The 115,343-nt window shown below is 48.6% G+C and carries 108 protein-coding genes and 11 pseudogenes (2 of these 119 cut by a window edge); 20 read left to right on the forward strand and 99 right to left on the reverse strand.

Annotation, left to right across the window (positions count from 1 at the left end; genetic code table 11):
• From PVOR_RS18840 to PVOR_RS18870, 7 genes and pseudogenes are all read right to left on the reverse strand, one after another.
• Window positions 1-168, reverse strand: the 5' end (the start) of a protein-coding gene (locus PVOR_RS18840) for an ABC transporter ATP-binding protein (protein ID WP_006211033.1). Its footprint begins 822 nt before the window's first position; the window shows 168 of its 990 coding nt (coding positions 1-168); its start codon is at window positions 166-168; its stop codon lies beyond the left edge, outside the window.
• Window positions 165-1,169: an ABC transporter ATP-binding protein gene (locus PVOR_RS18845; protein WP_006211034.1), complete on the reverse strand. Its 1,005-nt coding sequence runs from the start codon at window positions 1,167-1,169 to the stop codon at window positions 165-167. The genes PVOR_RS18840 and PVOR_RS18845 overlap by 4 nt, the downstream gene beginning before the upstream one ends.
• Window positions 1,170-1,184: 15 nt before the next feature.
• A complete protein-coding gene (locus PVOR_RS18850; RefSeq protein ID WP_006211035.1) occupies window positions 1,185-2,090 on the reverse strand; it encodes an ABC transporter permease in 906 nt (301 codons plus the stop codon).
• A 12-nt stretch (window positions 2,091-2,102) separates the two neighbouring features.
• Window positions 2,103-3,029, reverse strand: a complete 927-nt coding sequence (locus tag PVOR_RS18855) for an ABC transporter permease subunit (RefSeq protein ID WP_006211036.1) — start codon at window positions 3,027-3,029, stop codon at window positions 2,103-2,105.
• A gap of 120 nt (window positions 3,030-3,149) precedes the next feature.
• Window positions 3,150-4,741 (reverse strand): annotated as a pseudogene (locus PVOR_RS33070) (glutathione ABC transporter substrate-binding protein).
• 93 nt (window positions 4,742-4,834) lie between these two features.
• Entirely contained in the window at window positions 4,835-5,839 is a 1,005-nt protein-coding gene (locus PVOR_RS18865) for an asparaginase (protein ID WP_006211039.1), read from the reverse strand.
• 28 nt (window positions 5,840-5,867) lie between these two features.
• A complete protein-coding gene (locus PVOR_RS18870) occupies window positions 5,868-7,028 on the reverse strand; it encodes an ROK family transcriptional regulator (protein ID WP_006211040.1) in 1,161 nt (386 codons plus the stop codon).
• Between the two features lie 956 nt (window positions 7,029-7,984).
• On the opposite strand from PVOR_RS18870, the gene PVOR_RS32635 reads away from it, so the two are divergent.
• Window positions 7,985-8,116: a hypothetical protein gene (locus PVOR_RS32635; RefSeq protein ID WP_268741804.1), complete on the forward strand. Its 132-nt coding sequence runs from the start codon at window positions 7,985-7,987 to the stop codon at window positions 8,114-8,116.
• A gap of 608 nt (window positions 8,117-8,724) precedes the next feature.
• On the opposite strand, the gene PVOR_RS18880 is transcribed toward PVOR_RS32635, so the two are convergent.
• Window positions 8,725-8,961, reverse strand: a complete 237-nt coding sequence (locus PVOR_RS18880; protein WP_006211042.1) for an indolepyruvate ferredoxin oxidoreductase subunit alpha — start codon at window positions 8,959-8,961, stop codon at window positions 8,725-8,727.
• Window positions 8,962-9,245: 284 nt separating this feature from the next.
• Between PVOR_RS18880 and PVOR_RS18885 the strand changes: the two genes are divergently transcribed.
• Window positions 9,246-9,893 (forward strand): helix-turn-helix transcriptional regulator, encoded by a 648-nt coding sequence (locus PVOR_RS18885; RefSeq protein WP_006211043.1) that lies wholly within the window; start codon window positions 9,246-9,248, stop codon window positions 9,891-9,893.
• Window positions 9,894-10,009: 116 nt separating this feature from the next.
• On the opposite strand, the gene PVOR_RS18890 is transcribed toward PVOR_RS18885, so the two are convergent.
• Window positions 10,010-11,113 carry a PQQ-dependent sugar dehydrogenase gene (locus PVOR_RS18890; RefSeq protein WP_006211044.1) on the reverse strand — a complete coding sequence of 368 codons (1,104 nt, stop codon included), beginning with the start codon at window positions 11,111-11,113 and terminating at the stop codon, window positions 10,010-10,012.
• Between the two features lie 27 nt (window positions 11,114-11,140).
• A complete protein-coding gene (locus tag PVOR_RS18895) occupies window positions 11,141-12,649 on the reverse strand; it encodes a UDP-N-acetylmuramoyl-L-alanyl-D-glutamate--2,6-diaminopimelate ligase (protein WP_006211045.1) in 1,509 nt (502 codons plus the stop codon).
• 282 nt (window positions 12,650-12,931) lie between these two features.
• Between PVOR_RS18895 and PVOR_RS18900 the strand changes: the two are divergent.
• Window positions 12,932-13,787 (forward strand): annotated as a pseudogene (locus PVOR_RS18900) (SDR family oxidoreductase).
• A 208-nt stretch (window positions 13,788-13,995) separates the two neighbouring features.
• Here the strand turns inward: PVOR_RS18900 and PVOR_RS18905 are convergent.
• From PVOR_RS18905 to PVOR_RS31070, 11 genes are all read right to left on the reverse strand, one after another.
• Entirely contained in the window at window positions 13,996-14,733 is a 738-nt protein-coding gene (locus tag PVOR_RS18905) for a LutC/YkgG family protein (protein WP_006211048.1), read from the reverse strand.
• The gene (locus PVOR_RS18910) at window positions 14,726-16,246 is read right to left on the reverse strand and encodes a LutB/LldF family L-lactate oxidation iron-sulfur protein (protein WP_006211049.1); all 1,521 of its coding nucleotides are present in this window, start codon (window positions 16,244-16,246) and stop codon (window positions 14,726-14,728) included. The genes PVOR_RS18905 and PVOR_RS18910 overlap by 8 nt, the downstream gene beginning before the upstream one ends.
• Window positions 16,233-16,970: a (Fe-S)-binding protein gene (locus PVOR_RS18915; protein ID WP_006211050.1), complete on the reverse strand. Its 738-nt coding sequence runs from the start codon at window positions 16,968-16,970 to the stop codon at window positions 16,233-16,235. The genes PVOR_RS18910 and PVOR_RS18915 overlap by 14 nt, the downstream gene beginning before the upstream one ends.
• A gap of 102 nt (window positions 16,971-17,072) precedes the next feature.
• A complete protein-coding gene (locus PVOR_RS18920) occupies window positions 17,073-17,849 on the reverse strand; it encodes a DeoR/GlpR family DNA-binding transcription regulator (RefSeq protein WP_006211051.1) in 777 nt (258 codons plus the stop codon).
• 31 nt (window positions 17,850-17,880) lie between these two features.
• Window positions 17,881-19,350: a rhamnulokinase gene (locus PVOR_RS18925; protein WP_006211052.1), complete on the reverse strand. Its 1,470-nt coding sequence runs from the start codon at window positions 19,348-19,350 to the stop codon at window positions 17,881-17,883.
• Window positions 19,351-19,428: 78 nt separating this feature from the next.
• Window positions 19,429-20,694, reverse strand: coding sequence for an L-rhamnose isomerase (rhaA, locus tag PVOR_RS18930; protein ID WP_006211053.1), 1,266 nt, complete (start codon window positions 20,692-20,694; stop codon window positions 19,429-19,431).
• A 122-nt stretch (window positions 20,695-20,816) separates the two neighbouring features.
• The gene (locus tag PVOR_RS18935) at window positions 20,817-22,886 is read right to left on the reverse strand and encodes a bifunctional rhamnulose-1-phosphate aldolase/short-chain dehydrogenase (RefSeq protein WP_006211054.1); all 2,070 of its coding nucleotides are present in this window, start codon (window positions 22,884-22,886) and stop codon (window positions 20,817-20,819) included.
• A 211-nt stretch (window positions 22,887-23,097) separates the two neighbouring features.
• Entirely contained in the window at window positions 23,098-23,403 is a 306-nt protein-coding gene (locus tag PVOR_RS18940; protein WP_006211055.1) for a DUF4176 domain-containing protein, read from the reverse strand.
• 5 nt (window positions 23,404-23,408) lie between these two features.
• Entirely contained in the window at window positions 23,409-23,609 is a 201-nt protein-coding gene (locus PVOR_RS18945; protein WP_006211056.1) for a hypothetical protein, read from the reverse strand.
• Between the two features lie 17 nt (window positions 23,610-23,626).
• The gene (locus PVOR_RS31065) at window positions 23,627-23,944 is read right to left on the reverse strand and encodes a hypothetical protein (RefSeq protein ID WP_006211057.1); all 318 of its coding nucleotides are present in this window, start codon (window positions 23,942-23,944) and stop codon (window positions 23,627-23,629) included.
• Between the two features lie 74 nt (window positions 23,945-24,018).
• Window positions 24,019-24,471, reverse strand: a complete 453-nt coding sequence (locus PVOR_RS31070; RefSeq protein WP_006211058.1) for a WXG100 family type VII secretion target — start codon at window positions 24,469-24,471, stop codon at window positions 24,019-24,021.
• Window positions 24,472-24,838: 367 nt separating this feature from the next.
• On the opposite strand from PVOR_RS31070, the gene PVOR_RS18960 reads away from it, so the two are divergent.
• Complete coding sequence (locus PVOR_RS18960; RefSeq protein WP_006211059.1) at window positions 24,839-25,729, forward strand: hypothetical protein; 891 nt, start codon at window positions 24,839-24,841, stop codon at window positions 25,727-25,729.
• 96 nt (window positions 25,730-25,825) lie between these two features.
• On the opposite strand, the gene PVOR_RS18965 is transcribed toward PVOR_RS18960, so the two are convergent.
• The 3 genes from PVOR_RS18965 to PVOR_RS18975 all read right to left on the reverse strand — a co-directional run bounded on the left by PVOR_RS18965 (window position 25,826) and on the right by PVOR_RS18975 (window position 27,993).
• The gene (locus PVOR_RS18965; protein ID WP_006211060.1) at window positions 25,826-26,182 is read right to left on the reverse strand and encodes a hypothetical protein; all 357 of its coding nucleotides are present in this window, start codon (window positions 26,180-26,182) and stop codon (window positions 25,826-25,828) included.
• A gap of 101 nt (window positions 26,183-26,283) precedes the next feature.
• Entirely contained in the window at window positions 26,284-27,366 is a 1,083-nt protein-coding gene (locus tag PVOR_RS18970) for a redoxin domain-containing protein (protein WP_006211061.1), read from the reverse strand.
• Window positions 27,367-27,474: 108 nt separating this feature from the next.
• Complete coding sequence (locus PVOR_RS18975) at window positions 27,475-27,993, reverse strand: GNAT family N-acetyltransferase (protein WP_006211062.1); 519 nt, start codon at window positions 27,991-27,993, stop codon at window positions 27,475-27,477.
• 171 nt (window positions 27,994-28,164) lie between these two features.
• Here PVOR_RS18975 and PVOR_RS18980 point away from each other — a divergent pair, with 171 nt between their 5' ends.
• Together PVOR_RS18980 and PVOR_RS18985 are read left to right on the forward strand one after the other, a co-directional pair.
• Entirely contained in the window at window positions 28,165-29,991 is a 1,827-nt protein-coding gene (locus PVOR_RS18980; protein WP_006211063.1) for a DUF2334 domain-containing protein, read from the forward strand.
• An 81-nt stretch (window positions 29,992-30,072) separates the two neighbouring features.
• Window positions 30,073-30,732 (forward strand): pentapeptide repeat-containing protein, encoded by a 660-nt coding sequence (locus PVOR_RS18985; protein ID WP_006211064.1) that lies wholly within the window; start codon window positions 30,073-30,075, stop codon window positions 30,730-30,732.
• Between the two features lie 299 nt (window positions 30,733-31,031).
• Here the strand turns inward: PVOR_RS18985 and PVOR_RS18990 are convergent.
• From PVOR_RS18990 to PVOR_RS19005, 4 genes and pseudogenes are all read right to left on the reverse strand, one after another.
• Window positions 31,032-32,136 (reverse strand): annotated as a pseudogene (locus PVOR_RS18990) (Gfo/Idh/MocA family protein).
• A 22-nt stretch (window positions 32,137-32,158) separates the two neighbouring features.
• Window positions 32,159-32,890: a ThuA domain-containing protein gene (locus PVOR_RS18995; RefSeq protein ID WP_006211067.1), complete on the reverse strand. Its 732-nt coding sequence runs from the start codon at window positions 32,888-32,890 to the stop codon at window positions 32,159-32,161.
• Window positions 32,891-32,939: 49 nt separating this feature from the next.
• Window positions 32,940-34,100, reverse strand: a complete 1,161-nt coding sequence (locus PVOR_RS19000; RefSeq protein WP_006211068.1) for a Gfo/Idh/MocA family protein — start codon at window positions 34,098-34,100, stop codon at window positions 32,940-32,942.
• 28 nt (window positions 34,101-34,128) lie between these two features.
• Window positions 34,129-35,181 (reverse strand): LacI family DNA-binding transcriptional regulator, encoded by a 1,053-nt coding sequence (locus PVOR_RS19005; RefSeq protein WP_006211069.1) that lies wholly within the window; start codon window positions 35,179-35,181, stop codon window positions 34,129-34,131.
• A gap of 210 nt (window positions 35,182-35,391) precedes the next feature.
• On the opposite strand from PVOR_RS19005, the gene PVOR_RS19010 reads away from it, so the two are divergent.
• The 4 genes from PVOR_RS19010 (at window position 35,392) to PVOR_RS19020 (ending at window position 38,303) form a co-directional block, all read left to right on the forward strand.
• Window positions 35,392-36,138, forward strand: coding sequence for a sulfite exporter TauE/SafE family protein (locus tag PVOR_RS19010; RefSeq protein ID WP_006211070.1), 747 nt, complete (start codon window positions 35,392-35,394; stop codon window positions 36,136-36,138).
• Between the two features lie 146 nt (window positions 36,139-36,284).
• The gene (locus tag PVOR_RS32060) at window positions 36,285-36,698 is read left to right on the forward strand and encodes a hypothetical protein (RefSeq protein ID WP_234973023.1); all 414 of its coding nucleotides are present in this window, start codon (window positions 36,285-36,287) and stop codon (window positions 36,696-36,698) included.
• Complete coding sequence (locus PVOR_RS32065) at window positions 36,679-37,020, forward strand: hypothetical protein (RefSeq protein ID WP_228030029.1); 342 nt, start codon at window positions 36,679-36,681, stop codon at window positions 37,018-37,020. Before PVOR_RS32060 ends, PVOR_RS32065 begins: the two co-directional genes overlap by 20 nt.
• A gap of 29 nt (window positions 37,021-37,049) precedes the next feature.
• Window positions 37,050-38,303, forward strand: coding sequence for an MFS transporter (locus tag PVOR_RS19020; RefSeq protein WP_006211071.1), 1,254 nt, complete (start codon window positions 37,050-37,052; stop codon window positions 38,301-38,303).
• 69 nt (window positions 38,304-38,372) lie between these two features.
• Here the strand turns inward: PVOR_RS19020 and PVOR_RS19025 are convergent, their stop codons facing one another.
• Entirely contained in the window at window positions 38,373-40,136 is a 1,764-nt protein-coding gene (locus PVOR_RS19025) for a glycoside hydrolase family 35 protein (RefSeq protein ID WP_006211072.1), read from the reverse strand.
• Window positions 40,137-40,337: 201 nt separating this feature from the next.
• Between PVOR_RS19025 and PVOR_RS19030 the strand changes: the two genes are divergently transcribed.
• The 3 genes from PVOR_RS19030 to PVOR_RS19040 all read left to right on the forward strand — a co-directional run bounded on the left by PVOR_RS19030 (window position 40,338) and on the right by PVOR_RS19040 (window position 43,111).
• Window positions 40,338-41,252: an AraC family transcriptional regulator gene (locus tag PVOR_RS19030; protein ID WP_006211073.1), complete on the forward strand. Its 915-nt coding sequence runs from the start codon at window positions 40,338-40,340 to the stop codon at window positions 41,250-41,252.
• 135 nt (window positions 41,253-41,387) lie between these two features.
• Window positions 41,388-41,780: a DoxX family protein gene (locus PVOR_RS19035; protein WP_006211074.1), complete on the forward strand. Its 393-nt coding sequence runs from the start codon at window positions 41,388-41,390 to the stop codon at window positions 41,778-41,780.
• 587 nt (window positions 41,781-42,367) lie between these two features.
• On the forward strand, window positions 42,368-43,111 hold the full coding sequence (locus tag PVOR_RS19040; RefSeq protein ID WP_138917802.1) for a hypothetical protein: 744 nt from the start codon (window positions 42,368-42,370) through the stop codon (window positions 43,109-43,111).
• Window positions 43,112-43,365: 254 nt separating this feature from the next.
• Here the strand turns inward: PVOR_RS19040 and PVOR_RS19045 are convergent, their stop codons facing one another.
• The 29 genes and pseudogenes from PVOR_RS19045 to PVOR_RS19170 form a co-directional block, all read right to left on the reverse strand.
• Window positions 43,366-44,376 (reverse strand): PHP domain-containing protein, encoded by a 1,011-nt coding sequence (locus PVOR_RS19045; protein WP_006211076.1) that lies wholly within the window; start codon window positions 44,374-44,376, stop codon window positions 43,366-43,368.
• Window positions 44,377-44,395: 19 nt separating this feature from the next.
• Window positions 44,396-45,217 carry an alkaline phosphatase family protein gene (locus PVOR_RS19050; protein ID WP_006211077.1) on the reverse strand — a complete coding sequence of 274 codons (822 nt, stop codon included), beginning with the start codon at window positions 45,215-45,217 and terminating at the stop codon, window positions 44,396-44,398.
• Between the two features lie 2 nt (window positions 45,218-45,219).
• Window positions 45,220-46,017, reverse strand: a complete 798-nt coding sequence (locus PVOR_RS19055) for a DeoR/GlpR family DNA-binding transcription regulator (protein WP_006211078.1) — start codon at window positions 46,015-46,017, stop codon at window positions 45,220-45,222.
• 5 nt (window positions 46,018-46,022) lie between these two features.
• Window positions 46,023-47,066, reverse strand: a complete 1,044-nt coding sequence (locus PVOR_RS19060; RefSeq protein WP_040680742.1) for an ABC transporter ATP-binding protein — start codon at window positions 47,064-47,066, stop codon at window positions 46,023-46,025.
• A complete protein-coding gene (locus tag PVOR_RS19065; protein ID WP_006211080.1) occupies window positions 47,051-47,872 on the reverse strand; it encodes an ABC transporter permease in 822 nt (273 codons plus the stop codon). Before PVOR_RS19065 ends, PVOR_RS19060 begins: the two co-directional genes overlap by 16 nt.
• Window positions 47,872-48,792, reverse strand: coding sequence for an ABC transporter permease (locus PVOR_RS19070; protein WP_006211081.1), 921 nt, complete (start codon window positions 48,790-48,792; stop codon window positions 47,872-47,874). The genes PVOR_RS19065 and PVOR_RS19070 overlap by 1 nt, the downstream gene beginning before the upstream one ends.
• Before the next feature lie 75 nt (window positions 48,793-48,867).
• Window positions 48,868-49,992, reverse strand: a complete 1,125-nt coding sequence (locus PVOR_RS19075) for an ABC transporter substrate-binding protein (protein WP_006211082.1) — start codon at window positions 49,990-49,992, stop codon at window positions 48,868-48,870.
• Between the two features lie 375 nt (window positions 49,993-50,367).
• Window positions 50,368-51,054, reverse strand: a complete 687-nt coding sequence (locus PVOR_RS19080) for a PhnE/PtxC family ABC transporter permease (RefSeq protein WP_327196566.1) — start codon at window positions 51,052-51,054, stop codon at window positions 50,368-50,370.
• Window positions 51,055-51,064: 10 nt separating this feature from the next.
• Window positions 51,065-51,190 carry a hypothetical protein gene (locus PVOR_RS32855; RefSeq protein WP_006211084.1) on the reverse strand — a complete coding sequence of 42 codons (126 nt, stop codon included), beginning with the start codon at window positions 51,188-51,190 and terminating at the stop codon, window positions 51,065-51,067.
• Window positions 51,190-51,976, reverse strand: a pseudogene (locus PVOR_RS19085) (PhnE/PtxC family ABC transporter permease). The gene PVOR_RS32855 and the pseudogene PVOR_RS19085 overlap by 1 nt, the downstream one beginning before the upstream one ends.
• Complete coding sequence (phnC, locus tag PVOR_RS19090; protein ID WP_006211085.1) at window positions 51,966-52,754, reverse strand: phosphonate ABC transporter ATP-binding protein; 789 nt, start codon at window positions 52,752-52,754, stop codon at window positions 51,966-51,968. The pseudogene PVOR_RS19085 and the gene phnC overlap by 11 nt, the downstream one beginning before the upstream one ends.
• 21 nt (window positions 52,755-52,775) lie before the next feature.
• Window positions 52,776-53,801 carry a phosphate/phosphite/phosphonate ABC transporter substrate-binding protein gene (locus tag PVOR_RS19095; protein WP_006211086.1) on the reverse strand — a complete coding sequence of 342 codons (1,026 nt, stop codon included), beginning with the start codon at window positions 53,799-53,801 and terminating at the stop codon, window positions 52,776-52,778.
• A 140-nt stretch (window positions 53,802-53,941) separates the two neighbouring features.
• A pseudogene (locus PVOR_RS19100) lies at window positions 53,942-54,654 on the reverse strand (phosphonate C-P lyase system protein PhnL).
• Between the two features lie 16 nt (window positions 54,655-54,670).
• Window positions 54,671-55,847, reverse strand: a pseudogene (phnM, locus tag PVOR_RS19105) (phosphonate metabolism protein PhnM).
• A gap of 32 nt (window positions 55,848-55,879) precedes the next feature.
• On the reverse strand, window positions 55,880-56,725 hold the full coding sequence (locus tag PVOR_RS19110; RefSeq protein ID WP_006211090.1) for an ATP-binding cassette domain-containing protein: 846 nt from the start codon (window positions 56,723-56,725) through the stop codon (window positions 55,880-55,882).
• Window positions 56,726-56,775: 50 nt separating this feature from the next.
• Window positions 56,776-57,626 (reverse strand): annotated as a pseudogene (locus PVOR_RS19115) (alpha-D-ribose 1-methylphosphonate 5-phosphate C-P-lyase PhnJ).
• Window positions 57,623-58,756: a carbon-phosphorus lyase complex subunit PhnI gene (locus tag PVOR_RS19120; RefSeq protein WP_006211091.1), complete on the reverse strand. Its 1,134-nt coding sequence runs from the start codon at window positions 58,754-58,756 to the stop codon at window positions 57,623-57,625. Before PVOR_RS19120 ends, PVOR_RS19115 begins: the two are co-directional and overlap by 4 nt.
• On the reverse strand, window positions 58,756-59,091 hold the full coding sequence (locus tag PVOR_RS32070; RefSeq protein ID WP_006211092.1) for a phosphonate C-P lyase system protein PhnH: 336 nt from the start codon (window positions 59,089-59,091) through the stop codon (window positions 58,756-58,758). Before PVOR_RS32070 ends, PVOR_RS19120 begins: the two co-directional genes overlap by 1 nt.
• Before the next feature lie 10 nt (window positions 59,092-59,101).
• Window positions 59,102-59,371 (reverse strand): phosphonate C-P lyase system protein PhnH, encoded by a 270-nt coding sequence (locus tag PVOR_RS32075; protein WP_006211093.1) that lies wholly within the window; start codon window positions 59,369-59,371, stop codon window positions 59,102-59,104.
• Window positions 59,372-59,384: 13 nt separating this feature from the next.
• A complete protein-coding gene (gene phnG / locus PVOR_RS19130; RefSeq protein WP_006211094.1) occupies window positions 59,385-59,813 on the reverse strand; it encodes a phosphonate C-P lyase system protein PhnG in 429 nt (142 codons plus the stop codon).
• A 3-nt stretch (window positions 59,814-59,816) separates the two neighbouring features.
• Window positions 59,817-60,536, reverse strand: coding sequence for a GntR family transcriptional regulator (locus PVOR_RS19135; protein ID WP_006211095.1), 720 nt, complete (start codon window positions 60,534-60,536; stop codon window positions 59,817-59,819).
• A gap of 39 nt (window positions 60,537-60,575) precedes the next feature.
• Window positions 60,576-61,211: a DapH/DapD/GlmU-related protein gene (locus PVOR_RS19140; protein ID WP_006211096.1), complete on the reverse strand. Its 636-nt coding sequence runs from the start codon at window positions 61,209-61,211 to the stop codon at window positions 60,576-60,578.
• Entirely contained in the window at window positions 61,211-62,065 is an 855-nt protein-coding gene (locus PVOR_RS19145; protein WP_006211097.1) for a PHP domain-containing protein, read from the reverse strand. The genes PVOR_RS19140 and PVOR_RS19145 overlap by 1 nt, the downstream gene beginning before the upstream one ends.
• 274 nt (window positions 62,066-62,339) lie before the next feature.
• A complete protein-coding gene (locus tag PVOR_RS19150) occupies window positions 62,340-63,581 on the reverse strand; it encodes an MFS transporter (protein ID WP_006211098.1) in 1,242 nt (413 codons plus the stop codon).
• Between the two features lie 154 nt (window positions 63,582-63,735).
• Window positions 63,736-64,014 carry a DUF6171 family protein gene (locus PVOR_RS29790; protein WP_083811711.1) on the reverse strand — a complete coding sequence of 93 codons (279 nt, stop codon included), beginning with the start codon at window positions 64,012-64,014 and terminating at the stop codon, window positions 63,736-63,738.
• An 8-nt stretch (window positions 64,015-64,022) separates the two neighbouring features.
• Window positions 64,023-65,516: an alpha-N-arabinofuranosidase gene (locus PVOR_RS19155; RefSeq protein WP_006211099.1), complete on the reverse strand. Its 1,494-nt coding sequence runs from the start codon at window positions 65,514-65,516 to the stop codon at window positions 64,023-64,025.
• A 198-nt stretch (window positions 65,517-65,714) separates the two neighbouring features.
• Window positions 65,715-66,461 carry an amino acid ABC transporter ATP-binding protein gene (locus PVOR_RS19160; RefSeq protein ID WP_006211100.1) on the reverse strand — a complete coding sequence of 249 codons (747 nt, stop codon included), beginning with the start codon at window positions 66,459-66,461 and terminating at the stop codon, window positions 65,715-65,717.
• A gap of 15 nt (window positions 66,462-66,476) precedes the next feature.
• Window positions 66,477-67,138 (reverse strand): annotated as a pseudogene (locus tag PVOR_RS19165) (amino acid ABC transporter permease).
• A 156-nt stretch (window positions 67,139-67,294) separates the two neighbouring features.
• A complete protein-coding gene (locus tag PVOR_RS19170) occupies window positions 67,295-68,062 on the reverse strand; it encodes an amino acid ABC transporter substrate-binding protein (protein ID WP_006211102.1) in 768 nt (255 codons plus the stop codon).
• A 281-nt stretch (window positions 68,063-68,343) separates the two neighbouring features.
• On the opposite strand from PVOR_RS19170, the gene PVOR_RS19175 reads away from it, so the two are divergent.
• Window positions 68,344-69,072: a hypothetical protein gene (locus PVOR_RS19175; RefSeq protein WP_006211103.1), complete on the forward strand. Its 729-nt coding sequence runs from the start codon at window positions 68,344-68,346 to the stop codon at window positions 69,070-69,072.
• A gap of 130 nt (window positions 69,073-69,202) precedes the next feature.
• Here the strand turns inward: PVOR_RS19175 and PVOR_RS19180 are convergent, their stop codons facing one another.
• From PVOR_RS19180 to PVOR_RS19220, 10 genes and pseudogenes are all read right to left on the reverse strand, one after another.
• Complete coding sequence (locus PVOR_RS19180; protein WP_006211104.1) at window positions 69,203-69,718, reverse strand: hypothetical protein; 516 nt, start codon at window positions 69,716-69,718, stop codon at window positions 69,203-69,205.
• A 352-nt stretch (window positions 69,719-70,070) separates the two neighbouring features.
• The gene (locus tag PVOR_RS19185) at window positions 70,071-71,000 is read right to left on the reverse strand and encodes a manganese-dependent inorganic pyrophosphatase (protein ID WP_006211105.1); all 930 of its coding nucleotides are present in this window, start codon (window positions 70,998-71,000) and stop codon (window positions 70,071-70,073) included.
• Window positions 71,001-71,127: 127 nt separating this feature from the next.
• A complete protein-coding gene (locus tag PVOR_RS19190; protein ID WP_006211106.1) occupies window positions 71,128-72,150 on the reverse strand; it encodes a UDP-N-acetylmuramate dehydrogenase in 1,023 nt (340 codons plus the stop codon).
• A 200-nt stretch (window positions 72,151-72,350) separates the two neighbouring features.
• Window positions 72,351-73,328, reverse strand: a pseudogene (gene rpoD, locus PVOR_RS19195) (RNA polymerase sigma factor RpoD); the annotation flags it as partial.
• Between the two features lie 227 nt (window positions 73,329-73,555).
• Window positions 73,556-74,884: a beta-N-acetylhexosaminidase gene (nagZ, locus tag PVOR_RS19200; RefSeq protein ID WP_006211108.1), complete on the reverse strand. Its 1,329-nt coding sequence runs from the start codon at window positions 74,882-74,884 to the stop codon at window positions 73,556-73,558.
• Window positions 74,885-75,036: 152 nt separating this feature from the next.
• Entirely contained in the window at window positions 75,037-75,186 is a 150-nt protein-coding gene (locus tag PVOR_RS31075) for a hypothetical protein (RefSeq protein WP_162158346.1), read from the reverse strand.
• A 125-nt stretch (window positions 75,187-75,311) separates the two neighbouring features.
• Entirely contained in the window at window positions 75,312-76,160 is an 849-nt protein-coding gene (locus tag PVOR_RS19205) for a DegV family protein (RefSeq protein WP_036642300.1), read from the reverse strand.
• Between the two features lie 149 nt (window positions 76,161-76,309).
• Window positions 76,310-76,663, reverse strand: coding sequence for a GIY-YIG nuclease family protein (locus PVOR_RS19210; protein WP_006211111.1), 354 nt, complete (start codon window positions 76,661-76,663; stop codon window positions 76,310-76,312).
• Between the two features lie 30 nt (window positions 76,664-76,693).
• Window positions 76,694-77,449, reverse strand: a complete 756-nt coding sequence (locus PVOR_RS19215) for a DUF2087 domain-containing protein (protein ID WP_006211112.1) — start codon at window positions 77,447-77,449, stop codon at window positions 76,694-76,696.
• A gap of 232 nt (window positions 77,450-77,681) precedes the next feature.
• Window positions 77,682-78,128 (reverse strand): hypothetical protein, encoded by a 447-nt coding sequence (locus PVOR_RS19220; RefSeq protein WP_006211113.1) that lies wholly within the window; start codon window positions 78,126-78,128, stop codon window positions 77,682-77,684.
• A 247-nt stretch (window positions 78,129-78,375) separates the two neighbouring features.
• On the opposite strand from PVOR_RS19220, the gene PVOR_RS19230 reads away from it, so the two are divergent.
• Window positions 78,376-79,671, forward strand: coding sequence for an MFS transporter (locus tag PVOR_RS19230; RefSeq protein WP_006211115.1), 1,296 nt, complete (start codon window positions 78,376-78,378; stop codon window positions 79,669-79,671).
• Here PVOR_RS19230 and PVOR_RS19235 read toward each other — a convergent pair.
• The 4 genes and pseudogenes from PVOR_RS19235 to PVOR_RS19250 form a co-directional block, all read right to left on the reverse strand.
• Window positions 79,661-80,339 (reverse strand): annotated as a pseudogene (locus PVOR_RS19235) (DUF4166 domain-containing protein). The gene PVOR_RS19230 and the pseudogene PVOR_RS19235 overlap by 11 nt on opposite strands.
• A complete protein-coding gene (locus tag PVOR_RS19240) occupies window positions 80,336-81,277 on the reverse strand; it encodes a DoxX-like family protein (RefSeq protein WP_006211118.1) in 942 nt (313 codons plus the stop codon). Before PVOR_RS19240 ends, PVOR_RS19235 begins: the two are co-directional and overlap by 4 nt.
• A gap of 217 nt (window positions 81,278-81,494) precedes the next feature.
• Window positions 81,495-82,136: a response regulator transcription factor gene (locus PVOR_RS19245; RefSeq protein WP_006211119.1), complete on the reverse strand. Its 642-nt coding sequence runs from the start codon at window positions 82,134-82,136 to the stop codon at window positions 81,495-81,497.
• On the reverse strand, window positions 82,133-83,479 hold the full coding sequence (locus PVOR_RS19250; protein ID WP_006211120.1) for a sensor histidine kinase: 1,347 nt from the start codon (window positions 83,477-83,479) through the stop codon (window positions 82,133-82,135). Before PVOR_RS19250 ends, PVOR_RS19245 begins: the two co-directional genes overlap by 4 nt.
• Window positions 83,480-83,718: 239 nt before the next feature.
• Between PVOR_RS19250 and PVOR_RS19255 the strand changes: the two genes are divergently transcribed.
• Genes PVOR_RS19255 through PVOR_RS19265 form a run of 3 tightly spaced genes read left to right on the forward strand, consistent with a single transcriptional unit; the run spans window position 83,719 to window position 87,124 of the window.
• Complete coding sequence (locus tag PVOR_RS19255) at window positions 83,719-84,432, forward strand: polyphosphate polymerase domain-containing protein (protein ID WP_006211121.1); 714 nt, start codon at window positions 83,719-83,721, stop codon at window positions 84,430-84,432.
• A 3-nt stretch (window positions 84,433-84,435) separates the two neighbouring features.
• Window positions 84,436-85,140 (forward strand): DUF4956 domain-containing protein, encoded by a 705-nt coding sequence (locus tag PVOR_RS19260; protein WP_006211122.1) that lies wholly within the window; start codon window positions 84,436-84,438, stop codon window positions 85,138-85,140.
• A gap of 55 nt (window positions 85,141-85,195) precedes the next feature.
• On the forward strand, window positions 85,196-87,124 hold the full coding sequence (locus PVOR_RS19265; protein WP_006211123.1) for a CotH kinase family protein: 1,929 nt from the start codon (window positions 85,196-85,198) through the stop codon (window positions 87,122-87,124).
• A 103-nt stretch (window positions 87,125-87,227) separates the two neighbouring features.
• Here the strand turns inward: PVOR_RS19265 and PVOR_RS19270 are convergent, their stop codons facing one another.
• From PVOR_RS19270 to PVOR_RS19305, 8 genes are all read right to left on the reverse strand, one after another.
• Window positions 87,228-87,545, reverse strand: a complete 318-nt coding sequence (locus PVOR_RS19270; RefSeq protein ID WP_006211124.1) for a hypothetical protein — start codon at window positions 87,543-87,545, stop codon at window positions 87,228-87,230.
• Between the two features lie 117 nt (window positions 87,546-87,662).
• Window positions 87,663-88,277, reverse strand: a complete 615-nt coding sequence (locus PVOR_RS19275; RefSeq protein WP_040680786.1) for a TVP38/TMEM64 family protein — start codon at window positions 88,275-88,277, stop codon at window positions 87,663-87,665.
• Between the two features lie 54 nt (window positions 88,278-88,331).
• Complete coding sequence (locus PVOR_RS19280; protein ID WP_006211126.1) at window positions 88,332-88,802, reverse strand: DinB family protein; 471 nt, start codon at window positions 88,800-88,802, stop codon at window positions 88,332-88,334.
• Window positions 88,795-89,394 (reverse strand): DUF4269 domain-containing protein, encoded by a 600-nt coding sequence (locus PVOR_RS19285; protein WP_006211127.1) that lies wholly within the window; start codon window positions 89,392-89,394, stop codon window positions 88,795-88,797. Before PVOR_RS19285 ends, PVOR_RS19280 begins: the two co-directional genes overlap by 8 nt.
• A gap of 31 nt (window positions 89,395-89,425) precedes the next feature.
• Window positions 89,426-90,238, reverse strand: coding sequence for a GNAT family N-acetyltransferase (locus PVOR_RS19290; protein ID WP_006211128.1), 813 nt, complete (start codon window positions 90,236-90,238; stop codon window positions 89,426-89,428).
• Between the two features lie 104 nt (window positions 90,239-90,342).
• Complete coding sequence (locus PVOR_RS19295; protein WP_006211129.1) at window positions 90,343-91,062, reverse strand: DsbA family oxidoreductase; 720 nt, start codon at window positions 91,060-91,062, stop codon at window positions 90,343-90,345.
• Window positions 91,063-91,184: 122 nt separating this feature from the next.
• Window positions 91,185-91,772 carry a uridine kinase family protein gene (locus PVOR_RS19300; protein ID WP_006211130.1) on the reverse strand — a complete coding sequence of 196 codons (588 nt, stop codon included), beginning with the start codon at window positions 91,770-91,772 and terminating at the stop codon, window positions 91,185-91,187.
• Between the two features lie 53 nt (window positions 91,773-91,825).
• A complete protein-coding gene (locus PVOR_RS19305; RefSeq protein WP_006211131.1) occupies window positions 91,826-92,086 on the reverse strand; it encodes a YqkE family protein in 261 nt (86 codons plus the stop codon).
• A 210-nt stretch (window positions 92,087-92,296) separates the two neighbouring features.
• Here PVOR_RS19305 and PVOR_RS19310 point away from each other — a divergent pair, with 210 nt between their 5' ends.
• A complete protein-coding gene (locus PVOR_RS19310) occupies window positions 92,297-93,154 on the forward strand; it encodes an alpha/beta hydrolase family protein (RefSeq protein WP_006211132.1) in 858 nt (285 codons plus the stop codon).
• A 46-nt stretch (window positions 93,155-93,200) separates the two neighbouring features.
• On the opposite strand, the gene PVOR_RS19315 is transcribed toward PVOR_RS19310, so the two are convergent.
• The 8 genes and pseudogenes from PVOR_RS19315 to PVOR_RS19350 form a co-directional block, all read right to left on the reverse strand.
• Window positions 93,201-93,722 carry a GNAT family N-acetyltransferase gene (locus PVOR_RS19315; RefSeq protein ID WP_006211133.1) on the reverse strand — a complete coding sequence of 174 codons (522 nt, stop codon included), beginning with the start codon at window positions 93,720-93,722 and terminating at the stop codon, window positions 93,201-93,203.
• Window positions 93,723-93,724: 2 nt separating this feature from the next.
• A pseudogene (locus PVOR_RS19320) lies at window positions 93,725-94,180 on the reverse strand (RidA family protein).
• Window positions 94,181-94,354: 174 nt separating this feature from the next.
• Window positions 94,355-95,959 (reverse strand): S-layer homology domain-containing protein, encoded by a 1,605-nt coding sequence (locus tag PVOR_RS19325; RefSeq protein WP_006211136.1) that lies wholly within the window; start codon window positions 95,957-95,959, stop codon window positions 94,355-94,357.
• A gap of 101 nt (window positions 95,960-96,060) precedes the next feature.
• Window positions 96,061-98,013, reverse strand: coding sequence for a type I pullulanase (pulA, locus tag PVOR_RS19330; protein ID WP_006211137.1), 1,953 nt, complete (start codon window positions 98,011-98,013; stop codon window positions 96,061-96,063).
• Window positions 98,014-98,025: 12 nt separating this feature from the next.
• Window positions 98,026-99,330, reverse strand: a complete 1,305-nt coding sequence (locus PVOR_RS19335) for a DUF4129 domain-containing protein (protein WP_006211138.1) — start codon at window positions 99,328-99,330, stop codon at window positions 98,026-98,028.
• On the reverse strand, window positions 99,327-100,430 hold the full coding sequence (locus PVOR_RS19340; RefSeq protein ID WP_006211139.1) for a DUF58 domain-containing protein: 1,104 nt from the start codon (window positions 100,428-100,430) through the stop codon (window positions 99,327-99,329). Before PVOR_RS19340 ends, PVOR_RS19335 begins: the two co-directional genes overlap by 4 nt.
• Window positions 100,431-100,442: 12 nt before the next feature.
• Complete coding sequence (locus PVOR_RS19345; RefSeq protein WP_006211140.1) at window positions 100,443-101,423, reverse strand: AAA family ATPase; 981 nt, start codon at window positions 101,421-101,423, stop codon at window positions 100,443-100,445.
• A 237-nt stretch (window positions 101,424-101,660) separates the two neighbouring features.
• Complete coding sequence (locus tag PVOR_RS19350; protein WP_006211141.1) at window positions 101,661-102,059, reverse strand: antibiotic biosynthesis monooxygenase family protein; 399 nt, start codon at window positions 102,057-102,059, stop codon at window positions 101,661-101,663.
• Window positions 102,060-102,201: 142 nt separating this feature from the next.
• On the opposite strand from PVOR_RS19350, the gene PVOR_RS19355 reads away from it, so the two are divergent.
• The gene (locus tag PVOR_RS19355) at window positions 102,202-102,504 is read left to right on the forward strand and encodes a hypothetical protein (protein ID WP_006211142.1); all 303 of its coding nucleotides are present in this window, start codon (window positions 102,202-102,204) and stop codon (window positions 102,502-102,504) included.
• A 93-nt stretch (window positions 102,505-102,597) separates the two neighbouring features.
• Here the strand turns inward: PVOR_RS19355 and PVOR_RS19360 are convergent, their stop codons facing one another.
• From PVOR_RS19360 to PVOR_RS19400, 11 genes are all read right to left on the reverse strand, one after another.
• Window positions 102,598-103,563 carry an NAD(P)/FAD-dependent oxidoreductase gene (locus tag PVOR_RS19360; RefSeq protein WP_006211143.1) on the reverse strand — a complete coding sequence of 322 codons (966 nt, stop codon included), beginning with the start codon at window positions 103,561-103,563 and terminating at the stop codon, window positions 102,598-102,600.
• Window positions 103,564-103,731: 168 nt separating this feature from the next.
• Entirely contained in the window at window positions 103,732-104,922 is a 1,191-nt protein-coding gene (gene chrA, locus PVOR_RS19365; protein WP_419144522.1) for a chromate efflux transporter, read from the reverse strand.
• Window positions 104,923-106,020: 1,098 nt separating this feature from the next.
• Window positions 106,021-106,542: a hypothetical protein gene (locus PVOR_RS19370; protein ID WP_006211145.1), complete on the reverse strand. Its 522-nt coding sequence runs from the start codon at window positions 106,540-106,542 to the stop codon at window positions 106,021-106,023.
• A gap of 112 nt (window positions 106,543-106,654) precedes the next feature.
• A complete protein-coding gene (locus PVOR_RS33075) occupies window positions 106,655-106,819 on the reverse strand; it encodes a transposase (protein ID WP_160164016.1) in 165 nt (54 codons plus the stop codon).
• Between the two features lie 42 nt (window positions 106,820-106,861).
• Window positions 106,862-107,095: a transposase gene (locus tag PVOR_RS33080; protein WP_138917806.1), complete on the reverse strand. Its 234-nt coding sequence runs from the start codon at window positions 107,093-107,095 to the stop codon at window positions 106,862-106,864.
• Between the two features lie 669 nt (window positions 107,096-107,764).
• A complete protein-coding gene (locus PVOR_RS29320; protein WP_006211146.1) occupies window positions 107,765-108,277 on the reverse strand; it encodes a copper amine oxidase N-terminal domain-containing protein in 513 nt (170 codons plus the stop codon).
• A gap of 484 nt (window positions 108,278-108,761) precedes the next feature.
• A complete protein-coding gene (locus PVOR_RS19380) occupies window positions 108,762-110,000 on the reverse strand; it encodes a CynX/NimT family MFS transporter (protein ID WP_006211147.1) in 1,239 nt (412 codons plus the stop codon).
• Between the two features lie 131 nt (window positions 110,001-110,131).
• On the reverse strand, window positions 110,132-111,517 hold the full coding sequence (locus PVOR_RS19385; protein ID WP_006211148.1) for a helix-turn-helix transcriptional regulator: 1,386 nt from the start codon (window positions 111,515-111,517) through the stop codon (window positions 110,132-110,134).
• Window positions 111,518-111,550: 33 nt separating this feature from the next.
• Window positions 111,551-112,936, reverse strand: coding sequence for a helix-turn-helix domain-containing protein (locus tag PVOR_RS19390; RefSeq protein ID WP_006211149.1), 1,386 nt, complete (start codon window positions 112,934-112,936; stop codon window positions 111,551-111,553).
• A gap of 334 nt (window positions 112,937-113,270) precedes the next feature.
• Entirely contained in the window at window positions 113,271-114,659 is a 1,389-nt protein-coding gene (locus PVOR_RS19395; protein WP_040680788.1) for a helix-turn-helix domain-containing protein, read from the reverse strand.
• A gap of 241 nt (window positions 114,660-114,900) precedes the next feature.
• Window positions 114,901-115,343, reverse strand: the final stretch of a protein-coding gene (locus PVOR_RS19400) for an ABC transporter permease (protein ID WP_006211151.1). Its footprint extends 2,152 nt past the window's final position; 443 of the gene's 2,595 nt are visible here — the last part of the coding sequence; its start codon lies beyond the right edge, outside the window — the gene reads right to left on this strand; it ends in the stop codon at window positions 114,901-114,903.

Here is a 115,343-nt window from a genome sequence, read left to right on the forward strand (position 1 = left end):
TGACTTGCCGCATCCGCTCTCCCCAACAAGACTGAAGGTTTCGCCCTTCTGAATAGCGAAGGATATTCCGTCCACGGCGCGCAGCTGCTTGGCGTTACCGAAGAATCCTTTTTTCACGGTGAATGATTTCTGCAGGTTCCTGACTTCTAACAAAGGTGTTTCTTTCATGCGGTTTCCCCTCCTTCCGGATGCCCTTCCTGCGTCAGCCAGCAGCGACTTTGACGATGCGGTTCATTGGCAACGGGCAGCAGCCCAGGCTCCTGTGACAAACAACGCTCCATCACGAATGGGCAGCGCGGTGCAAACTTGCAGCCTTGAGGCATATTCATCAAATCCGGTACGTTCCCGGGTATCGATTCCAAGCGGCGAACCTTCTGTCTCAGCTTCGGCACGGAATGAATGAGCCCTTTGGTATACGGATGTTGCGGATTCTCAAACAGCTCCTCCACCGTTGCTTCTTCCACCACCCGGCCGGCATACATGACAACCACACGATCGCACATTTCCGCGACGACGCCAAGGTCATGTGTAATGAGCAGCATTCCCATTTCCTGCTCCCTCTTCAGCCGGTTCATCAGATCCAGGATTTGAGCCTGAATCGTTACATCGAGCGCTGTCGTTGGTTCGTCAGCTATGAGCAGCTTCGGATTACAGGACATGGCCATTGCAATCATGACGCGCTGCCGCATGCCGCCGGACAATTGGTGCGGATAGTCATCCACGACTTCGTCGGCTCTCGGAATCCCAACCAGTTTAAGAGACTCAATCGCATGATTACGCGCCTTCTTGCGGCCGTAGCCCAGATGGAGCATAATCGACTCTTCCAGCTGCTTGCCAATGCGCAGCACGGGATTGAGTGAGGTCATCGGCTCCTGGAAGATCATTGCCAGCTCGTTACCGCGGTAACGACGCATTTCTTTTTCCGACAGCTGCACCAGATCCTTGCCTTCAAAGCTCACGGAGCCTCCGGAGATTCTGCCGGGTGTATCTTTAAGAAGTCTCATGATGGACAGGGAGGTCACGCTTTTACCGCAACCGGATTCACCTACGAGCCCGAGCACTTCGCCTTTATTAATATGAAAATCCACTCCCGCCACAGCGAGCACCGATGAGCCCTCGCGTTTGAACTCGGTTTTGAGACCTTTCACTTCAAGCAATGTTTGCGCCACGATTTATCCCCCCTTTTAATTTTTTGTCTTCGGATCCAGCGCGTCATTGAGGCCATCCCCAATCAGGTTAAAAGCAAGCACCGTCAAAAAGATGATGAAGCCTGGAAAATACACGATATGCGGAGCAATGCTGAGGTAATCACGCCCCATGCTTAGCATGGCACCCCAGTCCGGTTCAGTCGGCTTCGCTCCAAGTCCAAGGAAGCTCAAGGATGCCGCTGCCAGAATGGCGCCACCGATTTTCATCGAGACGTTAACAATGATGCTTGGTACGGTTTCAGGAAAAATGTGCTTCCAGATAATCCGATTATTCTTGGCGCCCATCGATTGAGCTGCTTCGACATACAGCGATTCTTTGGCAGACAAGGTTACGCTTCGGATGATCCTTGCGAACGACGGCGTCCCGAATACGGCTACTGCTATAACCACGTTGGATAAGCCCGGCCCCAAAATCGCCACGATACCGATGGCAAGCAGCAGATCGGGGAAGGAGAACATAACATCGCTGCCCCGCATGATCAGACGATCGATCCAGCCGCCGTAGTAACCGCTGATCAGTCCGAGAATGGTGCCCGCAATTGCGGAAATGAATACCGCGCTTAAGCTGACAGCCATCGTGAGCCTTGTTCCATCGATCAAGCGGCTGAGAATATCCCGGCCATACTCGTCGGTACCTGCCCAATGCGCTGCCGATGGTCCTTCCATCAGGGCGTCGTAATTCGGTTCATTTGGAGGATAAGGTACAATATGCGGACCGATTATTGCTACTATGAATAACAGCAGGATAAACGCACTGGATATAACGGCAAGCTTTTGCTTCATAAACTTAGACATAAACGCTTTGAATTTGCCTGTTGCCGGCCTGTTCACAAGCGTCTCCTCTGGTACAGAAATGACAGTCGCTGTCGAGTTGTCGCTCATTGGTTCCCCCTCCTATTTCGATGCATACCGGATTTTCGGATTCAGTACGCCATAAAGCAGATCAACGATCAGGTTGATTAAAATAAATTCAGCTGCAAACATTAACAGCAAGGCCTGGATCACGGTATAATCACGAAATGCGATGGAATCTACCAACAAACGACCCATGCCCGGTATGCTGAATACCGTCTCAACCATAACCGAGCCGCCAAGCAGGAACCCGAACTGCAGTCCGGCAACGGTCACTACTTGAATCAGGGAATTGCGCAGCGCATGTCTTCCGACAACGGTAAACTCGCGCAAGCCTTTGGCGCGTCCGGTTCGGACATAATCCTCACGCATCGTCTCCAGCATGGAGGAGCGGGAGTATCTCGCCAGCATGGACATAATGCCGGCTCCAAGCGTGAAGGAAGGCAGAATATAGGATTGCCATGTATCAATGCCCCCTGTCGGGAACCATCCCAACTGAACGGAGAAAACTTGTATAAGGACAAGCCCCAGCCAGAATCCAGGCAGCGAAATACCGGATATCGCGGCCAGCATACCGATATAATCCGGCCATTTGCCTCGATTAACAGCGGTTACAATCCCGATTAGCAGTCCAATAATAAGTGCCCAGCCAAGACTGGTAAAAGTCAGGATAATGGTTGGGAGAAAACGGCTTTCCAACATCTCCATAACCGGTATTCCGGAACGTACGGATTCACCCAAGTCACCCTTCAACAGATCACCCATGTAATTAACATATTGCTGCCATAACGGCAAATTCAATCCCAGCTGCTCACGAATACCGTTGATCTCCTCAAGGGTGGCATCCTTACCCGCAACAAGTCTCGCCGGATCTCCAGGAATAAGATGAATGAACATAAATACGAGTATCGATACAATGAACAGCAGCGGGATAACCCCCAGCAGCCTCTGAATTGCATATCTTCCCAAGGGATGAGCCTCCTTCCGCAACATTTGAGCTCTTTTTAAAATAAGATGGGCCGCATCCTTAATAATCTTAAGAAGCGGCCCACCACAAGGTATACGTTCAGTAAGCTCTTCGCTGTCTGATTACTTTATTTCGGCATTCAGCACATTGATGGAACCATCAGGGAATGCCTTCACGCCTTCAAGATAAGCTCTTTTACCCGTAATGACCTGATCTACACCGAGGAACGCCCATGGCGCATCTTCCCAGATTTGCTTCTGGATGTCGGCATAAATGCTTTTTGCAGCCTCTGGATCTACAGACTTATTGGCATCCATGATCCACTTATCTACGTTATCATTCTTGTAATATGCTGTATTAGAGCCAGCTGGCGGGAAGAATTCACTGCTGAACAGACCTTTAGTGGCTCCATCCGCATCGCCTGAAGATGGTGACCAGCTTACATACCACATTTGAATCTTCGCATCTTCCGGCGTTGCCGAATTGATTTGATCGGACAGCGTAGCACCCTCCATCGATTTCACTTCGACTTTGATTCCGACTAGAGCAAGCTGCTGTTGAATGAACTGCATACCCTTCATCGTTTCGGAGTCGTTCTCTCCCCAGATTTCTGCTTCGAATCCTTCCGGATAGCCAGCTTCCGCAAGGAGTGCTTTGGCTTTCTCCGGATCGTAGTCATAACCGGATTGCTCTGAATAATACTGTGTCATTCGAGGACATGGAGGAAGTCAGCTTGGAGCCAAGACCGGATTTGACAACCTTAATGTATGCTTCTTTATCGATTGCATAGTTGATCGCTTGACGGACTTTCAGATCGTACGTAAGGTTTCTTCATCGTGTTCAGTGTGATGTAACGCACGATGGTGGAATCGATCTTGTCAACAACGATGTTCTGATCGCCTTCGACCTCAGATACCTGCTCTGTCGGCATCGGGTAGATGAAGTCCGCTTCTCCGGTCTTCAGCATGGCAATACGGGAACCATTCTCAGGTACAGGCTTGAACGTGATACTGTCGACTTTGGGCAGACCCTCCTGCCAGTAGTCTTCGTTCTTCAGCACAACGAGACGATCACCTTGGACCCATTCTTTGAATTTGTATGCTCCGGTACCCACGGGGTTCTTCGTGATATCAATACCGTCTTCAAGCGCTTTCGGACTGATGATCAGCGCCATGGCCGTCTTGTTCAAGAACGCGTTGTAGGGCTCGCTGAGAGTAATAACAACGGTATGTTCGTCCGGTGTTTGAACATCTGCCACTTTCGAGAAGCTTTTACGCATACGAAGGTTGTTCTCTTCATTCATAATGCGCTCCAGATTGACTTTTACCGCTTCAGCATTGAAATCTGTTCCATCATGAAACTTCACGTTCTTACGCAGGTTGAACGTATACGTCAAACCATCTTCACTGACTGTGTGGTCTTCAGCCAGCATAGGCACGAGTTCCATTTTCTCATTGAAACCCATCAGGCCTTCATACATCGTGCGTGCACCGGAAATCGAGTGCGTGTCTCCAGCATTGTGCGGGTCAAGCGTGATGAAGTTGGCGTTGATGGCAATGACCACGTCTTTATTATCTTTTGTCACCGGCTTGGTTTCGCCGCCGCCTTCACTTGCACCTTCACCGCCTCCGCTATTTCCGCCGCAGCCTGCCGCAACAATCGTGAATGCGAGCAGCAGCATAAGCAGTGACCATGTTCTACCTTTGAATCTCATTGTTTACTCCCCCTTTGATGTAATAATATCTATAGATTCACTCGCCGCTTAAGAAAATAACATCTCTTCCTTAAGCCTTGAGTTCCTCACAGCTTAATCATTCCAGTCATACACGGCCCGCCGCTCGCCAACAAGCGTACCGCCATCGTTAAAGATCGCATTCGGCACAAGATCATACAATCGATCAATCGTAGCTTGATTGTCATAACCAAGACGCTCCAGGATGGAGGCAATGATACAAGGCCATACTTGTTCGGAGCCATCGGATACTTTAAGCGAGATGGCCAAGCGCTCCTCCCGAAGTCCGATGCCGTATACGCCTTTGGCGCCGCCCTTGGCAGCCAGATTGGGATCCCGGAGCAGAGCCGAGCACACAAATCTCGTATCTGCGATGACATCCGGATACTCGTTCATCAGCTGTGCCATTCTTGCAGCTGCATCCGCTGTCTCCGCATCGTGGATCAAATCCGGACAAGCCAGCTTAAGGAACGAGTACCCTATGCGATCCAGAGGAAGTGCGAAGATGGGAAGCCCACAGCCGTCGATGCCTTGCGGAATCGAGGAAACCGGAACTTCAGCAAAGTAAGCCAGGGTTTTAAGGATTTCCTGCTGAACCGGATGCTCCGGCTTGTAATACGTGCTCTCGTCCCAGCCCATATGCTTGCTCAGGGCAATCAAACCGCTGTGCTTGCCTGAGCAGTTATGGAATATCCGGCGCTTCTCCTCATGGTTGCGGTGCCTCTCTGCCTTTGCATCCTCATTCAATGGATAGGTTGCACAGCAGTGGAGGGCCTCCTCCTGAATCTCTGTTTTTTTCAGAATGGATTCCAGGGCATCGATATGAAAGCGTTCGCCCCGGTGGGAAGCGGCAAACAGTGCCGTCTCTTCCCCCGTAAGTCCGTAGACTTCGGCAATTCGGCGCTTCATAACCGGTATCGCCTGAAATGGTTTAGCCGCCGATCTCAGGAATGTCATGTGATGCGGATCACCTGCTGCATAAATGACCCCTCCGTTCTCGTCTACAACGCTGATCGCTCCGTAATGGACATTCTCCAGTACATTTCCGCGATATTCCTCTACCAATGGCACAAAACCCATAATCATGCCCCCCCGATCTTTAGATGAATTAATTCAATTGAAAATAACGATCCTGTGCCACAAGTCCCGAGCCAATGATGACGCCATGCTCATGCAGCTTGGAGCGGACGATGGTGAAGGAATCCTGAAGCGGTTCCCAGATATACTGCGTATAACAGAGATTGGTAATCTCCTCATACACTTCGGGAAACTTGTCCAGAATTTCACCGCTCAAGATGACGCTGTCAGGATTGTACATGCTAACCACGTTGTTGATTGTAATGGCCATATAAGCAAGGGCTCGATCGATTAAGTAACACGCCCATCTTGTTCCTGCACGTCTCTCCGCGAATAACTCTTCTATAGTACGAACCGGTTTTATTTTGCTGGCTTCTGATAGCAAGGACGGTATGTTGATATAGGTTTGAAGACAGCCGGCCTTGCCGCAGTCACACATCATGCCTTCAGGGTCCACCGTGGTATGTCCGATTTCCCCCGCACTGTTGGTCACCCCCCGGTAAATTTCCCCTTCCAGGATCAGTGCCGAGCCTACACCATTACCAAATCCCAGCAGAACCGTACGGTTGGAGCCATACGCTGAGCCTTTTAATTGTTCCGCCAATGCTTTCACTTTCAGCTCATTGTCTACGACAGCTTGAAGCCCCGTTAATTCCTTCAGTCTCTCGGCAAGCTGCACATTCTTCCAACCCAGCTGAACGGAAAAATTGACAATGCCTGCTTCAACATCGATGATGCCTGGCAGCCCAACGCCGATTCCCACAATCCGTCTGCGATCGATATCGCATTCAAGAATCAGCTCTTCAATAATGTCTGCGATCCGAGCCACCGTTGCTTCTGGCGTATCGCCCGAAGATCTGGGAAAATTGCCGCTGCACAGCACATTCCCCTGTACATCGATGAATCCGATGTTGGCCTGGTGACGATCCAGCTCGACGCCGATCGAGATCACGGCAGTATCCAGCAGCCTTATTAAGGAAGACTTTCTTCCTCGTCCGGCCGAAGCTTGTTCTTCCGTCTCATGAACGTATCCCTCTTCTGTCAGCTCTGACACTATGCGGCTGACGGTTGTCGGGCTCATTCCGGTTTGTTTGGCAATAGCTGCTCTTGAAATCGGCTGTTCATTCTTGATGATTTGGAATACCGTGAGTCTGTTCTGCCGCTTCATAAAGTCTTGATCATGCTTTTTCATGAAGACATCCCCTATTTAATTTCACCAGTAGATTAATTAGATCATTTTTCCATTTAAAACGACCTGTTATCATCAAAAAACAGTGATTTTTATCAATTTTATTATTTTTATTCTCCAGTGATATTAATAATAAAACGTCTTTTGTAAAAGTGTCAATATATATGACACATTTAAATTATTATTTTTTTATTTTGGAAATGTAAGCATTTCAATTTTTTGCGAAAGTGATACAATCCCTTGCATAGACACAGTTGCCCCTCTCACGCGCACAACATGACATTAATATGACACGAAATCTCCTGAAATGTAGATAACACCGCGGTTTGACTTCCATAATAAAGCCAACCGCGAAACGAATTATTGTATGTTTGCCAGCCTTGTTTGGTCGACATCCATCCAAGCATGCCCCGAACCTCGCATCAGGAAATTTTCCCATTCTAAGCGCCTCAATAGGTGGTTTTACAGGGGTTTAAAGTAATAACGATGTTGATTTGAGGCATGCCTCCGTCGAACACTTCATCCAAGCGAAATAAACCACCCGAGAAATAAATTAGAGAGGTTTCTCTAATTTTAAAATGCACCCTATAAGATGACCTTTTTTAAAGTGTCTGTCTTATGGGGTACATTTTATTTCCCGAATGGCTTTAAAATTGATGATCTGTGATTGTAGTATTATCACTGGTTGTCATTGATTCTTTGTTTTTTGTTCCCGCTCGCTAGAAATCAGCCCGGTCCCCATGGAGCGAGTTGACCATCGCCCCGCAGCGCGTGATCGGCGCGGGGGCGAATGGTTGCCCGGGTCGTTCGATGCTGTGCGTGCGGTTTGGTGGCTGGTCATGGGATTCGGTAGATGGCTATACGGCTCGGTGGCTGCCCGTGAGGTTTGGTGGCTGGCCATGGGGTTCGGTAGATGGCTGTACGACTCGGTGGCTGTGCGTGCGGTTTGGTGGCTGGCCATGGGGTTCGGTAGATGGCTGTACGACTCGGTGGCTGGCCGTGAGGGTTGGTGGCTGGCCATGGGGTTCGGTAGATGGCTGTACGACTCGGTGGCTGTGCGTGCGGTTTGGTGGCGCCGTGCGGTACGATGACTTCTGCGTGATTTGTTGGATGCTGTGTGGTTGGATAGATTTCCGTCGAGGGATGTACATGCAGTTTGGATGCTGCCCGAGGAGTTTGCTGGCTACCCCCTTACGTCGATGGCTGTCCGCGTGGGTGGATGGCTGCAGCGTGGTTGAATGGGTGGTTCCTGGGTGGTTGAGTAACTGAGGACGCTAACGGACTGGAACACTCCTATCTACCTAAAAAACCAGCTTTTGATTTTTTAACGGACTGGAGAGCTCTTATTTACTCGAAAACACCCCCAAAGGTGCTTTTCAGTGACGAATAAGAGCTACGGTGTCCGTTAATCCCTGCAATCGCTCGATTTCGCTAGAATAACGCCTGCTAGGTCCGTTAGGGTGATGCCTCGCACACATCATTGATTGGTCACGCTATTCTCGCATTCGATCTTTCAACCTCTCGATCCCTTAATCTTTTGATCTGTAGATCTTCCCCCACAGCGGAGGTTTGAGGATAGCCGATCCTTTGGGAGTCCGTTTCACCCCTGCCTATTCCAATCCAAGAAACGGACGGACAACAGAGCGGATAGCCTCAAACCGGAGCGCTTGCTAGCCTCAAACCGGAGCGCCCGAGCGCCCTACTTGTTTTTATAATATTCAACCGCTTTATCGAAGTAATGCTTCTCTTCTTCCGGCAGGTCCTCGAAATAGAAAATAGCGGCCACCGGGCATGCTGCCTCGCAAGCACCGCATGAAATACAGATATCCGTGTCTATGTAGAACTGGTCATCTCCTTCTTCTATACAATCCACAGGGCAAACGTCTACGCATTCTCCCGCTTTCTCTTCGATACAAGCCGAACCAATAACATACATTCGTGATTCCACCTTCCCATGTTATAATTTTTCATTGCCTATCATTTCCAAATAAAGTTCCGTGACCTTGAGACACTTTGTTTTTTTATACTTTTTATACTAAAATATATCATAATTATGTGGTCAAACATGTGGATTGTCAATAAACGGCGTCACATCAAGCTTATAAAACTGCTATTCCGGTTGACTTATAGAAGGTAAAGTCATAAGATGAGACATATTGCTTTTTAACGATTTTTAGTTGTAATAGAAGTAATTCATCGAGAAACAAGGCGGTGATTTTAGTGGATCAGGAAGTCGCATACAGCACTCGCGAGTATATCATGCAAATGTTAAAAATAAATGGTGAACTGAGCACAAAATCCATTACCGAGACATTAGGCATTACCGGCATGGCCGTCAGGCGTCATCTGGAAAGCTTGAAAAATGAGGGCTACATCACATACAGAACCGTGAAGCAACCGATGGGAAGACCCGTTTCCTTATACAGTCTTACCGATTCTGCGGAGGATTTTTTCCCTAAGAACTATCACGCTCTTGCTCTTGACCTGCTCAGCGAGCTGCAGGACGAAGCTGGTGATGAGATGATTTCGCTGCTGTTTGATAAACGAAAAGGTACACTGTTGAACAAGTATACGCCTGCTGTTAAAGCGGATGCCCTGGAAGAGCGTGTTATAGCGCTTGCCCAAATTCAGAATGACAACGGATATATGGTCGATTACAAAAAGGTAACGGAAGATGAATATATATTCGAAGAATTGAACTGCCCGATATCCCAGGTAGCCAACCGGTTCCAGCATGCCTGCCGCTGTGAGCTTGACCTGTTTCAATCGCTGCTGGAGGCCGATGTGGAACGTACCGAATGCCTCGCCAAGGGCGACAAGAAATGCGTCTACCGTATCCGAAAGCAGGTCGAAAGCGGACAAACATAATATCTGTTATTGCCACTTAAGGCCTCTTCCATACAGGAAGGGGCTTTTTTAGAACGGTACGGTACGCTTCTTCTATCCTATTCTCTCAAATGACAAGACATGTACAATTCTCTGAATTATTCCAGTACAAGCAGCCGGTCATCGTTATCGGAGGGCACACCCCGCCCATCGGTGTTGTTGGTAATAACATAAATTTTGCCGTTATATACTTTCACGTCTCTTAATCTGCCTTCATCCTCCAACACAACATCGAGTGAGGTACTCTCCGGCTGGAACCGGTACAGCTTCTGACCGCGCAGGGTAGCAACATACATCTGATCCTCTTCATCAAAAGCGATGCCCGAAGGAGCAATGGCCGTATCGCCGCTATGGTACACCGGGGTCTTCAGGCCCTCTTGCTGCTCATCCCCAAGAATCTCGGGCCAGCCATAATTGCTGCCTGCGGTGATCTCATTAATCTCATCGTGTCCACCAGGCGTACCGGATGGTCCGTGTTCTGAGCTGTAGAATTCTCCTTCGGAATTCCAAGCCAAGCCTTGCGAATTTCGGTGACCTAACGTAAACACATAGGAGCCTGCTGTGGGGTTATTCTCGGGAATTTTGCCATCCAGCGTCAGCCGCAATATTTTCCCCGCAAGATTCTCCTGGTTCTGCGCAAGCTCGCCCTCTCCTGAATCACCGGTAGTCACATAGAGATGATTGTCGGGTCCAATCGCTATTCTTCCGCCATTATGCACATTGGAGCCCGGGATTTTCTCAATGAACGATTCCGCTTCTGTCCATTCATTCCCCTTCTGCTCCAATAGAACCAGCCGGTTCATAATCGATCCGTCCTGATCATAGCTGTGATAGGCGAAGGCTCTTCTGGATTCCTTGAAATCAGGGGCTAATACAAAGCCCAAGAACCCGCCTTCTCCTATCTGGGCAACCGGCTTCTCTGTATGTACAGTCTGTCTGTTGAATTCGCCGTCCTGGATCTGTACGATATTCCCTTCCCGTTCGCTGATATAAATCGTTTCTCCCTCAAAATCAATCGCCCAGGGTGTCTTCAATTGTTCGGCAAGCACTTGGTATGGAGTATCGGAGGACATTTCCTCCCGGCTGACCTCCTGCTCCTGTTCCTGCCGCTCTCCCTCCGTTGACGGGGATGAAGGACTGGTACAAGCTGTCACAGTCAACAAAATCGCTGCTAACATGATGCCAATCGTTGTTCGTTTCAAGATTACACCTCCCAAGATCGCTTAAGCTTATTGTTCGGGTGACATCATCTGGATGCCGTGCTCCATGACCTGAAGGGAACTCAGCACAACTTCCTCGTCGCTGAACGAATCAACCTGGCTCCCCGCTACATAACGGGTCTCATGCCCCCGCCCGGTAATGATAATCCTGTCCTGGTCCCCGGCCATCTCGACCGCTCGTTGAATCGCATCTTTGCGGTTCGGCACTACCTCCCAGTTGACGGCATGATGAGAGCTCAAACCTCCGAGCATCTCAGCTATGATCTGCTCCGGGTCCTCGGAGAACGGATTGTCCGTTGTGAACAACACATAATCCGAATAGGATGCTGCAATATCCGCCATGATCGGCCGCTTGAGCCGATCCCGTTCGCCCCGACAGCCCATCACGCATATCATTTTGCCCGAGGTAATTTCTTTAGCGGACAGCAAGGTTGCCTTGAGCCCATCCGGATTATGGGCATAATCTACAACTACGCGAAAACTCCTGTCTGTCTTTATTTCTTGAAAACGTCCATGAACACCTGCAAAATCCTGAAGACTGTTCCTGATTTCTTGGATCGGAATCCCTTCGAGCAGACAGGTAGTAATGGCCGCCAGCGCATTGTACACGTTGTGTACGCCATAAACCTTCATAGTGAAGTCGCTACTCCCCCATGGCGTCTCTACAATAAATCGGCAGCCGTCGCCGGTATTTTGAATATGCAGAGCACGAACATCCGCCGGGTTATGAATGCCGTATGTCACAATCTGTGCGGATGTACGCTTCCCGTAATAGGATGAGGCCGCATCATCAGCATTCAGCACCACTTTTTTCTGCATGTCACGATCACTGTTGCCTAGTTGGGTGAATAGCAGTTCCTTCGTATTGCGATAACTCTCCATGTTCTGATGGAAATCGAGATGATCATGGGACAGGTTTGTAAAAACAACGGTCTGAAAATCACACCCCCGCACTCTTCCCATATCCAGTCCATGCGAGGACACTTCCAACACGCCATACGTGCCGCCATGCGCGACCATCGCATGAAAATATCGCTGCAGCTGGATCGTATCCGGCGTGGTATTCAACGTTTTCTCTACATGATCTCCGATTTTCATATAGAGAGTACCAATAATTCCTGTTTTGCGGTTGGAATCATTCAGCACCTTATCAACCATATGTGTTGTTGTTGTTTTGCCGTTCGTCCCCGTAATCCCGATCAATTTCAGCTGCTCGGTAGGATTACCGAAAAAGGAGTTGGCTAAAATGGGAAGCACCCTTCTTGTATCCGGCACAGTAATCCGCGTAATGTTCCCGGGAAGCTCCGGAAGCTCCTTCTCAGCCATAATGGCAACAGCACCGTTCTGTATCGCATGCTCGATATAATCATGGCCGTCTACATTAAATCCCGGAACGCAGACAAACAATCCGCCAGGTCTGATGGCTCTTGAATCCGTATCGAGATTCGTGATTTCCACAGCAGTGCTGCCTGTAATTGTCTTAAGAATCAGCCGCTCCGTCAGTGATTTCAGGTTCATGTAGGGTACCTCATCTCGTGATGTAATCCATTCAAGGTCCGTTGTGATATTAAGGCGTAGAATTCACGACGATGTATCGTTTTAAACCAGCGTTTCTTATTAACCTAACCAAGCCAGCCCGTTATGAAACAAGAATATGATGACTGGAAGAGATAACCATGTTACGCTGGAAGTAAGCGGTTGCAATTCCAATATCGAATATCGATACCAGCCGCTCATATGAACATCAGATTCACTTATTCGTTCTGTTATTTTCATCACTGCTTGAAAGGAGAATAATCGATGGGACCATTCACCGACGATTTACTTCAAAACAAAGTCGTATTGATCACAGGAGGCGCAACCGGACTGGGACGTGCCATGGGCGAGAAGTTCGCACAGCTTGGCGCCAAGCTGGCCATATGCGGACGCCGGGAGGAGGTTCTGCAGCAGACGGCTGATGAGCTAAGGCAATTGGGATGCGAGGTATGGCATCAGACCTGTGATGTACGGGATCCTGCGCAGATCACAGCACTAGTCGATGCAGCAGAATTGCATTATGGAGGCATTGATGTGCTTGTGAACAATGCGGCTGGCAATTTTATCAGCCCGACTGAACGTCTTTCGCCACGAGCGGTGGATGCTGTGTTAAATATCGTGCTTCATGGAACTTTCTACACGACCCTTGAGGTTGGCAAGCGCTGGATCGAGCAGGGGAAAAACGGAACGATGCTCAACATTGTCACTACCTACGCTTCAACAGGCTCAGGGTACGTGGTCCCTTCCGCAGCTGCGAAAGCGGGAGTGCTCGCTCTTACCCGATCCTTAGCTGTGGAATGGGCCTCATACGGTATTCGTCAAGTAGCCATTGCGCCCGGACCGTTCCCAACTGAAGGCGCATGGTCAAGATTATCGCCGACGCCGGAGCTTGAGCAGAAAATGATCGACCGCACTCCCCCTGCGACGCGTTGGCGACGCGGAGGAATTGGCCAACCTGGCCGCCTTTCTCATCTCGGATTATGCCGGCTATATTAATGGGGACGTCATCACCATTGATGGCGGCGAATGGCTGAGGGGTGCAGGCCAGTTCAATGACCTGTCAGAAGTAACCCATGAGCAGTGGGATCGACTGGCCGAGCTGACGCGAAAAGGAAAATAATCTCACAAAAAAAACAACGAGCGACCGAGTAAACTACCATCGACGTGCTTGCGGAAAAACAGAACCCGCTTGGGGGGATGTTCTTCTTGCAGCTACCGAAATTTTTACCTTCGCCTGAAAATGATAGAATTCCGACATGCTAAACAGCCCCTTGCCTGGAGTATAAACATTCCTATTCCAGGCAAGGGGCTTATTGTTTATCTAATGATTACTCATAAGAATCTACTAGTACGGCATAGACGATGCCGGGTCCGTGAACGCCGATCGTCAGATCATTCTCGATATCGGCAGAACGGCTGGGACCCGAGATGAAATGGATGCCGGCAGGAAGCTGCTCACGTCCGCCTTGATCAAACTGAACCAGAATCTCGCCTAAACGGGTATACATCCGATCGACAGGAATGACGGCAATCAGCACCGTGGGCAGCAGGCTGACCGACCTTCCTTTATGCGGGGCAGATTTCACCGTAATCGAACCCGTGTAGGCCGCTGCATAATCAGCCATCACCACGCCAAAATCGGCCTTCGCGGCGACAGCTCTCCAGTCCGTGTCGGCAGCTTTGTTCCAGGAGAGAATCATGGCCTCCGGCAAACTCTTTTCAAGTTCTAAAAGGTCCAGAGCCTCTTCCCGTTGACGAAGAATCGTGGCCGCACTCATCTCCAGTGCCTTATCTCGAATAAACCGTCTTACCTCTTCACGATTGCTTACCCTGACCGCATGGCCTCCGGCCGCTTCAAAGTTCGCGGTAAATTGCGTAATCTTCTCTTCCAGCGGCCACTGGAATTCATGCCAGAAATCAGGCGCACCGCGAAAAGGATGCTCCGGAGCTGACCGAACGCGGTCTCTTCCCAGCTTCGCGGCAATCCCATCCATGAACAACTCCTGTTTCTTGCGCGAGCGTTCTTCCAGTTGGCTTAACCACCCGCCGTCTGCATGGTTACCCATGGGAGTCCTCCCCCTTTCGCGACTTCTGCTGCTGAAGCCGTTCCTTCAATCGGTTTGCGATTTCAGGCTCCATCTGCCCGGAGGTTCGGCGGATATCCCGCTCCATCTCCGGCCACCGATCCCGGAAGGACTGCTTAGGAAGACTCGGGGTCACTCGGTACGAGTTCCATCCTTTCAACGGGCCGATCCGTGTCCGAATCTCCCCGTTTCGAACGACAAACTTCTGCCCCCATTTCCCCAGGGATACCACGCTGCGATAACGTTTGGCATTACCCATTATCGCGGAGAAGCCCTTCATCCCCATGGCTTCCAGCTTGTCACCCCGTCCGGCCTCAATCTTTCTTCGCCGTAAGGATACCAGCATATCGTGGAGCGGAATCTTCACAGGACATGCCTCATAACATGCTCCGCACAGACTCGATGCGTTGGCGATATCATCCCATTCCGCGACATTCTTGTTTAACGCCGGAGTCAATACGGCACCGATCGGACCGCTGTAGGTGCCTCCGTATGCGTGACCGCCAATATGGCGATATACGGGACAGGCGTTCAGGCATGCGCCGCAGCGAATGCAGTTGAGCAGCTCCTGGAATTCCGGATCGCCGAGCTGGAGAGAACGCCCATTATCGATGATGATAATATGCATTTCATCAGGTCCATCGGCGTCCAGCTCTCTCTTGGGACCACTGATTCCAGACATATAGACTGTCAGCTTCTGGCCGGTCGCTGACCGCGGGAGCAAGGTGGCCATCACTTCCAGGTCAGCCCATGACGGGATGATCCGCTCCATTCCCATAAGCGTTATTTGCGTCTTGGGCACGGTGGTCACCATCCGGGCATTGCCTTCGTTCTCGAACAATACCATCGATCCCGTCTCGGCAATTGCAAAATTACAGCCCGTCATGCCAATATCCGCTTCGAGAAACTTCTCGCGCAGCTTCATTCGTACAAAACCTGCCATGATCGCCGTGTCGGGCGGCAGCGTTTCGCCCGCCTCCTCAGACAGAAGCTCTGCGATCTGATAACGGTTCTTGTGGATCGCAGGGATGATGATATGGGATGGGGTTTCATCCGCAAGCTGAATAATGTACTCGCCGAGGTCCGTTTCCACGGCCTCCACGCCGATGGAATCCAGTGCTTTGTTCAAATGCAGCTCCTCGGACACCATCGATTTGGACTTTACGACGGACTTGGCGGACTTGTGCTCCGCGATCTGCAGGGATAGCGCGACCGCTTCCTCCGCCGTCTCCGCAAAGTGGACATGAGCCCCGTTCGCCCTGGCCTGTTCAGCAAACTCATTCAAATAGTAATCCAGGTGAGCGATGGTATGAAGCCGGATTTGACGTCCTCGCTCCCTCCACTCATCCCAGTTACCATGCTCCTCCGACGCCAGCTTTTTGCCAAGCCGCAGCCGCTCTGTTGTAAACTTCACCGCATTGCGCAGAAATTCGTTGTTCAGAGCGTAACCTGCACGTTCCTTAACCGAATGCGCTTTCGATTCAGCTGTGTTCATGCACGCTCACCCCCTCGTACAGAAGTTCGGCCAAGTGCTTGACCTGCACCTTCTCGCCCCGATGACGCAAATTGCCGGCAATATTCATCAGGCAGGCCATATCAAGACCGACCAGCACGGTCGCTTCCGTCTCCAGCACATGATCGCTTTTCTCGGTGACCATGGCTCCCGAAATATCCGCCATCTTCACGGCAAACGTGCCTCCGAACCCGCAGCAATCCTCTGCAAAAGGCAGCGGTACAAGCTCCAGCCCCTTCACCTGATTCAACAGCTTCATCGGTTCATCCTTAACGCCCAGCAGACGGCTGCCGTGACAGGAGGGATGGTAGGTTACCTTTTGCGGATAAACGGCTCCCACATCAGTCACACCGAGCACATCGACAAGGAACTGGGTAAACTCATAGGATTTGAATTGAAGCGCTTTCGCTTTTTTCAGGTAGAGGGGATCGTCCTTGAACAGATCCGGATAATGATGAATCATATAGGTGCAGGAACCGGAAGGGGAAACAACGAAGTCACTATCTTCGAAAGCGTCGAGAATCGTCCTCGCGCTTATTCGTGCATCCTCCCAGTAACCGCTGTTATAGGCCGGCTGACCGCAGCAGGTCTGAATTTCCGGGAATTCCAAATGAACACCGTACCTGGCCAGCAGCCTTGCCATGGATTCAGCCACCCGCGGGAACAAGGCATCACTGAGGCAAGTAACAAACAACGAAATCTTCATGATTTTCACCCCGCTATCATCAGGATATGGACCGATTGATCGGTCTCTGGCAAGAACCCCCCGACCTCGGGGGGATTCCAATGTTGATGTCCATTCGCTGCTCTACACAGATTGAATGGTGATGCCTAAAGCTCGATAAGGATCGGCTTCCTCTTCCGTTAATCTCCTATCCGTAATAATCAGATTCACTTGAGACAAGTCGGCCACCTGGGCAAAAGCCTGAGCACCGAATTTGCTGGCATCGGCAAGCACAATGGTCTCATCCGTCATTCCAATCATTTTATGCTTTATTCTGGCCTGAAGCTCGTTGGATTCGCTAAGTCCCCTGTCCAGGTGCACGCCCTTGCAGGACAGAAAGGCTTTATCCACGTAATAAGCATCAAGAGAGCGTTCCGCAAGCGGACCGACAAAGGACAACGAGCGGTGTGCCAGAATGCCGCCGGTAGATATAACCTGGACGCGCTCCTTGGTGCTTAGCTCGGCAGCCACCTTGATTGAATTCGTCAATACCGTAATCGGAATATCCGGTATGATTTTTGCCATATACCAGGCCGTTGAGCTGGCATCAAGCAAGATACGGTCATTCGGATGGATTCGCTTGACCGCTTCCTCCGCAATGCGCTGCTTCTCCAGCGCATTCATGATTTCCCGTTCAGCATACGGTATCTCCGGCTGCGAGCGCTGAATTTCCGGTTGATCCTTCACACTAACCGCCCCTCCATGGGAACGGCGCAGGCGTCCTGCTTGCTCCAGCCTGTCAAGGTCACGGCGAATCGTTTCCTCCGTTACGCCGCATAGCTGACTCAGCTCGGAGACGCGGATGCTCCCTCTTTCGTTGACCAACTGTACTATTTTCTCATATCGTTCTGCAACCAGCATATTACCGCCCATCCTTACTATTCGATATATTCTATCTCTTCCGGGTCAGCTGACCAAACACACCACAGGCATCCTCCCATAGTGGAGTATCCTCGGGCTCGTAAGTCTTGACCGGGAATGATTCCCTAATAACGGCACGAGCCTCCCATATATCGGACAACTCGCCCTGTGCAATCCACTGCACAGCCATATTGCCAATGGCGCTGCCCTCTACAGGTCCAGCCCATACAGGCTTGCCGATGGCATTCGCCGTCCACTGGCATAATGTTTCATTATGAATGCCACCGCCTACCATATGCAACCCTTGAAATTTCTGTCCGGACAATTCCTCGGTCAAATCCAGCACATAACGGTACTGCATGGCCAAACTCTCCATGATGCAGCGCACGATGGCACCTTCACCTTGCGGAATGCGCTGGTTGGTGCGAGCCGCATACTCCCTTACCCGCTTCGGCATGTCTCCAGCCGGGAGGAATAAGGGATCGTCCGGATCAATGAAACATGCAAAAGCAGGTGCTGCATCCGCCATCTTAACCAATTCGGGGTACGAGTAGGATAACCCTTCCCGCTCCCAGGTCCGCTGGCACTCCTGCAGAATCCACAGACCCATGATGTTCTTGAGCAGCCGGTAAGTACCGTATGCCCCTCCCTCATTCGTGAAGTTCAGCTCTCTGGCCCGTTCATGAATGGCAGGCTGCTCCACCTCTGTTCCCATCAACGACCAGGTACCGCAGCTTAAGTAAGCAAATGACCGATCCAGTGCCGGTACCGCCACCACGGCGGATGCCGTATCATGCTCGGCAACCGTATAAACCGGAACGGACGCGATCCCCAGCTCCTCTGTTACGGAAGATCTCAAAGATCCAACGGGGGTGCCGGGTTGAACGACTGGATGAAACATCCCATGAGGTATATGCAAAGAATTCATCAGATAATGATCCCAGCTGCCTGAAACCGGATTATACAGCTGCGTCGTGGTAGCATTCGTAAACTCATTAGCCATCTCACCGGTCAAGAAGTAGCGCAGCAGATCGGGAATCATCAAGAACCGCTCCGCTTCTTGAAGCAGATAAGGCTTCTGCTGCCGGATTGAGGCCAGCTGATAAATGGTGTTAAACGGGAGGAACTGAATCCCCGTCCGTTCAAAAATCTCGGAAGGCGGCACGCTTTTCATGACCTGTTCCATCACACCGTCCGTGTGCGTATCGCGATAATGATACGGATTCGTCATAAGCTCGCCATTCCGATCCACAAGACCGTAATCCACCGCCCAGGTATCGATGCCTATGCTTGTCGGCAGTCCGTGCTGCCCTTTCGCCCGCAGCAAGCCCTGCTTCATCTCATGATAAATCCGGAGAACGTCCCATTGTAAGCGGTTGCCAACTCGAACAGGGTCATTCGGAAATCGGTGGATTTCCTTCACTTCAATGGTTCGGCTGCTTAACTGCCCCAGCATAGCTCTTCCGCTGCTTGCTCCAATATCAAATGCAAGAACGCTCAACGTTCTCTAGCCTCCTTGTCAGATCAATTTCCACTGCCCGACACAACGATGATTGCATAAAAAATGATCCTGCTCTACTTATGACCCGAAGCGCTTCAGTAATACGTCCTGCTCATACCGCTTCACTTCGGATAACCATTCTTCCCTGACGGGTACCCCCATGCGTTCGCAGTAGTAATCCCACACCGCTCCAAAGGGATAGGATTTAAACTCTTCCATAAACGCAAGACGGGTTGTGTAATCACCCTCAAGCTCGGCTTGCTTCAGCGTCTCGGTCGGTTCGAGCTTGGCACGAAGCAGCGCCTTAATCGTATTGCGAGTACCGATAACCCAAGCGGCAATGCGGTTAATGCTTGCATCGAAAAAGTCCAGCCCGATATGGGTGACACCAAGCAAGTCATTACGCACAAGCTCGCGTCCAATTTCAATTAACTCATCATCCATAATGACAACATGGTCACTGTCCCACCGCATCGGCCGGCTTACATGAAGGAGGAGCCCTTCCGTAAAGAGCGCGAGTGAGGACAGCTTTCCGGCAATGCCTTCGGTTGGGTGGAAATGACCTGCGTCAAGGCAAATCAGCTTATTATTCTGAATGCCGTACCCCATATAAAATTCATGGGAGCCGACAACGTAAGCCTCGGAGCCCAACCCGAACAGCTTGCTCTCTACGGCATCGAGGTTCCAGTCTGGATTGATCTCCTCGGCAAAAATCTCATCCAGCGATGCCTTCAGCCGTTGTCTGGGCGCTAAACGATCAACCGGTATGTCTTTATAACCATCCGGGATCCAGATGTTGGTCACGCAGGTCTGACCCAGCTGTTCACCAAAATAAGCCCCGATTCTGCGTGAAGCCTTGCAATGGTCAATCCAGAATTGGCGAATAGCCGGATCGGCATGGCTTAGCGTAAAACCGTCCCTCGACTTGTCGTGGGAGAAGCAGGTTGGATTAAAATCAAGCCCGATTCCCTGTACTTTGGCCCAATCCACCCAGGACTGAAAATGCTTGGGCTCCAGCTGATCCAAATCCACCGATTCCTCGGTGTCCGCATATATGGCATGGAGGTTCACCTTATGCGATCCCGGAATAAGCGACATCGCTTTTTCCAGATCGGCCCGAAGCTGCTCCGGCGTTCCTGCTGCGCCGGGATACTCGCCGGTTACGGAAATCCCGCCAGACAGCTCCTGATCCCGGAACAGAAATCCGCGAACATCGTCTCCTTGCCAGCAATGGATGGAGATTTTGATACGTTCAAGCTCCGTCAAGATTTCATCTACCTGGATGCCATGCTGCTCATAGAGCTTTTTCGCTTCTTCATAATTCCTTGCAACATCCTGCCTCATCTCATAACCCCCCGCTTGAATGAGGATCGCCGGGTCATAAGAGACCCAGCGCCCGATTATATGAAATATGATATCATCATGATTCCTTGTGGATCGCGTATGTGCATGTGCTTCTATCCAAATTAACGAGTAAATGCAGCCGGCACTCCGCCGTCAATGGTCAGCATGCAGCCGGTTGTCTTCGAGGATCTCGAAGAAGCGAAGTAAGCAATGCCTTCGGCAATGTCTTGCGGATATATATTCACAAGAAGAGTCGTGCGTTTACGGTAATGCTCCTCCAGTTGATCCGGTTCAATTCCATAGGCTGCCGCCCGCTCATTTCTCCAGTTCGAGTTCCATATTGCAGACCCTTGCAGAATCGCGTCAGGCAGAATCGTGTTGACTCGGATTCCGTATTCCCCGCCTTCAGCAGCAATGCAGCGGGCCAGATGCGCCTCCAGTGCTTTCGCGGAGCTGTATGCGGTCACGTTTTTCCCGGCATAGACGGAGTTTTTCGAGCCAACAAACACCATGCTTCCGCCGACGCCCTGTACCTTCATTAATTTAAAGGCTTCTCGGGCTACAAGGAAATACCCCGTCCCCAGAACGTTCATGTTCAGGTTCCATTCCTTCAGGCTAGTCTCATCAAACGGACTGGATGTTGCAAGGCCCGCGTTATTGATAATGATATCAACGCCGCCATAGGTTATTGCCGTTTCACGATAGGCGCGTTGAACCGCCTCTTCATCGGTTACATCCATTTTAACAGCAAACGCCCGATGATCTCCGTATTTTGCATTAATCTCCTCGGCAACCTGCTGCGCTCCTTCTAAATTTAAATCGGCCAGCACAACATGCGCTCCCCCGGACACCAATCGACGGGCCGTTGCACTGCCGATCCCGCCTGCCCCGCCTGTGACGAAGGCAACCTGACGGGAGAACTCCGTCTCGGCAGGAGCGAGGGACAATTTGTACAGCTCAAGCGGCCAGTACTCTACATTGTAAGATTCATTCTCGCTCAGGGACACAAAATCACCCAGTGCCGTCGCCCCCCGCATAACCGCAATCGCCCGATGGTACAGGGCACCGCTGACTTGCGACATTGCCCAGCTCTTGCCGGTATTAATCATCCCGATTCCAGGAATAAGAATGACGCGCGGAGCTGCTTCGAACATAACATCACCTTCATGGCGGTTTCGTTCAAAGTACGCTTTATACTGCTCTTTGTAGTCTGCAATGCCTTCAATCAGCTTCGCCTTAAGGCCTTCCACATCGTCAGCATCCGGTGTCCAATCGATGAAGAGGGGAACAACCTTGGTATGGACCAGATGGTCTGGGCATGCCGCTCCGACCTGGGATAGCTTGGGGGCATCGCTGCCGCCGACAAAGTCCAGCACATCGTCCTGATCGTCAAAAGACAGGATCATCTTCTTGACGTCACTCACAGCACCACGAACGGCAGGCATCACCTCTGCCGCAATGCTGCGGCGTACCTCAGAGGCCAACGGGGCAAATTTGCGCCCGCCAAACAGCTTGTCGTTGTTAACTCGGGCTTCGATGAAAGCCTCTGCTTCGCTAATGATACGAATTGTTTGCGCATAACATGCCTCAGAGGTATCTCCCCAGGTTACGAGACCGTGCTTCTCCATGAGAACAAGCTCAGCTTGGGGATTCGCCAGCACCCCTTCCGCAATCATCTTCGACAGTGTGAACCCGGGTCGTACATACGGAACCCATACGAATCGGTCGCCAAAGATTTCTTGGGCCAGTTCCTTGCCGTTATGAGCGCAGCATAAGCTGATGATGGCATCGGGATGCGTATGATCCACATGCCGGAACGGCAAGAACGCATGCAGCAGCGTTTCAATGGAAGCGCGAGGATGCTTGGCATCCACCATGCAGTGGCCCAGATAAGCCACCATTTCCTCATCGGACATCGATTCCCTCTCGAACAATGGCCGAATATCCTCCAGTCGCAAGCCTGTGAAATTGCCCGATTTCATGGTTGCAAGGTCGGAGCCGCTGCCCTTCACATACATGACCTCTACATCTTTGCCTCGGAAATCCTGAATCGTGGTTTTGCTGGATGTGTTGCCGCCGCCCCAATTGCAGACGCGCCGATCCGCCCCAATCAAATTGGAACGGTATACAAGCTCATCCAATGTATTTTGTGTCTGCTGCGCTGTAGATTGTTCCCATAAGCTCTGAACCATGAAGTTTCCCCTCCGATTGACCATATGAATTTGCTTTCATTTGATTCCTATATTAACATTTCCGTTTATGTTTGAATAGTGTGTTTTTCAAAAATAAACAAAGATCATTTATCTGTTTTTTTTGTTTTGTTATTTAATACACGTTCCTCTGAAAACAAAAAAAAGCAGCTCCGCTGGAGATGCCTCCATACCGAGCTGCTGTGTAATAGAGCTATGATTTATCCGCGCCTGCGGATTGCGCCATTTGATCAGCTTTTTCAATCCCTTCAATCAGCGCATCGCGAAATGCGATTTCATCGTCGTTAATATATCCCCTAAATACAACCTCCGATATATCCTCATGGTTAAAAAAGATGTTGGAATCCTTCGTCAGATTGCCATGAGGGTAGAAGCAGGCGACATAATCCCAACGCTTCAACGTCTTGGAGTCATTCTGCATCCGCCCATATATCATCAGCGTCTGACCCCATTCCTTGAATTTGACCACCGAGCCTATCGGCAGCAGCTGCTGTTCCATGATTATCAACCCTTCATTATGTTTTTGCCTGCCCAATAAACCAACGAAACTACAAGCGGGACTCCCACCAGGTAGGATATACAGATCACTGCCTTTTCCGCGGCCGCATATTCCGCATTCAGTAAATTGGGAACAACCGTGCCGAGCACGCCTACTATGCCAATGACCGTCATTATGTATTTGAACTTCCTCTGTCTATCGTTCATCGGCACTCTGCCTCCTTTTACTTAACCGATACAGATCCGCCCAATCCGAACAGGCTGATGCCTGGACCTATTGGAATATGGAAACGCACGCCACTCTCACCGATTTCTGCGGATCCTCCGACAACGCCGAGTGATGCCGATCCTCCGATATTCAGCGATTTATCGCTCCAAGGCAGCGGAACCTTAAAGCCTCCTTCATATTTGGTGATGGTTCCTTCTGCACCGACACTAAGTGTTCCATCTTCCACGGAGGCTCCAAGCTCAGCACTCATCAAGCTGACCGATCCGTTGGCATAGGCGGTGTCAAAGCCCGCTTCAACGATCGATCCGCTCATTTGAGCTCCTTCGTGAAGGCTTGCGCTGGCACTGCCGTTTATGGCATTCGCATACCAGCCATTCTCTTTATTGCTTACCGCGCTGCCCTTCTGCGACTAAAGCCTTCGATAGCCTTATCCAGTACAGGATTGGAGTCTTTTACGGCGGCGTTCGAGGTCTTGGCTGCATAAGCTGCGCTGCCCACAGCACCGGCTGCCGCTGTCCCGGCCAGGATACCTGCAACCGCAGCTGTACCTCCCATGGCGGCACCATTCACCATTTCATCCGTAGTACGGAATTTGCCAGAGATTTGCTTCAGTTCAGTTGAAATCTTATGTAAGCTTTCGACAAACTGGATCATGATAGATCTGGCCTGCTGATAATCCCCGTAAAAACGTTCCCGGGTCATCCCCTGCCATTGGCCTTCCATTTCATGAATACTTTGCTGAAGCCGCTCCACCATGTCACTGCTTAGTTGACCAGACTGAGCAAATTGTGCCGAGACCTGCTCCAGTTGCTCGGGTGTAACCAAAATTCGATTGGACATAAAAAATGACGCCCCTTCTGTCATGCTGCCCGTTCTCGTTAGGCAGTCCAAATACAAATTTCAAATCCTTACACTATTAACCGATCCTTCAAGTGAATAACCACATTTTTCAATTTTAGTAGGTATTCAGGAAAGGAACAATCAAGCGAAGGGTTCATTTCTAGGCTGCTCATATTAGTTATTTAGCACTGGCTAAGCTTTAATTCCTGCACCACCATCCCCTCCGTTATCCCCTATCCCCTCCTTAAGCCCAGATAGGAACCATTCCCAGGTACGGTAATTGATTACATCCCCAGCCCGTTAATAAGGCAGCCTTTCTCCTGTAAATTATAAGCAATTCATCATTACGGAGAGGATGTTAATCATTATGAATCAACCTTCACACGGAACAACCAACCAATTTGTCAAATTGTATAAGCAGGAGACCTGGCTTATGCTTGCAGGGCTGATCGGCTTCTTATTAGCCGGATTTTGCGGGATATGGGTCCTGCTGAATGGAGGACCTGTCGCCCCCGATGGCGATGTCTCCAAAGCAATTTCCTTTACTGCGGCGCTGGGAATATTCACGATTTCAACCGCAGCGATCTTGCCGGTATCCGGTTTACGACCGAGAAGCAAGTCCATCTTCCGCTGCTGTTATATTTTTCTCGTTTTGTTTTCCTATTTTGCCGAGACGGTACAAAATTTCCGCGGTGTCAATCCGAGGTTCGTTCAGAACGGTTCCGCCTTTGATGTGGTCATAGCGATTTCTTTCTCCGCCGTGGCTTTACTGCTCTTGATACTCTATCTGATTTTTGGGCTTCAGTACTTCCGGAAACAGGCGATGAAAGCACACCCTGAGCTTGTGCTTGGCATTCGTTATGCCATGATCGCGGTGCTGATTTCGTTTGCAGCCGGCATATGGATATCCATCAATGCTGGACGCTTCACCGGAATCGGCGGTAACATCATCTGGCTCCATGGGTTAGGCTTTCATGCTCTTCAAGCAATCCCATTCGTAGCATGGCTGTCCTTGAGAAAATCCTTCAATCCTGCAGCCAAACCGATACTCATCCATATGAGTGGCATCGCTTATCTCCTTGGATTGGTTGCCATCGGCTGGCAAACGCTTCTCGGTTATTCCATTGCCGAATGGTCTTTACTTCCGATTCTGGCCGGAAGCTGTTTTCTCATCGCATTTACTCCTGTCATATGGCTCCTGAGACAAACCAATGCTTCGGCTTCAGCCCTACTCAGCTCCCATGCCCGAAATATATAATCCGGAATTAAAAAGGAGACAGCGCTGGGATATCCCATGCCCTGTCTCTTCTATATAAAACATCATCTGCCGGTGATCACGTGTTCTTTCTCTATTTTAGATAAACAAGAATGGAATGAGGAATAACAGAGCGATGGCTTCCCAAGCAAATACATTGCCTCCCCAGCCGTATCCTCTTCCGTATCCACCGCCATAGCCATAGCCACCGCCGTAGCCATATGGTGCAAATGCGGATGTTTGCGCACCATTTTTAGCTGACTTTGAAGACTTCTTGCCTTTTTTGCCTTTTGTGGACAATATATATGCGGATGGGTTCGCAAATTCGAGTTCGAGGCCTCGATCATGTACACCGCGAATAGTCCCCACGACTTCAGTTCCATCATGCATGACAGCGCAGATGGATTTGCCGACGTAATTTCTGCATCCGTCTGCCGATATTGGTATTGGTTGCACTTTTTTTCCCCCTCCCAAGCGTTTGTGTATTATATTCCTGCTGGAGGGAAGTCGGCAGAGATAAATGTCCACAAAGCCAAAATTCCGCCTTTTCACCCTGCTTATTCACGCGCTTTACGGTAGGCTTGTTCCATCAGATCTTCGTTTATCGCCCCTTGAAACCGCTCCGAAATGATACCGTTTGGCGATATCACATAGGTAGTCGGATAGGCTACGACCTCATAGCTTTTTGTGTTCTCCCCGTTCCGGTCATATAGAACAGGAAAGGTTAAACTGTTCTGCTCGACAAAAGCCTGCACCTCGCTCATGTTAGTTTCCAGATGCGTCATATTAACTGCCAGAATCACAACGTCTTCGTCTTGATGCTTATCGTAAAAATCCTGCATATATGGCATTTCTACCTTGCAAGGCGGGCACCAGGATGCCCAAAAGTTAAGAAGAACCGTTTGGCCGCGATAATCCGACAGCTTTACCTCCTGTCCTTCCAGGTTCAGGAGTGCGACGTCCGGTGCGCGAAGTCCTGGCTTCAAGCCCTCGATAATATGATCCGCTTGTTCTCCTTGACTCGGAGCGTCGGCTTCTCGCTCGCTGGCCGAATTGGAGGCAAAGTCATAGATTACCCATATGAACAGAGCTGACATGAGAAGCAGCACAGCCCTGTTCCTCCCTAAACCGAGCGTGAGGTAATGGGTTAGCGGCTTCTGGAATTGAAGCCAGCTCAGGATAAGCAGAACACCGAACAATACAATGTAGAACAACGAAATTGTTACACTCGCTCCATCCGCCCACAGCCACTGAAACATCGATCCTGCCAGTCCGCTCGCGAATGCCGACAACATAGCCGACTTGAGCAGCAGACCCGAATTTACCCTGCTCTTATTCCATCGAAGACCAACATAGAGAAGCGCAAGGATGCACCCCAGCCAGATGCCTCGGGTTCCACCCGTCATATAAATAAGGGACGTCGGATGCTGAAGGGTTCGGATTGGATCAAACAGCAGCATGCCGAATTTCCACGAGATAAAACCAATGATCAGCGTAGTCAAAAAAGTGTCAAGAACCCATTCCCGCTGCGGCTCCTGGTGCAAGCGGATTCGGAGTGCGGCAAGCCCGGCCGCAGCACAGATAAGGAAGAGAACGATATCTGCCCTGATCATCAAAGGACCTATGGGAATAATACTCAAATGCGAACCTCCTACGATATGACAAGGATTAATAATTACCCACAGGGGTATATATGTTAATCATAGTAGATTGCCGCACGGATGTAAACTTTAAGGGGATTGCCTGAATTATGTGATCTTGTCAATGGAATCCCACAGCAATGCAATCTCGGTATGGGTTTTCCCGCCGATGACAATCTCTTTTCGTTTCTGTTCCTGTCCGCCCTTATGTCTATAAAAGTGTTCTGCCGAATTGCCTTCAAGTACCCAGACCAATAAGGATGTGTATCCCTTCATATTCAAATACTCTTTCAGCCTGGCAAACAGTTGGTTTCCATAGCCTTGCCCTTGAATCTCTTCCAACAGATAGACGGCGTAAAGTTCTCCTTCATGAGGCATCTTCTGCTCGCGTTCTGTGCCGTAAGACATAAACCCGTACACCTTTCCGTCTTCATCGGCCACGACAAGCAGCTGCTCGTCCTCCGGCATGTTCGCCAGCTTCCAGCGCCAGCCCTCTACACGATCGGCGGCAGACAGCGCTTGTAAGAAGCGATCGTCCACAATTCCCTGATAGGTTGTTTTCCAGCTGTCCACATGCACCTTGGCAATACCTTCAGCGTCATGTTCATTAGCGTATCTGATCTGCATGTTCTTCCTCCTGCTCGTTTTTTCTTCTCTTTGTATTCGCTTGACAGTCATTTGATCCTCTTTTTCGTGCAACACCGTTCCTCAGAAATGGCACGGTGCACCGTCCCCGCATAAATATATGGATATACTCCGCATTACGATCCAGTGTATCCGGGAAAGGAGCACATCTGAATGAATAAAGCACTAATACGCCTTGAAGATATCGGGCCAGGAGGAAATTACGAGAGTGAGGAACAACAAGCCAAATTACTTGTCATCGCTCAGTTCCTACATAATGAAGGAATCCCCTTCCATCTTGCGGTCATCCCGCGTTATGTCGATCCAGCACAGGGTATTGACCGGTCTATAACCGATGCGGAAAATGATGTTTCTCTTCGTTTTGTCCTTATGCTCAGAACGCTGCTCACTCTTGGAGCCTCGCTCGGCATGCACGGATATACGCATCAATACGAGGACTCGGTCAGCGGAGACGGGTTCGAGTTTGCCTATCCCGATTGCAGCGCCAATTGTCCCCCCGATGATCGGTCCGATGCTATCACGTCTCTCCTGCAGCTTCAGCAATCCTATGCGTATCAGCGGGTTCAGCTGGCCGAGAATGCCTTCCGAGCTGCCGATCTGGCCGCCGGCTGGTTCGAAACTCCCCACTATACTGCTTCCCCCGTCCAACGGCATATCATCGAGATCTGTAACGGCATTCTATATGAATCCCCGCCTTCCGCACCGGATGCGAGGACGCCTGTACTCAAACTCGACCCTGACGATCCATTCTCGAACGGAACCCTCTATGTACCTACCCCGCTCTATTACGTTGCAGGTGACAACATCGAAGAAGATGTAGCTCGTATCGGGCAAACCATAAAGGACTATACGGGCGGGAAGGATCTCGCGTCATTTTTCTACCACCCGTATCTCGAATTCTCATATATTCACCTTCGTGCTAACGGTACTGTGCATTATGATCCGAACTCGCCCCTCAGAAGAATCATTCGGTCCTTCAAACAGGAGCATAAATCCTTTGTCCCCCTAACGTCGCTGACCCCGTTCATACCGGATTTCAGGGAGAGCGGTTTGCTGAATAAACTCACAATCAAGCACCCGACATTGCTGCTTGCCAAAAGAATTCGGCAGCCAGATCAGTTATTTATTCGAAGTGAAACCGACAACCTATGGTGCATAGCGACTATTCGATTCGATGCTCCCCTTCGGCTCCATAACGGCGTGTTGTCCATACGCCCGTTATTGACGGGTTGGCCGCTCCATCCGGGCGGCACGGCTATGACAGGGGATTATGATGGGGACGGAAGGATGGATACGGCCGTGTGGTATGGGGAGCTTGGATTGTGCGAGGTTGCCCTTGGCACAGGCACCACCTTATGCCCGGCGGGTGCATGGCTGTCAGAAGCTGAAGTCATGAACTGGGAGTGTTTGACCGGTGATTTTGACGGGGATGGCAGGCATGACTTATGTTTATGGAATCCTCACAGCGGAAAAGCCGCCATAGCCTACAGTTTCGGGAGCGGCTTTGCTACTCCTGTTATTCAGAACAAGGTTGCTGTACGTGAAGGAGAAATTCCCTGCATAGGGGATGTGAATGGGGACGGCCTGGATGACCTCGTCGTTTGGAATCCCGCCACTGGAACCTGTCGGGTCTGGCTAAGCAGTTGCAGAGACCTCCTGGATGCCGGTATATGGTATTCGGCTCATAACCTGAGCGACTCGCAGCTGTCGGTGAGGCTTGGTGATGTGGATGGCGACGGGTATGAGGATTTGGTGCTTGTTGATCATAAAACGGGCAGCTGGTCTGTTCACTACAGCTCGGGAGCCGCCTTCGGTCCACGCGAAGCTCTATTTGGCCCATGGATATCTGGAGAACAGATGATCCCATTCGTTGGCGATCTGACCGGTAAAGGCCGAGTCAGTCTGCTGGCATGGTCGCCCCAGCTTCTTGGCGGAACTTTGGATGCTGCGATCAACCTCAAGGACCGGACAATGGATTAAGGACATGATATACTTCTATACAATAAAGCCTGCGATTAGCCGGAAGTTCATCATCCTTATTCCCATTTTGGAGGAAAGATCATGCCATCCAACCATTCAGCACCCGTCAAAATCGTGAAGCCCAAACTCCCCAAGCAGCTTGAACCTTTGATCCTGTCCGATGCAGGTGTCGACGATGAAGCTTCGTTTGAGCAATCCACCTGTCAGGACGAAACCTTATCATATGTTGCAGCCAACAAGGTTCTGTTCGATCAAATGATATTCAATAACGTTACATTCCAGCACGTCTCCCTCCACCACGCCGAACTTACAGATATCGTGTTCAATCATTGCGACTTATCCAACGTGGATCTCAGCGAGGCTATCATGTACCGCGTGCAATTCAATCATTGCAAAATTCTAGGGCTAGACCTAACGGCAGCCACCATCCGTAATGTGCTGTTTAATCACTGCACAGGGGATTACGCCACGCTTCGCTTTGCTAACATGAAGCAGGTTTCCTTTCAATCCACCTCCCTTGTAAAATCGGACTTTTACCATTCTGAATTAAGCAAAGTGGAGTTTCTGGATTGTCAGATCGATCAATCGCAATTCTCCGGCACGAAGCTGGCAGGGATTGATTTAAGCCGTACGGACTTCCATAACATAGGCGTTACGCTGGAGGATCTGCAGGGATGCATCATTTCGCCGCATCAGGCCATTCCTTTAACCAAAATATTCGGTCTTGTCGTAAAGGAATAACAGCGCGTTATGCTCGCAGGCGGGATGTAGATTGTCAGCCCTGCTGCCCGCCCGCAGCGATCGGGATGACCAGAAGGAAAATGCTGCACCAAGGTGCCTAACTTGGAGGAACAGTTTGTTTTGATTCCGATGGGGACTGCCGGGGAAATCCGCGAGAGCTCTTTATACTTAACAACGGATCAAGCATGTCCCGGTCCACGCATCGTTTTAAATAGGCAGCCGTCCGGACGATAAAGCGGCTTGCCCCGGAGGTCTTATGACCTTTCGGAGCAAGCCGCTTTTTGAATGTCACTCTATTCTCAATCCAGTGTGTACTTCTGCAAATCCAGCGGCAGCGGTGCCGGGACGTCGCAGGAGCTGGCCATCTCATACCGTTCGCCTTCATCGGATGCATCATGGAATCCCCACATGGCTTCAAGCACATGATAGGCCAACTCTCCGCTGGCACGATGAGGTCTTCCGCTCCGAATAGCATAAGCCATATCGGCCGGACCGATGCCTCTCGTATTCTCGTGATATCCAGGAAGCAGAGGTTCTTCCGTCCAATCGCTTTCACCGGTCAATCGATATTTCACGGATCCGCCAAACCCGTTCGGATCCGGCACCAGGATCGTGCCCTCCGTACCGTAAATCTCAATATTCGGAAGCGTGCTGCCGCCAAATGCATCGAAACTCGTAATCAACGTGCCAATGGCGCCGTTATAGAACTCCATGAGTCCAGCCACGTGGGTAGGAACATCCACCCGAATCTTCTGTCCGTGCTTCTTCTCGCTCGTAATGGTCCGCTCTGTAAGCGCCGCTCCGGTCATGCCGCTAATGCTGCGGATAGGTCCCAGCAGTTGGACCAACGCTGTCAGGTAGTAGGGTCCCATATCAAACATCGGACCGCCACCGGCAGCGTAGTAAAATTCAGGATCGGGATGCCAGTGCTCATGCCCGCGGCTCATCATGAACGCGGTCGCTGCAATCGGGGTGCCAATCCGGCCGTCCTGAATCAGCTTCAAAGCCGTCTGGATACCGGATCCAAGAAATGTCTCGGGTGCGCATCCTACCCGGAGCCCCTTGGCCTCGGCAAGGTCCAGAACCGCCTTGCCCTCTTCACGGGTAACACCCAGCGGCTTCTCAACGTACACATGCTTGCCGGCTTGAAGCGCATCCAGCATAATCTTCGCATGGAGTGCAGGAATCGTCAGGTTTATGACCAGCTCAATCTCCGGATCGGCAAGCAATTCTTCGGTGGTGTACACATTCGGGATGTTGTACTTGGCTGCCTGCTCCTCGGCACGGGCACGATCGATATCCGCGCTAAGCTGTCAGCTCCAGAATGTCAAACTTATGGCAATTTTCCATATAAATGCCGCTGATTTTTCCGCAGCCAATAATGCCAACCTTTACTTTCTTCATGATCCAAGTCTCCTCCTGCCGCTTATTGGCTGTCTCCCATGCCTGTGTATCCTTGACCTTCCGTAAACAAACTCATATCCGAGCCAGAGTACAACGATTTGCCCTCTGCAGCCCACAGCAAACCTCTGCGCATCATTTCCTTCACCTGAGGCATGTCGACGATATCCGCATGATGACCGAGCGAATTATAATATACGCGTCCGTATCCCCAGCGTTTGGTCCACGCCACCGGCATGTCAACCGCTTTGTTCAGGAGATGCGGTCCTGCCGCAACCGGAAAACGGGTGGTTGCCAGTACCTCGACTGCCGGGTCCACATGCAGATAATACTGCTCGGACGCCACGGTGAAATCCTCCATCCCTTCCACCAGCGGACTGGAGCTGGATTTAATCTCTACCCGGTAGTTCACACCATCATTTCCCGGATGCGCAACCCAATTGCCCCCGGTCATGAATTGCCAATCCACGTTGCTGCGGAATGAATCGCACATCCCCCCATGACAGCCCGCCAAACCGGTTCCCTGCTGCACGGCAAGCGATACGTTCTCCACCTGCTCCTTCGATATTTCGCCCATCGTCCATACCGGCACGATCAGATCCAGTGCCTGCAGCTTCTTTGCATCATTCAATGCATCAAGCGTGTCCGATACCTCAACCTCATATTGTTCCTGACGCAGCAATTCAGCGAAAATACCGGCCACCTGCTCGGGTTCATGTCCGTCCCAGCCGCCCCATACGATTAAAGCCTTTTTCATACGTAGCACTCCCTTTTATGTGTCCGACCAGGTCGGTCGAATAAGTTAATTACATTTCTGACAGTTGAACCCAGCGACGCTCCTCAATGGATTTATCCACGGCTTCCAGCACGGCCTGACACTTCACCCCGTCGTAGAAACTCGGCACGGGCTGTCTGCCTTCCGATATGGCGCTGGACAGCTCCAGAATTTCATGCGTAAACGTGTGCTCGAAACCAATTGTATGTCCGGGCGGCCACCACGCTTCCATATAATCATGTACAGGATCGGTTGCCAGCACGCGGCGGAAGCCCTGCACATCCTCATCGTCAGAGGTGAAATAAACCTCCAGCTCATTCATCCGTTCAAAATCAAATTTGACGCTGCCAAGGCTGCCATTGATCTCAAAAGAATTGGTGCTTCGATGTCCTGCCGCAAAGCGCGTCGCCTCAAAGCTGCCCAGCGCCCCGTTCTCAAAGCGGGTCATGAACAGCGTCGCATCGTCCACCGTCACCTTTCCTTTGGGTCCTCCATCACTTCCTTTTGCACTTAGCCCTGTCATTTCACTGGCAATCGGACGCTCCTTGATAAAGGTCTCGCTCATCCCGATCACTTCCTGCATATCGCCAACCAGATAATGTGCAAGGTCAATCAGGTGGGCGCCGAGATCCCCGTGTGAACCCGATCCGGCGACTTCCTTCTGCAGCCGCCATACAAGCGGAAACTGCGGATCCATAATCCAATCCTGAAGAAACCAAGCGCGGAAATGATAGATCTGGCCCAATCTCCCGCTGTCCACCAGCTTCTTGGCCAGCCTTACCGCCGGCGAGAACCTGTAGTTAAACCCGACCATGTGGGTCACGCCTGCATCTTCCGCTGCCTGCAGCATCTCTCTGGCATCCGCCAGCGTCAACGCAAGCGGCTTTTCGCAGAATATATGCTTGCCTGCCTTGGCGGCAGCAATGGCAATCTCCTTATGAGCATCGCTTGGAGCATTGATATCGATCAGATCAATATCATCCCGGTTCACAAGCTCCTTCCAATCGGTAACGCTTTCACGCCAGCCCAGCTGATCCGCCGCTTCTTGCACTGCCGATACATTGCGCCCGCAGATCGCTACCATCTCTGGCTTCAACGCCTCCGGGAAGAACATCGGGAGGCTCCGGTATGCATTACTGTGGGCTTTGCCCATAAATTTATATCCGATCATGCCGACACGTAATTGTTTCATCTTTCATTCCTCCTTGAATAAGGGTTCATTAATTTCGATGAAGCGAAGATGCACGAATGACAAGACGGGTGGACAGCTGCCGATGAAGTACCGTGTTCATTTCGCTCTCATCCTCGGACTCGGAGGCGTCCAGCCTATGAAGAACATGTTCCGCTGCAAGACATCCCAGTTCGTAGAAGGGAACTCTGACGCTGGTAAGCGGCGGGGTACAGAGTTCCGCAGCTTCCGAGTCATCGTAACCGACAAAGGCAGGCATTCGTTCTTCAGAAATTCCGAGCGCGCGCAAGCCCTGCTGAAGACCAATCGCCATTCGATCATTGGCAGCAAAAACCGCCTCGATTCGGTCCAGCTGCCTTGCAATCAGCTCAGCTGCGGCATAACCGCTCTTGCGGCTGAAATTGCCTTCGAACAGCAGCGACTCATCCAGCGCGATCCCCGCTTCATTCAACGCTTGAGCATACCCCTTCAACCGGTCGCGACTGTTGGAATACTGGGACGGTCCGTTGAGAAACGCAATCTTCCGAAATCCCTGCTCGGTCAAGTGGCGAACGGCTTGATAGCTGCCATCCACATGATCGGCATCCATGACATGAAATGCCTCGCCTTCAAAGTATTGATTAATCAGGCAATACGGATGATTTCCCTCGCTCAGCTGTTGAATGGCTTGCCGCTCTCCCCCATCATCCCTGGCACCAAGAATGATGCAGGCATCCACCTTCTGGGTGCGGAACAGATTCATGTAATCCATCGAACCGCCCGGCTCACGGAACAGCATTAACAGATCATATTTGCTCTCCAGCGCCTTGCTGCCAATACCGCTTAATATTTCGGAGAAATAATAAGCGGAGAATATGCGGGCTTTCGGCAAATAGGGCATCACAACCCCAAGGTTGCCGCTCCGGCGGCGGGCAAAACTTCTGGCAAGCGCACTCGGGGTATAACCGAGCCGATCCGCAGCTTCCAGCACACGCAGCCGGGTCTCCTCCTTGATCGGTCCGACTCCGTTCAGAACCCGGGATACCGTGGCTTCCGACACGCCCGCAAGCTGTGCTACCTCTTTACGACTAGCAATAATAATCATGCCTCCCGCAATTTATGTACGCGCGTACATTTTCTCATGGAGCTGCACGGTTGTCAACTGCTTCACGACAATTCGTCCATGGTCTAGCGGTTTCCTTCAGGACAATCCCTCTGCCGCTCGGACCAACCTTATCAAGCACCTCTAATCATTCACAATTTGATGTATAATAGGAAAATTGATATTAAACTTACAGCGAAAGAAGAGACACATATGAGTATTTTCATCACGATGTTATTCCTGGGAGGTCTTCTCGGATTTGTAGGTGCTGGTGGATCCGGATTCATCATTGCACTTCTAGTCACTGTATTTCATATTCCTGTACATACGGCGCTGGGCACATCCATTGCCGCCATGGTATTTACCATGATATCGGGTTCTGTCAGCCACCTAAGAGAGAAAAATGCGATACTATCAACAGGACTTGCCGTCGGATTGTTCGGCGCCATGGGTGCTTATGCAGGCAGCTTTGCCGCTCGCCTGATTCCGGAGGACCGGCTTGTCTTATGTACAGCCATCATGCTGTTTCTATCCGGCCTGCTGATTATGCTGCGGACGCGCATGCAGTTTACGCCGAAGCCCATGCTGACCTCCATTCGCTCCTCGAGATTTTGGATGATGGCACTGATCTCCGGTTTGATAACTGGAGGCATGTCGGGTGTGTTCGGTATCGGTTCAACTCCGTTCATCCAGCTTGCGCTTATGGTTCTGTTCAATATGCCAATAACGCTGGCAGTAGGTACAACCATGATGGTTATTATGCCGATTGCGCTCTTCGGGGGCATCGGTTATTTTCAAGCAGGGTACATCGATTGGCAGCTGTTGCTGCAAGTGGTTGCAGGTACGATGATCGGATCGTACATCGGAGCAAAGTATACAAGCAAGGCACCCAGAACGCTGCTGCGATTCTCCATGATTCTCATGCCGATACTGGGAGGGATCATCATGCTGCTTCGCTAATCGTCCAGGCTCCCTGAATCGAGATTGTTCTTGCGCCCCTTTAACAGATATGCAATAATCTTCAGCAGAAATTTATTAAATCAGTTTAAAAAGTCAGGAGAGGCGTGATCATTACGCGAGAAAAAGCTTTGTCGACGCCGCAATCCATGAGACACACTGTTCGGCGCGCACTGCGCTCCTCGCTGCTGGAACTGGGCAGTGGAACCAAGGCAGAGCTTAGCGACAAACTCGGCATCAGTTTCCCGACGGTTGGCAAAGTGCTGGAACAGATGAAGCAAGAAGGGGAAGTCACCCTGCTTGGACTGGATGAATCGAGTGGCGGCAGGCGTGCGAATCGTTATGCTTTTAATCCGGATTACATGCTGGGTCTCGCTGTTTATTACAAGAAGGAGCAGAGCGTATATACCCTTTTCAACTGGAACGGCGACCTTATCGAGCGGACAGTGAAGACGCCATACTCCATCGCGGACCGGAGGCTCTTGCATCCAGCTGGGAAACTGGATCCGGAGCTACCCGAAAATCCGTTCGATTGCCGCTGGCTTGCCGGCCGCCGTTCGTGATGGCGTCATTTTTCATATCCCAACGTATGGAGCCTTTCAGGACTATGACCTCAAGTCGTATCTGGAGACCCTGTACTCCATTCCTGTCGTGGTAGGCCGCCTGAGCGCAACCTTTACCGCGATAATCAATCCCGATGCCATCATGTGGTGTGAGCATGATCTCCTCCCCTCCACCCTGATCTCGATTAAAGAACGGGCTTCCACTTACGTACCGGAACCGCATTTGCCTGAGATGCAACTTCGCGACTGGGAACAAGACTATATAGCCGGCTTACAGCGGCTTGCTCTGGATATGATGATATCCGATACTCGTGCAGTGTAAAATTCAACGATGATGATTGGGGAATAACCGTGAATACTGACCTTCAAACGAAAGCAAAACCGAAATTCAGCAAGGATTACACCCTCCATTTGGCAACCATATTTCTCGGCTTTATCATTTTCGGGATATCGGAAAATATTAAAGGACCCGCCATACCCAGAATTCAATTCGATTTTCGTCTGGACGAAATGCAGATCGGCACATTGCTGTCGCTGAATGCACTCGGATATTTGATCGCTTGCTCCTTCACTGCCCTGTTAACCCGCAAGATCGGGATCAAATGGGTCAGCATGGCTGCCTTTGGATCAATGGCGATTTCCGGCGTGTTTATTTTTCTGTCACACAGCTACCCGATGTTTACTGCATCCTACTTCTTAATGTACATAGGAAACGGCATGCTCGAGATTGGACTTGCGATCTTGGCAGCCCGGATTTTTGTGCGAAATACCGGTACGATGATGAACCTGTCCCATTTCTTCTACGGGATTAGTTCAACGGTGGCACCGATGATTGCATCCGGCTTAATGACCATAACCGTATGGAATCACACGCTGGACTGGCGGGGAATGTACCTGGCTATGCTTATGTTATCCGTACTGCCGATGATCCCGGCATTGATGAGCAAATTTCCCGGGGATGACCTGTCCGAGACGGAACGCGTTCCACTGAAACAATTGGTCAGAGATCCTGCCCTGTGGCTTGTTGTCATGATCCTTTCCTTCGGTGTTGTCTCGGAGATGGCCGTCGGCGGGTGGCTCGTCAACTTTCTTGAAAAATCGTACAATTGGGAGCCAACCGCAGCGGCTGGAATGTTATCCGCGTTCTTTCTCTGTTTCTCGGCTGCGCGTCTGCTGCTGGGCCCGATCACGGACCGGATCGGTTTCACTCTATCGATTATCATTCTGTCTGCTCTGACCGGAGTATGTACCTTTATCGCGATCTTTGGCGGGGAATCCTACGCCTTCCTGTTCGCGGCAGCCGGTATCGGAATCGCTCCGATTTATCCGACAGTTATGGCTTTGATTGCCAAAAGATATCCAAGAGAAAGCGATACCGCCATCACGTTTATCGTCACCATGATGGGGATTGGCAGCGTCATTGGCAATTACGCAATCGGTGCCATTACGAACGGCTTCAAACAGATGTATGGCAGCGAAACGGAGCTGGGTCTGCTGAGAGGACTCCAAGCCGGCTATGGCTTCATCGGATTATGCGCGGTGCTGTGCTCGCTGTTCGGCATCGTCTTGTATCGCTATTTAAGGGTTCGCAAGCAATTGATCTAATTACGCAGCTTTAGAAGAAAAAAGGGAGCCAGCCCGAAAATCGATTCGGGCGGCTCCCTTTTCCTTTTCTCAGCCCAGATCGGGCTTATCAACAAGATGGACGCACGCATCGCCGGAATGATGCAGTTCAAATACCGTGATTGCATTGCGACCCTGCTTCAGCAGCGGTCCAGGCACATAAAGTGTTGCCTGCGGCCCTTCCTTCCAATAGCGTCCCAGATTGAAGCCATTGATCCATACTACGCCTTTTCCCCATCCATCCAGACGAATGAATGTATCACCGATTTCATCAACCGTGAATTCGCCGGTATAGAAGGTAGGCCGATCCTGCTGATCCAATGCACCTTCCAGCGCTTGGAACGATGCCGTATTCGGATTCTCTAACGGCAGCGGATAGATGCTCCAGTCGAACAGGAACTGGTTGTTCATCCGAGCTCCCTCCGTGATGCCCTTATAGTCCTTCAGTTTCGGACCATAGTTAACCCGCCCCATATTCTCGACAACAATCTCCAGCTTCGCCCCGGCTGCCGGAATATCGAGCTGCAAGGCTTGAGGATTCCAGCGCTCAACGGTACCCTGATAAATACCATTCAAGAATACCTGCGCCCGGTCATGCACCTCTTGCAGATGCAAGAATTCACCCTGACGTGGACCCGAAACCACCGTTGAATACACAATGAACCCATAACTTTGACCCAACAACTCCATAGGAACAGGCGTTGTGCGTTTCACCTGCTCCGACAGTACCGGCAACTGCTCCAGTAAGTCGGCATAATGCGTCATGCGAACAGAGCCATAACTTTTCTTCACCGAAGGCTGAGGCAGATTGGGCAGATCCGCAATCTCAAGCCCCTGATGCTTAACAATCGCACTGCGAACGGCCTCATATTTAGCGGTTGCATCCCCGCATTCCGAGAGAGGAGCATCATAATCATAGCTGGTGACTGTCGGTTCATACTTTTCTTGATCATTCGCTCCGTTGTAGAATCCGAAATTCGTTCCGCCATGAAACATGTAAAAATTCACGGATGCATTCAGACGAAGCATCTCCTCGAATACCTGGGCAACCTCCTCGGAGCTCCGCGTATGATGCGGTTTCAACCAATGATCAAACCATCCGTTCCAGTATTCCATACACATAAGAGGATCTTCTGTCCGGTACTCTCGCAGTTTAGCGAAGGCTTCCCCGGGTCTGGATCCGAAATTGACGGTTGCAAGCACGTTCGGTACGGTTCCCCCCTGCAGCATGCCATCCGTAGGACCATCTGAAGTGAACAGCAATACATCCACGCCACGCGCGGACAAGCCGTCTTTTAAATATTCCAGATAGGCCGTATCATTTCCATAACTGCCGTACTCATTCTCAATCTGAATCGCAATTACCGGACCTCCCTTGGAGGTCAGCAGCGGAACTATTCGTGGAATCAGTTCATCGTAATAGTGGTCAACCTTCTCCAAATAGACGGGGTCCATACATCGCAGATGAATATCCGGATACTGCAGCAGCCAGGCAGGAAGCCCGCCGAATTCCCATTCTGCACATATATAAGGACTTGGCCGCAGGATCACGTGCAGCCCCAGATGACCGGCTTTTTGGACAAATCCTTCCAAGTCAGCTATGCCATCAAACGTAAATTGCCCTTCCTTGGGCTCATGCAAATTCCACGGAATATAGGTCTCCACGGTGTTGAACCCACACGCTTTAAGCTTCATCAACCGGTCTTCCCAATATTCCGGAACGATACGAAAATAGTGAACAGCACCTGACAGAATCTGAATCGGTTCATCCCCTAACACGAACTGTTGATTTATCGCTTTCAATTGAGGCTGCATCTTATATTCCCTCCATGATTCATATCATTTCAATTTCACCACACACTGATATCATCTATCAAAAGCGCTTTCTGCTCAATCTCCAAATGGATCATTCTCTATACCTTTTGTGTCAAATTCTCACGATGTCATGAACTTAATATGATAAAATAGAGGGCATACATATTAGAGTGAAAGATGCTAAAAAAGGAGCACGCTGCTATGGATATTACATTCCGCTTTCCCAATATCATTCACACGCTTCAGGTAACCGGATGCCATTTTGATATCCAGCCACCTGGCTGGAGTTATCCGAGGCATCATCATCACCTGTTCGAGCTGCTGTACTGTCTGGAAGGCGAGGTCTTGCAGGAAATTCACCGGGAATCCATTACGCTTCGGCAAGGGGAATGGCTTCTGATCAAATCCGGGGTACCCCATCAAACCTCTAATCTGTCCAATAAGCAGTATGGATACTTCAATGTTCATTTTGATCTCGATGATACGGAAATTCGGAGCTCATTATCCGCTGCCCCTTACCGCCATATTCGCCAGCATGAAAGCGAGCGCAGCAAACTGAACGCATACATCCATGAGCTGGAGGAGATCGTTCGGCGCAGCCAGCCGCCAGCTCATTCACTTCATCCGGAGAACCCGAGAGCCGAATACAATCTCACCTTTGAAGACAGGCTGCTGCTCCAATCCTATACCCTGCTTATCATTCATGATGTGCTCTCTCTCCTGAAGATGCAGGAAACACTCAAGCCACGACATTCCTTACCGGCGGCAGCGGGCACTCACAAACCGTCTTCCTTGCTTGCAGCCGATGCGGCTCATGCCATTGAAGAGAAACTATCCTCGGGGCTCACCGAGGAGATATCTGTCGCGGCGGTGTCCAAAGAGCTTAATTTAAGCCGCAGCCAATGCAGCAAATTGTTTCGCCAAGTCTATGGAATATCGCCAAGACAATATATCAGCCGTCAAAAGCTCAGCTTGGCCAAAGAGCTGCTTATCACGACCCATCTGCCGATGGCCGCGATCGCCGACAAACTCGGGTTTCGCTCCGCCAGCCACTTTTCAAGGCAATTCCGCCGCTGGACCGGACAGTCGCCGACTGAATACCGGCCCAGACACTAAATTGTAAAATCCGATTATTTTTAGTTAGTTACTTGACATTCAATAGCATTATTGAGTATGATACAACTTGAGTTTCTACTATATAAAAGTTAGTTGATAACATTTCAAAACAAAGATAAGGAGTTGTTACATTTCATGCGTAGTTATTCTTCTACGGGCACATTCATTATTCGGGTTATACTGGGGGTCATCTTTTTGGCTCACGGTTTGGATAAGTTCCAGAGCGGCATCGGAAATATCGAAGGATTCTTCGCAAGTTTGGGTATCCCTGCATTTATGGCTACCTTTGTCGCCATTATCGAAATTGTTGGTGGCATTGCGCTGATTATCGGTTTGGGAACGAGAATTGCTTCCCTAGTTCTGGGTGTCGTACTAATCGTCGCTATTTTTCAGGCCAAGCTGGGCATGGGCTTCCTAAATGGCTATGAACTGGATATAGCCCTGCTCGCAATGGCTGTCCATCTTGCCCTTAGCGGCAGCAGCCTGCTCTCAGTTGATTCATTGTTTAGCAAGAAGAACAAAGCCTAAAGTAAACGCAAAGATTTGCCGGTGATCCGAGGCGACGACCTCATGAAAGAAAAACGTCTATCGACGTACTCTCAAAGAAGACAGACCGCATTTAGCGGTAGTTTTTCTTGTGATCAGGCAGCAGATCCTCCGAAGTTTATACTTTCTGATATCTAAGAAAGAGCCGTACCTGACGATCAGTCTCCCATGACCTTGATCCAGATCCGCTTGCTGAAAATCTACTGTAGCCTTCCAATTTTTCACCTTGTCGGCCCCCGTGCATTCTCATGAGTCTCTATCGCTTCACTTGCGTTAGCTTGCCCCTCCTTCACTGACAATGCGACAAGCGATAGTCCAGTGAACAGGTAGCACCCCTCTGGTATATAATTTTATTTAGGTTAATTTAAAAGGATGCTTTGTTATGTCTAGTCCAAAATTGACCGGTTCACATTCTACATTAATTTTCTATAAAGGGGTGACATTTAAAAATGATTGTAAATGTTAATGTTTTAACTTTAATGATATTATAGCGGCATTACTGAGCGCGCAAGACGGAGATATATTCAATTTTTTTTATATAAAACGACATCAATTTCAGCAGCGGTGTTATGATACAACAAAATATCACAATTAACCTGATAAATAGCAGCGGCAATAATAGTGTTACACTTGCGATTACAAATGGAGGAAGTTTTCGTCACTTTTCAACGTTAACAAACGGCAGTTTAACCGGAGTGTCGATGACCATAGGTGTTGGTATCATCCTTGATGGCGGAGGAACAGGCGGCGGCATTTTTATTTTCGGCTCCGGTTGTTCCCTAACGCTTGACGGCTGCATAATTACCAATTGCAGGAACAGTGGCAACGGTGGCGGCCTCCTGGTTCAGGGCAATATCAGTAGAAGCAGTCTGATCATGAACGCCGCGCTCATAGAAAACTGCCAAGCCGGTAGTGGTGGTGGCGTGTTTGCCGCGGGCTGTGACATCGAGATGAACGGTGGGGAAATAACAGGCAACCGTGCGAACAACAGCGGTGGCGGTATTACCACAATAGCGGGAGGGACCAGGCTCGGTTGCACCCTTACCATTAACGGAGGGAAAATCATCGCTAATTCTACCGTGGTGGCTTTCGGTGACGCAGGAGGTACAAACGCGTTTGACACCATCGTTACAATTCAAAACAGTGAAATAAGCAACAATACGGCGGACAACAATGGCGGCGGCATAATTGCTAATAACATCGCATTCATGGACGGCGGCGCTATCATCGCCAATGGCTCGCTCGTTTCGATTGCCGGCGCTGAAATCATAAATAATACCGCGGCTGGGGACGGCGGAAGTTATATTTATTAATATGCTCGCCAATTTAACGGTATTTGCCTCCGTTATATTCAGTGGAAACACCGCGCAGAGATTATTGTCTTTTCTAAATGTTTTTAACAATTACGACATTGGTGTCGGGATGAAGTAAAACAGCGGCGGTACCTCCGAAAGCAGCGTCATTAACGCGTATTCGAATGGTACCGCGACTGGAACCCCTCTCTATCTCCTACTAGTTATTTATGCAGTTTGCTTGACGGGGTGCAGTTCAACTTACAGCCCCCCTGCTAGTATATGACTCCATTTATCGGCACCAACATCCGCTTCCCATTTCTGAATGCCACAAGCTCCTTATAACCCATACGTTCAACATCCGCTTTGGCCTGATCCAACAGCATCCCGATATCATCCGGAAAATGCGCGTCCGAGGACAAAGTAAGCGGAACCTTATATTCAGCGAGCACGGAGAGAAATAACGGACTCGGGCAGCTCTCCCCGATCGGGTAACGGTAAGCAAGTCCCGTATTGATCTCGGTAATGACCCCGCTCTGTACCATTTCCTTCGCCAGCATTCGGTAATAAGGAAGCAACTCCTTCTCGTCAACTGGCCGGAATCCGAATACCTTGAGGTTGTCCGGATGGGCGATAATATGAAACAGCCCCGACACGCAGGCCTGCCTTAACAGCTCGTAATAGTGCTTATAGGTCTGAACCGGATCTCTCCCCTCAAATTTGCTCTTCGTCTCAGGATTGTCAAATCCCCACCCGTCCAAAAAATGAACGGACCCAATGACGTAATCCCACTCGGACCCTGCGAGAATTTCCCTCAGCTCCTGTTCTCCACCTGGAAAAAAATCGGCTTCGATTCCCAGGGCAAGATCCGGTCTGGAGGCCTTTGCCTCTGTTACGAAGCGGACAAAATCGGAAAGCGAAGCCACGCATACCTGATCCAGCCACGCTTGCTGCATTCTCCCGACAGGGGTATCGTCCAGCAGCATATGCCTCTCATAATACGGCCGACATTCCCGAAAACGGTATAAATGATCTACCACGCCAAACTGTCCTATCCCTCTTTTGCGCCCTGTATTCAAATAGCGGTCCAGCCATTCCTCACTATAGCAGCCCTGCTGTATTCTGCGTGACAGGAGCTTTGCCATTTCCTCCCCATACTGCAGTGTATGATGGCCTAATGATGCCTCCCGTTCAGGCTCTGTAGAGGCAAGCGCCTGCAAAGTGCGGGATAACCAGCGCAGCGAATAAGGGCCTTCCTCCAGATGAAAATGCATATCTACCTTCATAAGTCGTATCCCCCTTGATCTAATCCCATGCCAGCATCGCTTCCGAAGGTTTGATTCCTAAATAATGGCACATCAACGGTGCCAAATGCAGCTGCGATATTGCCCCTGTCTGATCCGGCATCAAGGAAGGTGAAGGCAACTCGCCAAACACATAGAGCGGAACATTCCGTTCTTCAGGCTCGGTTCCTCCATGATGACCCATCGCATTCATCCCGTGATCGGACGTGACCACCACATGATATCCCTGTAATCTCCACGCAGGAACCAAGGTCGCCAATATGCCGTCTACAACACGTACAGAACCGGCATATTCCTTGCTTTCACCCCCATGCTTATGGCCCATGTCGTCGATATTCATAGAATGAATATATAAAAAATGCGGATCGTACGTCGATCTCAAATGCTCGGCATCTATAAACAGATGGCTGTCAGGATAGTAATCCTCGAAATAGAACAGCCCATACTGGATCAGCCTGCTGACATCATGCTGATGGCGGTCTGCGACAGGGTTAAATGGAGCGCTGTTATAAAGCTCGCTTACCCAATGATACGCGGCCGCAGCAGTCCTTAGTCCGGCCTCGCGTGCGAGATGGAACACACTCTGTTCATGACTCAACCTCGCAATATGGTTCGCCGTGATCCCGTTTCTCGCCACGTGCGTGCCGGTCAGCAGCACTTCGTACAGCGGACGCGAGAGACTCGGCAGCTGGGATTGTACCCGGTAGCAGTTCGCCTCGCCCTGCTCAACAAGATGCTCCATATATCCCAAATACTTGCGGGCGGCATCGTATCTTAATCCATCCAGTACAACTACGATAAGCTTGGCTTCTCCTTGCAACATCCTTAATCCCCTCTTTTCGTGGCTTCAATCCAATGGATACGGTGGCTTCTAAGCCCTTGCAACCATTCCTTAGGCGGAGCAGTATCGCTAACAATGGTATGAACCCTGTGCATCGGCACAATTTCGATGAATCCTTCTTTATCCAGCTTGGAGCCGTCGGCCAATACGATGGTCTGGGAAGCTGCATCTATCATCCTGCGCGACATCCCGGTCTCGTTCGGATCATAGTCGCTGATGCCCCGTTCCAAGGACATGCCTCCAACAGAGATAAACGCCTTATCTACACGGAATTGGGAGAGGACGTGCTCTCCAAGCGTACCGGACATGGATTGCTGCTCCGGATTCAATTCACCTCCGACTACAAAAATCTTCCCTGAGAATCTCCCGCTGTTCAAAGATTCCATTAAATGATAAGCGACGGCAAGCGAATTGGTCAGAATCGTCAGACGCTCTCGTCCATGTATCGCCTTAGCCAGCTCAAGCGTCGTCGTCCCTACGTCGACCGCAATGGTATCACCGGATTCAATTAATTCCGCAGCCATGCGACCAATCCGCTCCTTCTCTTCCGCATTCACCATTTGGCGTTGTAAATAGGGAGGCTCGAAGCTGGTCATTTTCGTCAAAACCGCTCCCCCGTATACCCGCTTGGCTAAGCCTTCCTTTTCCAGCAGCACAAGGTCACGCCGAACCGTCTCCTCTGAAACCGTAAAATAGGCCGACAAATCAGGAACCTTTACCTGACCCTGCTGCTTCAATTGCTCGATAATCACTCTCTTACGTTGTTCAGATGAAATGGACAATTATTTTATACTCCTTCCTTCTCTAGCTGCAACAGTTGAGAACGATCCAAGGCAAGATTCACAAGGCTCTGCTCTCGAATTCTCAAGGATCGGCCATCATTAAGCGCATCTACGATTAACCTTACGCCGGCGGCATCAATGGTATAACGAATAATATTGCCCAGAGTGGATATCGAATGGACAGTACCCTCAACGATTTGCTTATCTTCACGCGATGCTTCACTCAATGTGTCCGCACCCACCAATAGTAACGCCTCAGGCCGAATGGCGAAGCTATCCCCATCACCATTCGCCTTACCGAATAATTGCAGTACCTCGGGACGAGTCAACACGTTATAGCTTCCCATGAACTGCGCGACAAACTCTGTGCGTGGAGTTGTATACAGTTCTTCCGGAGTACCCTGTTGAACGATGCTTCCCTTATTCATCAGGCATACCCGATCGGATAAAGTTAACGCCTCCTCCTGATCATGAGTCACGAAGATCGTTGTTATATTGAATTTCTTCTGAATCTCACGAATTTCCGACCGCAGGTTTTTTCGGATTTTCGCATCCAGAGCACTAAGGGGCTCATCCAACAGGAGAACCTTAGGCTTAACTGCAAGTGAACGGGCAAGCGCGACGCGCTGCTGTTGACCTCCCGACAGCTGCTGGGGATAAGCATCCCGTTTTTCTCCAAGATCAATAAGCTCCAACAATTCAGCAGATCTTTTTCGTCTGGCTTCCTTGGAAGCTCCTCTCATTTTCATCCCGTACTCTATATTTTCGCTGACCGACAAATTCGGAAACAGAGCATAGGATTGGAATACCATGCCGATCTCACGGCTCCGGGGCGGCAGGTTCACGATGTCCTTACTATCAAGGAAAATATGTCCGCCATCGAGGTCCGTCAGGCCGGCAATGCAGCGCAGCAGCGTACTTTTTCCACAGCCGGATGGACCGAGCAGCGTAACGAGTTCTCCCTCACGAATATCCAAATTCACATTATTAAGCACCGGAGTATCCCCGAATTGTTTGCGGATGCTTTCAAGCCTCAAATATGGTTCCATCCTGATATCCCCTTGTTCACTTTTTTGCCCAGCTTCATTAGGATCATAGACAGCACCAGAATAAACAAAAAGTAGGAAATCGCAATGGCACTGGCCAAATGCCCGTTTTCGTTGACCCTTTGATACAGATAAACCTGGATGGTCTGAATATGCCCGCCAACCAACATGTTCGTTAGAACGAATTCACCAAATAATACGGAGAACGATAACAATGTAGAAGTAACGATCCCTGGCCAAATATTGGGCATAATTACGGTTATGAAAGCTTTCAATCGACTGGCGCCTAGCATCTCAGCCGAGTTAACCAGTTCAACCGCAGACACAGTTAATAGACTGTTACGAATCCCTTGATACATGTAAGGCAAAATAATAATGAAATACGCACCGATCAAAATATACGCTGTGCCTGCAATAGGGATCGGCCCCGAGGAATAGGCCCGAATCAACCCTACCGCTGCAACGACGCCGGGCACGGCATAAGGTAGGACAACAACTCCCTTCATGAACGACTCCAGCTTGGGCAGATAAACGGTAATAATAAACACGGCTGGCAGCATAACGGCGAGGCTCAGCGCCACACTAATGATGCAGAGATATAGCGAGGTCCATAGGGCTTCCATAAACCTAACATCCTGAAGCATCTCCTTGAACCAGGACAGCGTCCAGCTCTCCGGCAGGATCGTTGCCTGCCATTCCTTCGCGAACGCATAAATCAACGTAGCAAGCAAGGGAAGCAGCAAATAAACCATCAAGAGGAGCATTAGTGATCGATGGCCCCAGCTTGCCTTCTTTCTATGGGTTTCCATTACAGTTCCTCCTTCACTGCCGAGGACTTAAGCTTGGGAAATATCCGCAGGCTCCTGGTGTTCTTTGTTGTAAATCCGGATTGAAGCATCTTTGAACGCTGTGTCATTTTATGATTAAGATACACTGCCAGCAGCGTCGATAAAGCCAGTATAACCGCGAGTGCATTGCCGAGCTGCGGCTCATTGACCACATCCCCCGCGACCAATGATCCTATCCGAACTGCAAGTAAATTGTAATTGCCTCCAACCAAGGCATAGGCTGTTGCGTATGCCCCCATCCCGTTAGCGAACAAAATTCCCAACGTACCGAAAACAGCAGGCGTCAAAATAGGCAGCCCGATCGTTCTCCAAAACTGCCATTTGCTTGCGCCTAACAGGGAAGCCGCTTCCTTCCACTGCTCCCGAATCCCGTAAAAGGAAGGGTACAGCAGCAATAAAGCAAGAGGTATCTGAAAGTACACATAAACCAGAACAAGTCCTGTCCAGCTATATAAATTGAAATCGGCGAACACGCTCCAGCCCCACTGCTTAAAGAGCAACGTAAACACCCCATTGCTGCCAAGCAGAATAATATAAGCGAACGCAAGCGGAACACCAGCAAAATTCGATGTCATATTAGACAGCATCAACAACCGATCCCGCATCTTTGGCGAGAATCGCGTAATCGAATAAGCGCAAATCAGTCCGGCTGCAATGCCAATCACGCTAGAAAAAATGGAAATCAGCAAACTGTTCTTAATCGCTTTCAAATAAAATTCGCTATGGATAATCCTCGAATAATAATCAAGCGTAAAGCCCGAACCGTTCCCTTGACTAATGCTTCCCGTCACCATCGACAGGATTGGAGCTAACTGAAACAGGACGATCATCACTACAAAAGGGACTAGCCCCAGTAAAAACCATCGATTCCTACGCTTCATGCCCTCACTCTCCTTCTTGTAAAAAGGGGCGTCGTTCGTCTGAAGACGAAGACGCTCCACCTTTAGGCCTGCTCATTAGTTCATATGAACAAGCACGCGTTCCTGCCAAAGCTGCGGAAGAGTCTTCGCGGTTTCTTCCCATACCTTGTAATCGTTAACCGGCTTCACGTTGGTATAAGCTTCCGCAGGCAAAAGCTTGGCGGCTACCTCTTCAGGAAGCTGTACGCTGTCACGGATCGGTCTCGCATAACCTTTAGCCAGGTTAATCTGGCCTTCGTCGCTCAAAATATATTCACGGGCAAGCTTGGCGGCATTCGGGTGGGGAGCATATTTGTTGATAATCGTTGCATAACCGCTGACAACACTGCCCTCTTTAGGAATAGCTACGCTGAATTTATCCGCACCCAATTGATCCTTATAGTTGAGAGCGTTAAAGTCCCATAACAGCGTGACTTGAACCTCGCCCTTCTCAATGTTGGCCAGTGAAGCTTCTGCATTGGACAGACGACCCTTCTTCGCAAGCTCTTCGAAGTAAGCTATTCCCGGCTCGATGTTCGATTCATCGCCGCCATAAGCCATTGCTGCCGCCAATACGGCCATTTGCGCTTGTGCTGCCTTCGTTACATCGCCAACAATAATTTTATAGTCGCCGTTCTTGAGATCCTCCCAGCTTTGCGGTGCCGATTGAACAAGCTGTGTGTTCGTAAAGATCGAGATAGAGCCCTGGTAGCCAACGATCCAGTGGCCTTCATTATCCTTAGCCCAGTCCGGAATTTCATCCCAATAGGAGGTTTTATAGGCCTGCGTAACCCCCTTATCAACCGCAACCGGTCCGAAGGCAATACCTACGTCACCGATGTCGGCAGTAGGCTTGTCCTTCTCCGCCTCAAATTTCGCGATTTCCTCTGCACTCGACATGTCCGTATCTGTGTGTGTAAGAGAATATTTGCTCTTCAGATCCTCCCATGTATCCTTCCAGTTCGCCCAAGAATCCGGCATGCCGACGCTTACAACAGAGCCTTCTTCCTTCGCCTTGGCTTCCAGATCGGCTACTGAAATTTCTTCCGCAGCAGGATTAGCGCTCGTATCTCCGCTTGTAGTTGCTTCTTTGCTGTCTGAACCTCCACAAGCAGCCAGCATCAAAACAAATAAGCTTAGAACAAGACCCAATCCTAACTCTTTCTTCAACCAATATTTCATGTTTTTTCGCACTCCCTGTGAAATAATGTGGGTTTATCATATATTTACGTTGTTTTTAACCCTCTTAAAGTATAGAAATTGACTGTTTCCGCGGGATTAACTAAAGTGATTACATTTATTAATTGCCGGTAAAAGAAGCAGGTTTTGTATTAGAAGCATAAAAGGAGTGTTAAAAGAGAAGGCGCCAGGAGTTGAAACCGCAACATTAAACTTAGTCACTTAAGTCAAAATGGCATAAAACAACAATGTTGTGATGACCTCGGTAATAAGAAGTTTTTTTCACTCATTACAAAAAAAAGAAACCCTGACGGGCATGAAGCCAGTCAGGGTCTTACGGTATTAGGGCTTGTCTCTCTGGATTCCTTTTGATCAATTTTACGCATTAAGCCGAAGCTTGCGCTTCAAACGGGTTGCGAATACTTCCAATAATATTGCAAATAACAGCATAAAATAAGTAATAATACCGACTTCTCTCAGATCGTAATAGAATACGCTCGCCATAAACATATCATATCCGATTCCGCCTGCACCCGCTGCAGCACCCATCGCAACCGCTACGGTAAAATTAATTTCAAATCTTAAAAACGTCCAAGAAAGCAGGTAAGTCATCGATGAAGGGAGCACTGCCTGAAATACGATCTGCCACCAAGTGGCTCCGCTCGCCTTCAATGCTTCGATCACTCCGTCATCCATCTCCTCGAACGATTCGGAGTAAGCTTTGACCAAATATCCGATAGAATGGAAGCTCATACCGATAACTGCTGCTACGCTCCCGAGTCCGGCGGCTACGGCAAAAATCAATACCCATAGCACCGTCGGAACCGCTCGGATGACGGCAATAATACCTCTAATGATATTAGAAGTTGTTTTTGACGCCAAATTCCGGGCGGCAACCAGGGCCAGAAAAAGTGAAATCGCGGCTCCTAACATTGTTGTCAGGATGGCCAGCCCAATCGTTATGAATAGCTTGGAAATTAATTCAACAAAAGTAAAGTGACTAAAATGCGGCTCCAAAAACATCGTTAGAAACGTCTGCCCTGTCAAGACAATGCCATCAAACACATGTATTCCTTTATAATACAAAAGTAAAAAAGCCCAGTAGGGTCACCAACACCAATACAAGCAGCGTCATTCGGATAACCAGCGTTGCCTTGTTGAATGATTTCACCTTGATTTTCGTTTCGGATCGGGTAATCATTACAGGATCACCCTCCTGACGTAATTTGATAACCATTCTATCAAAAGTATCGCGATGACAATGACAACTACGACGAGACTGGCCGCATGGTAATTCAAACTTTTGTAGTACAAATCAAATGCGAAGCCTATGCCCGTTCCGGTGAGGATGCCTACAAGCGTAGCCTGACGTATGTTGGTTTCAATCGCAAACAACACCCAACTAATCATCTGAGGCATGGTAGATGGAACGACCGATTTAAATACGATTGAGAAATATCCTGCACCAGTAGCTTTAAGGGCCTCCACTGGACCGCCGCTTACTTCATCAATGGTTTCCATAAAGGCCCGGGTCAAAAAGCCAAATGATCCGAAAAACAACGCGAAATATCCAGTCATCACATTCTGTCCGAAAGACGAAAAGCAGAATCATTGCCCACGCTGAAAAATCAATGTTACGGAAAACAATTGCAATCCCTCTGCTAATCGCTCCGAGAAACACATTGAATCGGGTCGTGTGAGCGCCGAAGATAGCGAACAGGAAAGCAAAAGCTCCTCCTGTCACAGTTGCGGCGACGGATACGAGCAGCGTCTCCCTTATTTTCTGCAAAATGTCAGGGAGCTTCTCGAATGATTCTACATTCGGGTAGAAATTCGTAAAGCCCCAGACAATCGCCTTCGGAATAGAGGTGAAACCCTTAACCGGATCATATTCTGTAATGACGCCGGCCACGAAAGCAATAATAATCAAGAGTCCGAAGTATGCAAGAAAATTCATCCTTTTTCTTAGAAAAAAGTTACCCAGCATTTTCACCTCCGAGGTCAAACAGAAGATCTCCCGTTTCGGAGCCGTAGATATTGTGGATCATATCTGAAGTCATTTCTCTCGGCACTCCGTCATAGATGATTCTTCCCTTGTTTACCCCGATGATTCGATCGGAATATTTTAATGCAACATCCACCTGGTGAAGATTCACGAGTACGGTAATCCCCAGTGTAGTCGATATTGTTTTAAGATAATCCATAATGGTTTTGGACGCGTTCGGGTCCAAAGAAGCAATTGGTTCATCGCAAAGCAAGAGCTTAGGCTCTTGCACCAGTGCCCGGGCAATACCTACGCGCTGCTTCTGACCGCCGCTTAGCTGATCGGCTCTCTTGTAGATTTGGTCCTGCAATCCGAGCATGGCCAATATTTCTACAGCTTTCTTCTTTTCCTCTTCGTTGTACAAACCCAGCATACCGGCCAGTGTCGACTTATAGCCAAGCCTGCCGTGCAGCACATTCTCGATAACGCTGAGTCTGTTTACCAAATTATAATGCTGAAAGATCATGCCGATCGTTCTTCTGACTTGCTTCAACTGCTTTTTACCCAACTTTGTAACGTTCACATTCTGGAACACAACTTCTCCGCTGCTTACCTCTATCATCCGATTGATGCATCGAAGGAGAGTGGATTTCCCCGCTCCCGATGGTCCGATGATGGAAACAAATTCGCCTTCTTGAATGCTGAAGCTGACGTCGGACAAAGCTGTGCTCCCATTGCCATATTTCTTCGATACCCGTCGCACTTCCAATAATGCTTTCATTTGTTTTCCCCTTTGATGCGATTAGTTGGACAATTCTCTGATCGGGTTAAACCATGCGTCATCAACCGGAAGCAGTTTCTCGTCTCCGGATTTCGCGAAAATGCCTGAAAACCCGGAATCCTTCGGAACGAATACTTTCGGATTATTTGTAACTTCGTCAGAAGTCAAAGCCGCGAGCAGTTTGTCCACCGTAGCTTGATCCACGTTGTCTGTATTCACTACGAATGGAGAGTTCAACACCGGAGTAACCGAAATCAGTTCAAACTCTTCTCCCTTGAACGCATTGAACGGTTCTTCAGCATCGTCCTTCACTTTGTAAACGGCTCCCGCTCTGTTCTCCTCGCCGTCTACCCGTTCAACATAGTTATTTACGCATGAATCGCAAAACGCCGCTACATCTGCTTTGCCGTTCAGCAAGTTAACTGCGGAACCTTGATGGGAGTTGCCGTAAAGCACTTCACTGAAAAATTTTCCATTGCCGCCTTCCAGCAGGTCATCGGCTTTCAGTTCTTTATACGGATCCATTTTGCTGAAGTACCCTACGATACCGGATGATGGTACTTTAAAGCCGGAAGTGGAGCTTGTGGACACGAAGGACATTTTCTTGCCGGCAATCGGATCGATTTTAAATCCGTCACCATCCTTGTATTCGTCTTCGTTGCCTTTCTTAACAGCCAGCCAGCTGTAGTAAACTGCATCGTCCAATGTTCCTGATGATCCGCTCGGTACGACAAGCGGCAAAACTTTTTCATTTTTATCGTGAGCTTCGATATAACCTTGAGGACCAAAGAACGCGAGATCGGCGTTGCCGTTTGCAATCGCTTCAATCGTAATAATATAATCGGTTGTCGTCTGATGCTTTACTTGCTTGCCGGTCGCTTCTTCGATCACCTTACCGATTTCATCGCGAGCTTCTCCAAGATCGGCGCCGGATTCATTCGGTAGCCATGCAATGGTAAGCGTGTCGCTGCCAGCCGAATTGGACGAACAACCAGCAAAAATCGTTACTATAACTAAAGCCAGTATAATAGACAACAATTTTTTCACAATAGTCACCTCTTCTAATTTAAACTGATTAAGTTAGCCTAATTAGCAATGCCTCGCAATTAATACAATATAGATTACATGTTATATAGGAATTAACTTATATGTTTACTTTTATTAAGAGGAGTAATAATTCCCATTTATTAAATAGCGCTAAAAATTCCGTTCTGCATGTTGTATTCGCGATGACACAAATTTTTCATGAACTCAAGATCATGGAAAATCCCCAGCATCGTTGTCCCTTCGCGCATCAGCTGTTCCAGCAATTCTCTGACCTTGATCTTGGAAGCATTATCGAGGCTTGCCGTCGGCTCATCCAGCAGCAGCAGCCTCGGATGCTTCACCATCGCTCTGGCTATGTTAAGCCTCTAGACTTCTCTACCCCCGGAGAAGTCGGTTGACAGGGTAGCTGTCCCACAAATATTCATCCAGTTCGAAGTGGGCCAGCATATCGTTCTTGTCCTCCTGCTTCGCAAAGTCTTCCCCGTTTCCCATCTCGACAATGGCCTGCTCTACCAGCTCTCTTGCGGTTGTGCGGGGCATTGCATTTAAAAATTGAGACACATATCCAATTTCATGTTTCCGCAAATAGACCATTTCCCGTTCCGATGCCTCTGCTAAATTCATCCGGCCGAATCTCTTCGAGGTGTACCAGATGCTGCCTTCGTTGATTGACATATGTGCGATAAATACTTTTCAAAATTGTCGATTTCCCGCTTCCGCTCTTCCCGGTTATTCCGACAAATTCGCCTTCCTGCAGCTCGAAATCAACACGATCAATGGCTTTAATATGTTTATCCAGATTATGAAGCATAAAGGATTTAGACAAATTATGAATGCTCAGTATAGGTTCCACTAAATTCCCCCCCGGTTTAACGGTAATTGGTTTTTTGAATAAGTCTTCCATCGACGAACACCGCTGTAATTACCGGAAAGTTCGGTTCAATTTTTTCGATAATTAACAAGTCTGCTGTCTTGCCTTCCCGAATCGAACCAAGCTCATGATCCAGCTTGATCGCTTTGGCAGGATTCAGCGTAACCAGCTTAAACATCTCGACCAGATCCATGCCGTGCTTGCGGTTCATTTCAAATACGGCGTGCAGCAATGCGGCCGGGTAATAATCACTGCACAGAATATCGATGCTACCCGCCCGGATCGCCTCCGGCGCAGATAGATTTCCGCTATGCGAGCCGCCCAGCAGCACGTTCGGCGCGCCGGCAATGGTAAACATTCCGTTCTCCTTCGCCTTCAATGCAATCTCAAGCGTGATCGGGAACTCACTGATCACTGCGCCAAAGCTTTGGACAAGCTCGAGCTTCTCAAGCGAATCGTCATCATGCGAGGCAATCGTAATCTGATGCTCCCGGGCAAATTGCGCAAGTTCCCGGATGCCGTCGATTGTAAGCTTCTCTTTCTGCTGATGCCTTTCCAGAATCTGTGCGATCTCTTCATCGCTCTTATTGCTGTAGCCCTTGACCGTAGCACGGTATATTTCCAAGTTTCTGTATTGTCCCTGACCCGGTGTATGATCCATAAAGGATAATAGATGCACTTTCTTCTCTGCGATAAAAGTTTTCAAATTCGCGATCTCTTCAACGTTGTCGATTTCAAGCCGTGCGTGGAAGCGGTGGCGAACCAGATGCTTGCTGTGATGGGTTTTATCGATAATATCAATTAACTGCTTTACGTTTTCCGTTTCACGGATCGGCTTATAAGCATACTCCGTGTCTTTAAAGAGGGAAAGCGAATGATACATGGTCGTGATGCCATGCGTAATCAATTCCTTCTCCGTCTCCCTAACGCTTAAATGAAAGTCCATTAAGGATGTCGGTCTGGGAGCTGCCATATGCTCAATGTAGTCGGAATGCAAGTCAACTGAAGCCCGGCGAGATATATCCGCCTTCGGCGTCAATCACCTGAATGGTTTCATCCGGATTGAATTCTCCTTGTTTAACCACTTTTTCAATGCGGTTGCCGGCGATCAACAGATCGAACCCTTCCAGTATGGCTTCCTCCGTTATGATTTTTCCACCCGTGATGAGATACATATTTCCCCCTACTTTCATCTGTTGTCTGCCGATTATAACAGCGAGTGAACCAATTGCTGCGTATACCGATGCTGCGGGTCCTCCAAAATCTGATCCGTCAGACCATACTCTATGACCTTGCCATCCAGCATGACCATCGTCCGGTCGGCCAGCATCCGGATGACGCCAAGATCATGCGAAACGATAATCATGCTGATGTTCAGCTCTCTTTGCAGCTTTTTAATCAAGTCAAGCACGTTTGCCTGCACCGAAAGGTCAAGTCCGGTTGTGACCTCATCCAATAGCAGAATCGGCGGGTTGTTCGATAGCGCCTTTGCGATTTGCACGCGCTGCTGCATGCCTCCCGAGAAATTTTTAGGCGGTTCCTTCATCCGGCGGATTGGAATATTCACATGCTCCAGCAGCTCGCGGCCTCTCGCTTCCATCGCTCCGACATTTCTGCCACCGGCTGCGATCAGCTTCTCCGCAATATTGCCGATTGACGAGAAGCCCATCCGCAGGCCAAGCATCGGATTTTGATACACCTTCCCCATCTGATGATTGCGAATATAACGCTTTTGTTGTGAGGACTCCTCAAATATGTTGGCCTCGCCGTTCTTGTAGCTGGTAATAAGGGCCTCACCTTCGGTAACCTCCTGATCGAAATACAAGCATTGCATCAGAGTAGATTTCCCGCTCCCGCTTTCCCCGACGATACCGAATACTTCCCCGGGATACAGATCGAACGAAATGTCATGGCATGCGTATACGGTGCCGCATGTCGGACAGTAGTTTTTAATTAATGAATCCGATTGTCCCGAGCTACAATGAATACAGCCGGGTCCGAATTGCTTGCTTAAGTGGTTAACAGATAATATCGGCCGGTCAAAATCATCCATGTTGTATTACCTCCTATACATTTTGCTGCGTTTTTAGGTTTGCCGGAAAATTAATGATTCGCCGATCGAGCGTTTAATCGGGAGATACAATAGCTGGTATCATTGCATTGATGATACGTCTCCCCTGTTCCCTCATCGATCAGTTCATCCAGAAACACTCCTGTAGCTCCGCACTGCCAGCAGCTGGCTCCCTCAAAGCTTTCGGCCTCGAACGGATAATCGTCAAATGCCAAAGATACGACCTTGGTGAATGGAGGAACGGCGTAAATCTTCTTCTCCCGGCCTGCGCCAAGCAAAATCAAAGCTTTCGAATAATTCATTTTCGGATTATCAAAGCGCGGAATCGGGCTAGGGGCCATCACGTAGCGGTCCTGCACCATGACGGGATGGTCCGCGCCTGTAGGACATATGGCCGTACTTCATAATTTGCTCGAACAGCATCAGCCATGCGCCGCTGTATTCCTGCTCCGCATGCAGCCGCTGTGTTACGAACTCGCTTGGCTCATAATAACGAAGCGGCTCAGGCAGCGGAACCTGCAGGATCAAAATCTGATGCTCCTTCAGGGGAACTTCCGGAATACGGTGCCGGGATTGAATGACAGTTGCGTCCTCCGTGTCATCTACGGTTCGCACCCCTGTTGTCTTGGTAACCAGTTTCTTGATATTGACTGCGTTCACCGATTCGTCCGCCCCTTGGTCAATGACCTTCAGCATATCCTTCTTACCGATCAGGGACAGGGTGAGCTGCAAGCCGCCGGTGCCCCAGCCCCGGCCAATCGGCATTTCCCGTGAGGCAAACGGCACCTGATATCCCGGAATCGCGATTGCCTTTAGTGTCGACCGTCTAATTTCCCTTTTGGAGCCCTCGTCAAAAAAAGACAAAATTGTAAGCGATATTCATTCGCTCTTCTCCTCCTCAGCACCAGATTTGTCTGCCTTTTTCGTCTTCCGCGCACTGTCCAGCTTCGATTGAAAGGTGACGTAATGCGGCATTTTGAGGTGGGACACAAATCCTGTTGCCTCAACGGAATCAATATGATAGAGCACAAACTCTTGATTTTCGGTAGGAAATTCGGGATTCTTGCTGCCAAGGGTGTTATCCAATATCCCCATGGCTATCGCTTTGGTCTCGTTCTGTCCATAGCAAATGCCGTAGCCGATCTCCAGTTCAATCTCCTTCTTGCCATGCTCTTTCTTGACCGTAACCGGAATGAGCATTTCCACCTCAGTGACTTTGACATTGCCGATAAAATAAGCGTCGTCCGGGTCAAGGCTGCCTACCGGATTATCTACATAGACGGGCAAATCTCCGACACGGAGCTCTCCGACCGTCGGGTGCAATTGACCGTAGCCCCGCAGAGAGGCGTAAGCGAAAGAAGTAACGGTTCCTGTCTGCCCCCTCGTCAGTACCTGTAACCTTTCGCTGCGGCTGGCCGGAAACTTCAGGCTCTTGCGCGTCACGTCACCCGGTTCCCGATCATCATTCTCGCAATCCGCAATCAAGCCCTCTTTCCGCAAATAATCCAGCACCTTCGGCAAACGTTGCAAATCCGTTTTGTCCATATCCTCTGCAGACGTATCCTGATTTTCGAAATCCGCCAGCCAGCCCATAACTTCTTCTTCGGTTTCATTCATAAGATCGAAATCGATTAATCTATGGATAAAATCCGTCGTAGCACCTAAAATTTGACCTCCGGGAATATCTTTAAAGCTTGCCGAAATCCTGCGTTCCACCTGCATGTCATCGGAATGAACCGTTCTGGAATAATGTTTGCGGGGCAATGTGGAGCGATAAGCCCTCATCAGAAATACAGCTTCCTCCGGATTGCCTTCCGCCTGCTTAATAGAGATCGCCGCCAGTATTTCGCTGTAGAGGCTGCTCTCCGACATAACCTGATCAATCAGCCCCCTCATGCCAGACTCAATAGAATCGACCTCCAGCACCATGCCCTTTTTTACCCGCTCGTATTTCAAGCGCCGGATCGATTCCTCGATCGCCATCGTTCCGCCTTTGACTGCTACATAACCCATTAATTGTTCACCTTCTTACTGATTTGAGTGGTCCGCGGCAAACATAACGTCCGGGAGTCACGGTCGACAAAGATCATATCAATGCCCAATGGATACTCGATGTTTCTCAAAGCACGCTCATCCAGCCAGCTTCCCCGGCTTTCGCTTCCACAGGTGGAAACCTGCACGTGATGTGTGTCTTCAATACCCGGTCCGGACAGAACCAGTCCATTGTCATTCGTAATCTGCTCCGCCTCTACGATAAATGTCGCCGATGCATGAGGATGGATCAAATCGCCCGCTTTGGCTTTACGTATCGCCTCTTCTAACTGGAATGAATTCGCATCGTTAAGCACAAAAATGAAATCAGCTCGCGTGCCGTTTCTGTCTGTCCTTCGCATACGTCAACTGGTTGAACAGCCTGACAATCTCTTCTTCCTTTTCCGAAATAATCTTGAAGGTCACTTCCGTATCGAGCAGCACTGCCGCCAGCAGCACTGTCGCATCAAAACAGTTCAATTTCAGTCCAACTTTCCCTGCAAGCTCACCAAGCTCGCTGATCAGTCCGGGTCTGGACATCGAATCCATCAGTTTTCTGTACGCAAGCTGCGTATCATGCACGAGATCTAGTTTCATCTGCCGCTCTCCCCTAGTTTCCGTCGTCCATCGTTTCAAAGTTTACTTTCGTTTGCAGAACTTTGTGCTGGAATGCCTTTTTCTTATGGTTGATGACTTCTTCTTCGGCCAGCAATACTTCCGTCCAATGCTTTGTTTCTTCAATTCCGGCCTGATACGCCGCGTCAATGACGGCAAGCTGGTAAGCAAGCTCAGACTCATGCCCCTTAACGAGTCCCAGTCCCATCGCTTGGCCAATTTGCACCTTGCTTTCTGTTACGAACACTTCGCCCAGATAGAACAAGCTTTTTTGCGATGTTTCTCTTACCTTCATCATAACCAACCCGTTATTGGGCTGTTCAAGCGTATTTACTTCATAACGGTCTATAATTTGCTGCGCCAATCGGGCTGGAATCTCTCTTGAGCCATTGATCAAAATTTCGGTCCGTTGTCTCCGCTGCATTCATCATTCCTCCTCATGGGACGGTTTTATGATATAAGTAAAATAGTCGCTTCTATACAAAACTCGCGTATGCTCCAGCACTTTGCCAGTTCGCTCATCCACGCAGCCTGATTCCAGCACCAACAGAGGAATCAGGCTGGAGCATTCCAGCAACTCGCGCTCGCTTTTCGAAGGAAAGGCGATGCTTATTTCAGTAGTTGTCGATGTGTAATCGGTATAGCCCTTGCTGTTGTAATAATCGAACATCGACGTAATCTGTCTGCCTTCGGCCGCGATATCATCGAACACGCTTTCCGCTACATATGAAATATGAAATGCAATAGGCCGCCCATCAATCAGCCGAAGTCTTCCGATACGGAATACCCGAATTTCCTCGCCGACCTGAAGGAACTGATAAATTTTCTTGTTGTGCGAAATCTGTTCGCAAAAAATATTGCTTGATTGGTAGCTGAAGCCAAGCTCTATCATTTTCTTGCTGAAACTGACATTCGAGAGAACAAGCGGAATTTGCTGCTGTCTGTTTCGGACATAACTTCCTTTGCCTTGCTTCGAATAGATGTAGCCAAGCTCATGCAAGGTCGTATACGCTTTGCGGACAGTCATCCGCGGGATTTTAAACAAATCCGCCACCTCATTCTCGGATGGAAGCTTGTCATCAGGCTCATAAATACCGGTACGAATATCGAATATGAATTTATCGACGATTTCCTGATCTTCCGACATCGATGAACCCTCCCTGATTACTAATATTCTGAATTTGTGTTACACTCCATACTTGACGATAAACGATTGAATATCGTTGAATTCTGCGAACCGTTCCTCCAGAACATTGCGCGGCCAATCCCACCATGCAATCTGTAATAATTGATCCACAATCTCAGGCTCAAATCTCATTCGGATCATACGGGCCGGAATGCCAACCACGATGGCAAACGGAGGTACATCCTTCGTAACTACGGAGCCGGAGCCGACAACCGCCCCCGTTCCGATGTGAACCCCCTTCATAATGATTGCACCGTGCCCGATCCATACGTCATGTCCAATCGTGACCTGGTTCGTACGCCGCCAATCGAAGAAATCCTCATCATCGGTATCCGAGAAATCATACATTTTCCGACGATAGGTCATATGATGCTGTGTGACCCGATCCATCGGGTGCTGGACCGGATTGATGCAGGCATGGGACGCGATATTGCCGAACTTGCCAATCTCGGCGTAATTCACCGTAACATCATCCATCGTGTATGTGTAATCCCCGAAACTGGATTCGAAAATCTTATTGGAAGGCCCGACAGACGTCCATTCTCCAAAATGACTGTTAACGACATCGCTTGTCTCATGAATATGAAGCCCAGTCGATAGCTTCGTTCCGGCATGGGGACAATGGATATGATGCATCACAGGCCAACTCCTTTTTTAGCTTTTAAGGCATTGAGGCTGTTGATAACCGGATTCATGCTGCCGAGCGCAATTTCCTTCTCGCCATAGTAGCCGTGAAAATCCGTTCCGCCAGTCATAATCAGCCCGTATTCAGCTGCATAGTCTTTCGCTCTCGCCACATCTTTAGGCCCGTGCAGTGGATGCCACACCTCGATGCCTGCAAGTCCGCTCTCTACCAGTTCGGGCACAAATTCAAAATTGCGGTACTGTCCGGGATGAGCAAGAACCGGAATTCCGCCCGCCTCCAATACCGCCCGGATCGCCGTCCGTGCATCAACATATTTCATCGGGACAAAGGCAATCCCTGGAGCCTTTCCGTTCTCGCCGCGGGCGAACAGCTCCTTGTACAAATCCCCATAGATGCTGTCGGTGTAACCATTGTCGATCAGAGCATGCATAATATGCTGTTTGTAAACACCCGTTCCGTCTTTCGCATAAGTCTCGATTTGCTCCCATGTAATCTTGTAGCCTGCTTCGATCAGCCGATTGGTCATCACAAGAGAGGCTTGATGGCGCATTTCCCGCAATGGCTCGCAGATCTCCTCCAGCGCAGGATGCCCCTCTTCGATATAGTATCCCAGAATATGGACTCTACGATTTCTCTCAAAGTCGTAAGCCGAAATTTCCATTCCGGGAATGATCTCCACTCCGCTTTTAACGCCGGCTTCTACCATTTCCCCCAAACCCTTGGTCGTATCATGATTCGTAATTGCCAAATAGCCGACACCTTCCTGCTTGGCTAAAGCGACGATCTCGCCGAAAGATAAGGAGCCATCCGATATATTCGTATGGCAATGCAAATCTACTTTCATCCTGTGTTCCCTCCCCTGAGTTAACTGGTTCGTTGTCATCCTAACTTGATGCCAAGTTGCAAGGGTTATGCCCATGTAAAATTGCTTATGATTTATGTAAAAAGTATAGAAACCAAGCTTGCATCAACCGAAATATACCAGGGAAGCAAAAAGGCGACCTTCATTCCCTACTACTGGGAAATGAAGGTCGCCTTTTGTTTCATGAATTTAACTGCCCCGTCAAACTACGACTTTTTCAGTGGCCTTATCCAGATACGGCTCTTTTTATAACATTTTATGAAAAGTTGCTTCCGCTCGATTCTGTCGCTAAAGCCGAATTCCTCTGCAACCTCAGAAGCGTGAACGACAACCCTGCGGATATCGCAATACAGATCGAACCCACAATATACACCATACGAATGCCGAGTGTATCGGCTATTAGACCAATAACAGCAATTGATAAACTCGTGATCGTAGAGAGCAGGATATCACGTGAAGCGTATACTTTCGGCAGCATCTCATGATCTACACTGGATTGGAAAGCCGTTTGCTGCGCCACATCCCTCAGCTGATAGGCTGGTCCCATCGCAATGCACAGGATCAAAGCCACAATCGGGATACTGTTCAGACCATACCACAGGGTAAGCAAACTGAACACCGCTGAACCTACAGCCATGCATGGAATCAGATTTTTCTGGATAAAGGAAGACAGCAGCAGCATCAGTAACCCACCCACAATGGCGCCCACATAATAACTGGCGTTAATAAATCCCCACCAAGCTTCGCCTTGATGCAGCACTTCCTTGACATATACCAGCGTGATCGCTCCCACCCATATGGTTCCGGCAATCCCTTCAATCATATCCATGATCGTGACGATTCTTAATGTAGGATTTCTCCACAGGTAGAACCAGCCTTCACGAATCACTTCCCAGCTTGGTTTTGCTCGTCCAGCCGCAGCCGTTTCCTTCGCCTTCATGGAGCGCGCTGCGATCCAAAGGGACAAGACGGATACCCAGATGAGTACGCAGCTCATGATTAAAGTCGGCATATGTCCAAACCGTACAACTAGAAAGCCCGTAAAGGTATAACCTGCAATCTGCAAGGATTGGCTGGTCACGGATAGTGAGCTGTTGGCCTTAACCAATCGGTCAGGTGCAACTAATCTCGGAACCATGGACTGGATGAGCGGGTTTCCCCATCCTTCGGTAAAAGCAATGAACAAGATAAACATACACAATATGGAAACCTGAGATGATATGTATGGGAATGCAATGACCAATCCAGTTAACAACAGAGCTTTCATGACTTGAAGCCTTACCAGAAGCTTGGAGAAGCCGAATTTCTCCATGACAAGCGGAGCCGTAAAGCTGGCGACAAACCGTGCCACTGCGTTAAACAGCGGGAACAACGCGGCAATAAAGGCCGAGCCGGATTCCTGATACATAAAGGTGGTCAGTACCATGATATAGACAACGCCTGCCAGCGAAATGCTCGAATGCGCGGTCCAGTAGTATAGAAAGCCCCCTCTTTTCATGTTCACACCCTATCCCTATGGTTCTGATCTTTTCTCTATTAGTCATAACATAGGTTGTAAGTTTATGTAAAGATGATTGAAGTTCTCCCATACTAAAAAAGCCTGCTCCCATGACCCATACATGAGAGGCAGGCTTGACTATAATGACGCGACGCTACGAAGCACTATTGGACAGCGTCCAGCGATCTTGCCCTGGATACGGGCAGCGCTTGTCTTTCAGCTTGGCGGTGATTTGCACAATGCAGCCGCACAGCGTGCACGTCGTGTCCCCTTGCAGCTTTGGACAAGAGAAGCACGCACGAAGACGGGTTTCATACTCCTCATCCGGCACGCACCGGTCCGATGCAAACATCGGGGAGGATAGAACGCGTGCGATTTGTTTATCGCTGATCCGGTAATCGTCATGACAACCTTTACACCGATGCTCTGTCATAACTTCGCTTATTCCGCCGTAATCTCAAGAACGGTGACGGACATCGGCGGGAGCTTCGCATATAACACGTCCCCTTGCAGTTCAAATGTTTCGAATGGTGTCGGCTTGAGTACATCCGGTGATTCAAAGGTGTTATGAGCGTCCAGCGAGCCGGAAGCAAGCTGCTGTCCTGTGATTCCGGACACCGCTCCGCTTAAACCCCGAAGTTGAATGCTCACATCACTCTGCTCCACATGGCTCACATTGCACAAGCTTACATGAATTTTACCAGCTTGATCTCTAGAGGCTGTCACCGATACTTGCGGAATCTTCTCGCCGTCCATCTCATAATCGGCTCCGCTGTAGTGGGTGGCAAGGCGTTCGGCATCCTGATGCACTTTATACATATCAAACACATGATAGGTCGGAGTAAGGAGCATCTTCTCACCTTCCGTCAGGATGACGGACTGAAGCACATTAACGATCTGCGCAATGTTCGCCATCACGACCCGGTCATTATGCTCATGGAAGATATTCAGCGTTAGACCGGCCACCAAAGCATCGCGAATGGTATTCTGTTGATACAGAAACCCCGGATTGGTGCCCGGTTCAACATCAAACCAGGTCCCCCACTCATCCACGATCAGGCCAATGCGCTTGTTCGGATCATACTGGTCCATAATGGCGGAGTGTCTTGTGATCAGCTCATCCATGTGAAGTGCCTTCTTCATGGTAGTGAACCATTCCTGTTCGCTGAAGCCGGTAGCAGCGCCTTTACTTGTCCAGAATTCGCCAGGTACGGTGTAATAATGAAGGCTGATGGCATCCATGAAGGGATGTGCTTCCCTCATCACGGTTTCCATCCAGCGATAATCGTCTACATTCGGACCACAAGCAATCTTATAGATTTTGTTATCGCCATAGTTCCGTACATAGGTCTGATAGCGTCTATACAGATCCGCATAATATTCCGGCCGCATATTGCCGCCACAGCCCCAATTCTCGTTCCCCACGCCAAAATACTTCACGTTCCAAGGCTTCTCACGGCCATTCTCCTGACGCCATGCCGCCATGGGCGACACGCCGTCGAAAGTCATATATTCCACCCATTCCGACATCTCCTGTACCGTACCGCTTCCGACATTGCCCGATATGTATGGCTCGCAATCCAAAAGCTCGCAGAGACGCAGGAATTCGTGCGTGCCGAAGTGATTGTTCTCCACAACGCCGCCCCAGTGCGTGTTAACCATTTGCTTGCGGTTCTCGCTCGGACCAACGCCATCCTTCCAGTGATATTCGTCCGCAAAACAACCGCCCGGCCAGCGCAGCACCGGAATATTCAACTGTTTCAGCGCCTCCAGGACATCATTGCGGATCCCTTCCGTATTTGGAATCGGTGAATCTTCCCCAACCCATATCCCTTCATAGATGCAGCGACCCAAATGCTCGGAAAAATGACCATAAATATTGCGATTGATCTTACCTTTTGACAAATCTGAATGAATGGTAATGACATGACTCATGGATTAACCCGCTCCTCGCTGTTGTTTTATAGATATTTATATGAAACAATTTAACAATCTCTAAAACAATGATATCGATCAAATCCGATTCCGTCAACCAATAAATTAAACGCTTTCACTAAAAAATTTAACTTTTTCGCAGAAAAAAAAGACCGGCAGTAAGCCGATCTTCCGATTCAGCTTCAAGCCAGTCTATCATTAGCGCATCGCCCGGTTTAAGAATTCCCGGGTACGGTCCATCTTCGGTTGATGAAATAGTTGATCCGGGCTTCCGGACTCCATGACCTGTCCGTTGTCCATAAAGATGATCCGGTCGGCTACTTCCTTGGCGAAACTCATCTCATGGGTCACAATCACCATCGTCATATGTTCCTCGGCCAATTGCTTAATGACCGCAAGGACCTCACCCGTCAATTCCGGGTCCAGTGCTGACGTCGGTTCATCAAACAGCATAATGTCCGGATTCATCATCAGGGCTCTCGCAATCGCAACACGCTGCTTCTGTCCCCCCGACAGATTCCCGGGATATACCTCTGCTTTTTCGGATAAACCGACCTTTTGCAGAAGCACAGCGCTATTGGACCTGACTTCTTCCTTGGTTAACTTCTTGACATGTTTAGGTGCAAGTCCCAGGTTCTCCTGTACGGTAAGATGAGGAAACAGGTTGAAATGCTGGAATACCATCCCCATGCGGGAAGTGATGGCTTTGATCTGCGAGTGATTGGAATACACGCCATCCTTCACAAGGTATTGATCCTGTACCTTGATGGATCCCCCGTTGATCTCCTCCAGATGCACCAGGCTGCGGAGCATGGTGCTCTTTCCTGAACCGGACGGACCGATGACGGCAATCACTTCATTCTTTTGAATTTCAAAGCTGACGTCCTTCAGCACATCCAGATGGCCGAAGGATTTTTTCATATGGGATACTTCAATAATGGCCATAACACGACAGTCCTTCTATTCGTATTTAAATCGTCGTTCCAGTAAATTTAAAGAACAACGTCAGCACCAGCGTCATCAGCAGATAAATGACACCCGCAAATAAAAAACGGCATAATCGTAAAATCACGATTGACAGCAGTATAGGCAAAATGTAAAAGTTCCGGGACAGCGACTGCATACAGCAGCGCCGTATCCTTCACCAGCGTAATCGATTCGTTGGAGACTGCCGGAAGTGCCACGCGAAACATCTGGGGCAGAATGACCTTCGTGGTTGTCTGCCATTTGTTCAATCCCAGCACCTTGGACGCTTCATACTGTCCTTTGTCGATCGCCAGAAGGCCCCCTCTGAAGATTTCCGCAAAATACGCAGCATAGTTTAATACAAATGCCAGACATGCCGCTACAAATCGGTCCAGCACGAGATATTCTCCAATGACCGGCAGCACCGGCAGACCAAAACAGAAAAACAGCATTTGGAGCAGCAGCGGCGTTCCCCGAAACACATAGATGTACGTATTGGCAAGCCAAGCCAGCGGCTTGATGGCACTTCTGACCATTAACGTGAATACAAACCCGAGCGGGATGGATGCAATGATTGCAATAAAGAACAATAATATCGTAGTCTGAGCACCCTCCAGCATCGGTTTGCTGATTTGAACGATGTAATCCATACTCATATATCCCTAACTCCTATTGGAAAAACTTCCTTCACCCTTGAAGTTCTTCAAAGATATCGTTAACTGATTGATTGGAACACAAAACCGGAGCCTTTGATCAAAGTCCGGTTTCATGGGATTCCTATGGAAGGATGGGTCGCATCCTCATGGGTTGACTTACTTCAGCACCTTGTCTTCGCCAAACCATTTCTCGGAAATCTTAGCTGCCGTGCCATCGGCGTTCATCTCATCCAATGCTTTCTGCAGGCTTTCCAGCAGCTCTTCGTTGCCTTTCTTAACCCCGATCCCATATTGTTCCGGGGCAAGGGACTCCTCCAGGATCTTGTATGTTCCCTCTTCCTTGGACATGTAGTATTTCATGACCACTTCGTCAATGACTACGGCATCTACGCGCCCATTCTTCAAGTCGCTCAGAGCCAGCACATTGTCCGGGAATTCAGAGATTTTCTCCACCTGAGCATGAATTTCATTGGCACTTAATGCATCCGCTGCCGAAGACAACGACTGCAAGCCAATCTGCTTGCCAGCCAAGTCTTGGATTGAGCTAATAGCGGAATCGGACAATACTGCTACAACCTGACTGTTCTCCAGATACGGCTTCGTAAACAGCACTTTCTCCTTACGCTCATCGGTGATGGTGTAGCCATTCCATATCAAATCAATGCGGCCGCTGCTCAACTCGGATTCCTTGGCTTTCCAGTCAATGGGCTGGAATTTCACTTCCTTGCCCATTTTCTCGGCGGCAGCACGGGCATAATCAATATCAAAGCCGACAATTTCATTGCTCTCATCGCGGAATCCCATCGGCGCGAACTTGTCGTCAATCCCGACAACCAGCTCATTACCCCCGCCTGACGAGCTTGAGCAGCCAACCACGGTTAATAGAAGCATAAATCCTGCTAATACGGATGCTATCTTTTTCATCAAAAAAATCCTCCTCGTTGGCATGAAACGCAGTCATATTCAGGATGTATATAAATCCACATCATATGTAAACTGCTTTTTCACTTTAACACGTTATCAAGACTCCATGATAGCATATTAGCAGAGAAGAGTCGATAGTTTCATAGAATGGTCAATTTGATGCGTGAAAATTCAATTTATGTATTTTCATCCCATTTTAAGGTTATTTTAAGGATGATTTCAGTTTAGCGGGAAAGAATGATGGCTGTAAGACCCCACACCAAGAAAGGCGGTAAACAACAATGGCAACCCATTTGAAGTTTGTGAAGCGAATGGTGTTTCTCACCATCGCTGTAGTCATGGGCCTCGCTTATCTTCCTGTCTCCGTTTCTGCGGATGAACCGGCCGGACAGCAGACCGAATCACCAGCTGTTCCCTCTTCCAGGGACGAGAACGGGCAACATAAACCCGGTCATATGTTTAAGGCAATCTCGGAGTTTCTGAAGCTGGAGCCTCAGGTTCTCCGCGATAAACTCAAGACCTCCTCGCTCGCGGAAATAGCCAAGGATCAAGGTATTTCCCGGGAGGCGATCAAAGCCAAGGTAATCGAGCTGCTAAAAGAAAAAATCGCCTCCCATCCGAAACAGCTTGGCAAATCCGTCGATTACGCTGCGGCTGCAGATAAGCTGCTGGATGCCAAGGGCGGATGGCAGAAGCAGCGGATGCATCAACGTCATGGCAGACTGATCTCGGATAGCGAGGAGCTTGCCAAGCTTCTGAAGACAACACCGGAGGAACTCAAGCAGTCGCTCCAATCCGGAAAATCGCTGGCTCAGATTGCGAAGGAAAGGGACGTGCCTGTCCAGTCCGTCATTGATCAACAAGTCCAAGCCATCACAAAGCGCCTGGATCAGAAGCTGTCGGAAGGCAAAATGACAAAGGAAGAATATGAGGAGCGCAAATCCAAAATCGCTCCGTTTGTCAGTGATGTGGTGAACGGGAAACTCCAACCGATGAAACATACCCGCTAAGATTCACAAGCTCACGCCTGGCACCTATAAAATGGGCAACGCAAAAGCCGCTCCATCGGTTATCCCTAACCAGTGGAGCGGCTTTTATTCGTTAGCTTCTATCATTGTTTCTTAATATGTTCCATATGTTTTAAGGCACGTATTGTTGTATGATCTTCACAACGACACCATCTTCAACGGTAATATGAAACGGGAACCATTTCATGTCAACGATGTCGTCCTTGTGGTAGATGTCCGTGAACTTGTTCAAACTCACCATCTGATTCCAGGAAATCTGCGCATCCTCATATCGCCCGGTATGATCGTACAGCTGAAGCAGCACTTCTGCATCATCGGCTACCGCAAGCTCAATCTGCTCTTCCGTATCGTTTACGATATAGTATCCATCCGGAGCTTCTGTCATCTCGGGATCCTGCTCACGCTCGCGGAATATCTGATTCGCTTCCTCGCCCTCGTACCATTTGATCGGATCGACCGTCAGGTAAACCTTGCCGTCTCTAAGCTCAAGCCCGTTTATATAGGCAGTTTCCTGATTCGAAGCTTTCGGAACCGGCTCATAATTGTTGCTCGAGGCTACGCCAACGGTTGTCATCATGATGAGTACAAGCAGCATCATCGCTCCCAAACTCCAAGCCGACTTCTTCATCTTCTCATCGCTCCCTCTCGTGCTTCTGTCGAATAGGACTGAATCCATCGGGTCTATCCCGGCATATTCACAACGTTCACAGCATTCTAATTTATTTTTAAACCAAATACTGGGACTTGAAACTCTTTACTATGTACTTCTCGGTTGTATCTTCATTATACGAATCCGACCTCTAAAAAGGATGTCAATTCGATGTAATTTCATTACAATATTTCAATCTTCGTAAGCGCTTATCACAACAACAGCGATTAAATCTACAATGCCCTGAACGGTAAACACTAAAAAATGACAAAACAAGCCTGACCCGCTGAATGAATCAGCGATGGTCAGGCTTGTGCTTACATCATCTGAATTATTGATTAAACGCCTCAGTCAGAACAGGAACGATCTGCGATTTGCGTGACACCACGCCTTTAAGAAGCGCCTTGTTCTCCGACAGAGACACATTGTACGCTTTCTCAACAGCTTTGGACTCTTTGCCAAGGGCAAGAGCGATCGAATCGTTGTTCAAAATATCCGTCACTACGAACACAAACAGATCCAGATTTTTATCTGCGATAATGCCCTGAATGGCATCTTCGAGCTCGGCTTGACGGGACAATACATCATTGGTGTCAACCGCATTAACCTGTGCAATTTCAACTTTAGCTCCGCCCATTTGGAATTCCTTGGCGTCGAGTGAAATCAATTGAGCGATCGTTTTGTCGCTCAGATCTGCGCCTGCCTTCAGCATGTCCAGACCGTAGCTGTCTGCATCCACGCCAGCGATCTCAGCAAGCTCGCGGGCAGCAGCGATATCTTCATCCGTGCAAGTAGGGGATTTGAACAATAAGGAGTCCGAGATGATGGCAGAGAGCATCAGGCCAGCAATCTCCTTACGAACCGTTACACCCTTTTCCTTGTAAATCTTGTTCAGGATGGTAGCTGTGCAGCCTACAGGCTCGGCACGATAGTACAGCGGATGGCTTGTCTCAAAATTCGCGATACGGTGGTGGTCAATGACCTCAACCACGCGAACCTGATCTATATCGTTGGCGCTTTGCTGACGCTCATTATGGTCAACAAGAATAACCTCGTCTGCTTCATTCGCGACAGCCTCAACGAAACGAGGTGCTTCAACCTTGAAGTAATCGAGCGCGTATTGCGTTTCCCCATTTACGTCTCCAAGCCGTACAGGCTCAGCGGAAAGACCCAGCTGGTTTTTCAAATCAGCATAAGCAATAGCAGAGCAGATGGTGTCCGTATCCGGATTTTTGTGTCCAAAAATTAATGTTTTAGCCATATAGAATGCCCCTCTCGCAACATGAAATTTCATCGTTTATACCAATAAACAGATGATCACCTATCTGATTATAGCGTTAAATTCTACTTATTCCAATTCCTTTACAGAGATTATTTTTGCGCCGGGTTTATACCAGCACAATCTCCGGTTCCGGAACGAATCCAAATTGATTGTTGATAGACTCTGATATCAGATTCATCAAATACAGAATGTCCGTAGCTTTGGCATGCTTCTGGTTCAGAATCATGTTTCCGTGGTGCGGAGAGATGATGGCACCGCCATACTCCGTCCCCTTCAAGTTCAGCTGGTCTACGAGCGAGCCTACCGCAACCCCGTAATCATAATTATTCTTAAACACAGAACCGCAGGATGGGTAGTCGAAATGGCGTTTACTCGTCCGGTACTTGATGATGTCGAGCATCGACTGCGGCGTCTGAATCCCCTTGCCTGCCAGCGCATGAACCTCGCCCAGGAAGAACGAGAAGAAAGATGGCAATGAGGATGGGTGACTCCCGCGAGTCTTCCAATCCGTGAGCAGCACGGAAGTCGTGTTGATCTGCTCTTCCGAGCTGACCGGAATGTTAAGATCGGCCCCTACAACAATCCAGGGACGCTGCTGGAATATGGATTGTTTGTAGGCAAACAAACATTCCGATACGGGAATGGACTGTACGCTCAAGCTTGGATCCGTTGTATCGATATAATAAACGGTATCCAGAATATCACAGATTTGGCGTGCGTTATATTTGGCATTCATATAGATGCCGGCCCCGACGCAGCCTGGCAGCAAAAAGGTAAAGTCGAGAAGGTCCGTCCCGCCCAACAATCCCATCAGAGAGAGCAAAGACATCGGCGTTCCGGATGAAACGTGCCATTTTCCTTCGGATACCCTCAGATCCACCAGGTTTTTAAGCGATATAAACACCAGGTCGTGCTTCGGTTCATCTGGAAACAGAATATTCGAGCCCATCCCGAAAATGTACCATGGCATCCCGCGTTTGTTGCATTCCTGCAGCAGTTCCGCCAGGTCATTGGCGGTTTCAGGCATAGCTAAATAATGGGCTGAGCCGCCGATCCCGTACGTTGAAAAAGCAGACAGCTCCACATTGCGTTTGCACAATCGGTCAATTGCAGATGTATGTAAAGTCATCGTAGACATGTCACTCCCTATTCGTTCACATTCAACACCATAATCCTTACTAAATGTGGGGATGTTACATCATTATGATGCAACTGCTCGGGTGGTGTCAATCTGAAGGGACACATGGAATAAATAGCAAAAAATCCCTTGATTACAGCCTATAGACCATAACCAAGGGATTCATTATAAGCTTTTACAATTCCTAGGATTTATTCAAGGAAATCCTTAAGCCGTTTGCTGCGGCTTGGATGACGAAGCTTGCGCAGCGCCTTCGCTTCGATCTGCCGAATGCGTTCACGCGTAACACCGAAGACCTGACCGACTTCCTCCAGCGTGCGAGTCCGTCCATCCTCAAGTCCAAAGCGCAGCCGAAGCACATTCTCTTCACGTTCTGTGAGGGTATCCAGCACTTCCTCCAGCTGCTCCTTCAGCAGTTCAAACGCTGCGGCATCTGCCGGTGCCAAGGCATCCTGATCTTCAATGAAATCACCCAGGTTGGAGTCGCTTTCCTCGCCGACCGGCGTTTCCAGCGATACAGGTTCTTGTGATACCTTCTGGATCTCGCGTACCTTTTCCGGTGTGATATCCATCTCTTTCCCGATTTCTTCCGGTGTTGGCTCACGGCCAAGCTCCTGAAGGAGCTGCCTGGACACACGAACAAGCTTATTGATGGTCTCAACCATGTGAACAGGGATCCGGATGGTTCTCGCTTGGTCAGCGATGGAGCGGGTAATCGCCTGACGTATCCACCAAGTGGCATACGTGCTGAACTTAAAGCCCTTCGAATAGTCAAACTTCTCCACGGCTTTGATCAGGCCCATATTACCTTCTTGAATCAGATCAAGGAACTGCATTCCCCGACCAGCATAGCGTCTTGCTATACTTACAACGAGACGAAGATTCGCTTCGGCCAGACGGCGCTTTGCTTCTTCATCTCCCTCCTCTATTCGTTTGGACAGCTCCACTTCTTCATCGGCTGAGAGGAGGGGAACACGACCGATTTCTTTCAGGTACATGCGAACCGGATCACTAATCTTGATGCCTGGCGGAAGTGAGAGATCGTCGTGAACCGAAAAATCCTCTGCCGGAGAATTTGCCGTTTTCTCTGTATCCGTAACCTCACGTTCCAATGCAAAATCCGCATTCTGACGGTTCTCCATTTTATGCCCCCCTGTTGACAATCCCATATTTTCATGCTAATCTAGCATTAGATCATTATGACATTAAGCCAATAGTTATTTATCCTTCATTCTAGCATATTTCTTACACTATATCAACTTCTAATATATTCTAGTCCAGATCACCCGATCTCATTACGAGATCGGGTTTGTTTATTTCCTGCAGCAGATGATGGCTGCCAAGGGTGTTCCGTCCCTTAAGAAGGGTAACTCCTTATTCTTTACATATGCTACGTTTACTTCATCTGATCTATTACTGCTTTCGTATCTGCATTCAGCTGTTTTACATCCGGAACCTTGACCGGCTCGTCACTTAACCGATACTTATCCTTCAATTCGAGCGTTGTCCTTACCCGGTCGTTCAGCAGTTCCTCAGATATCACACCGCTGTCAACCGCTTCGGTCAGTGCTTGGATGACGGCTTCCTCCTGCGCATACTCATGACCGATCAGAACGATGTTGCTTCCCGCAAGAATGGACTGTACGGAAGCCTCTCCTACGTCCGTATTACCGGAAACGGCCCCCATCGTCATATCGTCCGTTATGACCACGCCATCAAACCCCATCTCTTCTCTCAGCAAATCGGTTATGACCGGCTTGGAGTAAGAGGACGGCGTATCAGGATCAATGCTCTTCATCAGCAGATGGGCAACCATCACAACATCAGCTCCATCATCAATCGCTTGTTGAAACGGAACCAGCTCCAGCTCATGCAGACGTTTCAGATTATGCTCAACGACAGGCAAACCGAGATGAGAATCAACCGATGTATCACCGTGTCCAGGGAAATGCTTCACAACGGGCACAACTTCCTTCTCCTGAATACCCTTCATGGAAGCTATCCCTTGCGAGCTAACTTCCTCAGCTGTTGTTCCAAAAGAGCGATCGCCGATCACCGGATTGTTCGGATTGCTGTCAATATCCAGTACCGGAGCAAATACCATATTAAGTCCAAGTCCCGATACCTTCCGCGCGATAAGACCGCCCACATTCTTGGTTAATTCCAGATCTTGACGGCTTCCCACTTCGCCGCTCGACGGCAGCTTCACGTATTCATCCGGGAAACGGGTAACCCGTCCGCCCTCTTCATCTATGCTGAGCCATAATGGCACTGGATTGGCTGCATTCGCTTTTTTCAAATCATTCAACAGCTGTACCGACTGCTCGGTGCTCTCGATATTATCCTTGAAAAAAATAAACCCGCCCACATGATATTCCTTCAGCAATTTACGTGAAGTATCGTCCGGGGTGGTCCCCTCGATCCCGACAAGAACCAGCTGGCCTATCTTCTCCTTCACTGTCATCGTAGACATCAGCTTGTCTACCGCATTCTGAGGAGCGTTCGCGGGGGGCTTCCCTCCCTCGTCTTCTTCTGGAGAAGATGACGGATCCCCTTCATCCGGTGGCAGGTTCTGAGATTCCTGTCCCTGCTCCGATGGTGAAGCTCCTTGCCCGTTGTTCGCAGGGCCTCCCGTCTCTGATCCGCCTTGACAACCTGCCAGAGCTACCATCAAGATGACCATCAGCATCCCGAAATACATCCATTTTGTGATACGCTTCAACATCTTCACCTTCCTTATGCTCACTAACCTATATTCGTGCTCCGATAAGCAGAGTCCTTCCATCTTAACATGATTTCCTCTTAGCCTGAATCACAGACAGGCGTTTAGCCTCATGAAGAAGAAAAGAGCCGCATCGGCTGCGGCCCGTCGACTGCCTATCGGAGCAGTCCCAGCTTGCGGGCTTGCTCTTCCGTTAATATAAATTGCTCCGACTCCCACACTTCATCCTCATCCGTTCGCCCGAACATCAGCATAATTTCATCCCATATATTCTTTTGCATGGCCTCAGCTTGCGTGATGATCACCTTCATTGCTCCTCATTCCTTTCCGGTGTTATGATTCCCTAATACATATACAACCATCAACCATCGATTCGAATCGGATACAAAAGCCTGCAGACCGAAATCTGCAGGCAGGATCTTTAGCGTAACTATGAATAGGCGGGGTGATGCTTAATCCACGCCATCGCAATCGTGCCTTCACCTGCGTGGATACCCGCAACAGGAATAAAGGTCATGATTTCGGTCTTCAGGGCAGGATGCGCCCCGCTGATTTCATTTTGGATCTCTTCAGCCTCCGTAACGTTGTTTGCGTGCATAATACACACCTTCTTAATTTTCTCGATATCCAATTTCATGAGGTCCAGCATTCTCTGCTTGGCTTTCTTGAAGGTCCGAATCTTCTCTTCCACAATGACTTTGCCCTCATCAAAACGCAGCAGCAGATGAATGCGGAGCAGATTGCTCAGAAGCAGCTGTGTCCCGGACACCCGACCACTGCTATGAAGCCGATGCAGGCTTGCGGGAATGAGGTAGAAGGACATGTTCTGCACCATGGACTGGATTTTCTCTTTTATGACTTGCACGGTATCACCCTGACGATGCCAGTGAATCCCGGATATAATCATTTCACGTACCGGATACGCTCCCGCTTGAGAATCAATGCCAATCACGGGGACCTCAGCAATCTCTGCCGCCTGCATCGATGAATTCAACGTTCCGCTGAGCTCGGATGAACAGTGAATTGCAATAATATCATCGTACTTTACTTTCAGAGCTTCATATAATTCTATGAATTCTCCGATAGGAGGTTGCGAGCTGCTGACTTTCGGTTCATCCTTCATCTTCTCATAAAAGGCTTCAGCCGAAATGTCTATACCTTCACGGTATGCATCCTGTCCAAGAATCAACCTCAAAGGCACAATATAAATATGATTGTCTTTGGCGAATGCAGGATCGATTGTGCTCGTGCTGTCGGTCACCCATGCTATGGATCTCATTATAGTGTTCACGTCTCGCTTTCATGTAGTAAAAAGTAGGAAAGGAAGCGATTTAAGCCGCTGAATTAATCATATCCCACCCTTACTACGATATGCAAATGGAAGGCATATGATATCTTTCCCACTCAGAAAACTGCCACAGAAAAGCCTTATTTTTTTACCACGTTATATCCCTTTTCGCCAAAAGGTTCCAGTCTTTCGATCCAATAGGCCTCCCGTTTGCTGACCGCATCCTTCAGATCATAGAACGGGTCGTGCTTCGGTTCAATCGTCTCCAGAATCTCAAAGACAAAAGCGTCATCCCCATACTCTTTCCATTCCTGCTGAAGCTGCTTGTTGTAACTCGTCCCCATCTGCAGCTCAAAACGCTTGCCGTTGATGGTCTTCAGATTATTCGTTCCGGCAACCCATATTTTGCCGTTCTTTGTATTTCGAATCTGATACACACCTGCTTCAATCTTGATTTCCTTGTAGATTTGATTTAATTCCTGTCTGCGGCTCATTGTCGTTACATCCTCCTTCTTTACTGCCGTCTAGGTCGTTAACCAATACTGGCTTCCATCATCCCTGCGATCCAAAAAACCGTATTCAATCAGATATCGGCGGATCGTCACGTAATCCGGATTGTCCCGTCCGATCATATCGTTGATTTCATTTTCGGAGTACATGACCCCGGGTTTGAAACGGGCAGCTATTTCCCGCAATACAACGTACTTCTGCTTCTCTTTGAGCTTAAACGTCTTCAGCGGAGCCTCGGTCCCTTCGGGAAACACCTTGGCCAGAATGGATTGACGCTCCTCTTCCGTCACGTTGTAACGCTCATCCACCATCTTGGCTTGCTTGGGTATTTCCACCATGGAAGGCGCATGACGATCCTTCTCCTTCAGCAGTTCCATTAATGTCAGCAGAACCTTGGACTGCCGTTCCTTCTCCTTCAAGGCAAACCGATGATTTCGTATGGTCGATGCACTGCCTATGCCCAGCGCCTGCTGAACTTCTTTATCATTCATTCCTTCATAGAACAGCTGCAGCAGTCGGTTCTGATGCTCCGTCAGTCCTGTCAGTTTCTTATCGAGGCCCGACAGATATTGAAACACCGACCCATGCTCGCGCTGAATATGAACAGTCATGTAACGCCTGGCTTCGTACAACACGTCATGATCCGGGTAGATGATCCCTTTTTCCAACGTCTTGCCGCACAAGAGACATACCCATACCGGTCCTTCCTCCACATAGCCTTCCTTGAGTTCATCTATGGAAGCATTCCAGAAACGTTCACTGAGATCCAATAAGGACACCACTTTCCTAAAATTATTTATATAGACATATTATTGTTTTGTCTATTATTTGTCAATGCCAACCTAATTAACCATTCATCCAATCAGCATAAACAAACAGGTCACATCCTGGTATAGGAATACCAGAATGTGACCTGTCTTTTATAATAGGATAAACTGCACAAAATACGATAGATGATAGCTGGATCATACTAAAACCAGGCTGACCATGCTTTTATCAAAATCAATCCCAGAAATCAATCCTTGCCGATCCACCGGCACCTATCTTCTTCACGTAAAATTCTGCTCTTTTGTTATCCCCGTCTACAAAGCTGCCGATTCCTCGAACAATTCCGCATTGATTTTTAGATAATTCAGCTTTTCCTACATAATCATTATTATTGTTCCCCGGATCATCCTCCCATAATTCGTACACTGCTGTTGGACCGGAGTATAGGCAAAACGCAAAATCTCCACCCGTGGAGTAAGCAATGGCGCTCGAGGAAGTGAACGTAGAGGAACCAATATAATCCCATTGCCCAGGTACTGACGCCAATTCGGAAACCGAAACCAAAGAAATCGAAGCCGGAGATGACGTCGGGGAATCTGTTTCTTCACTCGCAAAAACGGTGGAAAAAGAGCTGACCAGAAACACGAGCAGGATACTGCATGCGATTTTTTTAAATTTCATCTGTAACACAACACCTCTTCCCTTTTTTTATAACAAGAATATATATAATAGCTTAGTTGTAATTTTATGTAAATAGATAAACGATAAATAATTCATCCATTTCCTAAATCCGATCCCAAACGGGGGGATGAACAGCAGGGATCCTCCCTTCATAAGAAAGGGAATCCCTCTATAATAAATCTTCCTCCCATGATTCGAACCTGCTAGAATAGAGAGGTTGCTGCTGTAAAATTTAGGGGGTATCATCATGGGGTTAATACACCAGTCGGCAAAAGAAATGCGATCTTGGCCGCGCAATATTAAGCTGTTTTTTCTAGCTAACGTGCTGTATCAGATCGGTACCGGCATGTTCAGTGTGCTCTACAATTTATACATACAAAGCCTTGGGTATAATGATTCCATGAATGGAACAGTGGTCAGTATTCAGTCCCTTGCCACAGCATTAATGTTCATCCCGATCGGTCTGATCGGAGACCGCGGCAGCCGGAAACGCATTCTTGTCCTTGGTGCACTGTTAAGCGGGGCAGGGCTTATCGCCCGCTCGTTTCTGGAGAGCGAGTTCAGCTTGCTTGGGCTCGCGATATATACAGGCCTGTTTGCATCCTTCTTTCAGGTGCTGGCCATCCCCTTTTTGGCGGAAAATACAGCGAAATCCGCTCGCATGCGCATCTTCAGCATCCACGCCTCGCTGGTTCTGGCTTCTCAAGTGCTCGGGAGTATGGGCGGCGGATTCCTGGCGGATGCCTTGCAGGCATTTGGGATAAACAAGGTCGGCAGTTTGAAAACAGCGCTGTTCATAGGCGGTCTGGCAACCTTTGCCGCGTTTATCCCGCTCTTGTTTACAACAGATAAGAATGCCGAGGATGCACAATCAACGGATACACCCCTCCCTAATCATCAACCCGCTCAGTCCGGAGTTGCCGTTAACACCTCCGGTTTGGGGGATTTCAAGATCATCGGACAGTTCGCGCTTGCCCAGCTGTTAATTGGACTGGGCTCCGGACTCGTTGTGCCTTACTTGAATCTGTATTTTACCAATCGCTTCTCGGTGTCGTTATCAGCTGTCGGGATCCTTATTTCGCTTGGGCAAGTCATGACTATCGTTTCCATGCTGATCGGTCCGACACTCGTGAATCGCGTGGGTGCGGTGAGAGCCGTGGTGCTGTTTCAGGTTCTGTCCTTGCCGTTCCTGTTGTTAACCGGCTTTACCAACGTATTGATCATTGCATCCGTTGGATTCCTGTTCCGGCAAGCGCTCATGAATGCGGCTAATCCGATCCAGTCCTCTATTCTGATTGACCGTGTGCCGGATCATCGAAGAGGAATCGCCAATTCCGTCACGCAAACCGCCTTTATGCTCGGGTGGGCAACCATGGGACCGGTACAGTCCACACTAGTCACCACATACGGTAACTACTGGGGATATGCAATCACATTCTGCATCACCGGAACCTTATATGTTGTATCTTCCTTTTTGTACTACCGCATGTTCCGCGAACAAAAAGATAACAATCTACCTTCCGGCACGCCCACTACTCTCTAACCTCCGTGCGGAGGGGTTTAACATGAGACGGAACAGGCTGCCCGTTCAGCGAAATCGTCCGGGCCTGAAAACTTCCCTTATACCGGTAAGACAGGCCCCAATATCGGATTGTTTACCTGAACGGATATCCGGTAACACTCGTCCCGTTCTTCATACCATTCGCATACGTCGGCCGTTCCGGTCAAGCACCGGGGGAATCGAAACCGCAGGATCCCTTCATAAAACCTCTGCTCACTCGATTGAATGCGGATTCCGCCGTTAGCGCTTGCGCTAATCGCCAGATCCACTGCCAGATGCTGCTGATTGCCCAGATAATCCACCACGCGGCTGCGCTGTGAACTGTAAATCATCGTAGCATCAAACCGTCTGCGGATGCCTGGAAAATCGAAGCTTCGGCACCACGTCACCGTTTCTCTCCCCCATTCATCCTGATAAGCATAGTTCTCAATTCGAAACGGAATCCCCATCCCCCGATTCGGGAACATGATATGCCGCATCGTTCCGATATATAGTGGCAGCACTGCCCAAGGAGCATGCCAGATCTCTTCCATGATGCCTTCTCCAATCGAAGCGATGTTATCCTTGCTGTTAAACCCGAAACGTTCCCGGATTTTGGGATGAAGCTTCTGAAATTGTGCTCCGAGGGCTTGCTCATAGATCGAGGTCATATGCGTTCACTCCTTAGGCCGGGTCCATCTGTGGAGGCCGGTATTCTCACACAGCGATATGCGCTTGGCAAATCGACAGCCGACAGGGAAGCCGTGAAGCATAAAGCTATCATTGAACCGCTAAGAGTCAACGGATTAAAGGGAGCTTTCATCAACTGTGGCTCCGTGATTAATGCTCCCAGCATTAAAATAACGAGCAATAACATGACCAGCTTGTACCACCACCGACTCTTGTGAAAGAGCAAGGTTAATAATCCAACGCCGATCTCCGCGATGCCAAGCAAGACCAGAACCATGCCCTCCACCCCCTCGGCCCAGCCGGACTGTCTCAACAAATCAAGCTCTCCGGCTTCCGGAAACAGCAGCTTCGGCACCACCCCCTCGTAGCACCATAGAATGACCAGCATGAACACGCTTAAGGCGTGGGTCAAGGCATTCCGGATCGAAACCGACGGCGGAATGTCCTTCTCTGCCCATAACCGCAGAACATCAAAGCTCCAAGCCGTTGCAACGCCGAACAATGGCCGAAACAACAAGCGATCAAACCAGGCTCCCAGCATGCCGAACCGTGTCTTGTAATCATACCGGGTCGAGAACTTCAAGATGCCCTGTCCACCGTCCGCATACTTCCAATAGCCGCTCCCCTCCCGTATCAGGGAATTACGCTGATCGGAACCGAATCGCAGCACCGAGATTCGATGCCCCGACTTCGGATGCACCACCGTTTTCGTGGCACCTGCCCCCGTGACCTCCAGACCAAATCCAATTCGGGTCTTATATAGAAAACGCTGAGTCTCTGCATCAACTTTAGGCAAATAATGAATCTCCGAAAATCGCAAGTCCCACTGCTGGTGAAGCTCTGGTGTCTGTGTGAACGACCACAGTTTATCCATATCCGTCTTCATATCGATTTCCACATAAATCGGTTTTCTCATCATGCACTTTCATCTCCTGGTTCGTGGATTCAACCGCCTTTATCGAATCCATGCTGTTGCTGGACCGGGCAGCCTTTGGTGTATACAGTCATTCTACTGTCGTCTCCCGCTGACCGTCAGACCTCACTTTCGTAGAACATGCAAAAGAGAGGTACTACATTTCGTAGTACCCCTCCCTCTTACTTCTCTGTATACAAGCGCTCTAACCAAACCAGCTTCGCTATGATTTGTCCTTTTGCCTCACGATTCCTTTGCGGCGAACCTTCTCCACGGCTTCCCTGCTGCTCTTCACGCCAAGTTTCTTCAGAATTTTATTAATCTGATTCTTAAGTGTGCTCTCGGTTTTGAACAGCTTCTTCTCCATCTGGGAATGGCTGTATCCTTCGTCCAGTAGCTCAAACACTTCCCGCTCCGCAGGGGTTAAGCCCCGCAGCTGTTCTTCGCGCTTCAGACGGGCAAATTCCTTCAGCAGCACTTCCATCGTTCCCGGGTGGAGCACTGCGCTGCGGATGGCAGCCGGAAGCTCCTTGAACCTGGTCTTCTCTAAGTAATTAACGGCCCCGGCCGTATACGATTGTGTAATAACAAACTCGTCAGCAAGCGAGGTCAGCATGATGACCTTGGCTTGCGGCTTGAGCTCATGAATTTCTGCGGCGGTATAGATGCCGTCAAGACGACCCGCGGTCAGTTGAATATCCATCAGAACGATATCAAAGGACAGGATGGCTGCCATTGCAATGGCTTGCTCGGGCGAATCGGCTGCACCGACTACCATCATATCCTCCTGCGCATTCAGAAAGACCGTCATTGCCTTAATCCAATCCGGGTCGTCCTCAACCAGAAAGATCTGTATTCGATTCAAGCCTCATCCCTCCCGGTTAGACGAATGATTTTGCTGCGGGGGTAGTACAGCGTTATCTCTGTTCCCTCCGACTCACGGCTCTCCAGTCCTACGGAGCCCCCGCTTTTCTTCATCACATTATAGACATAGGACAAGCCAAGCCCGAAGTTAAGCTTCTCATGACCCTTCGTGCTATAAAAAGGTTCAAATATGCGTCCTTGCAGCTCCCGCGGAATGCCGCTGCCGTTATCCTTGACGGAGATAGCCGCTCCCTTGCGGTCTGCTGTTACCGTTATCGTAATCCGTCCGCCTTCCGGCATCGCCTCAACGCTATTTCGAATCAGGTTGCTGATCGCTTCCTTCAAATGAACAGCATCTGCCAGCAGCCAAGGCCGCTGCAGGTTCTGGACATCCAGCTCGATACCATATCTACTTAACAACTCATATTCACGAAGCTGAACCTCTGCAATGAGCTGATCCGTACGGGCAGGCTGTTCAACCAGTCTGAAATCCTTCATTTGCTGCTGGATTCGACCCACCATGGCAACCAGATGTTCTGAAGAATGTGTGATGACTTCCAGCTGCTCCATGACGGCACCGCTGTCCTGCGTCAGCATTAGCTTCACATTTTCCGTGCTGATCGCAATCTTGCCAATCTCATTCTTGATGGTATGGTTCAGCATCGATGTTCCCGTGCTCACGGCCTGCATCGTGCGATCCAGCGGATCGCGCTCAAACTTCAGACGAACGCCCAGAACGCCATATACAAAAGTACAGATAACAGCCACGGCTAACGAATACAGAATAAACAGCGATACATATTGAAACGAATCATAGCCGGGCGAGATTAAATTGCCGACATTGATCAGCAGCATTACACCGAGCAGCGTAGGCACCATAATCATGGTGGTGATCCACATGCTCTTTCGTTTCTGCGGATTCATCTCATATGACAGCGCGCGAACGAGCAAGACGCATCCCGTCACATAGTAGGGTCCTGTCCACACGAATAACAATCCATAATGAATATGATGTTCGGGATGAAGCAGAACCTGAACCAGCATGATGAACACAGGCAGAAGCAAGCCTGTTTTGAGATAGCGCATCCTCTTGGGCTGCTGCGGTCTCCGAGTATATACCATGCAAAATATCAGCACTCCATACGGAGTTAAAGTATGATTCAACAATTGAATCACCGGTTCATACCGGATCGGTATAAAACCGGAAGGCGCAAGCAGATCCGTCAATCCTCCGCTCCCTGCACTCAACAGGAAAAAAGCCGCCCAGCGGTTCACCTCGCTCCGAGGCTGATTGAGCAGAAGCACGGCTGCCGCGCTCCATAGCGCTGCCACATAATAGAGCATACTACATCGTCCTATTCTCTTCCCAAATGTAGTTTCATCCTACCACAGTTACAGGCAGGTGTGGTACAAAAGATCGCCCCTTATCCGCCTTCTTGGCCAGGATTCCAGCGGTCTTTTTTTTACATTGCGAAAACATTCAGTTTACATTCAGCCGCGTTTAAGAAAGAAATCAGGAACGGTTGCTAGGATAGATTTCGTAAGCAAGCTACACCATGACAGAGAGAAACGAGGTGGAACCCATGACAACCCCATTGAAATACCGAAATGAGCTGAAGTTTTTTGTGAATATCCATCAATATCATATCATCCGGGAGCGATTAAGAAATCTGGTGGCCTACGATGAGCATGCCGGTCCGAGCGGGGAATATCACATCCGAAGCTTGTACTTTGATGATATCAACAACAAAGCTTTGTACGAGAAGCTGGCAGGTGTCCGCGATCGCGTGAAATACCGCATTCGTATTTATAACGTTGCCGACGATACCATCCATTTTGAGAAGAAAATCAAATTCCGGGATTACATCGCCAAGCTGAAGGAGCCGCTCACAAGAGAGATGGTCAATCAGATTATGGCAGGTCAGTATGAATGCCTCTATCAGCCGGACAAACCCCTGATGATGGAGCTGTACCATGAAATGAAACACAAATTGCTGCGTCCCAAGGTCATTGTCGATTACGTCCGCGAACCGTACGTATGCCATAACGGGAATGTTCGCATTACGTTTGACAAGGAGCTCCGAACCGGCCTGCACTCCACAGATCTGTTCAACCAGCATCTGCTGCCCATTCGGGCGATCGATGAGAATCTGATCATCCTTGAAGTCAAATATGACGAGTACATGCCGGATTACATCAAAATCGCGCTGCAGCTAGATGGCCTCAACCGACAGTCGGCATCCAAATATGTCATGTGCCGCAAATTTCTCAAATATAACACTTGGGAGGATCAATAATTCATGAACGCTACACCGACTAATACGGAAACCACCAATTTCTCGGATATTATCAAAAATTCCGTCATGGAAAACTTCGTATCCGATATCAGCATCTCCAAAATTTTGATTACGCTTGCCGTCGCTTTTGTTATCGGGCTATTCATTTATTTACTCTATAAACGGGTGTTCAGCGGCGTGCTGTACTCCAAAAGTTTCAACGTTTCACTGATCGGGATGACCATGATCACCGCTGTTGTCATTATTGCCATCAACTCGAATCTCGTGCTCTCGCTCGGTATGGTCGGCGCACTCTCTATCGTCCGCTTCCGTACGCCCATCAAGGACCCTACCGATCTGATATTTCTGTTCTGGGCTGCTGTAGCCGGGATCGTAACCGGAGCCGGATTCTATACACTGGCAGCGATCGGGTCCGTTGTTGTTGGCCTCATCCTGTTCTTCTTCATTAAAAAAGCAACGGTGGATACGCCTTATCTGCTGGTTGTTCATTGCGATAACGAGCAGAGCGAGCAAGCCGTTAAAGGTCAAATTGATCAAGCCGTGAAGCGTTATAATCTGAAGCAAAAAACAGTGACGCCAGGAAGCATTGAACTGACGCTTGAAGTAAGACTCCGTGATGCGGAAGGCCAATTCGTTAACAAGCTGTCTCAGCTTCCCGGCGTTCACAATGCAGTCCTGATCAGTTACAGTGGCGACTATGTATCCTAAGTCAGGCGGTGGTCAGAGATGATAGAACAAAAAAACGGCAGTATGGCTGTCCCTTGTGCTGGCCATAGTCCTCCTGCTCTCAGGGTGCCAATGGACAACCTCCCCGGTCGCCAGCTCGGAGGTTGACAGCAGCACAGACAACGAAGTCTTGCAGGATCAGATCGATTTCACGGTATTTCCGAAGGATAAAGTTGTTGATGTGAAAATCACCATCGACGAAGCCGATTTTCAGGATATGCTGGACAATGCCAGTGCAGAGGAATATAAAGAAGCCTCCGTGAATTACAACGGCATGCAGTATGATCATGTGGGTCTTCGTACGAAAGGCAATTTAAGCCTGCGAAGTGTAGTCAATTCCGACTCCGACCGCTACAGCTTCAAGATCTCTTTTGATGAATATATCAATCAGACCTTGAATGGAATCAGCAAAATCAATCTGAATAACAACTACAGCGACGCCTCGTATATGCGCGAATTCCTTACTTACGAGCTGGCGGCATCCGTCGGATTGCCGACACCCGGATTCTCATACGTAAACGTATACGTTAACGATGAATTATGGGGCTTCTACCTTGCTATCGAACAGATTGGCGATTCTTATCTGAAGCGTCAGTTCGACAATTCATACGGAGCATTGTATAAGGCTGAGATGACAGGTGTAGGAAGTGATCTCACATGGCTTGGCAAGGATCCGGATTCCTATACGGGACTTGTCATGAAATCCAAATCATCCAATGACGATATATTGATCGATATGCTGGATGAACTCAATAACGGCACCGATTATGAGAAGGTGCTTGATGTGGATAATGTGCTCAAGTACGTTGCCTTGAACGTGGTCGCCTCCAATATGGACAGTTATCTCGGTTCCAACAAACAGAACTATTACTTATATGAGAACAATGGCATATTCTCCGTCCTTCCCTGGGATTACAACATGACCTTTGGCGGACTTGGCAGCTCCAACCTTCTCATTGACGAGCCAACCCAGGGTGCCTTAGCAGAACGGCCACTGATTGCCAAGCTGCTTGAGGTTGATGAATATAAGGAACGCTATCATGCCATTCTCACGGAAATGCTGGAGGGTTACATGCAGCAGGACACATTCAATGACAGGGTAGCGCAATTACAAGCACTAATATCCGAGCATGTAAAACAGGATCCAAGACCGTTCTACTCTTACGAGGAATATGAGCAATCTCTCCCAACGCTGATGTCCTACGTCCAGACGTCGTCTGATAACATCCAGCAGCAATTGGATGGAACCATCCCCTCCGCTGGTGATGGAAGCGGCAGCGGAGGTGGTATGGGTGGCGGCGGCCGCGGCGGTATGGCACCGGGCGGGGCTGGTGGTATGATGCCAGGCGGTGCTGGCAAAGTGGCGCCTGACGTCGCTGGCGGCATGGCGCCCGGCGGGGGTAACGTGGCACCCGATGGTGCCGGTGAGATGGCGCCTGGAGCTGCCGATGGCAGCACTCCTGACACTGCACCGAATGGCGCTTCAAGCGAAGGTACTGACAGAAACGGTGACACTGATCCCAGCAATGCGGAAGATAACAGCTCTAGTGAACAGCCACAGGTTTCACTATCTTCTGCTGCGGCAAATACGGAACCAGTGCAAAATCCAGAGGACGCTGCGTCCCAGACGCCAACGCAGAATCAAGTCCCAGCTAACGGAGATCTGCCAGTACAGAATCAAGCCCCTGCTGACGACCAGCAAACCCAGCCTCAAACGCCAGGGCAGAATGGTCAAGGGGAACTGCCGGACCTTCCTCAAGGTCAGATGGGGAACGGAGGATTTGGCGGTGGCGAGTTCGGCGGCCAAATGCAGGGTGGTCGAGGAATGGGACGGCCGGGCGAATGGAGTAACGGAGCCTCCCAAGAGCAAGGCAGCACCAGGGAAGCCCTATACGCTGGAGTGGCCATCTTGCTGCTGCTTCTCTCTTGCCTCTTTGTGAGTTTATACAAGCGAAAACGACTCTAACTCTACCCAATAAGGGACGGCTGCAAAGAATGATGCCTTTGCAGCCGTCCCTTTGTATGTTCAGAACTTTCTAATCAAACCAATACCCGGAGTTACCGCTTCATTATGCGCTTAACCACGTAATCAACACCGGTGTTAATATCAGTAACGAGCCCAGCGTCATTACGATCCTTGTTGTATTTCTTGACAGCTTACGCTGCGTCTCGGATGAGCGATACCAGCCGCTGAATTGCAGTCGGTTGCGGTAGAGAACAAGAAACCATAAAATATTTCCGCTGAACAAGAACAGGAAGTAGGACTCCTTCCATGGAATCCATGACGTCAGTATGCTCTGTTCAATGCTGCCCAGAATTGGTGCTGCAATCATCATCATGATCATCATACGAATCATTTCCAGTATGGATGAGGCCAATTTGGTCATAACGTTACTCCTTCTTCGTCATGCTGGTTCTAATACAGTCTGTGTTTTCCATTATAAAACAAAACAAGAAATTATGACATGCCAACAGGCGACATGGCATCCGTGCAGCCGCGCTATTCAGTTTGATTCTAACTCTTCTTGAATATCACGTGACGCTTGTTTTCGAATAAAATACGAATCCAGCTTCCGGCTGACCCCTAGCGAAAGAACGATAAACGCAAGGACGCCAATCAGCTTGAAGGGCTCGGCTATAAAGTCGGACAAGTTAGCGCCAATGTACGAGACACAGAATATCATGATGCCCTTGCCCAAGGCTACGGCCATAAGATAGGACATAAGGTTCATTCTTGCCAGCCCGGCAGCTACATTCACAGCTACGAACGGCCCGACCGGAAGTATGCCCAGCAGGAACACGTAACTGAATCCATTATGCTGAATCCAGCGCATTCCACGCTGAACCTTAGGTTTGTTCGCCCAGCGTTCGATCAGTGGCGTACCGGATATTTTGCGCACAATGAGGAAGGTCGTCAAGCACCCCGCAACCATCCCGATCCAAGAGTAAAATACCCCCGCCCACAGTCCATATACCGCCCCATTAACACCTACGATTACAATCGTGGGCAGCGGAGGAATGAAAGATTTCAAGAAGGTCAGCAATATTCCTGGCAGCGGACCTAAAGCTCTAAACTGTTCTAATAACCATTCCAGATTGCTCTCCGTAAAATAAGACATGATGTCCAAGTAGCCATTCAATAACTTCACCCATTTCTGCTATTGTATTGCCGACTAGCCCTCCTGAAGCACCTTGTTCAACTGAGCCAGATGGTGCTTGTCATGCCAGATGAAATCCCGCATGAATTGCTCCACTTCAAAAGGATGGCCGTCCCCGTCCGTATACCGCTTCGCGTACAGCGCTTCCGGCAACGCTTCGATGGTCTGAATCAGCTTCTCCCTTGCAGCTAGCGTCTGATTCACCAGAGCTTCTGTCGATAACGTCTTGGCATATAACCGCGAATCCTCATTAAAACCATCATAATCCAGATGCTTGACAGTAAGCGTCTCCCCAGCGGAAACCTTGGCGATAGCCTCATTATAAAAATATTCATCCCAGCACATGATATGGCACACCACATCACGCACAGTCCATTTTCCCTCAGCGATCGGGCGATTCCAGTAACTCTCTCCTTGTTCTGCGAATTCACCAACCTTATCGATCCATTCGGAATACTCATTCAACAGCAGCTGTTTATCACTCATACCCATTCTCCTTATCCGTGAATTGTTTGATCATGGCATCCAGTTGATCCTCCGACCAGTCGTACATCTTCAACAGCTCCACATAAGGATCACCCGGTATATTCAACAGCTTCGCAAAGGCAGGCTCTGTCTTGTAACCTGACTTCTTCAGCTCGATAATGCTCTGTCTTCCGACCTCGCCCAGCCGCTTCAGAAGCCTGTATTCCACCACCATGTGCCGGTAACCGTTCTGATGGGTGGAAGGCAGCGGCTGCGCAAACACCTCAAATTCCCAGCCCCCATACCGAAACCGTATCACCATTCGCTCCAGATTGTCTACCGTGCGCAATGAGGAGGTTAAGCCCGGCAGGATTTCTCCATAACGCTCCTTCATCCCTCGCTCAAACGAAACAAAATCCCTCACCTGACAAATGATATCCAGATCGCTTGAAGCTATATCAATACCGATAGGGATCGTCCCGACCCATATCGGATGGTAACATTTCAAATGATCCAACAGCTCAAGTCGATCTATTACCTCGGCTGCCTGCTGTTGTTTCGCAGAGCCTTGGCGCAAGTAATCGATGTTCAGAAAATCCATATCCTCAACCATGGCTGCTCACACCTGCCCGTGCTTAATGTCTTTACGCTTCGCGTTCTGTCCACGTTGTCCGGACATAACCAAGCTTCATGCCGACCGTCTCCATATTGCGATGACTCTGTGACAGGAAGGCACACTGGCCCACAACCAAACTGCATCCCACTTGTTTCGCATCCCATATTCTCCTGCGAAGAAGCTCTTGCTGCAAGCCCTGTCTGCGGAACTCGGGCAGTGTTGCTGCAAAAGTAAGCGACGCATTGGAATGGTTCATATACATGACACCCGCAGCAGCAGGCTGTTCTCCCGCATACGCCATGTAGAAGCTCCAGCCCGGCCGTGAATGCAATACACGATTGTTCAGGGCTACGGACGGGATTCCCTGATCAGGCAGTCCCGTTCCAAGGCAATGAATTCTAGCATAATCTTCAAATTCATCTTTGTCTATCGTTTTGATCACAATTCCGGCATCCGGCATATCCTTCAATTCTTGCGGGTTCATATACATTGAATTATGAAACGCCGATTGGTAAAACCCCCGAGCGGCAAGCGAGCTTAACAAATCCTGATTAACCATGGCAGGCACGATCTCGAATTGGAATTTGCGGTCTCTTGATTTGTAGAAATCGATAATAGCATCGAGATGAATGGAGTCCTCAGACTTTATTCCTTTTACCGTGTTAAACGAAAGCCAAGGCATCGTCCTGCTGTACAAGCACAGCGCCTGACCGAATTGTTCTATCTCCACGCCCTCGGGATTGCCGGGCCGGCCTTCAATAGCCTTCATTCGATCCTGCATATAATCCGTTTCTGAATGCTGAATCCGATGGATAAGTTCCTCAGAGGGAAGATGCCGCATATTGCCTCCTATGTATTCGTAATAAAATAATGATAACGTTCGGATAATTAGAGCCCGAAGATCACTTGCTGATGCTTCGGGCTCCATGCTTGCTGTGTATGATATTATTTCGAGCTGTCCGGCAGATCGCAAGATCCGTCGGCACACATGCCGTCACTGCTGTCCGCCTCATTCACCATGACCAGCGGATTGGCTTCACGATAGGCCTTATCCAATGCGTCTGTGAATACTTCCAGAGGCTGGGCGCCGGATACAGCATATTTGCCTCCGAGCACGAAGAATGGAACGCCGCGAATGCCCAGGTTGGCAGCCGCTGCTTCGTCTGTCCGCACCTCAGATTGGAAGTCGTCGCTCTCAAGCGCTGCAGCAGCCAGTTCCCGCGAGAGGCCAACTTCCGCCGCCAGGTCCGCCAACAAATTCCGATCTTCAAGATTCTCGGCATCTGTAAAATACGCACGGAACAACCGCTCGGTCATCTCTTTCATTTTACCATGCTGGTCTGCAAAATAAACAAGGCGGTGTGCATCAAATGAATTGGCCGGAATAACCCGATCCATATGATACGTAAGCCCAACACCCGCCGCTTGCTGAGTAACGTTTGCGTTGGCCGCTTTAGCCTGCTCGATACTCATGCCATATTTGGCTGCCAACAACTCGTCCATGGAAACATCAGGTTTATAGGACGCATTCGGATCAAGCTCAAAGCTGCGGTATACCACCTCTACCTGATCCTTATGCGGAAATTGCTCCAATGCTGATTCGAAACGGCGCTTACCAATATAACAGAACGGACACATAAAATCCGACCAAATTTCAACTTTCATTTTTTCGCCTCCTAGCGAGTGTAATCCTAACTTACTTATTGTAACCCGCTTTCAGCATTGCATCAACACCTCACGCAGAAATCATACACTCGGGCTGCAAGCCGAAGAAGCCAGATGACCGGTTAATCAAGTTTGTTTCCGTTGTCCTGCAATCGGGCATGAATCCAATCGGCCACGACCGTGCAGCCCCGAACGTTCCCCATCAGGGAATTGTTCACCACCAGATCTGCGTACCAGCGGGTAGGCTCGACATATTCATCATGCCTGTATCTGACAAGCTGCAAATACTCCTGAAGCACGCTCTCCTCGCTGTGTCCCTTGTCAATGAACCACTGGCTCCTGCGCAGCATCCTTTCATCGGCGGGACAATCTATGAAGAGCTTCAGATCAAGGGAATCCCGAAGATCCTCGAATTGATACAGAAGAAATCCTTCAATAAGGATGACATCGTATTCGCCACTGCGGACGGCCTGCTCATAATCCTCGGTCAAGCGCTGAATATGGACGGCATCCGGGTGGTTAAAATCCTCAAAGACTCTGTTCGTGAAGGGCGCTTTGGCCATGGGTCTAACGGCTTTGTAGTATTTGTCCATGTGGAACAAGGCCACACGATACTCGCTTAACTTCTCCTTGAGCTTCAGACTCAGCGTCGTTTTTCCGCTGCCCGAGCCTCCGCCAATCCCAATTGTCAAGCACCGACTCTGCTCCATTTATGCCTCCATATATAAAAAGGATAAAAAAACAGACAGCCTGCAGCCGCCTGTCATTTGTATTTTTTCCAATCCATCTCACTATGCTCGAGTAAATATTCAAAATCATTATCGCGCAACTTCTGTTCCGCCTTGCGTGCTGCTTCACGCTCCTGCCTTTCCTTCTCCAGCCGATCCGCTTCATTCGCTTTTAAGGATTCGGTGGTTGCCTTCAGCTTCGCCAGAACTTGAGGGTCCAGCATATCCTTTAACGTCGCAGGTTTATCCGTTGATTCTGTTCGTGGCAATGGGGAAGTCCGTTTCTTTTTTGCCATGTTCGCTCACCTCGATTTCCACATCATTATATCATTTTGCTGGCTGCCTGACATCCGGCTGGACCATATTTCTCATCCTCCATGATTGATTTCACGGACATGTAAATACTATACTTACTTGGACCTGGACTCCATCATCGGACCAAATCAAGAGTCATCGATGGTGAGGGTACACATTGTGACGATGCAAGCACTGGAGGTACAGCAACCATGATCTATCATATTGATTATGTTTCAGAAGGACTTCATGTAAAGGGGTATCTGGGGCTCCCCCCTCAATTGCCCCGTACACTCAGCCATAAGATGGCAGAAGCGGTTGACACCATGCATGGCGTAACCGTAACTGGCACACTGGCTTGCTCCATTCTGAACAGAGAGCCAGCATCTTTCGAAGAGTCTTCCAACGAATCCCCTAAGCTGCCACTGGTCATCTACTGCCGGGGCGGCATTGGACGGATTGGTGCCGTACGGCTGAAGTGGGTGGAGGAATTCTCCGCCCAAGGCTATGCCGTATTTGCACCCGCTTATCGCGGCAATGAAGGCAGCGAGGGACGGGATGAATTCGGCGGTGCCGATACGATGGATGTGATCTCAGCCATTGACTGGCTGTCCCGTATTTCATGGATAGACAGTAGCCGCATCCACGTGCTGGGCTTCTCCCGCGGCGCGATTAATGCCGCTGTAGCGGCCGCTGCATCCCCCCATATATCCAGAATGATTCTATGGAGCGGCGTGTCGGATTTGACTCAAACCTATGAAGAAAGGATTGATCTGCGCAGAATGATGAAGCGCGTTATCGGGGGCTCGCCTGCCAAGGTTCCTGAACAATATCTGCTCCGCTCCCCGCTGCACTATGCGGACCGGATCCCATGTCCCGTCCTGCTCGTCCATGGAACACAAGACGAGCAGGTCCTGGTTCAACATAGTTACCGTATGCTGGATAAACTCCGGGAATGCGGGCATGAGCCGCAGACGCATCTGTACGAAGGGCTCGGGCATCGCTTTCCCCCGCCCCAGCATGCAGCGGCAATCCATCGGATGTTCGATTGGCTAAAGAAGGGAGATTGAACATTTGCCCTGCTCAATCTCCCTTGCAACCGGCCCCGTGTCTTCCTCACTCCTTATTGCTGTGAATAGAGGTATCGATCCAGTATTTGCACTTCCCGTCTGCAATGGAGCTGAGCTCCCCCTGATTCCATTCAATGATGCGACGGGAAGGCAGGTTGGATTCATCACAGGTCAGCAGGACCTTGTTGATATGGTGCTCATAGGCTTTCTTAACTAACCCTTCCAGCATCCGCTTGCCATATCCCTTCCCCCGCTCCGAGGGCCGAATGACATACCCAATATGTCCACCCAGTTCAAGCAGACTCTGATTCAGCCGATGTCTCAGCTTGCCATATCCAACAGGCATGCCTTTCTCATACAACCAGTAAATGGTCTGAGGAACATACTCCTCCGGCAGATCGATACCTCTTGATATCTCGTAATTGCGATGGACCTTGGATACGAACTCTTCCATACTCCCGCTGTTTAAGCTGTTGACGAAGCCGTTCCCGCCCGCTCCAATTTCCTGCACCATGAATAAGAGGGCTTCATCCGCTTTCTTCTGCAGTTCAACTAACTCTAGTGCCATGTCTACTCCTCCACTTGAAAGATAGAATCGACAATGATAGGCAGCTGATCTCGTAGGGATACCGCGCCAAATACGGATCTGGCATGGCTCCCCTTATCCCCGAATACATCAAGCATCAAATCCGAAAATCCATTAAGCACCTTATGGTGTTCTTCATAATCGGGTGTTGCGTTTACGAAACCCTGAACCTTGACCACTCACTTCACTTTATCAAGAGATCCGAGAGCATCCCTTAATACGGCCAGAACTTCCACTCCGGTCAGACGGGCATAGGCATAACCCTGCTCGGTTGTATAACGCTCGCCAAGTTTACCCTTCGGCTCCCCAGGCGGCCCTTTCCCTGAGACATACATCAAACCGTTCACGATGACATAGTTGGCATACCTCGCAGCCGGCGAGCTGGCAGCAGGTAAACGGATGCCTAATGGCTCCAAGCGTCCCTCCGCATAACCGGACATAAGAACATCTCCTCCATGAAGAAAATTCCAGATAAATTTCAATCATTGTACCACGGAATGAGATCAGTACAAGTGTAAGAATAAAAGTTTCTCGATGTACCCTGCATTCCATGAGGACAAAAAGACCAACCCCGTACCATCAGGGTTGGTCTTCTCATCCATGCAAGCGAAGGCTTAAATCCGGAACGAATAGGATGCATACCGCTCCGCGTTGTTAATCGCCTGCCATACATCCGTTGTCTCAGCGCCAGGGTACCAATAGGCATAACCCGCAATCTGATATTTGGCAGCCATAAGATGTTTCATGGATAAGGAACGGGCTTCTTCCGTCCATATGCGATGCCTAACTCCACCGATCGTATATGCAGCTTCATACTGGGCGACATCATCGTTCCACGACAAGGAAGCCTTGTGCAGACGGATTCGATGTCCCTGTTCAATCAAACTGATATCCTGCGAAGATACCGATGAGGCCAGCTGCCAATCTCTTGTATACAATGGATACGCAACGATACTCTTCTTCGCCGTGACTTGATTTACCAGCTTGTTCAGAGCCGATTCGGACCAAGGCAGCGAGGATACGGAACCGGCTTTTGGCGAGCCGCCCCAGTGCTGGTCGTAACTCATAAGAACTACATAGTCCACTTGTCTGCCAAGCGCTGCGTAATCAAATGCTGCCGTCCAATCCGTATTCAGATCAGGCGATACATCGATAGATAACTTCGCTCCGAGCCGCTTCATTTCCGCGGATAATTGCGTGATGAAGGCGGTCAGGTTCTGACGATCCTGAGGCATCACATTCTCAAAATCAATATTGATCCCGTCCAATTGATATTTGGATACATTCGCAGCGATGCTCTCTACAACCGACTTTCGGTTCTGGGCGCTGCTTAGAACGGAATGCGTTCCTTCCGCGTTCCCCCGGTTTCCCACCATAGCCCATACCTGCCGTCCATTGCTGCGAGCCCATGTAAGCAGCGCTTGATCGGTATGGTCCGATACCTTGCCGTTTGACTCCATATAATACCAACGCGGTACAAGCACATTCAAGCCGGCTCGCTTGGCATAAGAAATGTACTCCTTGGTTGTCCCGTTGTACAACCACCCCATGTGGATATTCGCAGGAACCTGACGATCAACCGAAGTTTTCACATTGCCCGACTGGAGCACCCGATCCAGCAGTTTCGCCGTTTCCTCCCGGGTGATGGCGTCCTGAGGTCTGAACTGACCCTTGCTTCCCTGCAGCCAGCCGGTATCGGTTGCTGTTCCTACAGCATCCCAAGCCCACTTCGCAATCGAGACTGCATCGAGATATCTGCCCGCCGTGTTCCCGTGATAAGCATCGTTCTGCTTCATGGCCCGGGTGACAATCACAGCGGCTTCTTGGCGGGTAATGGGCGCATTCGGGTAAAACATGAAGCCATTCCCTTGCACGATTGATAGATTCAGGCCGGTATGAATCCAGCCATAATACCAAGCAGATTTGGAAACATCCCGGAATGCTGACACATCATTCTGAACAGGCTTCAATTTAAGCATTCTGGCGATCATCGCGGTAAATTCCGCCCGGGTCACCGGTTTGCGCGGCAAAAAAGCCCCTGTGCCATCCCCGCTTACGATACCTCTCTTAGCCAGACGATCAATCGCGTCTTTAGCAAAGCTTGCAGAAATATCATGGAAAGCAGTTTGACTCGGAGCTTGAAGCGCTGATGCCTGAACAGGGCTTAAGAGCGATGTTAATGACAGCAGCAAACAAAGGGACAGGATATATTTTTTCAAAGGTACGCCTCGATTCTATCATCTGATATCCACAGCATATCAGATGATGATAGAATCAGGCATTATTCATTTCTTGGTAAAAATCGCATCTGGGCGAGCGCCTAGCAAGCTAAGACTACAGCGCCGATCCCTTCTACAACAAGAGAATCCGAGTTTAAACGTTTAATCAGCTCTTCACCAAGCAGAATCTTCCACTCCCCAAGCTCAGGCAGCTTTAAGGAAGACTCCTTGCGTGCGGCATAATAGAGTACATAGATATGTTTCTCGGCGCCGCCGCCCGCATGATCACGAAGCGTGAAGGCTACGGTGTTCTCTGGACTATCCTCGAATCGCAGATGCCGCCGGATCGAAGCCGAATCCCGCAATCGAAATGCCGGATGATTCTTGCGAAGCTTAACGAGCCGCTGAATGTAGCTCACGCCATCCTGATGCTCTGAGGCCATGCCCCAGTCAAGCCGATTCACCTCATCGCTGGAGTTGTAGCTGTTCTCCACACCGTTCTTGGAACGGTAATACTCCTGGCCTGCATGCAGGAACGGGATTCCCTGACTCGTAAGGATCATGGCCGATGACAGCCGGTGCATATCCCGCCGAACCGCATCATTCTCCCCGTCCGTGGACAGCATGATTTTATCCCAGAGCGTATGATTATCATGACACTCCACATAGTTCACGCATTGAACCGGTTCGGAAGCAAAGGCCCTGATCTCTTCGGCATACGGAATGCCGCCCACGATGCCCTGCTTGACCTTGCCCTGGTATCCAATACCGCCGCTTACAAAGCCTTTGTAATCGAAATGAAAGATATCCCCTTTGACGGCGTCACGGAATCCATCGTTAAAATGTGCGATGCGCGGCATCAACGCAGCCTGGCGCTGATTCGCTCTTCTCTCTTCAGCCAGCTCGGTATCCATCACCCAGCCTTCACCAATCGTGAGGATGGACGGATCAATTTCATCCAGACGCGTTCGGATTTCATTCATCGTCTCTACATCCATCAAGCCCATGAGATCAAAGCGGAATCCGTCTATCCGATATTCCTTCACCCAATGCAATACCGATTCTACGATGAATTTCCGCATCATCGGCCGCTCGGTTGCCGTATCATTGCCGCAGCCGGAGCCGTTCGAGAAGGTACCGTCCTTCTTATAACGCAGATAATATCCGGGAACCAGCTTGGTAAAGTTGATCAGGTAACCATCATAAACATGGTTGTACACCAAGTCCATGATGACTCGAAGCCCTTGATCGTGAAGCGTCTGTACCAACTGCTTCAGTTCCCGAATCCGTACCTCCGGTACATACGGATCCGTAGCATACGAGCCCTCGGGCGCATTGTAGTTCTTCGGATCATATCCCCAATTGTACTGCGGCTCGTGAAGTCTGGTTTCATCCACACTTTCGGTTGCATAGTCGTATATCGGGAGCAGCTCCACATGCGTGACGCCGAGCTCAACAATATGGTCAAGACCTGTACGAATCCCCCCGGGGCCTCTTGTTCCTGACTCTGCAAGACCTGTGAACTTGCCCTTATGCGAAACTCCGCTATCCGGATGAATGGTGTAATCCCGGACATGCAGCTCGTAGATTACAGCATCCACGGGACTGTCGAGCGGCGGCTTATCCGCTGTCCAGCGTTCCGGATCGGTTGTTGTCATATCCAGAATACAGGCGCGATCCCCATTAACGCCCACCGCTGTGGCATAGGGATCGACGGCTTCGTTCCATTGATCCCCGATCAGAACCTGGTAGGTATAGAACTTGCCTTGAAGATCCTCACGAACCTTCAGCAGCCAAGTCCCTTTCACATCCCGGGTCATGGCTATTCGGCGGGCATCCGGTGCTTTCCAATCCTCGTATAACAGGACATAGGCCTCACTAGCCGTTGGAGCCCAGAGACGGAAGGCCGACTCTTGAGTTTGGTAGGTCAGCCCCAGATCGCTACCTTCATAATAAAATTGCTGGTCAAATTCCTTGTCAAAGACGGAAACTCCTCCGGTTACGGCCGGATCACCATAATGAATAATGGCATTGCTCTCTTTTTGTACAGACAAGATGTTCACTCCTCATTTAAACTTCCTATCTTGTTGCAGCCGTTCAAATTCTTCCTTGGTAATGTCACGGTTGCCATAGCGCGCTTCCTCGTACAGCTCTATCAAGGATTGCGGAATGCGATCGCTCTGCCCATCCCAATCCTTAAGATCGTGTTCGGTTTCCCGAGGGGTCAGAGCCGCTTTCCAATTATAGCCTTCACGGATGCTTCGGGAAAGTATCCTGCGATACATTTGACGGATTTTCTGATTCAGGTGTTCCGATTCTTCGCCCTCACGATGCCTTCCACCGAAACGCACACCGGACAACAATCGTCTAAGACGTTTCGATGCAGGATCGTGTTCGATATTCTCCACTTCATCCTCATAACCCAGCGAGGGCTGAACGTTCTGTCTGTTCATCATTCTGTTCATCCACGCCGAGAATTTTCTGTAGAGCGTGGGCAGCACTTTGCCGAATCTGAACAAGACGTATACAACTCCAACCCCGATAGCAAGGAATACACCATAGATCAACATTTGTTCAATCACTTTCATCCACTTGCTTGGCGACTTCGGTTCTTCCTCCATCATAGGCATTTCGGGCGGCGGCTCTGCCATCGAAGGCGGCTCCGGAGCCTGCTCTGCTCCAGAGCCGAACAGCCCGGAGATCCAGGCTGCTATTCCCCTCGCGAGATCGGAGAACCACTGCTGAAGCTGTGGCAGAAAAGCCACGATTCCGATTAGAATCAGTAGTACGATAATAAACCATCGATTGTAGCGCAGAACGCGCCGTTCCAATACCGGCTGATCTTTGCCCGGGAGCGTCTCATCGAGCACGAACTGCCGATTGACGATCAGCAGCGTCAGCACCAAGGCAGCCGCTCCCATCCACGTCAGAGCTGGTATTCCATCCTGAAATGAATCCATGAAGCTTAATATGAAACTGCTGACCCCGTACAGGATCAAACCGATCAGGAAATAGGTGCCTGGGAACATCAGATTCCAGCTTATCTGCTCCATTCGGCTCCCCCGATAACTTGCAACAAATAATACGGGAATGGAATAGGCGAGAGCGAGATCAACACCCAGCATGGCAATGGATAACAAAACGGAAACCAGGCAGCCCCATAGGAATGCCTTGAATTGACGATTGAATTTAAATAACTGCCCTCCAGTATAACCCAGTATGTACCCGGCTAATACCAGCGCAGGCCATACCCATCGGAAGGATTCAGGCATTAGGTAGAATGCGGGAATAAACAGAACGGGGAAAAACAACACACACTCTACGAAGCCCTGCAGCAAAGCCTTCATATATCCCGATACGTGAACATTCATGCTGACACCTCCTTCGCAGGAGAAGGAACATCTCCGAGAGGGAGGACGTCGACACGATGTCCGTTCTCACGAAACCGCTGAAACATCTCTTCCAGCCTTGGGCTCACATAAGTGGTCAGAATAAGGATATCCCTTGCCTCCTCATGCCGCGACAGCTCATAAGCCAGGTAATCATGAAAAGAAAGTCTGCGGGTGAGCTCCAGTCTTGCCAGCATTTCGAATATCAGATGCTGCTGCTCCATGCCGCCAGCAACGGGGACAAAGGCGTCATCCTCGGTCTCACCCAGCGTCCCGTTCGTCCCCATTCCGATCTCCATCCCTTGCGACAATAAATGTGCCGTTATTCCAGCTGCCAGCCGGATTCCATGCTCGATGGGCTCAGGCCTTGTAGCTTTGCTCCACATCTGCTCATGATCCTCAATATTCAGGTAGATCATCAGACGGCTGTCTGCGGTCGTATCCCGTCTGTGAACCTGCAGGGTGCCCGTCCGCGCAGTGGCCTTCCACTGAATATCCTTCAGCGGATCTCCATCCCGATATTCACGAACACCCGATATGAGAAACGGGTCCTCCATGATCCATCTGCGGACCAGCATTTCGCCCATCCAGGTCTGCACGGGCAAATCCATATCCGACACATCAAGCGGCATTGGATACACCAAAATTCCGCCGGTTAATGTCTTACTCTGCACAATCGATTCCAGTCCGATCAGATCGCCTGTTGTCATCGATACGGTTCCCAGCTTGTACAGACCTCTTTGCTTCGCGGTAATCCGATGTCTGCGCAGGATTTTGGTCCATGGCAGAAGACTGAAGAAACTCTTGTGGTTCTGATTGAATTGCCCCTCACTGATATCCAGGTTTAATTGATTATCGAAGGCCAGACCCGAGCGGAATTGGGACTCTACCCTCAACCAGGGGACAGGCAATGCTTTGCGGTTCTCTATGATTTCGATCAATTCGACGGAATCTCCCTCATAACAAGTCGACACCTTGAAGGAACGGCTGTAATTCAGCTTTTTCAATGCCATCCGTTTAAAAATCTTGCCCTGCACAACGACAACCACAGCGGCGATGAACAATATCCAGTAGGCTCCCATGGCAACCGCCCCCTACGACGAAATGCCTTCTTCTGTCGGTACGGAAACCTGCTGCAGCAACCGCTCGATCACTTCTTCAGAAGCGGCGGCCCCGCCCCGGCTTTGAAGTGTGCCCCGAAGCTTCAACCGGTGTGCCCAGGCTGGCACAGCCAGCTCCTTCACATCGTCAGGCGTCACAAACTCCCGGCCCTGCAGGACAGCTTGTACCTGTACGGCCTTCAGCAGGGCCTGACATCCCCTCGGACTTACTCCGGAGGCAACCGCTTCATCCCTTCTGGAATGCTCCGCCAACGAAACGATGTAAGCTAACATCTCGTCACTGACATGCACCTTGTTGACGATTTGCCTGGCTTGCACGATGCTCTCAGAGGCTGCAATCGCCGCAAGCGACTCCAAGGGTTGATTATCCTTGAATCGCTTCAGGATATCGACGCTTTCCTGTGAGGTGGGATAGCCCATATTCAGTTTAAACAGGAATCGGTCCAGCTGCGCCTCCGGCAGTGGAAATGTGCCCTGCTGCTCCAGCGGGTTCTGCGTGGCGATGACCAGGAAGGGTTCCTCCAGCTGATGGGTTACCCCGTCAATGCTGATCTGCCGCTCCTCCATGCACTCCAGCAAGCTGGACTGCGTGCGGGGCGTTGCTCTGTTAATCTCATCGGCAAGAAGGATATTCGTGAACAAAGGGCCCGGCCGAAATTGAAACGCCGAGGATTGTTGATTATAGAAATATATACCGCTCAGATCAGACGGCAGCAGATCCGGGGTAAACTGAACTCTTTTAAACGTGCAGTCAATGGACTTCGAGATGGATTTGGCCAGCAAGGTTTTCCCCGTGCCCGGTACGTCTTCAAGCAGAACATGGCCAGAGGTCACCATCGCAATAAAGAGCCTGTCGATCAGCTGTTCCTTACCCACCATAACCTTGGAAACGTTTGCTCGAATATCATCGGCAAGACGGCGAACGGCATGATAATCTGTAATGATTGGAACCACCCCTTATATAGTTTAACTTAACAACAAAGTTCGGCATGACCTGCCATAATTCCTGTTATTCAGGGCAAAATAAGTCACAGTTTGCGTTAAGCTTCCGTTCCCAGAGCTGACCAGCCAGGCGACCATTTACTCTACATAGTCATAAATAAGGCAAGAAGCTGTCCAGGGACAGCTTCAGGATTCATCATATAAATGCTGATCGTATTGGGATCTGTTATAATTGCCCGTGAAAAAAGATCAATCAGAAGCAGATTCCTCATCTGCATCTGCATCTGCTTCCGCATCCGTTCCGCTGCCCGGGATCGATAGTTTGACCAGCTCCATTTCAGCTTGCTCGCGACTGTCGATCCGAATGTCGATATAATGCTTGACCTCAGGCGGACTTGCGTAGAATGGTTCAAGCAATGCTGACCATTTCTTATAATCCGGGTGTCCCCGGAAACCGAGCAAATGATCTTTAATCCCGCTCCAGCGAACAAGGAATATATATTCATCCCTGTTCTCCACACATTTATGAAGCTCATGATCTACATATCCCTTCTTCGTTAACAGAACGCCGGAAGCCGCCCGGAAGGCGCTCTCGAAATCACTCGCAAGCCCGGGTTTAATATAAAGTATCGCTGATTCCAGTATCATATCGTTCCCCCTCTTGATATTTATCCATCAACCGTGAGGCAGCTTGTACTTTGACGGCATCACGCTATGAAAACAGTAGGTGCAGTCAAGTATATGCTGATATAATAAGAAGAATGAATACACTAACGAGGATGAGACAAACATGGCATTCGGCATCTCCAAACAGGAATTGCAGCAATGGAAGCAGCAGGTGGCGCGAGGCGACATCGCTTTTTTGACTCACTACTGGTATGACAAGCGATTCCCCCAGTTCAATACCGTAACCAAGGTGGGCTGTTCGAACATCCGACGTCTTGAAGATTGGTGTTTGTCCAATGGGCTCAATCCGGAGTATATCCATCACCGCCTGCCTTACCCGCATTTTGATCTGATCGGTCCCAAGCAGACCGAATTGCTGCATAAATATGAGCTTGAAGACCATATCACCCGATTTGGTCTGACTTAACAAAACCCGCCCTGTTTCACGGTTCTCATAGAGCATACCGTGCAAACAAGGCGGGTTTTTTAGAATCCTGCTGCAATTAGCTTAGACGGAAGCTTACTCAGACTCGCCGCCACAACCATCAGATTGCATTGCAGATTTACCTGTCAGCTGCTTCAATGTTTTATTAATCCAGATGGCAGCCGTTGCACCTTCCCCCATAGCAACCGTGGTCAATTCGGAATGAACTCCCAAGTCACCTGCGGCCCAGAGCCATTCAACGCTTGTCATTTTGGACCTGGGATCGGTTATGACATGTCGATTATGCTCAAGCTCAGCCCCGAGCTGCTCAGCCAATTCCGAATAGATGCTGTTCCCTCCAAAGGAGATAAACCCCCGCTCCGCAGGCAAAAGGCTCCCATCCTCCAGCACGACAGCAGAGATGATGCCGCTCTCCTCAGAACGAATCTCCGCTACCTTCTTCTCCACATACGGAATCCCGAGCTCAGCTAATTGGCGCATATGCTCGGAAGAAGCCGGCTTCCCCTCATGATTGACATAGGTAATATCCCTGGTTCGCTCCGATAGCAGCAAGGCCATACTGGCACCGGGATCTCCTGATCCCATCACGACGGTCTTCCGATTCTGGATTTCATACCCGTCACAATCAGGACAGACAAACACCGAGCTGCCTAGCGTCGACATCAGGCCCGGAAGCTCCGGGAACCGGTCCATCAAGCCGGTTGCCAGCAGCAGGGTTCGCGCCCGATATTGGGCTCCGTCTTTCCCGGTTAACACAAAATGCCGCGCTTCATCCCGCTCCGCCTTCCGAATGTCATCCGCTGCAAAAGCAACGCCGACAGCCTCTGCCTGCTTGCGTCCCCGCTGCCTCAGCTCTTCGCCTGAAACCCCGTCCGGCCAGCCGAGAATGTTGCGGTAGCTCTTGCATATCGTGGAACGCCCCGTTCCCCTGTCGATCACCAGCACGTCGTAAGCTGAATACCGCCCCAATTGTATAGCGGCCTGCAAACCAGCAATACCGCCGCCAATAATGATGCAATCCTTCACTTTGGTGTCTATCATGTAGGTTCTCCACTCATTTCTATATAGAATTCATAGCCGGAGCTTTTTGTATCCGGTATGCTTCCTGCAAAAGGTATACCCTAAATATTTAACCAATCCATGGAGATTTACTCCTGGCAATAAAATAGACCTCGGCACATCGTGCCAAGGTCTAAGCTAAATCATACTCTATAGCAGCAGTTGACCGGCTATCGCACCGGCAATCACAACAAGCCACGGCGGGCTTTTCCAGAACATCAGCATTCCAAACAATCCCGCCCCCATCACGAACTCAAGCGGACTATGAATAGAAGATGTCCATATCGGGTGATACAATGCGGCCAGCAAAATACCGACCACAGCTGCATTCATCCCTGTCAGCATGCCTTGAAGTTTAGGGTTTCTGCGGATGCTGTTCCAGAACGGCATCGACCCCACGATGAGCAGAAATCCGGGCAGAAAAATAGCAAGTGTTGCCACGATGCCCCCAGGTATTCCTTGTATTACAACACCGAGGTAAGCCGCAAAAGTAAACAGCGGTCCAGGTACAGCCTGTGTTGCCCCATAACCGGTCAGAAAATCCTCCTTGGACATCCAGCCGTTTAGCACCGTCTCACTCTCAAGCAGAGGCAGAACCACATGACCCCCGCCGAATACAAGTGACCCGGCACGGTAGAAGCTGTCAACAATGGCCACCCAGCCATTATCGGTCATCGCTCTCAGCAGCGGGAGTCCCACCAGCAAAACAACAAACAAACCTAGGCAAAACAGTCCGGCTGTCCGTCCAATAGGGATCTTCATATCGGCAGCCTTCTCATCGTTAGCCTGCCGCTTAAACAACCACAGTCCCGATATACCGGCAAGAGCAATGACCATTACTTGAGATATGGGAGATTGCCACAGCAGAACGACAGCCATTGCTATAAACGCTAAAGCCGCACGCACGGGGCCCGAAGCCAGCTTCCCCGCCATCCCGAGAACCGCTTGAGCTACTATCGCGACTGCAACAATTTTCAGTCCTTGAATCCATCCAGCCGAGCCCGGATCGAAGGTCTGCATCAGATAGGCAAAAATCATCAGCATGAGCACGGACGGCAGCGTAAATCCGAGCCATGCCACAATGCCGCCCCATAGTCCCGCTCTCATCACACCGACACCAATTCCGACCTGGCTGCTGGCCGGTCCGGGAAGGAACTGAGCCAGTGCCACCAGATCGGCATAACTTTTCTCATCCAGCCACTTTTTTCGCTGAACATAAGTTCCGTGGAAATAGCCAAGATGCGCAATCGGTCCTCCAAACGAGGTGAGTCCCAGCTGAAGAGCAGTCCACCACGTTTCGCTAATGGCGCGCCATCTTCCGGACGGTTGATTATCGCCCATTTGAGCCTGTGCCTGTGCTTGTTCTTTCTCGATCTCTGTGTTCAATATGTCTTCGCTCCCCTTACGCTAAAGTTCAATGGAAATAGGATTTTCATGAGTGCATGCCTAGGCATGCATCGTATGATCAAATTTTAGGTTACAACATATGCACAACATCAATCCACCTCTTTATGTAAACGCTATGTAAAATTTGAGCAGTAACTGCTATTACTGTTCACCTTGCACCATGTACAAGATGATATAAACTCCAGATATCTTTCACATTCTGTAAGTGAGTAATTATATCTTTTGGAATGTGGTTATTTTCATCTATACAACTATTAATTAGCACTAAATCGTTGATAGCTCCTCACGCAATGATTCGAGGACTTACGCGTATTGCATTACTGAGCTTTTTAGCCATAGATGTATGAGAATGAGACTTCTCATGGTACTCCCCCCTCTTTACTTTCTGGACTATCCCTCGCCATCCTACCCATTTCATTTTTGTCATTGAGTTAGTTCAAAACTTATACATTTAAACAAAAACAAGCCACCATATCAAAAATAGGGCTTGTCTTTAGATTAAATCAAATTTTTTATCTAATTTAGGCTTCATTAATCTTAAAAAACATAAAGTTGATCTATTTCAAATATTCTAGAACTTTGTTTTACTTTTCCAACTTCGACATGTCCCATCATACCTTAAACTATCATATAAAATTTTGCGTCATCTTTATAGATAATAACCTCAGGTCTTATATCAAAGGTAATATCATATTTATTGTCAACATGCTTCCATGTTAGTCCGTCAGTTAATTCATACAAATTACCTTCAACAAAACCCTCTAATTTATAATTAATTTGTGATTCAATGGCTCTTAAACTATATACAATAGTGAAAAACGAGCAATAACAGATTAATTGAAGATTGAGAGGTTACTCTTCATCACAAAAGAAATAACTCAGCTATAGATCACCGAGTTATTTCTTCATCAATTTTTATTGCATAATTATGAGATACACCCTGAAATAAGAACAAACATTTGTTTGTATACATTTTTTATCGAACTAATTTACATTCAAGTGGTTTACATGGAGATTTTTTCAGTTGCAACATTATTCAAAGTTTATAAACCCAGAACCGTAATTATCTCTCATTTTTCGTAATGTAGATATTCCTTCTTCATATGTCCCACCAGTCGCAATATAAATGGCCTCATTTTGATTATTCTCCATGTCAATACCCAAAACACTTATATTTAGAAAACTATCGTCAAACCAAATAATACCAAGCATATTGGCATGCTGTGGCGGGTTATTATGAGTCTTATTGTAAATCAAATTCCCCATGTTTATACCATTTTTTCTTTTAAGTACTTCTGTATTGAGAGTTTCATAATTTTCTGTTTTTTCTATCCCTCTAATTTTAATGGAGCCCTTAAAAATATGCTGCCTAAACAAAGGTCGATATATCGTTCCTTCAATATTAATAGAAGTATTCTTAAGAGAGTCGGGATTTCTATCATTAAAAGCAACAGCAGTACGAACAACACTTATTTTTTCTGGAAATTGGTAAATAAATAGAAAAATGATGATTAGCAAAAGAGGGATACCAGTGAATATAATGATTCTTTTCAATTTCCCATCTCCTTTTCTCCCAAAATAGAATAAGATTTGTGCAAAATATTCTACACAAATCTTATTCTTAAATAAAGAAATAAATAGTTCATACTAGGGCGTGTCTTCAAACTCAAGCAAGCCACACCATAATGGATGCCAAGGCCAAAAAAGACTTGAATGTACACGCTAATTTATCATATCGAGTCGCCAAACGACGATAATTCTTTACTTTATTAAAGAAGCATTCCACCAAATGGCGCTCTTTGTAGACATCCCGATCATATTTCGGGATCACTCGGCGGTTTTTCTTCCCGAGAATCTATGGCCTGTTGTTCCTTCAAAAAGGTCCGAATGGCATTCGTATCATACCTCGGTCGGCTAGAACTTGCTTCCGGGTCAGTTTCATGCTTTTAAGGAGATTGAAACCTTGGACGGAGTCATGCGCTTCACCTCCGGTCAAGTTGAAGCGAAGTGGATTTCCTAACGCGTCAACTATTGCATGAATTTTCGTGCTTAATCCACCTCGGGAACGTCCGATCGCTTGCTTGCTTTGCCCCCTTTTGCGCCTGATCCATGCTGGTGAACTCGCACTCTAGAGCGAATTCGTTATATACTAATGTCGCTACAATTGCGGATCAGTATATGCTTCTATTCAACAGTCCTGCGGATTATTCACATTTACAGAGTGTATTGCGAAACAGAATGCAAACTCATAAAAATACACTTTCTGGGAAAAGTGCGTTCCTTATTAGCGGCTCAGGTACATCTTATGATGTACGTCAAATTACCGGGGGAACTTGGTCGTTTGCAGGATATGCAAATTCGACACTTGCATATGGGGATCCTGATTATTTCTGGAAACGGGCTTTTGAAGTTACTTTGAATCCTGTTGTTACGTTACAGTAATTATTTACTTGCGGTTATAACTAAAATAGTTTTAAGGATTCAATACCTCTTTAACCAAGGAGAAATCTACCGAATCAATTTTCCAGCCTTTACTTGTATAAACCAGTTTGGCCGTTCTGTAGAGTGTTTCATTAGGTGCATATTTAGAGTTAGGACCTGAAGATTGAGTCAATTTGGCGCAATTGGTTTCAGTATAACTGATGGCCGATGGATAAATCGTTGTAAATTTAAAGTCGTATTTCAATCCTTTGCTACGTATGATTTCATTGATAAATTTATCCGTAAAGTATGGGCTGAAGTAAGTTACTGATCTGCTTGATTGAAGATAGGTCGGTTAGCTTCGTTTAATTTGTTCACGAACACTTGTCTTTAGCTTATCTGTTATTTTTTTCGCATTCGGAACTTGAACTTGTGGTTTTTGCATGGTTACCTGGAGTTGTTTTCCCTCCAACGTGATTGTCGCCTGACCAGTTTTTTGGTTCCAATTTACATCTGCTCCCAAAGTTTGACTTACAAAACGGGCCGGCACATAAGTGGAGTTGTAATTTAGTTCCGCTGGAACATCAAGAAGAATTTCCGATTGATTGAGCAAAACTTTGTTAGAATTAAGGGTAAGAACCATTTCTGTAGCATCTTTAGTAATTCTAATTGTTTTTTGTTGTTGATTCCAATCAACGTCTGCTCCTAAGTTTTCAGAAACGGCTCTAAGAGGTATGAGCACCCGATTGTTTTTCAAAATACCACTATCTATTGTAACCGGTGCTTCAGCGGCATAGCTAGATGAGCTAAAGTTAGGCAGTACAAGCATAGATGCTGCCAACATCGTAAGAGACATTTTTTTGAACATTATGATCCTCCTAAAATTAAGATTATTTGTAAGATTAGACGTCATACATAGAGTAAATGTTTCTTTCTCCAGCTATTGCAGAGGACATAAATGTCAAAAATTGCTTATCATCTGACTCTCCTTGTTTCTTCACATACATGAAATCAATGTATAAACTGCAATTAAAAGTTCACTTTAAAAATCATGGAACAAAATATAATAAAATAACAAACTATCCTAATCGTTAGCTCTCCTAAAATCCAATGAAATTTAGCAATTGTCAAGTAAGCTATGATTACAACTGCTTGTTTTATTCGGGCTAATGAATTGAATTGGTGTCCTATTCGGAATGAGAACTTAACTTGTTAAAAACACAAAAAGTCGCGTTTCCGCGACTTTTTTTTTATTCTCAGACTCGAAGCTTAGCAATGCCCGCCGGACCGTTGTCCAGGGAGCTCTTAAAGATGTACTTAAAAAATACAACCTTGATAACCCCCCTCCGCCGTTATGGCTTCTCCATCTTCGGCGTAGATTCACCCGACGCTGAGGTATACCCCGGTTTGGCTGCGCCAAAACCGAAGAAGAACAGCACAACAACGACTGCGGACAAAACCATGAGGGGAACCTTCCAACCGTCTGTAGCGTCATGCAGGAACCCGATGAGCATCGGGCCGATCGCGGCCAGCAAGTAACCCAGAGACTGAGCCATCCCCGATAACGCCGCGGCTTCGTGGGCCGTTTTGGTACGTAAAGTAAAGAACATCAGGGATAAACTGAAATTCGCCCCGCCGGAAATACCGACCAACATCACCCATAGGAGATTTAATGAGGACATGCCGGATAATAATCCTACGTAACCAGTGAGCATGGATAATGCAGAGATGGTCACCAGAACACGCTGATTCGGATTTCGGCCAGCCAGAACAGGAATAATGAAGGAGAACGGCAAACTGACAAATTGAAGTATGGAGAGCATCCACCCGGCAGCACTATAATCCATGCCTTGACTTCTCAGAATCTCGGGCAGCCAAGAGATGTTCACATAGAACGTAAACGATTGAAGCCCCATAAATAAAGTGATATACCAAGCAAGCGGTGAACGAAGCACACTCTGTTGTTTGGTTGCAGTCGAACGGACTTCTGCTGTCTTGTCAGAGCTGCTGCGTTGAATCAGCCATACGATCAGAGCTAACACGGATAATGACGCCCAGATCAACAGGGAACCCTGCCAGCCAAGACCTGCTTGCGTTGCAAGCGGGATACTAACCCCGGATGCGGTGGCGGCTAGCAGATTCATTGATGCCGAATAGGTGCCTGTCATCAATCCGATATGCCGCGGGAAATCCCGCTTAACGAGACTCGGAAGCAGCACGTTCCCTACGGCTATGGCCACTCCCAGAAATGCAGTTCCCAATAATAAAGTAACCGGCGATGATATGGAACGTATGCCGATTCCGAATGTCAACACCACCATGCTAAGCAGCAGGGTGGTTTCCAGTCCCCACTTTTTGGCCATGGCGGGAGCCATTGGCGATAATAGAGCAAAAGCCAACAGCGGCAGCGTCGTCAGCATACCAGCCATGGTACTCGATATTCCTGTATCCTCACGAATGATCCCAATCAGCGGGCCTACCGAGGTTATTGCCGCTCTCAGGTTAATGGCAATTAGGATAATGCCTGCAAAGATCAACCATGTACGCCCTGTGGAACTTGTGGTTGGTTCTAACGATGTTCTTGATGTCATTACATGGACTCCTTACTCTGTTACGATATGTAAAAATAAACTTATCCGAGTTTATCATAAACCCGGACATTAGGCTATAGCTCAGGGAGGCCACTGACGCTGCTTCACTGGTTATGGCCACAAGCCATACCCTACACAAGCGGGCTCCAGGCGTACACCGATAATTTTTGAACATCTCGAATTAATTCGGTATACCGTCTCTGAATATCCTCGGACGAAAAATGACGGAATTGCTCAAATATCCCCATGCATCGCAGCATTCCTCGATCGCTTTTAATCTTAATGGAATACTCCAGACTATCTACAATGTACTTCAGCCCACGATCAAATTGTTTGGAATTTAAATAGTATATCCCCAATTCGGATAGAAGCCGCGTATATTGGTTCATTGTGACGTGTTCACTAACTTTCCCAAGTTTGTTTTTCTGTAATTTAAATGCCTGGTATTCCCGAAACTGGTCCACTATATGATCTATGTTGAAATGATATCTGTTAGCAGCTACTACAAAGTTACACAGGGCTGTAAAAATCTCATCCGTTCTTGATTCAATATAATCTATATATTCAGGCAGTACGTCAGAATCTCCAGCCATGAGTCTATACAAGTAACGGTTCGCTTTAGCCCATTCTTTAAACTGATCAACAGTTATAATTTCCTCATCAGAAAATTCCTTTGCCTTTAACCAATTAGGATTTTCATACATTGAAAGATACTCTAGTGCACCCTCAAGGTTTCCTGCTTCACGACAAGCGTATGATAGACTTAAATACGAATATAATATGTAAAAAATGGTGGGTTTCTCTTGTTCATTTTTCGTTGTCTTTTTTTTGTTATTGTTTGTATATTGTATTTTCGCCGTACGGCCCATTTTTTCAGCCAGAACTTTCACCATATCACTTCTGAGCAAAGAAACGTTAACGTTAATAAGCTTCCTATATGCATCTAGTTGATACACATCATCCAGCCGATCAACATAATGTTCAAAAGTTACGGCCACCTTTAAGTTAGACTCCATATTATCACTTAATTCTAACTTAAATAGTCGATAATGACATAAGGCAAGCCTCTCAGAATGCTGGAACTTCTCACTCTCTGCTACACACTCATACAATATAACCGCTGCTTTATAATTTTCTTCATTGAACAAATCTTCCGCCAATTCAAAAAGCAGCGGAGCATAACTGATATTTTCCATCGTTAATCGGGCGGCTTTTTGCAGACAATCCAGCTTGCCTAGCTCTGCGCATCGTTGAAGAAAAGCTCCTAACCGTCTCCAGTCAGGCGTGGTATGAAATATACATTCCGAAATGTATCGATCATAAAAAAATCCTTCAGGATATCCTATACTGGTAGTGATGCGATCCAATTGATTCATGGACATGGGACGATTTCCGTTAAGTATACTGCTCAAGGACCCCGTATTCACACCGGATATTCTCGCAAATTGATTTAGCGTTAATTCGTTATCCTGTAAAAATTTCGTTATTTCTCCGCGAATCGTGGCTGTCGTTTTCAAATAACAACACCCCCAGGGAAATCCAAATATTAGTTAGTTCTGCACTTGCGGGCTCCAGGCGTATACCGATAGCTTCTGAACATCCTGGACTAATTCAGTATATCGCCGCTGGGTGTCCTCGGAAGAAAAATGACGGAATTGCTCAAATATCCCCATGCAGCGCAGCATTCCATTGTCACTTTTGGTTCTGATGGAGTACTCCAGACTGTCCAAGATGTATGCCAGTCCACGGTCAAACTGTTTGGAATTTATATAATATATCCCAAGCTCCGCAAGAAGCCGCGTATAGCGGTTTAAGGTCACCTGATCGCTCACCTTTCCGAGCTGATTTTGCTGCGTTTTGTAAACCAGATGCTCCTTATACCGATCCAATATATGATCGATATGAAGTTGATAGCGATTGGCTGCAATCAGAATATTACAAAGCGCCAAAAAAATCTCATCTTCTCGTGAGTCCACATAATCTACATATGGGTTTAAAGCATTGGGTTGTCCACTCATTAAACCATACATATACCGATTAGCCTCAGCCCATTCCTTGAACTGCTCCATAATCAGCAACTCTTCATTGCTAGGATTTTCTATCCAATCAGGTTTCTCATATAACGACACATAATAAAACGCATTGTCATAATCTCCTCGTTCTTGATACATATAGGCCTGAATTAAATACGAATATAATATATAAAAAATAATTGGTCTCTCTGATAACTCATACGTTCTAAGAGTACTTCTATTTTGTTGGTATTGAATTCCAGCTTTTTTCCCCATTAGTTTTCCAAGCGCTTCAATTTTATCCCACCGTTGTAAGGATACATTTAAATTAATAAGTTTATGACACGCGTCCAATTGATACATATCATCCAATCTATCAATATAGGGTTCAAAGTATACAGCAGCTTGTAAATTATCTTCCTGATTCTCTCCTAATCCGATTACGAATAATCGATACTTACAAAGAGCTAATCGCTCTGAATACTGAAACTTTTCACACTCAGCCACAGATTCGTACAACAAAGCTGCCGCTTTATGCTTGTCCTCATTAAATAAGGCTTCGGCCATATCAAATAGCATCGGTGCATACGATATGTTCTCCAGTGTCATTCGGGCTGCCCGATGCAGACAATCCAGCTTTCCCAGCTCTGCACATCGGAGAAGAAACGGCCCCAATCTCCGCCAATCCGGAGTCGCATGAAAGATACACTCAGGAATGTACAGATCATAGAAATAGCCTTCTTCCAGACCCATTGCGTCGGTAATCCGATCTAACTGATGCATGGACATGGGACGATTACCATTTAGGATATTACTAAGTGTCCCGCTGTTGATACCCGATATCCTGGCAAATTGATTAATCGTCATATGATGATTCTGCAAAAATGCAACTATTTCCCCGCGAATCGTGGCTGTCGTTTCCAAGTAACAACACCCCCCAGATGAGAACCAGAAATTAGTATATTAAATATTTAATTACATGCTATTATTTTACTTTAGCGAGGTCAATAGCGAATCAACATAATGGATCTGTTGTTTTTAAATGATGAAATATATTAATAATACTACGAAATATAATAAAAAGACGCCTCCAAAAATTCGGAAGCATCTTACTTAATCTATAACACACTTATTTCGCGATTAAGTATCTTAATTATTTCCAAGTCCAAAACCATGACCAGACGTCGTAAGTATCTCTGGTTGTTTGTTGCTCTCTGCATTAACGTTCATCGTCGGTACAGCGACAGCACAAATGATACTAGAGATAACCAATAGATAAGCCAATTTTTTTCTCATTTAATTTTTGCACCTCGCTAACTAAAATAGTATATCGTTTTTGTAATTCGAATGACGAAAAATGACGATATTGCTCGAATAGCCCCATACATCTAAGCATGCCATTATTACTATTGATTGTAATGGAATTTCCCAAACTTTCCAATATAAATTCAATTCCTTTGTCATAACGTTCTAAACTTATATAATATATTCCTAATTCCGCCAGTAATCGAGTGTATCGTTCGAGTGTAACTTGTGTACTAATTTTACCTATAAGGTATCGTTGTTCCTTATAAACAAGATATTGTCCATAACTTTCTAATATATCATCAACTCTAAATCGATGCCGATTCGCTGCAATCATTATGTTACACAGAGCCGGAAAAATCTCTTCTTCTCGTGTCGAAACATAATCCACATAGTCAGAGAGAACCTCAATTTGACCAACCATTAACTGGTACACATATCTATTAGCTACAGCCCACTCTTTAAACTGGTCTATAATCCGCATTTCCTCATTATTCGGATCTTCTATCCATATAGGATTTGCATATTGTGATACATAGTATAATGCCTTTTCGTATTCTCCACGCTCACTATAGCTATTTTCTAATGATAGATTTGCGTATAAAATATAAAAGACAAGAGGATTCTTCCTTCTTACTTCAATATAACCTTTAGTCTCACTATACTTAAACTCAATCATTGCTTTATGCAACATTAGCTCAGCGAATTCCTCTACTTTATCCCATCTATGAATAGAACCATTTACATTAATTAAATCAACTAGCGCATCCAATTGATAGACCTCATCTAATCTATCAATATAAGGTTCAAAGTATACTGCAGCCCTTGAATTAACCTCCTGATCATCACCCAATTCCAACGTAAACAATCGATACTGGCATAAAGCCAGCCGTTCGGAATGCTGGAATCTCTCACTCTCAGCCACGCTCTTATAGAGCAGCACCGCCGCCTCGTGCTTCCCCTCTCTGAAAAAAACCTCCGCCGTTTCAAAGAGTAAGGGAGAATAGGAAATATTATCCATTGTCATCCGGACGGCCTTGTCCAGACAATCCAGCTTTCCCAGGTCTGCGCACCGGTGAAGAAACGGTCCCAGCCGACGCCAATCCGGTGTGGCATGAAATATGCATTCATCTATATACAGCTCGTAAAAATAACCCTCTTCCAAACCCATCCCTGCCGTAATCCGGTCCAATTGCTGCATGGAAATCGGTCGATTTCCGTTCAGAATGTTGCTGAGTGTGCCGCTATTGACCTCCGATATTTCAGCAAACCGATTAATCGTCATCTCGTTCTTATGTAGGAACTCTTCCATTTGTTCGCGAATCGTGGCTGTCATTTCCAAGCTAACACCACCCTTTAGGATCAGAACCCAAATATTAGTATATCTCTTTATAGTAATCATATTGATTAATATTCCAGCGGTCAATACTTAATTACGTCATATTTTTACACAAAATAACCAAAACACTTTAAAAATACCAAATATATTTACATTTCTCATCTATTTTATATATCGTCCGTTTTATTTCTACTATGAGAAAAAGCGCTCCGAAAATTTCGGATACGCTTCTTCTGCTTCCTCATTATATACTCTCCTGCTTTAATGCATCAATAATGTTTTCCTTCTTCACCTTCGAGCCGGAGTACAACATGGCGGAACCGACAATGACAAATACCGCGACCATGACAGACAGAACGCTCAGCCACGGGAAGGTGAACTCGTAGCTAAATTTGTTCGCAAATGCTCTATCGATCAGATACATCACAACGAAACTGATGGGAAGACCGAAGATCAGCGACTTGACCCCGTAAAAAACACTTTCGTAGTTCATCATTTTCGCAAACCCTTTTGGCGTCATGCCAACGGATTTCAGCATCGCAAACTCTACTTTTCGAAGAGATATGCCGGTTGAGATCGTATTAAATATGTTCGCGATGGAAATCGCCGATATGAGTACGATAAAACCGTATGAAAAGACCGACATCAATCGTATCTGTTGTTCCTCGCTTCTTCTGGATTGATACA

The organism is Paenibacillus vortex V453, from assembly GCF_000193415.1.
Lineage (GTDB): Bacteria > Bacillota > Bacilli > Paenibacillales > Paenibacillaceae > Paenibacillus_AQ > Paenibacillus_AQ glucanolyticus.

Coding starts and splice junctions, on each gene's coding strand:
- PVOR_RS18850 (WP_006211035.1), bottom strand. CDS start 2,090: ATGAGCGACAACTCGACAGCGACTGTCATTTCTGTACCAGAGGAGACG.
- PVOR_RS18865 (WP_006211039.1), bottom strand. CDS start 5,839: ATGGGTTTTGTGCCATTGGTAGAGGAATATCGCGGAAATGTACTGGAG.
- PVOR_RS18870 (WP_006211040.1), bottom strand. CDS start 7,028: ATGAAAAAGCATGATCAAGACTTTATGAAGCGGCAGAACAGACTCACG.
- PVOR_RS32635 (WP_268741804.1), top strand. CDS start 7,985: ATGGGGTTCGGTAGATGGCTGTACGACTCGGTGGCTGGCCGTGAGGGT.
- PVOR_RS18880 (WP_006211042.1), bottom strand. CDS start 8,961: ATGTATGTTATTGGTTCGGCTTGTATCGAAGAGAAAGCGGGAGAATGC.
- PVOR_RS18895 (WP_006211045.1), bottom strand. CDS start 12,649: ATGAACCTGAAATCACTGACGGAGCGGCTGATTCTTAAGACAATTACA.
- PVOR_RS18905 (WP_006211048.1), bottom strand. CDS start 14,733: ATGGGTAACCATGCAGACGGCGGGTGGTTAAGCCAACTGGAAGAACGC.
- PVOR_RS18910 (WP_006211049.1), bottom strand. CDS start 16,246: ATGAACACAGCTGAATCGAAAGCGCATTCGGTTAAGGAACGTGCAGGT.
- PVOR_RS18915 (WP_006211050.1), bottom strand. CDS start 16,970: ATGAAGATTTCGTTGTTTGTTACTTGCCTCAGTGATGCCTTGTTCCCG.
- PVOR_RS18920 (WP_006211051.1), bottom strand. CDS start 17,849: ATGCTGGTTGCAGAACGATATGAGAAAATAGTACAGTTGGTCAACGAA.
- rhaA (WP_006211053.1), bottom strand. CDS start 20,694: ATGAGGCAGGATGTTGCAAGGAATTATGAAGAAGCGAAAAAGCTCTAT.
- PVOR_RS18935 (WP_006211054.1), bottom strand. CDS start 22,886: ATGGTTCAGAGCTTATGGGAACAATCTACAGCGCAGCAGACACAAAAT.
- PVOR_RS18940 (WP_006211055.1), bottom strand. CDS start 23,403: ATGGAACAGCAGCTGCTGCCGATAGGCTCGGTGGTCAAATTCAAGGAA.
- PVOR_RS18945 (WP_006211056.1), bottom strand. CDS start 23,609: ATGAACGATAGACAGAGGAAGTTCAAATACATAATGACGGTCATTGGC.
- PVOR_RS31065 (WP_006211057.1), bottom strand. CDS start 23,944: ATGAGCGGATCGATCGTTGAAGCGGGCTTTGACACCGCCTATGCCAAC.
- PVOR_RS31070 (WP_006211058.1), bottom strand. CDS start 24,471: ATGTCCAATCGAATTTTGGTTACACCCGAGCAACTGGAGCAGGTCTCG.
- PVOR_RS18960 (WP_006211059.1), top strand. CDS start 24,839: ATGAATCAACCTTCACACGGAACAACCAACCAATTTGTCAAATTGTAT.
- PVOR_RS18975 (WP_006211062.1), bottom strand. CDS start 27,993: ATGCAGATCAGATACGCTAATGAACATGACGCTGAAGGTATTGCCAAG.
- PVOR_RS18980 (WP_006211063.1), top strand. CDS start 28,165: ATGAATAAAGCACTAATACGCCTTGAAGATATCGGGCCAGGAGGAAAT.
- PVOR_RS18985 (WP_006211064.1), top strand. CDS start 30,073: ATGCCATCCAACCATTCAGCACCCGTCAAAATCGTGAAGCCCAAACTC.
- PVOR_RS18995 (WP_006211067.1), bottom strand. CDS start 32,890: ATGAAAAAGGCTTTAATCGTATGGGGCGGCTGGGACGGACATGAACCC.
- PVOR_RS19000 (WP_006211068.1), bottom strand. CDS start 34,100: ATGAAACAATTACGTGTCGGCATGATCGGATATAAATTTATGGGCAAA.
- PVOR_RS19005 (WP_006211069.1), bottom strand. CDS start 35,181: ATGATTATTATTGCTAGTCGTAAAGAGGTAGCACAGCTTGCGGGCGTG.
- PVOR_RS19010 (WP_006211070.1), top strand. CDS start 35,392: ATGAGTATTTTCATCACGATGTTATTCCTGGGAGGTCTTCTCGGATTT.
- PVOR_RS32060 (WP_234973023.1), top strand. CDS start 36,285: ATGAGACACACTGTTCGGCGCGCACTGCGCTCCTCGCTGCTGGAACTG.
- PVOR_RS19025 (WP_006211072.1), bottom strand. CDS start 40,136: ATGCAGCCTCAATTGAAAGCGATAAATCAACAGTTCGTGTTAGGGGAT.
- PVOR_RS19030 (WP_006211073.1), top strand. CDS start 40,338: ATGGATATTACATTCCGCTTTCCCAATATCATTCACACGCTTCAGGTA.
- PVOR_RS19035 (WP_006211074.1), top strand. CDS start 41,388: ATGCGTAGTTATTCTTCTACGGGCACATTCATTATTCGGGTTATACTG.
- PVOR_RS19040 (WP_138917802.1), top strand. CDS start 42,368: ATGATACAACAAAATATCACAATTAACCTGATAAATAGCAGCGGCAAT.
- PVOR_RS19045 (WP_006211076.1), bottom strand. CDS start 44,376: ATGAAGGTAGATATGCATTTTCATCTGGAGGAAGGCCCTTATTCGCTG.
- PVOR_RS19050 (WP_006211077.1), bottom strand. CDS start 45,217: ATGTTGCAAGGAGAAGCCAAGCTTATCGTAGTTGTACTGGATGGATTA.
- PVOR_RS19060 (WP_040680742.1), bottom strand. CDS start 47,066: ATGGAACCATATTTGAGGCTTGAAAGCATCCGCAAACAATTCGGGGAT.
- PVOR_RS19065 (WP_006211080.1), bottom strand. CDS start 47,872: ATGGAAACCCATAGAAAGAAGGCAAGCTGGGGCCATCGATCACTAATG.
- PVOR_RS19070 (WP_006211081.1), bottom strand. CDS start 48,792: ATGAAGCGTAGGAATCGATGGTTTTTACTGGGGCTAGTCCCTTTTGTA.
- PVOR_RS19075 (WP_006211082.1), bottom strand. CDS start 49,992: ATGAAATATTGGTTGAAGAAAGAGTTAGGATTGGGTCTTGTTCTAAGC.
- PVOR_RS32855 (WP_006211084.1), bottom strand. CDS start 51,190: ATGATTACCCGATCCGAAACGAAAATCAAGGTGAAATCATTCAACAAG.
- phnC (WP_006211085.1), bottom strand. CDS start 52,754: ATGAAAGCATTATTGGAAGTGCGACGGGTATCGAAGAAATATGGCAAT.
- PVOR_RS19110 (WP_006211090.1), bottom strand. CDS start 56,725: ATGGATGATTTTGACCGGCCGATATTATCTGTTAACCACTTAAGCAAG.
- PVOR_RS19120 (WP_006211091.1), bottom strand. CDS start 58,756: ATGGGTTATGTAGCAGTCAAAGGCGGAACGATGGCGATCGAGGAATCG.
- PVOR_RS32075 (WP_006211093.1), bottom strand. CDS start 59,371: ATGAAACTAGATCTCGTGCATGATACGCAGCTTGCGTACAGAAAACTG.
- phnG (WP_006211094.1), bottom strand. CDS start 59,813: ATGCAGCGGAGACAACGGACCGAAATTTTGATCAATGGCTCAAGAGAG.
- PVOR_RS19135 (WP_006211095.1), bottom strand. CDS start 60,536: ATGTCGGAAGATCAGGAAATCGTCGATAAATTCATATTCGATATTCGT.
- PVOR_RS19140 (WP_006211096.1), bottom strand. CDS start 61,211: ATGCATCATATCCATTGTCCCCATGCCGGAACGAAGCTATCGACTGGG.
- PVOR_RS19145 (WP_006211097.1), bottom strand. CDS start 62,065: ATGAAAGTAGATTTGCATTGCCATACGAATATATCGGATGGCTCCTTA.
- PVOR_RS19150 (WP_006211098.1), bottom strand. CDS start 63,581: ATGAAAAGAGGGGGCTTTCTATACTACTGGACCGCGCATTCGAGCATT.
- PVOR_RS29790 (WP_083811711.1), bottom strand. CDS start 64,014: ATGACAGAGCATCGGTGTAAAGGTTGTCATGACGATTACCGGATCAGC.
- PVOR_RS19155 (WP_006211099.1), bottom strand. CDS start 65,516: ATGAGTCATGTCATTACCATTCATTCAGATTTGTCAAAAGGTAAGATC.
- PVOR_RS19160 (WP_006211100.1), bottom strand. CDS start 66,461: ATGGCCATTATTGAAGTATCCCATATGAAAAAATCCTTCGGCCATCTG.
- PVOR_RS19170 (WP_006211102.1), bottom strand. CDS start 68,062: ATGAAAAAGATAGCATCCGTATTAGCAGGATTTATGCTTCTATTAACC.
- PVOR_RS19175 (WP_006211103.1), top strand. CDS start 68,344: ATGGCAACCCATTTGAAGTTTGTGAAGCGAATGGTGTTTCTCACCATC.
- PVOR_RS19180 (WP_006211104.1), bottom strand. CDS start 69,718: ATGAAGAAGTCGGCTTGGAGTTTGGGAGCGATGATGCTGCTTGTACTC.
- PVOR_RS19185 (WP_006211105.1), bottom strand. CDS start 71,000: ATGGCTAAAACATTAATTTTTGGACACAAAAATCCGGATACGGACACC.
- PVOR_RS19190 (WP_006211106.1), bottom strand. CDS start 72,150: ATGACTTTACATACATCTGCAATTGACCGATTGTGCAAACGCAATGTG.
- nagZ (WP_006211108.1), bottom strand. CDS start 74,884: ATGTTGAAGCGTATCACAAAATGGATGTATTTCGGGATGCTGATGGTC.
- PVOR_RS19205 (WP_036642300.1), bottom strand. CDS start 76,160: ATGAGATCCATAGCATGGGTGACCGACAGCACGAGCACAATCGATCCT.
- PVOR_RS19210 (WP_006211111.1), bottom strand. CDS start 76,663: ATGAGCCGCAGACAGGAATTAAATCAAATCTACAAGGAAATCAAGATT.
- PVOR_RS19220 (WP_006211113.1), bottom strand. CDS start 78,128: ATGAAATTTAAAAAAATCGCATGCAGTATCCTGCTCGTGTTTCTGGTC.
- PVOR_RS19230 (WP_006211115.1), top strand. CDS start 78,376: ATGGGGTTAATACACCAGTCGGCAAAAGAAATGCGATCTTGGCCGCGC.
- PVOR_RS19240 (WP_006211118.1), bottom strand. CDS start 81,277: ATGATGAGAAAACCGATTTATGTGGAAATCGATATGAAGACGGATATG.
- PVOR_RS19250 (WP_006211120.1), bottom strand. CDS start 83,479: ATGCTCTATTATGTGGCAGCGCTATGGAGCGCGGCAGCCGTGCTTCTG.
- PVOR_RS19255 (WP_006211121.1), top strand. CDS start 83,719: ATGACAACCCCATTGAAATACCGAAATGAGCTGAAGTTTTTTGTGAAT.
- PVOR_RS19260 (WP_006211122.1), top strand. CDS start 84,436: ATGAACGCTACACCGACTAATACGGAAACCACCAATTTCTCGGATATT.
- PVOR_RS19270 (WP_006211124.1), bottom strand. CDS start 87,545: ATGACCAAATTGGCCTCATCCATACTGGAAATGATTCGTATGATGATC.
- PVOR_RS19275 (WP_040680786.1), bottom strand. CDS start 88,277: ATGTCTTATTTTACGGAGAGCAATCTGGAATGGTTATTAGAACAGTTT.
- PVOR_RS19280 (WP_006211126.1), bottom strand. CDS start 88,802: ATGAGTGATAAACAGCTGCTGTTGAATGAGTATTCCGAATGGATCGAT.
- PVOR_RS19285 (WP_006211127.1), bottom strand. CDS start 89,394: ATGGTTGAGGATATGGATTTTCTGAACATCGATTACTTGCGCCAAGGC.
- PVOR_RS19290 (WP_006211128.1), bottom strand. CDS start 90,238: ATGCGGCATCTTCCCTCTGAGGAACTTATCCATCGGATTCAGCATTCA.
- PVOR_RS19295 (WP_006211129.1), bottom strand. CDS start 91,062: ATGAAAGTTGAAATTTGGTCGGATTTTATGTGTCCGTTCTGTTATATT.
- PVOR_RS19300 (WP_006211130.1), bottom strand. CDS start 91,772: ATGGAGCAGAGTCGGTGCTTGACAATTGGGATTGGCGGAGGCTCGGGC.
- PVOR_RS19305 (WP_006211131.1), bottom strand. CDS start 92,086: ATGGCAAAAAAGAAACGGACTTCCCCATTGCCACGAACAGAATCAACG.
- PVOR_RS19310 (WP_006211132.1), top strand. CDS start 92,297: ATGATCTATCATATTGATTATGTTTCAGAAGGACTTCATGTAAAGGGG.
- PVOR_RS19315 (WP_006211133.1), bottom strand. CDS start 93,722: ATGGCACTAGAGTTAGTTGAACTGCAGAAGAAAGCGGATGAAGCCCTC.
- PVOR_RS19335 (WP_006211138.1), bottom strand. CDS start 99,330: ATGAATGTTCACGTATCGGGATATATGAAGGCTTTGCTGCAGGGCTTC.
- PVOR_RS19340 (WP_006211139.1), bottom strand. CDS start 100,430: ATGGGAGCCTACTGGATATTGTTCATCGCCGCTGTGGTTGTCGTTGTG.
- PVOR_RS19350 (WP_006211141.1), bottom strand. CDS start 102,059: ATGATACTGGAATCAGCGATACTTTATATTAAACCCGGGCTTGCGAGT.
- PVOR_RS19355 (WP_006211142.1), top strand. CDS start 102,202: ATGGCATTCGGCATCTCCAAACAGGAATTGCAGCAATGGAAGCAGCAG.
- PVOR_RS19360 (WP_006211143.1), bottom strand. CDS start 103,563: ATGATAGACACCAAAGTGAAGGATTGCATCATTATTGGCGGCGGTATT.
- chrA (WP_419144522.1), bottom strand. CDS start 104,922: ATGGGCGATAATCAACCGTCCGGAAGATGGCGCGCCATTAGCGAAACG.
- PVOR_RS29320 (WP_006211146.1), bottom strand. CDS start 108,277: ATGTTCAAAAAAATGTCTCTTACGATGTTGGCAGCATCTATGCTTGTA.
- PVOR_RS19380 (WP_006211147.1), bottom strand. CDS start 110,000: ATGACATCAAGAACATCGTTAGAACCAACCACAAGTTCCACAGGGCGT.